105 protein-coding genes, 1 tRNA gene and 1 pseudogene (1 of these 107 only partly in view) are annotated in these 111,930 nt (G+C 71.7%); 38 read left to right on the top strand and 69 right to left on the bottom strand.

What is annotated here, in order from left to right; translation table 11 throughout:
- The 8 genes from tmk to ACZ3OF_RS29280 form a co-directional block, all read right to left on the bottom strand.
- Positions 1-2,454, bottom strand: partial view of a dTMP kinase gene (tmk, locus tag ACZ3OF_RS29315; protein ID WP_467307759.1) — the 5' portion only. The gene continues 846 nt to the left of window position 1, outside the view; 2,454 of the gene's 3,300 nt are visible here — the first part of the coding sequence; the start codon lies at positions 2,452-2,454; its stop codon lies beyond the left edge, outside the window.
- A gap of 140 nt (positions 2,455-2,594) precedes the next feature.
- Complete coding sequence (topA, locus tag ACZ3OF_RS29310; protein ID WP_361677042.1) at positions 2,595-5,438, bottom strand: type I DNA topoisomerase; 2,844 nt, start codon at positions 5,436-5,438, stop codon at positions 2,595-2,597.
- 238 nt (positions 5,439-5,676) lie between these two features.
- Entirely contained in the window at positions 5,677-5,874 is a 198-nt protein-coding gene (locus ACZ3OF_RS29305; protein ID WP_467307757.1) for a hypothetical protein, read from the bottom strand.
- A gap of 243 nt (positions 5,875-6,117) precedes the next feature.
- Positions 6,118-7,671, bottom strand: a complete 1,554-nt coding sequence (locus tag ACZ3OF_RS29300) for a DUF7059 domain-containing protein (RefSeq protein WP_361677048.1) — start codon at positions 7,669-7,671, stop codon at positions 6,118-6,120.
- 204 nt (positions 7,672-7,875) lie between these two features.
- Positions 7,876-8,514: a small secreted protein gene (locus tag ACZ3OF_RS29295; RefSeq protein WP_467307755.1), complete on the bottom strand. Its 639-nt coding sequence runs from the start codon at positions 8,512-8,514 to the stop codon at positions 7,876-7,878.
- A 188-nt stretch (positions 8,515-8,702) separates the two neighbouring features.
- Positions 8,703-11,123, bottom strand: coding sequence for a sodium-translocating pyrophosphatase (locus tag ACZ3OF_RS29290; RefSeq protein WP_361677054.1), 2,421 nt, complete (start codon positions 11,121-11,123; stop codon positions 8,703-8,705).
- Between the two features lie 287 nt (positions 11,124-11,410).
- Positions 11,411-11,869 (bottom strand): ATP-binding protein, encoded by a 459-nt coding sequence (locus ACZ3OF_RS29285; protein ID WP_361677057.1) that lies wholly within the window; start codon positions 11,867-11,869, stop codon positions 11,411-11,413.
- Positions 11,870-11,961: 92 nt separating this feature from the next.
- A complete protein-coding gene (locus ACZ3OF_RS29280; RefSeq protein ID WP_147979000.1) occupies positions 11,962-12,315 on the bottom strand; it encodes an STAS domain-containing protein in 354 nt (117 codons plus the stop codon).
- A gap of 79 nt (positions 12,316-12,394) precedes the next feature.
- On the opposite strand from ACZ3OF_RS29280, the gene ACZ3OF_RS29275 reads away from it, so the two are divergent.
- The gene (locus ACZ3OF_RS29275) at positions 12,395-14,872 is read left to right on the top strand and encodes a DEAD/DEAH box helicase (protein WP_467307751.1); all 2,478 of its coding nucleotides are present in this window, start codon (positions 12,395-12,397) and stop codon (positions 14,870-14,872) included.
- On the opposite strand, the gene ACZ3OF_RS29270 is transcribed toward ACZ3OF_RS29275, so the two are convergent.
- The 7 genes from ACZ3OF_RS29270 to ssd form a co-directional block, all read right to left on the bottom strand.
- Complete coding sequence (locus ACZ3OF_RS29270; protein WP_467307749.1) at positions 14,814-15,209, bottom strand: Rv3654c family TadE-like protein; 396 nt, start codon at positions 15,207-15,209, stop codon at positions 14,814-14,816. The two genes, ACZ3OF_RS29275 and ACZ3OF_RS29270, sit on opposite strands and share 59 nt — an antisense overlap.
- Complete coding sequence (locus ACZ3OF_RS29265; RefSeq protein WP_361677066.1) at positions 15,206-15,565, bottom strand: TadE family type IV pilus minor pilin; 360 nt, start codon at positions 15,563-15,565, stop codon at positions 15,206-15,208. The genes ACZ3OF_RS29270 and ACZ3OF_RS29265 overlap by 4 nt, the downstream gene beginning before the upstream one ends.
- Positions 15,552-15,758: a DUF4244 domain-containing protein gene (locus ACZ3OF_RS29260; RefSeq protein WP_361677069.1), complete on the bottom strand. Its 207-nt coding sequence runs from the start codon at positions 15,756-15,758 to the stop codon at positions 15,552-15,554. The genes ACZ3OF_RS29265 and ACZ3OF_RS29260 overlap by 14 nt, the downstream gene beginning before the upstream one ends.
- A 61-nt stretch (positions 15,759-15,819) precedes the next feature.
- Positions 15,820-16,605, bottom strand: a complete 786-nt coding sequence (locus tag ACZ3OF_RS29255; RefSeq protein WP_467307747.1) for a type II secretion system F family protein — start codon at positions 16,603-16,605, stop codon at positions 15,820-15,822.
- Positions 16,602-17,492 (bottom strand): type II secretion system F family protein, encoded by an 891-nt coding sequence (locus ACZ3OF_RS29250; protein ID WP_467307745.1) that lies wholly within the window; start codon positions 17,490-17,492, stop codon positions 16,602-16,604. The genes ACZ3OF_RS29255 and ACZ3OF_RS29250 overlap by 4 nt, the downstream gene beginning before the upstream one ends.
- Positions 17,489-18,661, bottom strand: coding sequence for a TadA family conjugal transfer-associated ATPase (locus ACZ3OF_RS29245; RefSeq protein WP_467307743.1), 1,173 nt, complete (start codon positions 18,659-18,661; stop codon positions 17,489-17,491). The genes ACZ3OF_RS29250 and ACZ3OF_RS29245 overlap by 4 nt, the downstream gene beginning before the upstream one ends.
- Complete coding sequence (gene ssd / locus ACZ3OF_RS29240) at positions 18,658-19,833, bottom strand: septum site-determining protein Ssd (protein ID WP_467307741.1); 1,176 nt, start codon at positions 19,831-19,833, stop codon at positions 18,658-18,660. The genes ACZ3OF_RS29245 and ssd overlap by 4 nt, the downstream gene beginning before the upstream one ends.
- Before the next feature lie 479 nt (positions 19,834-20,312).
- Here ssd and ACZ3OF_RS29235 point away from each other — a divergent pair, with 479 nt between their 5' ends.
- Entirely contained in the window at positions 20,313-21,179 is an 867-nt protein-coding gene (locus ACZ3OF_RS29235; RefSeq protein WP_361677080.1) for an HAD family hydrolase, read from the top strand.
- A gap of 411 nt (positions 21,180-21,590) precedes the next feature.
- Here ACZ3OF_RS29235 and ACZ3OF_RS29230 read toward each other — a convergent pair whose 3' ends face one another.
- On the bottom strand, positions 21,591-22,418 hold the full coding sequence (locus ACZ3OF_RS29230; protein WP_361677083.1) for a Fic family protein: 828 nt from the start codon (positions 22,416-22,418) through the stop codon (positions 21,591-21,593).
- Between the two features lie 102 nt (positions 22,419-22,520).
- Between ACZ3OF_RS29230 and ACZ3OF_RS29225 the strand changes: the two genes are divergently transcribed.
- Positions 22,521-23,507: an ATP-binding protein gene (locus ACZ3OF_RS29225; RefSeq protein WP_361677086.1), complete on the top strand. Its 987-nt coding sequence runs from the start codon at positions 22,521-22,523 to the stop codon at positions 23,505-23,507.
- 88 nt (positions 23,508-23,595) lie between these two features.
- Here the strand turns inward: ACZ3OF_RS29225 and ACZ3OF_RS29220 are convergent, their stop codons facing one another.
- Positions 23,596-24,885: a polysaccharide deacetylase family protein gene (locus ACZ3OF_RS29220; protein WP_361677090.1), complete on the bottom strand. Its 1,290-nt coding sequence runs from the start codon at positions 24,883-24,885 to the stop codon at positions 23,596-23,598.
- A 313-nt stretch (positions 24,886-25,198) separates the two neighbouring features.
- On the opposite strand from ACZ3OF_RS29220, the gene ACZ3OF_RS29215 reads away from it, so the two are divergent.
- From ACZ3OF_RS29215 to ACZ3OF_RS29190, 6 genes are all read left to right on the top strand, one after another.
- A complete protein-coding gene (locus ACZ3OF_RS29215) occupies positions 25,199-27,664 on the top strand; it encodes a SulP family inorganic anion transporter (RefSeq protein ID WP_467307738.1) in 2,466 nt (821 codons plus the stop codon).
- A 193-nt stretch (positions 27,665-27,857) separates the two neighbouring features.
- Positions 27,858-29,813, top strand: coding sequence for an acetate--CoA ligase (acs, locus tag ACZ3OF_RS29210; RefSeq protein WP_361677096.1), 1,956 nt, complete (start codon positions 27,858-27,860; stop codon positions 29,811-29,813).
- 247 nt (positions 29,814-30,060) lie between these two features.
- Positions 30,061-31,464 carry a Na+/H+ antiporter NhaA gene (gene nhaA, locus ACZ3OF_RS29205; RefSeq protein WP_361677099.1) on the top strand — a complete coding sequence of 468 codons (1,404 nt, stop codon included), beginning with the start codon at positions 30,061-30,063 and terminating at the stop codon, positions 31,462-31,464.
- A gap of 37 nt (positions 31,465-31,501) precedes the next feature.
- Positions 31,502-31,999 carry a phage holin family protein gene (locus ACZ3OF_RS29200; RefSeq protein ID WP_361677102.1) on the top strand — a complete coding sequence of 166 codons (498 nt, stop codon included), beginning with the start codon at positions 31,502-31,504 and terminating at the stop codon, positions 31,997-31,999.
- Positions 31,996-32,940, top strand: coding sequence for an alpha/beta fold hydrolase (locus ACZ3OF_RS29195; RefSeq protein ID WP_361677105.1), 945 nt, complete (start codon positions 31,996-31,998; stop codon positions 32,938-32,940). Before ACZ3OF_RS29200 ends, ACZ3OF_RS29195 begins: the two co-directional genes overlap by 4 nt.
- Before the next feature lie 99 nt (positions 32,941-33,039).
- Positions 33,040-33,228 carry a hypothetical protein gene (locus ACZ3OF_RS29190; protein WP_361677108.1) on the top strand — a complete coding sequence of 63 codons (189 nt, stop codon included), beginning with the start codon at positions 33,040-33,042 and terminating at the stop codon, positions 33,226-33,228.
- Between the two features lie 154 nt (positions 33,229-33,382).
- Here the strand turns inward: ACZ3OF_RS29190 and ACZ3OF_RS29185 are convergent, their stop codons facing one another.
- Genes ACZ3OF_RS29185 through nth form a run of 3 tightly spaced genes read right to left on the bottom strand, consistent with a single transcriptional unit; the run spans position 33,383 to position 36,415 of the window.
- Entirely contained in the window at positions 33,383-34,582 is a 1,200-nt protein-coding gene (locus ACZ3OF_RS29185) for a MarP family serine protease (RefSeq protein WP_361677111.1), read from the bottom strand.
- A gap of 57 nt (positions 34,583-34,639) precedes the next feature.
- Positions 34,640-35,356, bottom strand: a complete 717-nt coding sequence (locus tag ACZ3OF_RS29180) for an NUDIX hydrolase (RefSeq protein ID WP_361677114.1) — start codon at positions 35,354-35,356, stop codon at positions 34,640-34,642.
- 60 nt (positions 35,357-35,416) lie between these two features.
- Entirely contained in the window at positions 35,417-36,415 is a 999-nt protein-coding gene (nth, locus tag ACZ3OF_RS29175; protein WP_467307732.1) for an endonuclease III, read from the bottom strand.
- 301 nt (positions 36,416-36,716) lie between these two features.
- Between nth and ACZ3OF_RS29170 the strand changes: the two genes are divergently transcribed.
- A complete protein-coding gene (locus ACZ3OF_RS29170; protein WP_015034542.1) occupies positions 36,717-37,391 on the top strand; it encodes a Crp/Fnr family transcriptional regulator in 675 nt (224 codons plus the stop codon).
- Positions 37,392-37,470: 79 nt separating this feature from the next.
- On the opposite strand, the gene ACZ3OF_RS29165 is transcribed toward ACZ3OF_RS29170, so the two are convergent.
- The 5 genes from ACZ3OF_RS29165 to ACZ3OF_RS29145 form a co-directional block, all read right to left on the bottom strand.
- The gene (locus tag ACZ3OF_RS29165) at positions 37,471-38,355 is read right to left on the bottom strand and encodes a prohibitin family protein (RefSeq protein WP_361677120.1); all 885 of its coding nucleotides are present in this window, start codon (positions 38,353-38,355) and stop codon (positions 37,471-37,473) included.
- An 86-nt stretch (positions 38,356-38,441) separates the two neighbouring features.
- The gene (locus tag ACZ3OF_RS29160) at positions 38,442-39,272 is read right to left on the bottom strand and encodes an MBL fold metallo-hydrolase (RefSeq protein ID WP_361677124.1); all 831 of its coding nucleotides are present in this window, start codon (positions 39,270-39,272) and stop codon (positions 38,442-38,444) included.
- Positions 39,269-40,255, bottom strand: a complete 987-nt coding sequence (locus tag ACZ3OF_RS29155; protein ID WP_467307729.1) for an NUDIX hydrolase — start codon at positions 40,253-40,255, stop codon at positions 39,269-39,271. The genes ACZ3OF_RS29160 and ACZ3OF_RS29155 overlap by 4 nt, the downstream gene beginning before the upstream one ends.
- Positions 40,256-40,341: 86 nt before the next feature.
- Complete coding sequence (locus ACZ3OF_RS29150; RefSeq protein WP_361677129.1) at positions 40,342-40,830, bottom strand: RidA family protein; 489 nt, start codon at positions 40,828-40,830, stop codon at positions 40,342-40,344.
- Positions 40,830-40,988, bottom strand: coding sequence for a DUF4177 domain-containing protein (locus ACZ3OF_RS29145; RefSeq protein ID WP_017947820.1), 159 nt, complete (start codon positions 40,986-40,988; stop codon positions 40,830-40,832). The genes ACZ3OF_RS29150 and ACZ3OF_RS29145 overlap by 1 nt, the downstream gene beginning before the upstream one ends.
- Before the next feature lie 72 nt (positions 40,989-41,060).
- Between ACZ3OF_RS29145 and bagA the strand changes: the two genes are divergently transcribed.
- Complete coding sequence (bagA, locus tag ACZ3OF_RS29140) at positions 41,061-42,023, top strand: ATPase BagA (RefSeq protein ID WP_361677132.1); 963 nt, start codon at positions 41,061-41,063, stop codon at positions 42,021-42,023.
- Positions 42,020-43,405: an ATPase BagB gene (gene bagB / locus ACZ3OF_RS29135; RefSeq protein WP_361677135.1), complete on the top strand. Its 1,386-nt coding sequence runs from the start codon at positions 42,020-42,022 to the stop codon at positions 43,403-43,405. The genes bagA and bagB overlap by 4 nt, the downstream gene beginning before the upstream one ends.
- 104 nt (positions 43,406-43,509) lie before the next feature.
- Here the strand turns inward: bagB and ACZ3OF_RS29130 are convergent, their stop codons facing one another.
- Positions 43,510-43,854: a WhiB family transcriptional regulator gene (locus tag ACZ3OF_RS29130; protein ID WP_015034550.1), complete on the bottom strand. Its 345-nt coding sequence runs from the start codon at positions 43,852-43,854 to the stop codon at positions 43,510-43,512.
- 585 nt (positions 43,855-44,439) lie between these two features.
- On the opposite strand from ACZ3OF_RS29130, the gene ACZ3OF_RS29125 reads away from it, so the two are divergent.
- Positions 44,440-46,677 (top strand): transglycosylase domain-containing protein, encoded by a 2,238-nt coding sequence (locus tag ACZ3OF_RS29125; RefSeq protein ID WP_361677138.1) that lies wholly within the window; start codon positions 44,440-44,442, stop codon positions 46,675-46,677.
- A gap of 128 nt (positions 46,678-46,805) precedes the next feature.
- Here the strand turns inward: ACZ3OF_RS29125 and ACZ3OF_RS29120 are convergent, their stop codons facing one another.
- Positions 46,806-47,270, bottom strand: a complete 465-nt coding sequence (locus ACZ3OF_RS29120) for a GatB/YqeY domain-containing protein (RefSeq protein WP_361677140.1) — start codon at positions 47,268-47,270, stop codon at positions 46,806-46,808.
- 73 nt (positions 47,271-47,343) lie between these two features.
- On the opposite strand from ACZ3OF_RS29120, the gene ACZ3OF_RS29115 reads away from it, so the two are divergent.
- The 7 genes from ACZ3OF_RS29115 to ACZ3OF_RS29085 all read left to right on the top strand — a co-directional run bounded on the left by ACZ3OF_RS29115 (position 47,344) and on the right by ACZ3OF_RS29085 (position 53,221).
- Entirely contained in the window at positions 47,344-48,282 is a 939-nt protein-coding gene (locus ACZ3OF_RS29115) for a metallophosphoesterase (RefSeq protein ID WP_467307724.1), read from the top strand.
- A gap of 119 nt (positions 48,283-48,401) precedes the next feature.
- Positions 48,402-48,475: transfer RNA gene (locus ACZ3OF_RS29110), tRNA-Pro, on the top strand.
- Positions 48,476-48,747: 272 nt separating this feature from the next.
- On the top strand, positions 48,748-49,836 hold the full coding sequence (locus ACZ3OF_RS29105) for a serine/threonine-protein kinase (protein ID WP_361677146.1): 1,089 nt from the start codon (positions 48,748-48,750) through the stop codon (positions 49,834-49,836).
- A gap of 93 nt (positions 49,837-49,929) precedes the next feature.
- Positions 49,930-50,148, top strand: a complete 219-nt coding sequence (locus ACZ3OF_RS29100) for a hypothetical protein (RefSeq protein WP_361677149.1) — start codon at positions 49,930-49,932, stop codon at positions 50,146-50,148.
- A 116-nt stretch (positions 50,149-50,264) separates the two neighbouring features.
- Positions 50,265-50,564: a DUF6191 domain-containing protein gene (locus ACZ3OF_RS29095; protein WP_467307721.1), complete on the top strand. Its 300-nt coding sequence runs from the start codon at positions 50,265-50,267 to the stop codon at positions 50,562-50,564.
- A gap of 70 nt (positions 50,565-50,634) precedes the next feature.
- Positions 50,635-52,458, top strand: a complete 1,824-nt coding sequence (locus ACZ3OF_RS29090; protein WP_467307718.1) for a S9 family peptidase — start codon at positions 50,635-50,637, stop codon at positions 52,456-52,458.
- A 22-nt stretch (positions 52,459-52,480) separates the two neighbouring features.
- The gene (locus tag ACZ3OF_RS29085; protein ID WP_467307716.1) at positions 52,481-53,221 is read left to right on the top strand and encodes an SURF1 family protein; all 741 of its coding nucleotides are present in this window, start codon (positions 52,481-52,483) and stop codon (positions 53,219-53,221) included.
- 188 nt (positions 53,222-53,409) lie between these two features.
- Here ACZ3OF_RS29085 and ACZ3OF_RS29080 read toward each other — a convergent pair whose 3' ends face one another.
- From ACZ3OF_RS29080 to ACZ3OF_RS29050, 7 genes are all read right to left on the bottom strand, one after another.
- On the bottom strand, positions 53,410-54,603 hold the full coding sequence (locus ACZ3OF_RS29080; RefSeq protein WP_467307714.1) for a hypothetical protein: 1,194 nt from the start codon (positions 54,601-54,603) through the stop codon (positions 53,410-53,412).
- The gene (locus ACZ3OF_RS29075; RefSeq protein WP_361677161.1) at positions 54,600-55,331 is read right to left on the bottom strand and encodes a SigE family RNA polymerase sigma factor; all 732 of its coding nucleotides are present in this window, start codon (positions 55,329-55,331) and stop codon (positions 54,600-54,602) included. Before ACZ3OF_RS29075 ends, ACZ3OF_RS29080 begins: the two co-directional genes overlap by 4 nt.
- Before the next feature lie 280 nt (positions 55,332-55,611).
- Entirely contained in the window at positions 55,612-56,682 is a 1,071-nt protein-coding gene (locus ACZ3OF_RS29070) for an aspartate-semialdehyde dehydrogenase (protein WP_361677164.1), read from the bottom strand.
- Positions 56,679-57,950, bottom strand: a complete 1,272-nt coding sequence (locus ACZ3OF_RS29065; RefSeq protein ID WP_260228236.1) for an aspartate kinase — start codon at positions 57,948-57,950, stop codon at positions 56,679-56,681. The genes ACZ3OF_RS29070 and ACZ3OF_RS29065 overlap by 4 nt, the downstream gene beginning before the upstream one ends.
- A 390-nt stretch (positions 57,951-58,340) precedes the next feature.
- A complete protein-coding gene (locus tag ACZ3OF_RS29060) occupies positions 58,341-59,003 on the bottom strand; it encodes a DUF5063 domain-containing protein (RefSeq protein WP_361677167.1) in 663 nt (220 codons plus the stop codon).
- A 41-nt stretch (positions 59,004-59,044) separates the two neighbouring features.
- Positions 59,045-59,644 (bottom strand): recombination mediator RecR, encoded by a 600-nt coding sequence (gene recR / locus ACZ3OF_RS29055; RefSeq protein WP_361677170.1) that lies wholly within the window; start codon positions 59,642-59,644, stop codon positions 59,045-59,047.
- A 55-nt stretch (positions 59,645-59,699) separates the two neighbouring features.
- Positions 59,700-60,035 carry a YbaB/EbfC family nucleoid-associated protein gene (locus ACZ3OF_RS29050; protein ID WP_361605000.1) on the bottom strand — a complete coding sequence of 112 codons (336 nt, stop codon included), beginning with the start codon at positions 60,033-60,035 and terminating at the stop codon, positions 59,700-59,702.
- A gap of 302 nt (positions 60,036-60,337) precedes the next feature.
- Between ACZ3OF_RS29050 and ACZ3OF_RS29045 the strand changes: the two genes are divergently transcribed.
- Complete coding sequence (locus tag ACZ3OF_RS29045; RefSeq protein ID WP_467307837.1) at positions 60,338-61,075, top strand: SLATT domain-containing protein; 738 nt, start codon at positions 60,338-60,340, stop codon at positions 61,073-61,075.
- Positions 61,076-61,201: 126 nt separating this feature from the next.
- Here ACZ3OF_RS29045 and ACZ3OF_RS29040 read toward each other — a convergent pair whose 3' ends face one another.
- The 3 genes from ACZ3OF_RS29040 to ACZ3OF_RS29030 all read right to left on the bottom strand — a co-directional run bounded on the left by ACZ3OF_RS29040 (position 61,202) and on the right by ACZ3OF_RS29030 (position 64,142).
- A complete protein-coding gene (locus ACZ3OF_RS29040; protein ID WP_361677176.1) occupies positions 61,202-61,852 on the bottom strand; it encodes a hypothetical protein in 651 nt (216 codons plus the stop codon).
- A gap of 163 nt (positions 61,853-62,015) precedes the next feature.
- Positions 62,016-62,711 (bottom strand): GntR family transcriptional regulator, encoded by a 696-nt coding sequence (locus ACZ3OF_RS29035; protein ID WP_361677179.1) that lies wholly within the window; start codon positions 62,709-62,711, stop codon positions 62,016-62,018.
- A gap of 69 nt (positions 62,712-62,780) precedes the next feature.
- Positions 62,781-64,142, bottom strand: a complete 1,362-nt coding sequence (locus ACZ3OF_RS29030; RefSeq protein WP_361677181.1) for an aspartate aminotransferase family protein — start codon at positions 64,140-64,142, stop codon at positions 62,781-62,783.
- Between the two features lie 229 nt (positions 64,143-64,371).
- Here ACZ3OF_RS29030 and ACZ3OF_RS29025 point away from each other — a divergent pair, with 229 nt between their 5' ends.
- Positions 64,372-64,998, top strand: coding sequence for a DJ-1/PfpI family protein (locus ACZ3OF_RS29025; protein ID WP_467307710.1), 627 nt, complete (start codon positions 64,372-64,374; stop codon positions 64,996-64,998).
- A complete protein-coding gene (locus tag ACZ3OF_RS29020; RefSeq protein ID WP_467307708.1) occupies positions 64,995-65,498 on the top strand; it encodes a MarR family winged helix-turn-helix transcriptional regulator in 504 nt (167 codons plus the stop codon). The genes ACZ3OF_RS29025 and ACZ3OF_RS29020 overlap by 4 nt, the downstream gene beginning before the upstream one ends.
- Here ACZ3OF_RS29020 and ACZ3OF_RS29015 read toward each other — a convergent pair.
- From ACZ3OF_RS29015 to ACZ3OF_RS29005, 3 genes are all read right to left on the bottom strand, one after another.
- Positions 65,431-65,925 (bottom strand): VOC family protein, encoded by a 495-nt coding sequence (locus ACZ3OF_RS29015; RefSeq protein ID WP_361677190.1) that lies wholly within the window; start codon positions 65,923-65,925, stop codon positions 65,431-65,433. The genes ACZ3OF_RS29020 and ACZ3OF_RS29015 overlap by 68 nt on opposite strands.
- 167 nt (positions 65,926-66,092) lie before the next feature.
- Entirely contained in the window at positions 66,093-66,977 is an 885-nt protein-coding gene (locus ACZ3OF_RS29010) for a glycoside hydrolase family 19 protein (protein WP_361677193.1), read from the bottom strand.
- Between the two features lie 156 nt (positions 66,978-67,133).
- Positions 67,134-67,709 carry a MarR family winged helix-turn-helix transcriptional regulator gene (locus ACZ3OF_RS29005; RefSeq protein WP_467307704.1) on the bottom strand — a complete coding sequence of 192 codons (576 nt, stop codon included), beginning with the start codon at positions 67,707-67,709 and terminating at the stop codon, positions 67,134-67,136.
- A gap of 96 nt (positions 67,710-67,805) precedes the next feature.
- Between ACZ3OF_RS29005 and ACZ3OF_RS29000 the strand changes: the two genes are divergently transcribed.
- Positions 67,806-68,723 (top strand): haloalkane dehalogenase, encoded by a 918-nt coding sequence (locus ACZ3OF_RS29000; RefSeq protein WP_467307702.1) that lies wholly within the window; start codon positions 67,806-67,808, stop codon positions 68,721-68,723.
- 31 nt (positions 68,724-68,754) lie between these two features.
- Here the strand turns inward: ACZ3OF_RS29000 and ACZ3OF_RS28995 are convergent, their stop codons facing one another.
- Complete coding sequence (locus tag ACZ3OF_RS28995) at positions 68,755-69,696, bottom strand: NADP-dependent oxidoreductase (RefSeq protein WP_361681392.1); 942 nt, start codon at positions 69,694-69,696, stop codon at positions 68,755-68,757.
- A 166-nt stretch (positions 69,697-69,862) separates the two neighbouring features.
- On the opposite strand from ACZ3OF_RS28995, the gene ACZ3OF_RS28990 reads away from it, so the two are divergent.
- The gene (locus tag ACZ3OF_RS28990) at positions 69,863-71,386 is read left to right on the top strand and encodes a substrate-binding domain-containing protein (RefSeq protein WP_361681389.1); all 1,524 of its coding nucleotides are present in this window, start codon (positions 69,863-69,865) and stop codon (positions 71,384-71,386) included.
- Between the two features lie 38 nt (positions 71,387-71,424).
- Positions 71,425-73,329: a serine/threonine-protein kinase gene (locus ACZ3OF_RS28985; RefSeq protein ID WP_361681386.1), complete on the top strand. Its 1,905-nt coding sequence runs from the start codon at positions 71,425-71,427 to the stop codon at positions 73,327-73,329.
- 51 nt (positions 73,330-73,380) lie between these two features.
- Here the strand turns inward: ACZ3OF_RS28985 and ACZ3OF_RS28980 are convergent, their stop codons facing one another.
- Positions 73,381-74,295 (bottom strand): LysR family transcriptional regulator, encoded by a 915-nt coding sequence (locus ACZ3OF_RS28980; RefSeq protein ID WP_361681383.1) that lies wholly within the window; start codon positions 74,293-74,295, stop codon positions 73,381-73,383.
- Between the two features lie 120 nt (positions 74,296-74,415).
- Between ACZ3OF_RS28980 and ACZ3OF_RS28975 the strand changes: the two genes are divergently transcribed.
- Positions 74,416-75,246 (top strand): oxidoreductase, encoded by an 831-nt coding sequence (locus ACZ3OF_RS28975; RefSeq protein WP_361681380.1) that lies wholly within the window; start codon positions 74,416-74,418, stop codon positions 75,244-75,246.
- Between the two features lie 99 nt (positions 75,247-75,345).
- Here ACZ3OF_RS28975 and ACZ3OF_RS28970 read toward each other — a convergent pair whose 3' ends face one another.
- Positions 75,346-76,629 (bottom strand): adenylosuccinate synthase, encoded by a 1,284-nt coding sequence (locus ACZ3OF_RS28970; RefSeq protein ID WP_361681377.1) that lies wholly within the window; start codon positions 76,627-76,629, stop codon positions 75,346-75,348.
- A 142-nt stretch (positions 76,630-76,771) separates the two neighbouring features.
- Here ACZ3OF_RS28970 and ACZ3OF_RS28965 point away from each other — a divergent pair, with 142 nt between their 5' ends.
- The 3 genes and pseudogenes from ACZ3OF_RS28965 to ACZ3OF_RS28955 form a co-directional block, all read left to right on the top strand.
- Entirely contained in the window at positions 76,772-77,584 is an 813-nt protein-coding gene (locus ACZ3OF_RS28965; RefSeq protein ID WP_361681374.1) for a diacylglycerol kinase family protein, read from the top strand.
- Positions 77,585-77,674: 90 nt separating this feature from the next.
- Positions 77,675-78,166, top strand: a complete 492-nt coding sequence (locus ACZ3OF_RS28960) for a DUF2975 domain-containing protein (RefSeq protein ID WP_361681371.1) — start codon at positions 77,675-77,677, stop codon at positions 78,164-78,166.
- Positions 78,166-78,381, top strand: a pseudogene (locus tag ACZ3OF_RS28955) (helix-turn-helix domain-containing protein); the annotation flags it as partial. The gene ACZ3OF_RS28960 and the pseudogene ACZ3OF_RS28955, both read left to right, overlap by 1 nt.
- A gap of 121 nt (positions 78,382-78,502) precedes the next feature.
- On the opposite strand, the gene ACZ3OF_RS28950 reads toward ACZ3OF_RS28955, so the two are convergent.
- Positions 78,503-79,051: a GbsR/MarR family transcriptional regulator gene (locus tag ACZ3OF_RS28950; protein ID WP_467307696.1), complete on the bottom strand. Its 549-nt coding sequence runs from the start codon at positions 79,049-79,051 to the stop codon at positions 78,503-78,505.
- A gap of 62 nt (positions 79,052-79,113) precedes the next feature.
- On the opposite strand from ACZ3OF_RS28950, the gene ACZ3OF_RS28945 reads away from it, so the two are divergent.
- A complete protein-coding gene (locus ACZ3OF_RS28945; RefSeq protein ID WP_467307694.1) occupies positions 79,114-80,025 on the top strand; it encodes an ABC transporter ATP-binding protein in 912 nt (303 codons plus the stop codon).
- A complete protein-coding gene (locus ACZ3OF_RS28940; RefSeq protein WP_467307692.1) occupies positions 80,022-81,605 on the top strand; it encodes an ABC transporter permease in 1,584 nt (527 codons plus the stop codon). Before ACZ3OF_RS28945 ends, ACZ3OF_RS28940 begins: the two co-directional genes overlap by 4 nt.
- 88 nt (positions 81,606-81,693) lie before the next feature.
- Here ACZ3OF_RS28940 and ACZ3OF_RS28935 read toward each other — a convergent pair whose 3' ends face one another.
- From ACZ3OF_RS28935 to ACZ3OF_RS28855, 17 genes are all read right to left on the bottom strand, one after another.
- Positions 81,694-82,896: a cytochrome P450 gene (locus tag ACZ3OF_RS28935; protein ID WP_361681356.1), complete on the bottom strand. Its 1,203-nt coding sequence runs from the start codon at positions 82,894-82,896 to the stop codon at positions 81,694-81,696.
- Positions 82,897-82,953: 57 nt separating this feature from the next.
- Positions 82,954-83,613, bottom strand: coding sequence for a response regulator transcription factor (locus tag ACZ3OF_RS28930; protein ID WP_361681353.1), 660 nt, complete (start codon positions 83,611-83,613; stop codon positions 82,954-82,956).
- Positions 83,610-84,998 carry a sensor histidine kinase gene (locus tag ACZ3OF_RS28925; RefSeq protein ID WP_467307688.1) on the bottom strand — a complete coding sequence of 463 codons (1,389 nt, stop codon included), beginning with the start codon at positions 84,996-84,998 and terminating at the stop codon, positions 83,610-83,612. Before ACZ3OF_RS28925 ends, ACZ3OF_RS28930 begins: the two co-directional genes overlap by 4 nt.
- A gap of 52 nt (positions 84,999-85,050) precedes the next feature.
- On the bottom strand, positions 85,051-85,914 hold the full coding sequence (locus ACZ3OF_RS28920) for an NmrA family NAD(P)-binding protein (RefSeq protein WP_361681347.1): 864 nt from the start codon (positions 85,912-85,914) through the stop codon (positions 85,051-85,053).
- Positions 85,915-85,989: 75 nt separating this feature from the next.
- Positions 85,990-86,859 (bottom strand): alpha/beta hydrolase, encoded by an 870-nt coding sequence (locus tag ACZ3OF_RS28915; protein WP_361681344.1) that lies wholly within the window; start codon positions 86,857-86,859, stop codon positions 85,990-85,992.
- Positions 86,860-86,962: 103 nt separating this feature from the next.
- Positions 86,963-88,177, bottom strand: a complete 1,215-nt coding sequence (gene kynU, locus ACZ3OF_RS28910; RefSeq protein ID WP_467307686.1) for a kynureninase — start codon at positions 88,175-88,177, stop codon at positions 86,963-86,965.
- On the bottom strand, positions 88,170-89,018 hold the full coding sequence (locus ACZ3OF_RS28905) for a tryptophan 2,3-dioxygenase family protein (RefSeq protein ID WP_361681337.1): 849 nt from the start codon (positions 89,016-89,018) through the stop codon (positions 88,170-88,172). The genes kynU and ACZ3OF_RS28905 overlap by 8 nt, the downstream gene beginning before the upstream one ends.
- A gap of 112 nt (positions 89,019-89,130) precedes the next feature.
- Positions 89,131-90,027: a DUF3152 domain-containing protein gene (locus ACZ3OF_RS28900; protein WP_467307683.1), complete on the bottom strand. Its 897-nt coding sequence runs from the start codon at positions 90,025-90,027 to the stop codon at positions 89,131-89,133.
- A 253-nt stretch (positions 90,028-90,280) separates the two neighbouring features.
- A complete protein-coding gene (locus ACZ3OF_RS28895) occupies positions 90,281-90,694 on the bottom strand; it encodes a DUF3151 domain-containing protein (RefSeq protein WP_361681331.1) in 414 nt (137 codons plus the stop codon).
- Positions 90,695-90,708: 14 nt separating this feature from the next.
- The gene (locus ACZ3OF_RS28890) at positions 90,709-92,163 is read right to left on the bottom strand and encodes an MFS transporter (RefSeq protein WP_361681328.1); all 1,455 of its coding nucleotides are present in this window, start codon (positions 92,161-92,163) and stop codon (positions 90,709-90,711) included.
- A gap of 59 nt (positions 92,164-92,222) precedes the next feature.
- A complete protein-coding gene (locus tag ACZ3OF_RS28885) occupies positions 92,223-93,392 on the bottom strand; it encodes a MalY/PatB family protein (protein WP_467307679.1) in 1,170 nt (389 codons plus the stop codon).
- Between the two features lie 102 nt (positions 93,393-93,494).
- Positions 93,495-94,517 (bottom strand): class II fructose-bisphosphate aldolase, encoded by a 1,023-nt coding sequence (gene fbaA, locus ACZ3OF_RS28880; RefSeq protein WP_361441925.1) that lies wholly within the window; start codon positions 94,515-94,517, stop codon positions 93,495-93,497.
- 227 nt (positions 94,518-94,744) lie between these two features.
- Complete coding sequence (gene pyrE / locus ACZ3OF_RS28875) at positions 94,745-95,293, bottom strand: orotate phosphoribosyltransferase (protein WP_260228269.1); 549 nt, start codon at positions 95,291-95,293, stop codon at positions 94,745-94,747.
- Between the two features lie 26 nt (positions 95,294-95,319).
- Positions 95,320-96,117, bottom strand: a complete 798-nt coding sequence (locus tag ACZ3OF_RS28870) for an aldose epimerase family protein (protein WP_361681322.1) — start codon at positions 96,115-96,117, stop codon at positions 95,320-95,322.
- A 20-nt stretch (positions 96,118-96,137) separates the two neighbouring features.
- Positions 96,138-97,043 carry an SRPBCC domain-containing protein gene (locus ACZ3OF_RS28865; RefSeq protein WP_467307675.1) on the bottom strand — a complete coding sequence of 302 codons (906 nt, stop codon included), beginning with the start codon at positions 97,041-97,043 and terminating at the stop codon, positions 96,138-96,140.
- 137 nt (positions 97,044-97,180) lie between these two features.
- Positions 97,181-98,869 (bottom strand): polyamine aminopropyltransferase, encoded by a 1,689-nt coding sequence (locus ACZ3OF_RS28860; protein ID WP_361681316.1) that lies wholly within the window; start codon positions 98,867-98,869, stop codon positions 97,181-97,183.
- 75 nt (positions 98,870-98,944) lie between these two features.
- Complete coding sequence (locus ACZ3OF_RS28855) at positions 98,945-99,463, bottom strand: DUF2617 family protein (RefSeq protein WP_361681313.1); 519 nt, start codon at positions 99,461-99,463, stop codon at positions 98,945-98,947.
- Between the two features lie 592 nt (positions 99,464-100,055).
- Here ACZ3OF_RS28855 and ACZ3OF_RS28850 point away from each other — a divergent pair.
- Both ACZ3OF_RS28850 and ACZ3OF_RS28845 read left to right on the top strand, forming a co-directional pair.
- Positions 100,056-101,237, top strand: coding sequence for a pyridoxal phosphate-dependent aminotransferase (locus ACZ3OF_RS28850; RefSeq protein ID WP_467307672.1), 1,182 nt, complete (start codon positions 100,056-100,058; stop codon positions 101,235-101,237).
- Positions 101,238-101,410: 173 nt separating this feature from the next.
- Positions 101,411-102,589: a glycosyltransferase family 39 protein gene (locus ACZ3OF_RS28845; RefSeq protein ID WP_467307835.1), complete on the top strand. Its 1,179-nt coding sequence runs from the start codon at positions 101,411-101,413 to the stop codon at positions 102,587-102,589.
- Positions 102,590-102,622: 33 nt separating this feature from the next.
- Here the strand turns inward: ACZ3OF_RS28845 and ACZ3OF_RS28840 are convergent, their stop codons facing one another.
- Complete coding sequence (locus tag ACZ3OF_RS28840; protein WP_352190415.1) at positions 102,623-103,159, bottom strand: type III secretion system chaperone family protein; 537 nt, start codon at positions 103,157-103,159, stop codon at positions 102,623-102,625.
- A 118-nt stretch (positions 103,160-103,277) separates the two neighbouring features.
- Between ACZ3OF_RS28840 and ACZ3OF_RS28835 the strand changes: the two genes are divergently transcribed.
- Positions 103,278-103,718, top strand: a complete 441-nt coding sequence (locus ACZ3OF_RS28835; protein ID WP_361681304.1) for a hypothetical protein — start codon at positions 103,278-103,280, stop codon at positions 103,716-103,718.
- A gap of 10 nt (positions 103,719-103,728) precedes the next feature.
- Here ACZ3OF_RS28835 and clpB read toward each other — a convergent pair whose 3' ends face one another.
- Positions 103,729-106,314, bottom strand: coding sequence for an ATP-dependent chaperone ClpB (gene clpB / locus ACZ3OF_RS28830; protein WP_467307668.1), 2,586 nt, complete (start codon positions 106,312-106,314; stop codon positions 103,729-103,731).
- Positions 106,315-106,435: 121 nt separating this feature from the next.
- Here clpB and ACZ3OF_RS28825 point away from each other — a divergent pair, with 121 nt between their 5' ends.
- Entirely contained in the window at positions 106,436-106,849 is a 414-nt protein-coding gene (locus ACZ3OF_RS28825) for a pyridoxamine 5'-phosphate oxidase family protein (RefSeq protein ID WP_361681298.1), read from the top strand.
- Positions 106,850-107,003: 154 nt separating this feature from the next.
- On the opposite strand, the gene ACZ3OF_RS28820 is transcribed toward ACZ3OF_RS28825, so the two are convergent.
- Positions 107,004-107,321, bottom strand: coding sequence for a (2Fe-2S)-binding protein (locus ACZ3OF_RS28820; protein WP_352190419.1), 318 nt, complete (start codon positions 107,319-107,321; stop codon positions 107,004-107,006).
- Positions 107,318-107,509, bottom strand: coding sequence for a hypothetical protein (locus ACZ3OF_RS28815; RefSeq protein WP_352190420.1), 192 nt, complete (start codon positions 107,507-107,509; stop codon positions 107,318-107,320). The genes ACZ3OF_RS28820 and ACZ3OF_RS28815 overlap by 4 nt, the downstream gene beginning before the upstream one ends.
- Positions 107,510-107,637: 128 nt before the next feature.
- Here ACZ3OF_RS28815 and ACZ3OF_RS28810 point away from each other — a divergent pair, with 128 nt between their 5' ends.
- Both ACZ3OF_RS28810 and ACZ3OF_RS28805 read left to right on the top strand, forming a co-directional pair.
- On the top strand, positions 107,638-108,618 hold the full coding sequence (locus ACZ3OF_RS28810; protein ID WP_361681294.1) for a helix-turn-helix transcriptional regulator: 981 nt from the start codon (positions 107,638-107,640) through the stop codon (positions 108,616-108,618).
- Between the two features lie 2 nt (positions 108,619-108,620).
- Entirely contained in the window at positions 108,621-109,094 is a 474-nt protein-coding gene (locus ACZ3OF_RS28805; RefSeq protein WP_361681291.1) for a hypothetical protein, read from the top strand.
- Between the two features lie 89 nt (positions 109,095-109,183).
- Here ACZ3OF_RS28805 and ACZ3OF_RS28800 read toward each other — a convergent pair whose 3' ends face one another.
- The 4 genes from ACZ3OF_RS28800 to ACZ3OF_RS28785 form a co-directional block, all read right to left on the bottom strand.
- Positions 109,184-109,636, bottom strand: coding sequence for a heat shock protein transcriptional repressor HspR (locus ACZ3OF_RS28800; RefSeq protein ID WP_361441888.1), 453 nt, complete (start codon positions 109,634-109,636; stop codon positions 109,184-109,186).
- A gap of 4 nt (positions 109,637-109,640) precedes the next feature.
- The gene (dnaJ, locus tag ACZ3OF_RS28795; RefSeq protein ID WP_361681288.1) at positions 109,641-110,831 is read right to left on the bottom strand and encodes a molecular chaperone DnaJ; all 1,191 of its coding nucleotides are present in this window, start codon (positions 110,829-110,831) and stop codon (positions 109,641-109,643) included.
- 30 nt (positions 110,832-110,861) lie between these two features.
- Entirely contained in the window at positions 110,862-111,506 is a 645-nt protein-coding gene (grpE, locus tag ACZ3OF_RS28790) for a nucleotide exchange factor GrpE (protein ID WP_467307660.1), read from the bottom strand.
- Positions 111,506-111,930: Hsp70 family protein (locus ACZ3OF_RS28785; protein ID WP_361441879.1), on the bottom strand; the 425-nt coding region annotated here is incomplete at its 5' end. The genes grpE and ACZ3OF_RS28785, both read right to left, overlap by 1 nt.

Below are 111,930 nucleotides of genomic sequence, written 5' to 3'. Positions count from 1 at the left end.
GCGCAGTCGGGCCTCTTCCTCGGCCTGCTTGCGGCGGCGTTCCTCCTCCTCGCGGCGGGCCTTCTCCTCGGCCTCGCGCCGCTTGCGCTCCTCCTCGGCGGCCAGCCGGGCCTCCTCGGCGCGCCGACGCGCCTCCTCGGCCTGGCGCTCCGCCTCGCGGCGACGCGCCTCTTCCTCCTCCTGGCGCTTGCGCTCCTCCTCCTCGGCACGGAGCCTGGCGAGCTGCTCCTGGCGCTCGCGCTCCAGACGCTCCTCCTCGGCCTTGCGCGCGGCCTCTTCCTCCGCCCGGCGCCTGGCCTCCTCCTCGGCCTTCCGCCGCGCCTCCTCCTGGGCCTTCACCTCGGCCTCGGACAGCGGCAGCATCCGGTCGAGCCGGTGCCGTACGACGGTGGTGACGGCCTCCGGCTCCTGGCCGGCGTCGACGACGAGGTAGCGGCCGGGATCACCGGCGGCCAGGGCGAGGAACCCGGCCCGCACGCGCGCGTGGAACTCCGGCGGCTCGGACTCCAGCCGGTCCGGCGCCTCGGTGAACCGTTCCCGCGCGGTCTCCGGCGAGACGTCGAGCAGCACGGTCAGGTGCGGGACCAGTCCGCCGGTCGCCCAGCGGTTGATCCGGGCGATCTCGGTCGGCGACAGGTCGCGCCCGGCGCCCTGATAGGCCACGGACGAGTCGATGTACCGGTCGGAGATCACCACCGCGCCCCGCTCCAGGGCGGGCTTGACCAGCGAGTCGACGTGCTCGGCGCGGTCGGCGGCGTACAGCAGCGCCTCGGCGCGGTTCGAGAGCCCGGCGCTGGACACGTCGAGCAGGATCGAGCGGAGCCTCTTGCCGATCGGGGTCGCGCCCGGTTCGCGGGTGACGACGACCTCGTGGCCCTTGGCGCGGATCCACTCGGCGAGCGCCTCGGCCTGCGTGGACTTGCCGGCGCCGTCGCCGCCCTCCAGGGCGATGAAGAAGCCGGTCGGGGCGGGCGCCTGGACGGGGTCGGCACCGCGCAGCGCGTCGCGCAGGTCGCGGCGCAGCGGTACGCCGGCCCGGTCGTCGGTCTTGGCCAGGACGAGGGCCGCGACGGGCAGCAGCAGCGCGCCGACGAGCATCAGCGTGAACGCGGCGCCGCCGTGGGCGAAGACGAAGCTGCCGGAGGCGAGCCGGTGCGGCCCGATGGCGGCGGCGAGCAGCGGCGCGCCGAGCGCGCCGACGGCCATGGCGACACGGGCGACGGCCTGCAGGTGCTCGGTGACCCGGGGACGCCGGGCGTCCTCGGTCTCCTGGTCGAGGAGGGTGTGGCCGGTGTTGGCGGCGACGCCGGCCGCGTACCCGGCGAGCACGGCGAGGAGCAGCACCGTGGCCGTGTCCGGCACGAGGCCCATCGCGAGCAGCGCGACGCCGGTGAGGGCGATCGCGAGGGCGAGGAGCCGGCGGCGGGAGAGCACGGTGAGCACGGAGCCGGCCGTCCGGATGCCGACGGCCGTGGCACCGCTCAGCGCCAGGACCAGCAGAGCGAAGGTGACCGGGCCGCCCCCGAGGTCGTACGCGTGCAGGACGGAGACCGCCGCCGCGGCGGCGACGGCTCCGGCGACCATGGCGCAGGCGAGGACGAGCAGCCCGACCGCGCCCGTACGGCCCTTCTCGGCCGTGGGACGGCGCAGGCCCTCCAACGGCGAGCGCGGCCGCGGCGTCTGACCGCCGGGCAGCTCGATGAAGTACAGGACGGAGACCGAGGCGGCGAAGAGGCCGGCGGCGACGTACGAGCCGAGGGCGGCCTGATGCAGCGTGAACCACTCGATGCCCGTACCGAGCAGGTTGCTCAGCAGCGTGGCGACGAGGAGCACGGCGGCCGCGGCCGGAACGGCCAGGAAGCCGGTGCGCAGCGACAGTCGGCGCAGCGCGTCGAGATGGTCCGGCAGGGGGCGTACGGCGGCGCCCTCCAGCGGCGGCGCGGGCAGCAGCGCGGGCGCCGCGCCCTCGCGGGCCACGGTCCACAGCCGCTCGGCGGCGCCGATGACGAAGACGGTGCCGAGCAGGAAGCCCAGCGCCTGGCCCGGAACCCAGTCGATCCACAGGGGGGCGATCACGAGCAGCGCGATCCGCAGACCGTCGGCGCCGATCATCGTCCAGCGGCGGTCGAGCACACCCGACGGGCCGGTCAGTGTGGTGAGCGGCCCGAGCAGGACGGCGCCGAACAGCACCGAGGCCAGCAGCCGGGCGCCGATCACGGCCGCGACGGCGAGCGCCGCGCCCCGGTACCCGCCGCCGAAGGCGCCCTCGGAGACGGCGGCCTGGAGCCCGAGGAGCACCAGGACGAGCACGGCGAGCGCGTCACCGGTCCCACCGACGAGCTGAGCGCTCCACAGTCTCCGCAAGGGCTGATGGCGCAAAAGCGCCCGTACGGCACGCTCCCGGGAGTCTGCGACAAGCGCGACGTCGGAGTCTGGCTGCTCTGCTCGCGTCATCCGTCCACCCTATCCGGACCCTCTGACTCCCCGTGGCCCGCACCCGAACAAACGTCGGGCAGAGCGCACATGTGCAAGGGGTGGGAGCCCGATGGCCCCCACCCCTTACCCGTACGGGTGCTCTGCTGCCCCGGCTTCGACTACTCCGGCTTGGCCGCGGCCGACTTCGACGCCGCCGTCTTCGCCGCGGTCGTCTTCTTCGCCGCGGTGGTCTTCGCCGTCGTCTTCTTCGCGGCCGTCTTCTTGGCCGCCGTCTTCTTCGCCGGCGTGGCCTTCTTGGCGGCCGTCTTCTTGGCGGGCGCCTTCTTGGCCGTCTTCTTCGCCGGCCCCTTGGCCCGCTTCTCGGCGAGCAGCTCGAAGCCGCGCTCCGGCGTGATCTCCTCGACGCTGTCACCGGTGCGCAGGGTCGCGTTGGTCTCGCCGTCGGTCACGTACGGGCCGAAGCGACCGTCCTTCACGACGACCGGCTTCTCGCTGACCGGGTCGACACCCAGCTCCTTCAGCGGCGGCTTGGCGGCCGCCCGGCCACGCTGCTTGGGCTGCGCGTAGATCGCGAGCGCCTCCTCCAGCGTGATCGTGAAGAGCTGCTCCTCGTCCGTCAGCGACCGCGAGTCCGTGCCCTTCTTCAGGTACGGGCCGTATCGGCCGTTCTGCGCCGTGATCTCGACGCCCTCGGCGTCCGTGCCCACCACGCGCGGCAGGGACATCAGCTTGAGCGCGTCCTCCAGCGTGACGGTGTCCAGCGCCATCGACTTGAAGAGCGACGCCGTCCGCGGCTTCACCGCGTTCTTGCCCGTCTTCGGGGTGTCCTCGGGCAGGATCTCGGTGACGTACGGGCCGTACCGGCCGTCCTTCGCGACGATCTGGTTCCCGCTGACCGGGTCCACGCCCAGCTCGAAGTCGCCGCTCGGCTTGGCGAGCAGCTCCTCGGCATACGCGACCGTCAGCTCGTCGGGCGCGAGGTCCTCGGGCACGTCCGCCCGCTGGTGCCCCTCGGCGTCCTTCTCACCGCGCTCGACGTACGGGCCGTACCGCCCGACGCGCAGCATGATGCCCTCGCCGACCGGGAAGGAGGAGATCTCCCGGGCGTCGATCGCGCCCAGGTCGGTCACCAGCTCCTTCAGCCCGCCGAGGTGGTCGCCGTCGCCGTTGCCGGCGTCGGCCGCGGCACTCCGGCCGGAGTCGCCGCCCTCACCGAAGTAGAAACGCTTCAGCCACGGCACGGCCTGGGCCTCGCCCCGCGCGATGCGGTCGAGGTCGTCCTCCATCTTGGCGGTGAAGGAGTAGTCGACGAGCCGACCGAAGTGCTTCTCCAGCAGGTTGACCACGGCGAAGCTCAGGAACGACGGCACGAGCGCCGTGCCCTTCTTGAAGACGTAGCCGCGGTCCAGAATCGTGCCGATGATCGACGCATAGGTCGACGGGCGGCCGATCTCGCGCTCCTCCAGCTCCTTGACCAGCGAGGCCTCGGTGTAGCGGGCCGGCGGCTTGGTCGCGTGGCCGTCCGCGGTGATCTCCTCGGCGGACAGCGCGTCGCCCTCGGCGACCTGCGGCAGCCGGCGCTCACGGTCGTCCAGCTCCGCGTTCGGGTCGTCGGCCCCCTCCACGTACGCCTTCATGAAGCCGTGGAAGGTGATCGTCTTGCCGGAGGCGCTGAACTCGGCGTCCCGGCCGTCCGCGGAGCGGCCGCCGATCTTCACGGTGACCGAGTTTCCGGTCGCGTCCTTCATCTGGGAGGCGACGGTCCGCTTCCAGATCAGCTCGTACAGCCGGAACTGGTCGCCGGTCAGACCGGTCTCCGCCGGGGTGCGGAAACGATCACCCGAAGGGCGAATCGCCTCGTGCGCCTCCTGCGCGTTCTTGACCTTGCCCGCGTAGACGCGCGGCTTCTCCGGCAGGTAGTCGGCGCCGTACAGCTGCGTGACCTGCGCCCGGGCCGCCGAGACGGCAGTGTCGGACAGGGTCGTCGAGTCCGTACGCATGTACGTGATGAAGCCGTTCTCGTACAGCTTCTGGGCGACCTGCATGGTCGCCTTCGCACCGAAGCCCAGCTTCCGGCTCGCCTCCTGCTGGAGGGTGGTCGTACGGAACGGGGCGTACGGGGAGCGGCGGTACGGCTTCGACTCGACCGACCGGACGCTGAACGCGGTGTCGGCGAGCGAGGCGGCGAGCGCCCGCGCCTTCTCCTCGTCGAGGTGGAGGATGTTCGCGGTCTTCAGCTGCCCGTCGGCGCCGAAGTCACGGCCCTGCGCGACCCGCTTGCCGTCGACCGTGTTCAGCCGGGCGACCAGCGACGACGGGTCGGACGGGTCGCCGGCGCGGCCCGTGGAGAAGGTGCCGGTCAGGTCCCAGTACTCGGCGGAGCGGAAGGCGATGCGCTCGCGCTCGCGCTCGACGACGAGGCGGGTGGCCACGGACTGGACGCGGCCCGCGGACAGGCCGCGCATGACCTTCTTCCACAGGACCGGCGAGACCTCGTAGCCGTAGAGCCGGTCGAGGATACGGCGCGTCTCCTGGGCGTCCACCATGCGCTTGTTCAGCTCGCGCGGGTTGCGGACGGCCTCCTGGATCGCGTCCTTGGTGATCTCGTGGAAGACCATCCGGTGGACCGGGACCTTGGGCTTCAGGACCTCGAGGAGGTGCCACGCGATGGCTTCGCCCTCGCGGTCCTCATCGGTGGCGAGGAAGAGTTCGTCGACCCCGGCCAGCTGCTCCTTGAGCTTCCTGACCTGCGCCTTCTTGTCGGCATTGACGACGTAGATGGGCTGGAAGTCGTGCTCGACGTCGACACCGAGGCGGCGCACCTCGCCGGTGTACTTCTCCGGCACCTCGGCGGCGCCGCTGGGGAGGTCTCGGATGTGCCCGACGCTCGCCTCGACGACGTAGCCGGGGCCGAGGTAGCCCTTGATCGTCTTCGCCTTGGCAGGCGACTCGACGATGACGAGTCGGCGGCCGCCCTGTGCGGTCTCGCTGGTCGGGGACAACTTCGCTCTTCTCTCCGGTCGACGCTCGGTGGCACGTACGGCGCTGGCACTCCGCATGGCACGCTCGGCGGCGGCACGCACGGTGACGCTGCCGTCGCTGCGGAGTGTGACGGTACAACCCGCCCCCGTGTCAAACGGCAAAAGCCCGCAACGGCCACTCGAACGGTAACCCGACTCCTGGCATTCCTGCCGCCCGGACTCCCGGTCCGGTGGGACGGGTGCAAGCGGAACCTCGTCGTCACACCCGTCCGAAGCACCACACCCCGAGCAGCAGGAAGACCAGTCCGAAGATCGCCGTCAGCGTGGCGGCGGTCCGGGTGCCGACCCCCTGCGCGACCGGTTCGCCGTGGGTCACGCGCACCCCCGTCCACAGCAGCAGTGCCGCTCCGAACAGCGCGAACGCCGTTCCGGCGAAGATCGCAGGCCCGCTCTCCATGCCCGTACCCCGTTCCCTTCCCGGGGCCCCCGTGGTCCCTGGAAGCCGAGGCTGGCACCTTCCGGCGTCGCGGGTACGAATTCCCGGTGAACGACGCGGACGGTCCCGCACGGGTTCACGAATATGGCCGGTAGGTGCCCTCCCGGTGACGCGCCACGTTCGCCACATCACATCCGGGATTCGGTCACACGGGGACGCCGCTCACCTCGAGGGCGGCGGTGACAGCGGCACCGAGGGCGCCGCTCACGTCGAGGACGCCGGGATCAGGAAGCCCTCCTCCACCAGCAGCCGGATGGCCTGCGGAGTGCGGTCCCGCAGCAGCACGGGGTCCTCGCCCATCAGCTGACCGATCGCGTCCAGGATGCGTCCCGCGCTGAGCGTCCCGTCGCAGACGCCCGCGAAACCGGCCCCGACGTGGTCCACCTTGGTCGCGCGCCGCATGCCGCGGTTCTGCCGCAGCACCACGTGCTCCGGGTCCTCGGCGCCCGGCAGCCCGACCTGCTCCTGCACGACCTCGGAGGCGAGCGTGAAGTGGTCGGCGAGCAGGGCCGCGTCGTCGCGCGTCCGCAGGTAGTCCTGCCGCTCGAAGTGGGCGCGCACGGTGTCGCCGAGCGGCTGCTCGACCGGGTGCGGCCACTCCTCGACCACGATCGACGGCTCGACCGCGCCGGAGGCCACGGCCGCGTTCCTGCGCAGGGTGATCCAGCCGAAGCCGACCGCCTTGGTCTTACGGGCCTCGAACTCGTCCAGCCACGCCTCGTACCGCAGCGCGTAGGCCTCCGGGTCCGCGCGGTGGTCGCCGCTGTCCCTGAGCCACAGCTCGGCGTACTGGGTGACGTCCTGGACCTCGCGCTGCACGATCCAGGCGTCGCAGCCGCGCGGCACCCAGGAGCGCAGCCGGTCCTGCCACTCCTCGCCCTCGACGTGCTGCCAGTTGGCGAGGAACTGGGCGTATCCGCCGTCGTTGAGCCGCTCCCCGGCCTCCCGTACGAGCGTGCGGCACAGGTCGTCGCCGCCCATCCCGCCGTCGCGGTAGGTGAGGCGGGCGCCGGGGGAGATGACGAACGGCGGGTTGGAGACGATCAGGTCGTACGTGTCGCCGTCGACCGGCTCGAAGAGCGAGCCCTGGAGCAGCTCGGCCTCGCGGGCCCCGGAGAGCGCGAGGGTGAGCCGGGTGAAGTCCAGGGCGCGCGGGTTCAGGTCGGTGGCGGTGACGAGCGTGGCGTGCTGGGCGGCGTGGAGGGCCTGGATGCCGGAGCCGGTGCCGAGGTCGAGCGCGGAGGACACCGGCGTACGGACGGTGATGCCGGCCAGCGTGGTGGAGGCGCCGCCGACGCCGAGGACGACGCCTTCGTCCTTGTTGCCGATGCCGCCGGCCCCGCCGACGGCGCAGCCCAGGTCGGAGACGATGAACCAGTCCTGCCCGTCGGGCCCGCCGTACGGCCTGATGTCGACGCGGGCTCCGACCTCCTGGTCGGCCTCCTGGTCGCCGCTCTCACCGACCTGCACCAGCCAGCCGTCCGCCAGGCACTCCTCCAGCGGCAGCGCGGCGGCGGCGCGGGCGCGGGAGACGGGGCGCTGGAGCAGGAAGAGCCGTACGAGGGTCTCCAGCGGGGCGTCGCCCCGGGTGGCCCGCAGCGCGGGCACGGTCTCGCTGCGGGCGAGCGCGGCGTAGGCGGGGGCGCCGAGCAGTTCGAGCAGGCCGTCGGCGGTGAAGTCGGCGGCGAGCAGGGCTTCGCGGAGCCGGGCGGCGTGCGCGGGCACGGGGAGGCGGGAGGTCAGGCTGGTCGTACTCACCCCACCATTGTGGCGGCCGCCACCGACATTGCCCCGTCAGCCCCGCCCGTACCGGAGCCCCAGGGCCGAAGTCCCTGACCCCGTAAGGGCGCGTGGGCGCGGGAAGGCCGTGTGCGGCGCACGGGACGGGCCGTGGGTACGCGAAGGGCCCCGGACGGGTCGTGCTCGCCCGGGGCCCTCCGTACGGCTCATGCCTGGCGCGCGTTACTCGCCGCTCTTGCTCGGCGAACTCGACGGCGTGGCGGACGCCTTGCCCGAGGGCGTGGAGCCCGCCGGCGGGGAGGCCGGGCTCGGGGCGACCGAGGGGGTCGCGCGCTGGCAGCCCGGCTGCTTGGCCATCGCCGTTCCCAGCTCGCCGGACTGCAGCTTGGCCAGCGCGTCCTGGTCCATCTTCTCGATCTTCTTCAGGCCGTCGGCGACGTCCTGGAGACCGTCGGCGAACTTCTGCTGGTTGCTCGGGTCGAGCCCGTCGACCTGCTTCTTCAGTCCCTCGTAGGCCACGGCCGTGGCGTTGAGCTCCTTGACCGCGTCCTGCTGGAGCGTCTCGCCGTTGTCGACGGGCGGTGCCCCGGCCTCCTGGATGGACTTGGCGAGCGCCCGGTCCGCGTCGGCGATGTCCTGGAAGGCCTTCGAGTCGGCGGCCTGGATGTCGGCCGGCTTGCCGTCCGCAGCCGTCGAGATGATGAGCTGCTGGGCGTTGGCCCGCTTCTGGATCTGAGACTTCGCCTGGTCGCAGACCGTCTTGGCCCAGTCGTTCACCTTGTCGCCGTCGTCGCTGCAGCCGGACAGCGTGAGCACCAGGACAGCGGCGCCGGACAGCGCGACAGCAAGCTTCTTGTTCACCGGATCGGTCCCTTCCAAGACTCTCGGCCCCGGAACATACACGCCGAACGGGCGACATCCACCTTTCGTGCGACGGGTTCATCCCCTATTGCAGCCGATTGCACCAAGGGAGACACGCCTCACGCCACCATGAACAGCGGGCGGGCAGCACGTCAACACGTGCTGCCCGCCCGCCCTCTGATCTGGTGTTACGAAATCACCGGCGCGTCCGGCGAGCCGGCCGTCCGCCGCGCGGCGTTGCCTTCGTCACCCACGTCGTCGTCCGCGTCGTCGCCGACGACCACGGAGCGCCGCTTGGAGACGTAGACCGCGCCGATGATGACGACGATCGCGAGGATCGCGACCAGTGCCCGCATCGCGCCGCTCGCGTCGTCGCCGTAGCTGAACTGCACCACGGCGGGAGCGATCAGCAGGGCGACCAGGTTCATCACCTTCAGCAGCGGGTTGATGGCCGGTCCGGCGGTGTCCTTGAACGGGTCGCCGACGGTGTCGCCGATGACGGTCGCGGCATGCGCCTCGCTGCCCTTGCCGCCGTGGTGGCCGTCCTCGACGAGCTTCTTGGCGTTGTCCCAGGCGCCGCCGGAGTTGGCGAGGAAGACCGCCATCAGCGCGCCCGTGCCGATCGCTCCGGCGAGGTACGCGCCGAGCGCGCCGACGCCCAGCGTGAAGCCGACCGCGATCGGCGCCATCACGGCGAGCAGCCCGGGCGTGGCGAGTTCGCGCAGCGCGTCCTTGGTGCAGATGTCGACCACGCGCCCGTACTCGGGCTTCTCGGTGTAGTTCATGATCCCGGGGTGCTCGCGGAACTGCCGCCGCACCTCGTAGACCACCGCGCCGGCCGAGCGCGACACCGCGTTGATCGCCAGGCCCGAGAACAGGAAGACCACCGCGGCGCCCAGGATCAGCCCGAAGAGGTTGTTGGGCTGTGAGATGTCCAACGAGAGGTTCATCTCGCCGGCCTTGGCCCCCACCTCGGAGACCGCCGTGGCGATCGCGTCGCGATACGAACCGAACAGCGCCGCCGCCGCCAGGACGGCGGTCGCGATGGCGATGCCCTTGGTGATGGCCTTGGTGGTGTTGCCGACGGCGTCGAGGTCGGTGAGGACCTGCGCGCCCGCGCCCGTGACGTCGCCGGACATCTCGGCGATGCCCTGGGCGTTGTCGGAGACCGGGCCGAAGGTGTCCATGGCGACGATCACGCCGACGGTGGTGAGCAAGCCGGTGCCGGCGAGGGCGACCGCGAACAGCGCCAGCATGATCGACGTACCGCCGAGCAGGAACGCGCCGTACACGCCGAGACCGATGAGCATCGCGGTGTAGACGGCGGACTCCAGACCGATGGAGACGCCGGCGAGAACGACCGTGGCGGCGCCGGTGAGCGAGGACTTGCCGATGTCCTTGACCGGGCGCCGGGTCGTCTCGGTGAAGTAGCCGGTGAGCTGCTGGATCAGCGCGGCCAGGACGATGCCGATGGCGACGGCGACCAGGGCGAGGATCCGCGGGTCACCGGGGTGGTCGTGGATCCCGGCCTCGGTGACGCCCTTGAGGTCGGCGTAGGAGGACGGCAGGTAGACGAAGACGGCGATGGCGACCAGGGCGAGCGAGATCACCGCGGAGATGAAGAAGCCACGGTTGATGGCGGTCATTCCGCTGCGGTCGGTGCGTCGCGGGGCGACCGCGAAGATGCCGATCATCGCGGTGACCACGCCGATGGCCGGGACGATCAGGGGGAAGGCGAGCCCGAGGTCGCCGAAGGCCGCCTTGCCCAGGATGAGCGCGGCGACGAGCGTGACGGCGTACGACTCGAAGAGGTCGGCGGCCATGCCGGCGCAGTCGCCGACGTTGTCGCCCACGTTGTCGGCGATGGTCGCGGCGTTGCGCGGGTCGTCCTCGGGGATTCCCTGCTCGACCTTGCCGACGAGGTCGGCGCCGACGTCGGCCGCCTTGGTGAAGATGCCGCCGCCGACACGCATGAACATGGCGATGAGCGCGGCTCCCAGACCGAAGCCCTCCAGAACCTTGGGCGCGTCGGCCGCGTAGACGAGGACGACGCAGGAGGCACCGAGCAGGCCGAGGCCGACGGTGAACATACCGACCACACCGCCCGTACGGAAAGCGATCTTCATGGCCTTGTGCGAGACGGCCGTCAGATCCTTTTCCGGTTCACCCGGCGCCGGGGTCGCCTCTCGGGCGGCCGCGGCCACTCGTACATTCGCCCGTACGGCGAGCCGCATGCCGATGTATCCGGTGGCCGCCGAGAAAAGCGCACCCACCAGGAAGAACAGAGAACGTCCGGCGCGCTGCGACCAGGTGTCCGCGGGCAGCAGCATCAGCAGGAAGAACACGACGACGGCGAAGATCCCGAGGGTGCGCAGCTGCCGTGCGAGATAGGCGTTGGCGCCTTCCTGCACGGCGGCCGCGATCTTCTTCATCGAGTCGGTGCCCTCACCGGCGGAGAGCACCTGGCGGGTCAGCACCTGGGCGACGATCAGGGCCGCGAGCGCGACGGCCGCGATGACGATCACGATCGTACGGTTCTCGTCCGTGAGTACCGCTGCGGCGAGAGAAGTGGGGTGTCCGGTCAGTTCTGGGTTGAAGAGCCCCGCCATTCGTCCTCCTTGACGTTGCGAGCTCAAGATGTGGACGGATTGTAGGGAGCGGAACCTGATCAAAACAGGGCGCCGCAATCGGAATTCCCCATTGCCTTGATCTTCCCACCGAAAGTGGTAATGGGTCCAAAGCATTTGCGCATGATCGATGATCTAGAGAAATGAAAAGAGGCCCTGCTCGGCAGGGCCTCTTCACGATCTCGGATTTTTCCCGCCGCGCATGGCTCGCTCGGGGGTTCGAGGAGTGAGGACTCGGTCAGGGACCGGTCGGAGTGGGTCGGAATCGGTCAGGGGAGCACGATCGCCGGTGTCGTCGGCCAACTCATCCTGATGACCCCGCCTTCCTCGCCGGCTCTCACCTCGACATCGTCGACGAGCCCGCGGATCACCGCGAGACCCATCTCGTCCTCGCCGTCGGCGTCGTCGAACTCCTCGACGGGAGCCTCGCCCCGGGCACCGGGCACACCGACGGCATCGGCCGCCGCCACGCCCGCACCCGGGACCTCGTCGCCGACCTCGATGGAGAACGTCTTCTCCTCCTCGGTCAGCACGACCTTGACGGGGGTGGTGACCCCGTTGCTCCGGTGGAGCCCGACGGCACGGGAACACGCCTCGCCGACGGCGAGTCTGACCTCGTCGAGTACCGCCTCGTCGACCCCGGCCCGGCGCGCCACCGCAGCCGCCACGAGGCGGGCCGTGCGGACGTGCTCGGGCTGGGCGCTGAAGCGGAGTTCAACGGTGGCCATACGGTCCCCCTAGGAACGTCTGGGCGGGCAAACTCGGAGGACCGGGCGTGTCGGCCCGGTTCTCCACTGCATCTTCCGACGCCGGCCGACCGTCAGTCGGTGGCGTTGACGGCCTCCTCGACCGTGGTGTGAATGGGGAACACCTTGGTCAGACCAGTGATCCGGAAGATCTTGAGAATGCGCTCCTGGTTGCAGACCAGGCGCAACGAGCCCTCGTGCGCGCGCACGCGCTTCAGGCCGCCCACCAGCACGCCGAGGCCGGTCGAGTCGAGGAAGTCCACGCCCTCCATGTCGACAACCAGGTGGTAGCTGCCGTCGTTCACCAACTCGACCAACTGCTCGCGCAGCTTGGGCGCGGTATACACATCAATCTCGCCACCGACCTCGACGACCGTACGGTCGCCACTCGGGCCGGACACATTGCGAGTCGACAGGGACAGGTCCACGGATCCTCCAGCACCTTGCTATCGAGCGGTCGCCCCTCAAGTCTCCCCGGCGGAGTCGGGGGACGGATCGCCAGCCGCGATGGCATTCAATCACTTACCAGCAGCCATGCACGACGCCTTGGGAGCATTGTCCGTCACGCCAGTGACACACTCGGTGCCGATGGCCAAGAATCACCGCCCCAGTCGTCCAGCCGGGGACACGGGCAACCGCCCCTCTCCCGGCATGGTCCTCGACCGGCTCTCGTCGGGCGAGAGCCGGGCCGCGCGCATCACTCATACGGAGCACTTGCCCGCCCGGGAGGGTCGGCATGCCGTCTGGCCGCATCGCATCCGGACGGAAGTGATCAGCGCGATCCAGGCGGCGGGCATCGAGCACCCCTGGGCCCACCAGGCGGAGGCCGCCGAGCACGCCCTGGACGGCGAATCCGTGGTGATCGCGACCGGCACCGCCTCGGGCAAGTCGCTGGCCTACCTCGCCCCGGTCCTGACCACCCTCCTGGACGGCTCCGAGGCCGCCAACGGCCGCGGGGCCACCGCGCTGTACCTGGCGCCCACCAAGGCCCTGGCGGCCGACCAGCGCCGTGCCGTCCGTGAGCTGGCGGCTCCGCTCGGCAACCGGATCCGGCCCGCCGTGTACGACGGCGACACGCCCGTCGAGGAGCGCGAGTGGGTCCGCCAGTACGCGAACTACGTGCTGACCAACCCCGACATGCTGCACCGGGGGATCCTCCCCTCCCACCCCAGGTGGTCCTCCTTCCTGCGCTCCCTGCGCTACGTCGTGATCGACGAGTGCCACACCTACCGGGGCGTCTTCGGCTCCCACGTCGCGCAGGTGCTGCGCCGGCTGCGGCGCGTCTGCGCCCGGTACGGCGCGGACCCCGTCTTCCTGCTCGCCTCCGCCACCTCCGCCGAGCCCGCCCTTGCCGCGGGCCGGCTGACCGGTCTGCCGGTCACGGAGGTCTCCGACGACGCCTCCCCGCGCGGCGAGCTGGTCTTCGCCCTCTGGGAGCCGCCGCTGACCGAGCTCCACGGCGAGCAGGGCGCTCCGGTGCGCCGCACCGCCACGGCCGAGACCGCCGACCTGCTGACCGACCTGACCGTCCAGGGCGTCCGCTCGGTCGCCTTCGTGCGCTCCCGGCGCGGCGCCGAGCTGATCTCGGTCATCGCCCAGGAGCGGCTGGCCGAGATCGACCGCTCCCTTGCCCGCCGGGTCGCCGCCTACCGGGGCGGCTACCTGCCGGAGGAGCGCCGGGCCCTTGAGCGCGCCCTGCACTCGGGCGAGCTCCTCGGCCTGGCCGCCACGACGGCCCTGGAGCTGGGCGTGGACGTCTCCGGCCTGGACGCCGTGGTGATCGCCGGGTATCCGGGCACCCGGGCCTCCCTGTGGCAGCAGGCGGGCCGCGCCGGGCGCTCGGGCGAGGGCGCCCTGGCGATCCTGGTCGCCCGCGACGACCCGCTGGACACGTACCTCGTCCACCACCCCGAGGCGCTGTTCCAGCAGCCGGTCGAGTCGACCGTCCTGGACCCCGACAACCCCTACGTCCTCGCCCCCCATCTGTGCGCCGCCGCCGCGGAGCTGCCGCTGACCGACGCCGACCTGGCCCTCTTCGGCCCGGCCGTCCCCGAGCTGCTGCCCCAGCTGGAGGCCGCCGGACTGCTCCGGAAGCGCTCCAGCGGCTGGTACTGGACCCGGCGCGAGCGGGCCGCCGACCTGACCGACATCCGGGGCGGAGGCGGCAGCCCCGTCCAGATCGTGGAGGCCGGCACCGGGCGGCTCCTCGGCACGGTCGACGAGGCCGCCTCGCACACCGCCGTCCACGAGGGCGCCGTCCACCTCCACCAGGGCCGCACGTACCTGGTGAAGACCCTCGACCTGAAGGACTCCGTGGCCCTCGTCGAGGAGGCCGTTCCGCCGTACTCCACCACCGCCCGGGACACCACCGCCATCTCCGTCCTCGAGACCGACACCGAGATCCCCTGGGGGGCCGGCCGTCTCTGCTACGGCTCCGTCGAGGTCACCAACCAGGTCGTCTCCTTCCTGCGCCGCCGTCTGATCACCGGCGAGGTGCTCGGTGAGACCAAGCTCGACCTGCCGCCCCGCACCCTGCGCACCCGGGCCGTGTGGTGGACGGTCACCGAGGACCAGCTGGACGCCGCCCGGATCAACCCGGAGATCCTCGGCGGGGCCCTGCACGCCGCCGAGCACGCCTCCATCGGCATGCTGCCGCTCTTCGCCACCTGCGACCGCTGGGACATCGGCGGCGTGTCCGTGCCGCTCCACCCCGACACCCTGCTGCCCACCGTCTTCGTCTACGACGGGCATCCGGGCGGCGCGGGCTTCGCCGAGCGGGCCTTCCACACCGCCCGCGCCTGGCTGACGGCCACCCGCGAGGCGATCGCCTCCTGCGAGTGCGAGGCGGGCTGCCCCTCCTGCATCCAGTCCCCCAAGTGCGGCAACGGCAACGATCCGCTCCACAAGCGCGGCGCCGTACGTCTCCTCACGGAACTGCTGCGGGAAGCCCCGGCAGAGCCCGAGGAGGCCCCGCCCGCGCCCTGACCGCCGGTGCGTACGGCCCGAGGCGCACCGCCGCCGTCACGTCCGCGACGTCGCCCCGCACCGAGCAGCGCAGCAGGGAGGCACCCTGCGCTCCCGCCACCCGGGCCGCCGCCGCGCACGCGGTCTCCTCGCCCCACAGCGCCCGGTCGGCGGCGGCGAGCGCGGCCAGGTCCGCGGCCCCTCCCGCCCGGTGGCGGGCCGCGACCGCCTGGCCCAGCGCGAGGACCGCGCCGAACACCACGCACAGGGCACAGGCCGCGAACGCCGTCCAGACGGTCGCCATCCCCCGGTCGTCCCGCGCGGGGGCTGCCGGCCTGCCCGTCGCGGTCCGGCTCATGGCGGCGTCACCCCGACCGCGTCCTCGGCGAGCGCCGCCGCGTCGGCCCGCAGCGTGAGCCCCATCCCGCCGGGCCCGGGAGCCGGTGCCTCCACAGTCACCCGCCACAGCTCGCCCGACCGGGTGACGGAGACCCTGGACCCCTCGGGCGCGGCCGCCCGGGCGGCCGCCTCCGCGCCGGAGACCGGCTCCGACCTGGCCACCGCCCGCGCGCCGGCCCGCGCCGCGTCCACGCACTGGATCTGCGCCGCCGCGGCGCCGAGCGCCCAGACCAGGGCCATGGTGAAGACCACCAGGGCCGGGAGGGCCATCGCCGCCTCCACGGTCACGGCGCCCCGGTCGTCAGAACGGCGCATCGAGCGCCTTGCCGATCACGGACTCCAGAGCGCCGGAGACCGAACCGCTGGTCACGATCTTGTACAGCACTGTCGCGAAACCGGCCGCCGCGATGGTGCCCATCGCGTACTCCGACGTGGTCATTCCCGCATCGCTCCGGGCCGCCCGCCGTGCCCGCCACCACGTGCTCATCGTCTTCATGCCAACCCCCATGTGTCGTCGTCGTGTTCGTCGTGCCGCGCGCGTTCGCGTCCGGCTCGCTGTTCGTCCTCGGTCAGGCCCGGAGCAGTCCGGTCGCCAGGCCGATCACCACCGGGGCCACTCCCACCGCCAGGAAGGCGGGCAGGAAACAGAGCCCCACGGGGGCGGTGATCAGCACCTGGGCCCGCTGTGCGCGGGCCGCCGCCTTCCGGGCGCGGTCCGCCCGCAGGTCGGCCGCGTGTCTGGAGACGGCCTCGGCGGCGGGTGCGCCGGAGGAGCCGGCCCGTTGCAGACAGCGGGCCAGGCCCTCCGCGCCCGGTATCGCGCCGAATCTCCGCCACACATCGGCCGGTTCGCCGCCCAGCCGCAGCTCCGCCGCCGTCCGGGTCAGTCGCTCGCCGACCGGTCCGCCCAGCGACCGTCCGACCGCTTCGGCAGCCTCCCCCGGCCCCGCTCCGGCGGACACGCAGGCAGCCAACAAGTCGGCCGCAAGCGGAAGCTGACGTGCTGCCTCCTCCCCGTCACCGGCCGCCGGAGCGCGGCGCGTGCTCCACCGCCACGCACCCCAGCCCGCCGCGAGGGCCGCCAGGCTTCCGGCCGGCCCGCCGATCAGGGCCCAGGCGCCGGCGGCCACCGCAAGGGGCATCGCCCACGTCCGGAGCCGGGGCGGGAGCCCGCGCCCACGCCGTACGGCGCGTACCGCCCCGGACTCCACCAGGGCCGCGAGTCGCTTCCGGGTCCGCCGCTCGCGCCGCCGGTCGGCCACGGTCCGGGCCGCCCAGGCGGCGAAGAGGGCGCCCGCGACCACCACCCCCAGCCTGTGGACGGACTCCCCCAGGAAAGCCACCGCCCCGGTCACAGCCGCTCCCCTCCTCGGACGATCCGCGCGGCCCACCACAGGCCCGCCGCCTCCAGGGCCGTACCGACGGCCAGGCACCCGAGCCCCACGGGCGTGTGGAAGAGCACGTGCAGCGGGCGGGCGCCCAGCGCCGTACCGAGCACGAGCCCCACGGCCGGGAGCACCGCGAGCACGGCCACCGTCGCCCAGGCCCCGGCCAATTGGGCCCGCAGCCGCTCCCGTTGGTCCCGGTGCTCCCGCAACGCGGCCTCCAGCCGGTCGAGGCCCGCGGCGAGCCCCGCGCCACCGTCCACCGCGACCTGCCAGCAGGCCGCGAGGCCGGCCAGCCCGTCCGCCCCGTCCTGTCGCGCCGCCCTCCGCAACGCCTGCGCCACGTCCCCGCCGAACCGGGCCGCGGCGACGACCTCCGCCTCCTCCTGCGGCCCGAGCGCTTCCGTCGCCCCGACCCCGAAGAGCAGCGCCCGAGCGGGCTGCCGGCCGGCTCTCAACTCGGCCGCGACCGCGCCGCACAGGGCGACGACCGCGTCCGACCGCGCCTCCCGCTCCCTGCGAAGGGCCCTCGCCCGCAGGTGCCGCCCCGTCAGCGGCACCGCCAACGCCCCCGCCACCAGCGGCAGCGGCGACTGCCCCACGACCGCGAGCACGGCCGCCACCGGCAGGCAGAGCCAGGCGCGCCGCCCCCGCACGACGCCCCACCACCGCTCGGCGGCCACCCGCCACGACGGACCCGCCCGCCCTGAATCCCCGGAAGGCCCCAGCGCCCCGACACCCGCGAGCACCACCCGCGCCCGGCGCAGGCCCCGCTCCCGCTCGGCCAGCCGCCAGAGCGCGGCCCCCGCGCACAGCACCGCCGCGCCCTGGGCGAGGGCCCACTGCTCGCCCCTCATGACACGCCCCCGATCAGCGCCCGCAGCCGCTCCCAGCCGCGCTCGCGCTCGAACCCGTCGGCTCCCCAGCGGAGCGCGGGCACGGTCACCACCAGCCCCTCCCGGTTCCGCTCCAGGACATGGATCTCGGCGATCCGCCTGCGGCCCGTCCGGTCCCGGGCAAGGTGCAGGACGGCCGAGAGCCCGGCCCCCAACTGGCTGTGCAGCGCGGCCCGATCGAGCCCGGCGGCCGTACCGAGGGCTTCGAGGCGGGCCGGTACGTCCGCCGCGGTGTTGGCGTGAACCGTGCCCGAGCCTCCTTCGTGGCCCGTGTTGAGGGCCGCCAGGAGGTCGACGGCCTCCGCGCCCCGTACCTCTCCGACCACCAGCCGGTCGGGACGCATCCGCAGGGCCTGGCGGACCAGATCCCGCAGGGTCACGAGCCCCGCGCCCTCCTGGTTCGCGGGGCGCGCCTCCAGGCGCACCACATGCGGATGGTCGGGCCGCAGCTCGGCCGAGTCCTCGGCGAGGACGATCCGTTCCCGCTCGCCGACCAGACCGAGCAGTGTCGACAGGAGCGTCGTCTTTCCGGAACCCGTGCCACCGGAGATCAGATACGAGACCCGGGCCTCGATCAGGGCGCGCAGGATCCGCTCCCCGCCGGGCGGGACGGTGCCGGCCTCGGTCAACTCCCCCACGGAGAAGGCCCGCGGTCGCACGACCCGCAGCGACAGGCATGTCGATCCGACCGCCACCGGCGGCAGGACGGCGTGCATCCGGGTCCCGTCCGGGAGCCGGGCGTCCACCCAGGGCCGGGCGTCGTCCAAGCGTCGCCCGGCGACCGCCGCGAGCCGCTGCGCCAGTCGGCGCACGGCCGGAGCGTCCGAGAAGCGGACCGCGGTGAGTTCGAGACCGGCGCCTCGGTCGACCCACACCCGGTCGGGGGCCGAGACCAGCACGTCGGTGACAGCGGGATCTGCCAGCAGCGGCTCCAGCGGGCCGGTACCGACCAGCTCGGACCGTAACGCCTCTGCCGCGCCCAGGACTTCCGTGTCGCCCAGAAGCCGCCCCTGGGCCCGAAGCGCCGCCGCGACCCGCGCCGGTGTCGGCTCGGCGCCGCTCTCGGCGAGCCGCTGCCGTACGGCCTCCAGGAGACCAGCGCCGCCCGCGGGCGTCTCGGCGGCGTTCACGAGGAGCCCTCCGCGGCCAGGGCGCGCTCCCAGAAGGCCGCGCAGAACCGGCCGAGCGGCCCGCTCGCCTCGCCGCCGGGTGGCGCTCCGCTGTCGAGCACGGCCAAGAGGTCGGGATCATGGGGGAGTTCCCCGGCGAGCGGGAGCCCGAGGGTGTCCGCGACCCACCGGTCGTCCAGCCCCGACGCGTACGGCCCGCGGACCACGGCACGCAGGTCGCGCAGGACCGTGCCCGCGTGCGTGGCGACCCGGTGGGCGGCGGCGACGGCCCGCAGTTCGCCGGGGACTACGAGGAGTCCGAGATCCAGCTGGGCCAGCGCCTCGCTCACGGCCGCGTCGATCCGACGGGGCAGGTCCACGACGACGATGCCGCCCCGCCTGCGCGCCGCCGCGAGCACCGCACGCATGGCGTCGGCCGGCACGAGGACCGAGTCCCCCCGGTCCCAGCTCAGCACCCGCAGTCCCCGCACCGACGGCAGCGACTCCTCCAAGGCGCCGCCGCCGACCCGCCCCTTCGAGGCGACGAAGTCGGGCCACCGCCTGCCTTCGGCCCGTTCCCCACCGAGCAGGACGTCGAGCCCGCCGCCGAGCGGGTCACCGTCCACGAGCAGGGTGCGCCGTCCGGTCCTGGCGCCCGCCAGCGCGAGCGCGCAGGCCAGGGTCGAGGCCCCGGCGCCGCCGCGTCCGCCGATGACGCCGACGGTCAGCGCCTGCTGTCCCGCGCCTTCGGCGGCGTCGGCGATGCGGTCGACGAGCCAGCTCTCGGCGTCGGGGAGCCGCAGCACGCAGTCGGCGCCGATCTCGACGGCCCGCCGCCACACCTCCGGGTCCTGGTCGGCGGCGGGGCCGGCGAGCCCGCCGCGGTCCCGGCCGACGAGGATCACCCCCGGCCTGCGCGTCGTCCCACGGCACCGGGCCGCGGCATCGTCGCCGACCAGGACGAGCGGGGCCTCGGCCCAGCTCGCGCGGTGTTCCGGAACGGTGTGGTGCACCTCGGGTTCCGCCCCCGCCGCGGCGCAGAGCCGCAGCAGGTCGTCGAGCAGCGCGAGGTCCTCGGTCACGATCAGCGGCCCGGCCCCGCGTCCCGCACCGCCGGCTGCCCGCCCGTCGCCGGGCGAGGAGGAGCCCGCGGACCGCGCCGCCCTGGAAGCCCCCGCCGTTCTGAATGTCATGATTCCCGCCACAGCACACGCCCCCTGTCCGTGCGATCCCGCCCGCGCCGGTCGCGCTGCCGAGATCGCCGATTCCTTCCGCCCGCGGAGTTCGCGGTGGGAATCACCGTGGCGCCATCCCGGAAATCGTGTGGATCTTGCTCAAAAACTGTGGATAACTCCGCCGTTGTGAATATCCCCGTGCCCCATACCAGCGATACCCGGAGAGCACCGCGACCACTACGCTGAGTGACGAAACAGGCGCATCACGCCGTCGCGGCCGCAAGGCCGACGAGAGGGGGAGACATGAGGATCCGGCGGACGAAAACGCGTCCGGACATGCGACGACCCCCGCCGGGGGGGAGAGCGGGGGTCGTCTCTCCGGCCGACTCGGGGGGGGAGGAGCCGGACCGGGTTAGCACGGTCGCGAACGATCCGTGACTTCCATGGTGTACCCGAGAGCCTTCTCAGGCAAACCCACACGCCCGAGCGTACGCCGAATGGCGGGCACCTATGCTCGGCTCGTGGAAAACCACTCGATGCCGCGCACAGCCGCCTTCTTTGACCTGGACAAGACGGTCATTGCGAAGTCCTCGACGCTGACCTTCAGCAAGTCCTTCTACCAAGGCGGACTGATCAACCGCCGCGCCGTCCTGCGGACGGCCTACATCCAGTTCGTCTTCCTCGTGGGCGGCGCCGACCACGATCAGATGGAGCGGATGCGCGAATATCTTTCCGCGCTCTGCAAAGGATGGAACGTCTCGCAGGTCAAGGAGTTGGTCGCCGAGACCCTGCATGAGCTGATCGACCCGATCATCTACGACGAGGCGGCCTCCCTCATCGAGGAGCACCACGCCGCCGGACGGGACGTCGTGATCGTCTCGACCTCGGGCGCCGAGGTCGTGGAGCCGATCGGCGAGATGCTCGGCGCCGACCGGGTCGTCGCCACCCGGATGGTCGTCGGCGACGACGGCTGCTTCACCGGAGAGGTGGAGTACTACGCCTATGGGCCCACCAAGGCGGAGGCGGTCCGGGAGCTCGCGGAGTCGGAGGGCTACGACCTCTCACGCTGTTACGCGTACAGCGACTCGGCGACGGACGTACCGATGCTGGAGTCCGTCGGCCATCCCTACGTGGTCAACCCCGACCGGGCGCTCCGCCGGGAGGCCACCGCCCGGGACTGGCCGATCCTGCTCTTCGAGAAGCCGGTCCGCCTCAAGCAGCGACTGCCGGGATTCCGGATGCCGCCGCGCCCCGCGCTCCTGGCCGTCGCGGCCGTGGGCGCCGCCGCCGCGACCGCCGGACTGGTCTGGTACGCCAACCGCCGGCGCCACTCCGCTCTTGCCGATCGCTTTGCCCGGATTTGAGACGAAAGTAAAGAAGTGGATCCAGCACTTTCGCTTCCCACCCGACAGGAGTAGAAAGGAATCAGGCCCGCGAGACCTAGGACATCCGAGAGGATCACCTGTTGAGCAAGAAGGCCCCACGGACCATGCACAGAAACTGAGCACCCACGCGACGTCGACCCGTCGATTACGGGCCAGCCGCACCAGGCGATGGGCAAAGTTCCCCGCTTGATGGGCACATATCGAGGACGCTTGGTAACTCGGCAGACGTGCCAGCGGCGGTACCAGGACTGGTACCGCCGCAACCCTGTTCAGGCGCCTTGCACAGGCCGTTCGGCAAACCTGGTCAGCGTGCCCGCCCAGTCGGCCCTGCCAGCCGGACTCACACAGCCCGCGCCGCCGCGCTCGCTCAGGCCGCGCCGCCGCGCTCGCTCAGGCCGCGCCGCGCTGGAGCGCCTCACAGACGGCCGTCGACTCCCGCACACCCAGCTCCACGGCCCGCCCGCAGTGCGCGATCCATGCGGCCATGCCCTCCGGCGTCCCCGACACATAGCCCTCGAAGGCGGCGACGTACGCCGCCCGACCCTGCTCCGCGTGGCCGACCTCGGCAGGGCAGATGGCCTTGGGGTCGAGCCCGCTGCCGATCAGCACGATCCGCTCCGCGGCCCGGGCGATCAGCCCGTTGTACGAGGTGAACGGGCGCAGCGCGAGCAGCTCGCCGTGCACCACGGCCGCCGTCACCAGCGCCGGGGCCGTACCGCCCGCGATGATCAGTTCCGAGAGGCCGTCGAGCCGTCCCGCGACCTCCGCCGGGTCCGGCAGCGGCGCCTCGATCAGCGGCTCGTCGACCGCTTCGCCGGCCTGCCGGGGCCTGCCGACGGAGTCCCCGAAGTCGGCGGTGTCGCCGACCGCGACCAGGTGCAGTCGGGCGAGCACCCGCAGCGGCGACTGGCGCCAGATGGAGAGCAGCTGGCCCGCCTCCGCGCCCAGCCGCAGGGCCGCGCCCACCGTCCGCGCCTCGGCGTCGCCGCCGAAGTCGGTCCGTCGGCGGACCTCCTCCAGGGCCCAGTCGGCGCCGGACAGCGCGGCCGAACCGCGCGCCCCGCGCAGGGCGGCCTCGGAGGTGATCTCGTTGCTGCGGCGCCGCATCACGCGGTGCCCGTAGACCCGGTCGACAGCCTTGCGTACGGAGTCCACCGAGTCGGCGACGCCCGGCAGGGAGCCGAGGGCGGCCAGGGGGTCAGAGGCGTGCGTACTCATAAGTAGGGAGGCTACGCGCCCGGGGCGCCCGCCCCACGTTGGAGTGGTCTTCTTCACGGACCTCGACCACTCGGCGCGATCGTGACGCTACGCTTCGTGAACATGAAGATCGCTTTCGTAGGGAAGGGCGGCAGCGGGAAGACCACGCTGTCCTCGCTCTTCATCCGCCACCTCGCCGCCAATGAAGCGCCCGTCGTCGCGGTGGACGCCGATATCAACCAGCACCTCGGGGCCGCGCTCGGGCTCGACGAGATCGAGGCGGCCCGCCTGCCCGCGCTGGGGGCGCACCTGCCGTTGATCAAGGAGTATCTGCGCGGCTCGAACCCGCGGATCGCCTCGGCGGACTCGATGATCAAGACGACTCCGCCCGGGGAGGGTTCGCGGCTGCTGCGGGTCCGCGAGGACAACCCGGTGTACGACGCGTGCGCGCGGACCGTCCGCCTGGACGACGGAGACGTCCGGCTCATGGCGACGGGCCCGTTCACGGAGTCGGACCTCGGGGTGGCCTGCTACCACTCCAAGGTGGGTGCGGTGGAGCTGTGCCTGAACCACCTGGTCGACGGGCCGGACGAGTACGTGGTCGTCGACATGACGGCGGGCTCGGACTCCTTCGCCTCCGGGATGTTCACCCGCTTCGACATGACGTTCCTGGTCGCCGAGCCGACCCGTAAGGGAGTGTCCGTCTACCGCCAGTACAAGGAGTACGCGCGGGACTTCGGCGTCGCCCTCAAGGTCGTCGGCAACAAGGTGCAGGGCCAGGACGACCTGGACTTCCTGCGCGAAGAGGTGGGCGACGACCTGCTGGTGACGGTGGGCCACTCGGACTGGGTCCGCGGCATGGAGAAGGGCCGCCCGTCCCGCTTCGAACTGCTCGAGGTGGACAACCGGATGGCGCTCCAGGCGCTCCAGAACGCGGCGGAGGACTCGTACGCGCACCGCGACTGGGAGCGGTACACGCGCCAGATGGTCCACTTCCACCTCAGGAACGCGGAGAGCTGGGGCAACGCCAAGACCGGGGTCGACCTGGCGGCCCAGGTCGACCCCGGCTTCGTCCTCGGCGAGGCCCTGCCGGTGCCCCAGCCCAGCTGACGCTGCCACCACCACGGCCCCTACGGCGACCGCCGCCCCGCCCCCGGGCGAGGCGGGCGGCCGCCGCCGGAAGGTCGGTCCCGCGCCGTCAGTCCTTCGCCGGCTGCTTCAGGGCCGGCTGGGGCGACGCGAGGGGCTGCGGGTCGGACAGGAAGGCCGTCCAGCCGCCCTTCGGGGCCTCGCCGACCCTCAGGGTCCGCATCTTCGCGATCACCGCCGGGTCCTGCGCGTCCAGCCAGTCCGCGAGCTGCCGGAAGGACACGCACTCCACGTCCTTCTGCACGCACACCGTGGCGATGGTCTCCTCGATGGCACGCATGTACGTGCCGCCGTTCCAGGACTCGAAGTGGTTGCCGATGATGACCGGCGCCCGGTTGCCGTGGTACGAGCGGTTGAAGGCCTGCACCAGGCCGTCGCGCATCTGGTTGCCCCAGTACTCGTGCATGGCCGGGTCACCCTGGGTCCTGGTGCCCGACTGGTTGACCATGAAGTTGTAGTCCATGGAGAGCGTCTGGAACTGGCGCCCGGGCACCGGGACCAGATGCATCGACAGATCCCAGAGCCCGTGGTCCTTCTTGGGCCAGATCTGGTCGTTGACGCCGCTGGTGTCGTAGCGGAAGCCCAGCTGGGACGCGGCCTTCACGAAGTTCTCGCGGCCCTCCAGACAGGGCGTGCGGGCGCCGACCAGCTCCTTGTCGTAGTCGAAGGGGAGCGGCTGCTCGGCGGTGAGACCGGAGTTCGTCTTCCAGTTCTTCACGAAGGACTTGGCCTGGCTGATCTCGCTCTTCCAGTCCTCGACCGACCAGTTGCCGACGCCGCTCTCCGGCCCGCAGAAGTGGCCGTTGAAGTGCGTGCCGACCTCGTTGCCCTCCTGCCAGGCTCCGCGCAGCTCCCGGACGGTGGCACGGATGCCCTCGGTGTCGTTGAAGCCGATCTCCGAGCTGCCGGCGTTGTGCTGCGGCGGGTCGTAGAGCTTGCGCTTCTCCTCGGGAAGGAGATACACGCCGCTGAGGAAGTACGTCATCGTCGCGTCGTACTTCTCGCCGACCTTGCGGAAGTGGGAGAAGAGCTTCTGGCTGTCCTCCCCCGCGCCGTCCCAGGAGAAGACCACGAACTGCGGTGGCTTCTCACCCGGCTTCAGCTTCTGCCAGACCGGCTGGCGGGGCTGGGCGCCGGTGAACGCGGTCGAGCCGTCGCCGATCAGACGCACCGCGTTCGGCGGGGCCGCGACCGGCTCCTTCGCCCCGGCGGCGTCGTGCGGCTTGCCCGGCGCCCTGGACTCGGAGCACCCGGCGAGCCCGGTGATCAGGGCGACGGTGAGGGCACCAGCGGCGAGTGCCCTTCTGCGGACAGTGGTCCTTCTCCCGGCGGCTGACATCCGCCCACCTCTCCTCGGATTCCGTACGGCTGCGAGCGGCGTCAACGTCGCACCACGGAGACCGGAATGATGAAACGACAAGCGGAATGGGCGGCACCTGTCACCCCAACCGGTGAATCATTGCCCTGTTTGCCCCGAAAATAATGCCGGAGACTTTACTCTCCATTACGATCCATTTACCGAGCGTTGATACTCGCTCTGCCATCCCGCCACCGCACAACATCCCGCCACTGCACGCCGTGCCCCACGGCCGCGACCCCCAGTTCGTCCCGCACGAGCCGCGACCGCGCCGCCCCGGAGGAGACGGGAACACATGACCCTCTGCCCACCCATCCGCCGCACCCCCGACCAGCGCCCGCACAGCCCGCCCGACGGGCCGGCGCGCCGCTTCCGCATCGCGGGCGCCGACGTCTCCGCCTCGATCGCCGTCTTCCTGATCGCGCTGCCGCTCTCCCTCGGAATCGCGCTCGCCACCGGAGCGCCACTCCAGGCCGGTCTGGTGGCCGCCGCCGTCGGCGGCATCGTCGCCGGCCGCTTCGGCGGGTCGCCTCTCCAGGTCAGCGGCCCCGCCGCAGGCCTCACGGTGGTCACCGCCGAACTGATCCAGATCTACGGCTGGCGCACCACCTGCGCCATCACCGTCCTCGCCGGCCTCGCCCAACTGGGCCTCTCCGCCCTGCGGGTGGCCCGCTCCGCACTCGCGGTCTCCCCCGCGATCGTGCACGGCATGCTGGCCGGCATCGGTGTGACCATCGCCCTCGCGCAGCTGCACATCGTGCTCGGCGGCACCCCCCAGAGCTCCGCCGTGGACAACGTCATCGGCCTGCCCGCCCAGTTGGCCGACGTCCATCCGGCGGCGCTGGTCATCAGCGCCCTCACCGTCGGCCTGCTCCTGCTGTGGCCACGCCTCCCCGGCCGTACGGGACGGCTGCTACGAAGGATCCCGGCCGCCCTGGCCGCCGTGGCCGCCGCGACCGCCGCCGCCACGCTGGCCGGGCTCGCCGTCCCGCGCGTCGACCTGCCCTCCTGGAGCAGCCACGCCCTGCCCGGACTGCCCGAGGGCCCCGTCCTCGGCATCGCGGCCGGCGTCCTCACCATCACGCTGGTGACCAGCGTGCAGTCGCTGCTCTCGGCCGTCGCCGTGGACAAGCTGATCGCCGCCCGCGCCGACCACGGCCACGGCGTGCCCCGGTCCCGGCTCGACCGCGAACTGGCGGGCCAGGGAGCGGCGAACGTCGTCTCCGGCGCCCTCGGCGGCCTCCCGGTCGCCGGGGTCGCGGTGCGGAGCGTCGCCAACGTCTCCGCGGGCGCCGTGAGCCGCAACTCCACGATGCTGCACGGCCTGTGGATCGTGCTGGCGGCGCTCTTCCTCGTCCCCGTCCTCGACCTGATCCCGCTGCCCGCGCTGGCTGCGCTCGTCATGGTCGTCGGCATCCAGATGGTGAGCATCACCCACATCCGCAGCGTCACCCGGCACCGCGAGGTCCTCGTGTACGCGGTGACGCTCAGCGGGGTCGTCCTCATCGGCATCCTCGAAGGTGTCGCGCTCGGCATCGCGGTGGCCACGGCCGTCGCCATGCACCGTCTCACCAAGACCCGCATCACCCGCGAGGAGCGGGACGGCCGCCACCTGGTGCGCATCCGCGGGCAACTGACCTTCCTCGCCGTACCCCGGCTGAGCCGGGCCCTGCACCAACTACCCCAAGGAGCCCGGGTGGTCGTCGAACTGGACGGGTCCTTCATGGACCACGCCGCCTACGAGACCCTGCACGACTGGCAGATGAGCCATGTGCGGCACGGAGGCGCGGTCGAGATGAGCGGCCCGGCCGGGGCCCGTATCGCCGAGCACGACACGGCCTCGCACGCCTGCTGCCGCCCCTGGACCCCGTGGCGCAACCACTGCGGCGAGCACCACACGCCCACCGGCGAGACGCGGGCCCGGACGACCGGGCATCAACTGGCGAGCGGCATCGGCAAGTTCCAGCGCAACACGGCACCTCTGGTACGGGACGAGCTCGCGCGCCTCGCCCGCGAGGGCCAGCGCCCCTCGCAGCTCTTCCTCACCTGCGCCGACTCCCGGCTGGTCACGAGCATGATCACCTCCAGCGGGCCGGGCGACCTCTTCACCGTGCGGAACGTGGGCAACCTCGTACCGCTGCCCGGCGAGGAGAGCGGTGACGACTCGGTGGCGGCGGCGATCGAGTACGCGGTGGAGGTGCTGCGGGTCCAGTCGATCACCGTCTGCGGACACTCCGGCTGTGGCGCGATGCAGGCCCTCCTGACCAGCACACCGGACGCCCCACCGACCCCGCTGCGGCGGTGGCTGCGCCACGGGCTGCCCAGCCTCGAGCGGATGGCCAGCCGTAGCCACGCCTGGGCCCGGATCTCCGGACGGCTGCCGGCCGACGCGGTGGAGCAACTCTGTCTGACCAACGTGGTGCAGCAGTTGGAGCACCTGCGGGCGTACGAGCCGGTGGCGCGGCGGCTCGCCGAGGGCTCGCTGACGCTGCACGGGATGTACTTCCACGTGGGCGAGGCCCAGGCGTACCTGCTGGCCGGGCCGGACGAGCAGCACCGCACCGAGGACGTCTTCGACAGGGTCGCACCGTCCGAGCTGGCGCGACCGCCCGAGTCGGCGGCACCGTCCGAGCCGTCCGAGTCCTCCGGCCCGTCCGGTTGGTCCGGCCGGTCCGGTCCGTCGCACGCAAGGAACACGCCCTCCCGCGACAGGAACACACCATCCTCGATCAAGGAACGGTCGACGGTCCGCGCGTCCTGAACCTTCCCTCCCTCCCGTCCGTGAGACTGGATGGCCCCTTCTTCCCACCGCTCGGGAGGGAGGGGCCACCGCACGCCCGCACCCCATAGGTCTAAACCAATTTCCTGGAGACTCTTGTCACCCGGGCATCTGACTGATGAGCTATGACGCGGGACACATAGGCACATAGGACGCCCTGGGAAAGGGAGATGTCGTGAGCAACGAAAGCCTGGCCAACCTCTTGAAGGAAGAGCGGCGGTTCGCGCCGCCGGCCGAGCTGGCCGCGCACGCCAACGTGACGGCGGATGCGTACGAGCAGGCCGCGGCGGACAGGCTTGGCTTCTGGGCCGAGCAGGCGAAGCGGCTCACATGGGCCACCGCACCGACGGAGACCCTCGACTGGTCGAACCCGCCGTTCGCCAAGTGGTTCGCCGACGGCACGCTCAACGTGGCGTACAACTGCGTCGACCGCCACGTCGAGGCGGGCAACGGCGACCGGGTCGCCATCCACTTCGAGGGCGAGCCGGGCGACAGCCGGGCCATCACCTACGCCGAGCTCAAGGACGAGGTCTCCAAGGCCGCCAACGCCCTGACCGAGCTGGGCGTCACCAAGGGCGACCGGGTCGCGATCTACCTTCCGATGATCCCCGAGGCCGTCGTCTCGATGCTGGCCTGCGCCCGCATCGGCGCCGCGCACTCCGTGGTCTTCGGCGGCTTCTCCGCCGACGCCATCGCCACGCGCGTGGAGGACGCCGACGCCAAGCTCGTCATCACCGCCGACGGCGGCTACCGCCGCGGCAAGCCGAGCGCCCTCAAGCCGGCCGTGGACGAGGCCCTCACCCGCACCGACAAGGTGGGCAACGTCCTCGTCGTCCGCCGCACCGGCCAGGACGTGGCGTGGACCGAGGGCCGTGACGTGTGGTGGCACGACGTCGTCGCCCGCCAGTCCACCGAGCACACCCCCGAGGCGTTCGAGGCCGAGCACCCGCTCTTCATCCTCTACACCTCCGGTACGACGGGTAAGCCCAAGGGCATCCTGCACACCTCCGGCGGCTACCTCACCCAGGCGGCGTACACCCACCACGCCGTCTTCGACCTCAAGCCGGAGACCGACGTCTACTGGTGCACCGCCGACATCGGCTGGGTGACCGGACACTCGTACATCACGTACGGTCCGCTGGCCAACGGCGTGACGCAGGTCATGTACGAGGGCACCCCGGACACCCCGCACCAGGGCCGCTTCTGGGAGATCGTCCAGAAGTACGGCGTCACGGTCCTCTACACGGCGCCGACCGCGATCCGTACGTTCATGAAGTGGGGCGACGACATCCCCGCGAAGTTCGACCTGTCGAGCCTGCGCGTGCTGGGCTCGGTCGGCGAGCCGATCAACCCCGAGGCCTGGGTCTGGTACCGCGAGCACATCGGCGCCGGCAAGACCCCGATCGTGGACACCTGGTGGCAGACCGAGACCGGCGCGATGATGATCTCGCCGCTGCCGGGCGTCACCGAGACCAAGCCGGGCTCCGCCCAGCGCCCGCTTCCCGGCATCTCCGCCACCGTCGTCGACGACGACGCGAACGAGGTACCGAACGGGGGCGGCGGATACCTGGTCCTCACCGAGCCGTGGCCGTCGATGCTGCGCACGATCTGGGGCGACGACCAACGGTTCCTGGACACGTACTGGTCGCGCTTCGAGGGCAAGTACTTCGCCGGCGACGGCGCGAAGAAGGACGAGGACGGCGACATCTGGCTGCTCGGCCGGGTCGACGACGTCATGCTCGTCTCGGGGCACAACATCTCCACCACCGAGGTCGAGTCGGCGCTCGTCTCGCACCCGTCCGTCGCCGAGGCGGCGGTGGTCGGCGCGGCCGACGAGACGACCGGCCAGGCGATCGTCGCGTTCGTGATCCTGCGCGGTACGGCGAGCGAGGACGAGGGGCTCGTCGCGGAGCTGCGCAACCACGTCGGCACGACGCTCGGCCCGATCGCCAAGCCGAAGCGGATCCTGCCGGTGGCGGAGCTGCCGAAGACCCGTTCCGGCAAGATCATGCGGCGGCTGCTGCGGGACGTGGCGGAGAACCGGGAGCTCGGCGACGTGACGACGCTGACCGACTCCTCCGTCATGGACCTCATCCAGACGAAGCTCCCGAGCGCGTCCAGCGAGGACTGAGCCGCAGGCCCGTGTCGATCGGCAGCCCGCCCCACGTCTCGTGGGGCGGGCTGTGCCGTATGTGCCGTCCGTGTCCACAACGGGCCGGAGCGCGGTTCTGTCCTTAAAGTGCAGATCACCGGACACAATCCCCGCTCGTTAGGTAAAGTAAAGATCGCGTCGGAGACGCGACAGAAATACCTAGGTGCGCCGGGAAGTCTGGTCGGCATGTGCTTTGTGCTGCCCAACCGACCGGAGGTCGCCGCCCGTGCCCGCGCCCGCACCCGCCCCCACCGACCGCAAGTTCCTCGGCCGTCTGTCGCTGCCCGAGCGAAACTTCGTGGCCGACGCGCTGCGCACCGAGACCGTCGGTGGCGTGCTCCTGCTCGTGGCCGCAGTCGTCGCGCTCGTCTGGGCGAACACCCCCCTCAGCGACAGCTACGACACGGTACGGGACTTCCACATCGGCCCCGCAGCCCTCGGCCTGGACCTCTCCATCCAGCACTGGGCGGCCGACGGCCTCCTCGCGATCTTCTTCTTCGTCGCGGGCATCGAGCTCAAGCGGGAACTCGTCGCGGGCGAGCTGCGCGAACCCAAGGCCGCCGCGCTCCCCGTCGTCGCCGCGCTCTGCGGCATGGCCGTACCGGCCCTCGTCTACGCCCTGACCAATCTCATCGGCGGCGGCTCCATGGACGGCTGGGCCGTGCCCACCGCCACGGACATCGCCTTCGCCCTCGCGGTCCTCGCCGTCATCGGCACCTCGCTGCCGTCCGCACTCCGCGCGTTCCTGCTCACGCTCGCCGTCGTCGACGACCTCTTCGCGATCCTGATCATCGCGGTCTTCTTCACCAGCGATCTGAACTTCGCCGCGCTCGGCGGCGCCTTCGCCGGCCTCGCGGTCTTCTGGCTGCTGCTGCGCAAGAACGTACGCGGCTGGTACATCTACGTCCCGCTCGCCCTGGTCGTCTGGGGCCTGATGTACAACAGCGGCGTCCACGCCACCATCGCCGGTGTCGCCATGGGCCTGATGCTGCGCTGCACCAAGCGGGAAGGAGAGGAACACTCCCCCGGCGAGCACATCGAGCACCTGGTCCGGCCGCTCTCCGCCGGCCTGGCCGTGCCGCTGTTCGCGCTGTTCTCCGCGGGCGTGACCATCACCGGGAAGTCCATCGCCGAGGTCTCGACCAACCCGGTCACCCTCGGTGTGATCCTCGGCCTCGTCGTCGGCAAGACCGTCGGCATCTTCGGCGGCACCTGGCTCGCGGCCCGCTTCACCAAGGCGGAGCTCAACAGCGACCTGGCCTGGCCGGACGTCTTCGCCGTCGCCTCCCTCGCAGGCATCGGATTCACCGTCTCACTGCTCATCGGCGAGCTGGCCTTCGAGGGCGACCCCACCCTCACCGAGGAGGTCAAGGCGGCCGTCCTGATCGGCTCGCTCACGGCCGCCGTCGTGGCGACGATCCTGCTCAAGCTGCGGGTACGGAAGTACGAGGCGCTGCTCGCGGATGAGGAGCGCGACGAGGACGAGGACGGCATTCCGGACATCTACGAGGAGGACAACCCGGAGTACCACCTGCGGATGGCCGAGATCTACGAGAAGAAGGCCGCCGAGCACCGCGAGCGCGCCCAACTGGCGGGGGCATCGCGCGATGACGGCGACAGTCCGGCATGATCTGAGGTCGGACCGTAGAAGAGAAGAGGGAGCAGCGATGAGCGACCCGGTCAACGGAGCCGAGCGCAGCCTCGGTCAGCTGGTCGCCTCGGCGACCGCCGAGATGTCCGCGCTGGTGCACGACGAGATCGCCCTGGCCAAGGCCGAGATCCGCCAGGACGTCAAGCGGGGCGCCATCGGCGGTGCGGCCGGCACGGCCGCCGCCACGGTGCTCCTCTTCTCGCTGCCGATGCTGAGCTTCGCGCTCGCCTACGGCATCAACACCTGGACCGGCGGCCACAACGGCGAGGGCGGGTGGAACCTCGCCTGGTGCTTCCTGCTCTCCTTCGCGGCGAACGTGCTGCTGGCGGGGCTGCTCGGGCTGTTGGCCTACGCGAAGTTCAAGAAGGTCAAGCCGCCGGAGAAGTCCATCAAGTCGGCCAAGCAGACGGCCGCGATCCTGCAGAACGCCAAGCCGCACCCCCGCCCCGAACGGGCGGCGCTGCCCGCCACGGTCCAGGACAAGGTCGCCGCTGTGGGACGCTCGTCCACATGACCGTCCCTGAGAGCAGCAACGGCAGCGGCCCCGTCGGCAGCCCCGTACGGATCGACGGGCCCTGGACCCATCGCGATGTGGCCGCCAACGGCGCGCGCTTCCACATCGCCGAGATGGGCGACGGGCCGCTCGTCCTGCTGCTGCACGGCTTCCCGCAGTTCTGGTGGACCTGGCGCCACCAACTGCCTGCTCTCGCCGACGCCGGCTTCCGGGCCGTGGCGATGGACCTGCGGGGCGTGGGCGGCAGCGACCGTACGCCCCGGGGTTACGACCCCGCCAACCTGGCGCTCGACATCACCGGCGTCGTCCGCTCCCTGGGCGAGCCGGACGCGGCGCTGGTCGGCCACGGCCTGGGCGGCTACCTCGCCTGGACGGCCGCGGTCATGCGGCCGAAGCTGGTGCGCCGGCTCGCGGTCTCCTCGATGCCGCACCCGCGCCGCTGGCGCTCGGCGATGCTCTCCGACTTCTCCCAGTCGCGCGCCGGATCGTACGTATGGGGCTTCCAGCGCCCGTGGCTGCCGGAACGTCAGCTCGTCGCCGACGAGGCGGCCCTGGTCGCGCGGCTGATCGAGGACTGGTCGGGCCCGAGGCTGCCCGACGAGGAGGCGCTCGCGGTGTACCGGCGGGCGATGTGCATCCCGTCGACGGCGCACTGCTCGATCGAGCCGTACCGCTGGATGGTGCGGTCCATGGCACGGCCCGACGGCATCCAGTTCAACCGGCGTATGAAGCGCCCGGTGCGGGTACCGACACTGCACCTGCACGGATCGATGGATCCGGCGATGCGGACGCGGAGCGCGGCCGGTTCGGGCGAGTACGTGGAAGCGCCGTACCGCTGGCGGCTCTTCGACGGCCTCGGGCACTTCCCCCACGAGGAGGACCCGGTGGCGTTCTCCACGGAGCTCATCAACTGGCTGAAGGACCCCGAGCCCGACCGGTGACGAACGGCCGTTCCACGAACGGCCATGTGCCCGGCGCATACTCCAATTGGCGGGCCCCTGGGCGGTTACCGACCTTGGGCCACGGGCAGACGTCGGGGTATGGGCTGGACGCACGACTACGGTGACACGGTACGCAACCGCCGCTCGGCCGCTGGGCCGGGCTCACACGAGAGGAGCGGCCCGCAGGAACAGGGTCGCTCGCATCCGGTGCAGGGCATCGGCATCCCGCACATCCTGCGCCGCCGGGCCCGCTGGGTCTCGGCCCGGCTCAGGCACACCCGGGACTGAGCGCGCGCCCGGCTCAGGACACCCGGGACCGAACGCACACCCGGGACCGGGCGCCCGCCGGGTTCACGCCACGCCGGAGGCCGGACGCCAGCCGGGTTCACACGTACCCGAGACCCGGACGCCCGACCGCCGCGGCGCAGCAGCACGCATCCGCCTACAGCGCGCATCCCTGGCTGTCGACCTGCTGCGTCGCCGCGCGGCCCTGGACGATGTCGTCCCGGATCTCGTCGACCGTCAGGGCGTAACCGGTGTTCCTGTCGTCGAGCGAGCGGGCGAAGATCACGCCTGACACCTTGCCGTCCTCGGTGAGCAGCGGGCCGCCGGAGTTGCCCTGACGGACCGTCGCGTACAGGGAGTAGACGTCCCTGCGCACCTCGCCGCGGTGGTAGATGTCCGGACCGTTGGCGCTGATACGGCCTCGGACGCGCGCCGAGCGGACGTCGTACGAGCCGTTCTCGGGGAAGCCCGCGACGATCGCGCTGTCGCCGCTGCGGGCATCCTGCTCGGTGAACTCCAGCGGCCTGACGTCCAGGTTCGGCACGTCCAGTACGGCGATGTCGCGCTGCCAGTCGTAGAGGACGACCTTCGCGTCGTACAGCTTGCCCTCGCCGCCGATCTGGACGGTCGGCTCGTCGACGCCGCCGACCACATGGGCGTTGGTCATGACCCGGCGGTTGTCGAAGACGAAACCGGTGCCTTCGAGGACCTTGCCGCAACTCGGGGCCGTACCGACGACCTTGACGATGGCGCGCTTGGCCTCGGCGGCGACCGGGCTCCCGGCGAGCGCCGGGTCCGGCGGCCTGACTTCGGTGATGGGCTCGTTGGCGAACGGACTGAAGACCTGGGGGAAGCCGTTCTGGGCGAGCGTCGAGGTGAAGTTCGTGAACCAGGTGGACGCCTGATCGGGCATCACCTGCTCGACACCGAGCAGCACCTTGGAGCTGCGCACCTCCTTGCCGAGCGTGGGCATCGAGGTGCCGGCGAGCGCCGAGCCGAGCAGCCACGCCACCAGGAGCATCGCGACCACGTTGACCAGCGCGCCGCCCGTGGCGTCCAGGGCGCGCGCCGGTGACCAGGTGATGTGCCGGCGCAGCTTGTTCCCGAGGTGGGTGGTGAAGGCCTGGCCGACGGAGGCGCAGACGATCACGACGACCACGAAGACGACCGTCGCCGTGGTGGAGACCTCGGCGTGGTTCGTCAGCCAGTCCCAGACGACCGGGAGCAGCAGGACGGCGACGAGGCCGCCGCCGAGGAAGCCGACGACCGACAGGATGCCGACCACGAATCCCTGGCGGTAACCGATGATCGCGAACCACACGGCGGCGAGCAGCAACAAGATGTCCAGCACGTTCACCGTCAATAGCCTCGCAGATTCGTCTTCGGTCGCCCCGGGCTCCGGGGGTTCAGCCTGTCATGAGCGCCAGTCGAGCGGGACCTGCTTGGCCCTGTCCCACGGCTGCTCCCAGCCTGCGTAGTGGAGGAGCCGGTCGATCACTCCGGCCGTAAAACCCCAGACCAGAGCGGATGCGACGAGGAACCCGGGGCCTTTGTGACCGCTGGGGTGGACGGTGGTCGCGCGGTTGGCGGGGTCCGTGAGATCCGCCACGGGGACGGTGAAGACCCGGGCGGTCTCGGCGGGGTCGACGACCCCGACCGGGCTGGGAGTGCGCCACCAGCCGAGGACGGGGGTGACGACGAAGCTGCTGACCGGGATGTAGAGCTGGGGCAGGACGCCGAAGAGCTGGACGCCGGAGGGGTCGAGTCCGGTCTCCTCCTCGGCCTCGCGCAGGGCGGCCCGCAGCAGACCTCCGTCGGACGGATCGCCGTCCTCCGGGTCCAAGGCGCCGCCGGGGAAGGAGAGCTGACCGGGGTGGGAGCGCAGCGAACCGGAGCGCTCCATGAGGAGCAGCTCGGGGCCGCGCTCGCCCTCGCCGAAGAGGATGAGGACGGCGGACTGGCGGCCGGCCCCGCTCGCGGGCGGCAGGAAGCGGCTGAGCTGCTCGGGCTCGACGGTGCGCGCCGCCCGGTCGACGGGGGCGAGCCAGCCGGGCAGCCCGTCCCGCGTGAGCAGCCCGCCGGTCCCCACGCCGTGGGTCGTCTCCCCGGTCTCTTCTTCCGTGCGCGTCATAGGCACCCCCGATGTTTCACAACGCGATCCGTGCGTGGGTTCGTTCCCTCCGGCCTCGGCTCATTCGGCCCCCGGGGCCACACCGGGAGCGGGGGCGGCCGGGCGGCCCGGGTAGTCCGGGGGCGGATTGAGGCGCTGGCCCGGGAAGCCGCCCTTCTCGTACTTCAGGAGCTTCGCGGCCTTCTCCGGGTCGGTCTCGCCCTCTCCGTACGCCGGGCAGAGCGGGGCGATCGGGCAGGCGCCGCAGGCGGGCTTGCGGGCGTGGCAGATCCGGCGGCCGTGGAAGATCACCCGGTGCGAGAGCATCGTCCACTCGCTCTTCGGGAAGATCTCGGCGACCTCGGCCTCGATCTTGACCGGGTCGTCGCTCTCGGTCCACTTCCAGCGGCGCGCGAGGCGCATGAAGTGGGTGTCGACGGTGATGCCGGGCACGCCGTAGGCGTTGCCGAGGACGACGAAGGCGGTCTTGCGCCCCACACCGGGCAGCTTGACGAGGTCGTCGAGGCGGCCGGGGACCTCGCCGCCGAAGTCGTCCCGGAGGGCCGCGGCGAGGCCCATGATCGACTTGGTCTTGGCGCGGAAGAAGCCGGTGGGCCTGATGAGTTCCTCGACCTCCTCGGGGACGGCGGCGGCCAGGTCCTCGGGCGTCGGGTACTTCGCGAAGAGCGCGGGAGTGGTCTGGTTGACCCGCAGGTCGGTCGTCTGGGCGGAGAGGACCGTGGCGACGAGCAGCTCGAAGGGGTTCCGGAAGTCCAGTTCGGGATGGGCGTACGGAAAGACGTCGGCGAGCTCCCGGTTGATCTTCCGGGCGCGGCGGACCATCGCGAGCCGGGACTCCGGCTTCGCGGGCTTCGCGCGGGAAGCCCGCGTGGCTGTCGGAGCGGCCTTCGCCGCCGCGGCGGACTTCGGAGCCGCTTTCGCCGTCGCCGCCCTGGGAGCCGCCTTCGCGGCCGTCTTCTGTGCCGCGGGGCTCTTGGCGGCCTTCACCGTCGTCTTCGTCGCGGGCTTCGTGGAGGACCGTTTCGCGGGCCGCTTTGCGGGCTTCTCAGCGGCCTTCACGGGGTCTTTCGTGGCATTTGTCCGCTTCGGCGCACCCTGTTCGCCCACAGCGGAATTACCCTTGGCCGACACTCTTCCAGCCCCCTTGGCCTGCGCTCTCACCGGCGAGTTGGACACCCGGCCAGCCTAAGCGCCACCACCGACATCCGCTCTGGGCATGGCCGATCACGACCCAATCGGGCCCCTGACGTACGGACGGGCGGTTCGGTACGTCAAACTTGTTGTGATTGATCGCACTGTTTTGTGCGTCCGGCATCATGGGATCAAGGTCCCCTGAGCAGGTCGACATAGGAGAGAACTCGTGGACGACGTTCTGCGGCGCGCCCCGCTCTTTGCGGCGCTCGATGACGAGCAGGCCGCGGAGCTGCGCGCCTCGATGAGTGAAGCGACGCTCGCCCGTGGCGACGCGCTCTTCCACGAGGGAGACCCCGGCGACCGCCTGTACGTGGTCACCGAGGGCAAGGTGAAGCTCCACCGCACGTCCCCCGACGGCCGCGAGAACATGCTCGCCGTCCTCGGCCCCGGAGAGCTCATCGGTGAGCTCTCCCTCTTCGACCCGGGCCCGCGCACCGCCACCGCGACCGCGCTGACCGAGGTCAAGCTGCTCGGTCTCGGCCACGGTGACCTCCAGCCCTGGCTGAACGCCCGCCCCGAGGTGGCCACCGCCCTGCTGCGCGCGGTCGCCCGCCGGCTCCGCAAGACCAACGACCAGATGTCCGACCTGGTCTTCTCCGACGTGCCGGGCCGTGTCGCCCGCGCGCTCCTCGACCTGTCGCGCCGCTTCGGCGTGCAGTCCGAGGAGGGCATCCACGTCGTCCACGACCTCACCCAGGAAGAGCTGGCCCAGCTGGTCGGCGCCTCCCGCGAGACGGTCAACAAGGCCCTGGCGGACTTCGCCCAGCGCGGCTGGCTGCGCCTGGAGGCCCGCGCCGTGATCCTGCTGGACGTCGAGCGCCTCGCGAAGCGCTCGCGGTAGCTCGCGCCACGCGACTCCGCACGTACGAGAAAGGCCGCCCGGTCGTGGACCGGGCGGCCTTCTCGCGTGCCAGGGGTGACTACCGCTTCGTGCCGTCCACGATCAGCGGGTTTCCGCCGGCGGCGCCGCACGGAACCGCGTACACCGGGTTCTTCGCCGCGGCCTCCTTGTACGCGTCGATGCACTGGTTCATCAGGACCTTGTCGGTCAGCGACTCGTTGAGGATCTTGTTGGCGCGGGCGATGCCCTCGGCCTCGATACGGCGCCGGTCGGCCTCGGCCTTGGCCGTGCGGGCGGCCTCCGTGGCGCGCTCGGTCGCCTGCTGCTGCTGGATCTTGCGGTCGATCTGGTCCTGAAGGGCCTTCGAGGGCTTCACGTTGCGGAGGTTGACCGCCGTGACGTCGATCCCGCGCGGGGCCAGCCGCTCCTTGATGAGGGTGCCGATCTCGGCGTTGATCTTCTCGCGGTCCGTGGCGTAGCCCTGCTCGCTCGTGTAGCGGGCGAAGACGTTGCGGACGATCTCCCGGCTGTCCGGGTAGACCAGGCGCTGCTGGATGGACTCCTCGCTGCCCGCGAGGCGGTACAGCTCGACCGACTTGGCCGGCGTGACCGCCCACTTCACGGTCACCTCCACCTCCATCACGCCGCCCTGCGAGGAACGGACCTCGACCACGTCCTTGTCGGAGAGGTTCAGGTCGACGGGGCGGGTGGAGAAGGTCGTGACGTCGGTGAACGGCGACTTGACGTGCATGCCCGAGGTCATCGGGGCACCCACCTTGCCGAACGCGACCGGGACGCCCACCTCGTACGCGCTGACCACGTACGTCATGCTCGCGACCAGCGAGAAGGCGCCGGCGATGACGGCGCCGAGCGCACCGAGCTTCAGCCCCTTCGAATCGTTGGAGCGGGCGACGAAGAAGAGCACCACTGCCGCGATGAGCAGCAGGATGGCTATGACGAACATGGGCGTTCCCCCCGAGGGCTACGGTCGTGCGGTATGCGAAGTAAGCGGAGCGTAAGACACGAACCCGCGAGCCTTCGAAGGAGGGGTCAGATCAGTCCGTGCTCCCGCAGGTACTCCAGCTGGGCCCGTACGGAGAGTTCGGCGGCCGGCCACAGCGAGCGGTCCACGTCCGCGTAGACATGGGCGACGACCTCCGACGGGGTCCGGAGGCCGTTCTCGACGGCCGTCTCGACCTGCGCGAGGCGGCCGGCGCGGTGCGCGAGATAGAACTCCACCGCCCCTTGGGCGTCCTCCAGGACCGGCCCGTGGCCAGGCAGCACGGTGTGGACACCGTCGTCGACCGTGAGCGAGCGCAGCCGGCGCAGCGAGTCCAGATAGTCGCCGAGGCGTCCGTCGGGATGGGCCACGATCGTCGTGCCGCGCCCCAGGATCGTGTCGCCCGTCAGGACGGCGCGGTCGGCGGGCAGATGGAAGGAGAGCGAGTCGGAGGTGTGGCCGGGCGTCGGCACGACCCGCAGCTCCAGACCGCCGACCGTGACGACGTCCCCGGCGGCCAGCCCCTCGTCACCGAGTCGCAGCGCCGGGTCCAGCGCCCGCACATGAGTCCCGGTCAGCTCGGCGAACCGGCCGGCGCCCTCGGCGTGGTCCGGGTGGCCGTGCGTGAGCAGGGTGAGCGCGACGCGCTTGCCGAGCTCGGCCGCGGTCTCGACGACATGCGTCAGGTGCCCGTCGTCGAGCGGGCCGGGGTCGATGACGACGGCGAGGTCGGAGTCGGGCTCGGAGACGATCCAGGTGTTGGTGCCGTCCAGGGTCATCGCGGACGGGTTCGGCGCCAGGACGTTGACGGCGCGGGCGGTCGCGGGCCCGGAGAGGGCTCCGCCCCGGGGCTGCCCGGGCAGCGCGGCGGCGTCGGTCATCGCGCACCCCCGCGCCCCGAAGCGGGTCCCGTACCCCCGCCACCGGAAGCCGGCCCCGGGCCCTCGGCACCGGGAGCGGGCGCGTCCGGGCCCTCGGCACCGGAGGCGGGACCCGCCGCAGCCGGGCCCTCGGTCGGGATGTGCTTGGTGAACTCGTCATGGCCCGGCCAGCTCAGGATCAGCTCGTCCCCCTCCAGGCGCGCCTGCGCCAGTACGGGAGTGAGGTCCTGGCCCGCGGCCGCGGCCAGCGCCTCGGCGGCCGAGCCGAAGCGGGTGAGCCCGCGCAGGGTCGAGATCGTCGGCGGCATCATCGTCAGCTCACCCCGGTCGTAACCGGCCGCGGCCTCCGCCGGGCGGATCCAGACCGTGCGGTCGGCCTCCGTCGACGCGTTGCGGGTGCGCTGGCCGGCAGGCAGGGCGGCCACGAAGAACCAGGTGTCGTACCGCCGGGGCTCGAACTCCGGAGTGATCCAGCGCGCCCACGCGCCGAGCAGGTCCGAGCGCAGCACCAGTCCGCGCCGGTCGAGGAAGTCGGCGAAGGACAGCTCACGGGCGACCATCGCCTCCCGGTCCTTCTCCCAGTCGTCGCCGGTGGTGTCCCCGACCACGGAGTCGGCGGTCTCCCCGGCGAGCAGCACGCCCGCCTCCTCGTACGTCTCGCGCACGGCCGCGCAGACGATCGCCTGCGCCTCTTCCGTACCCGTGACGCCGAGGCGAGCGGCCCACGTCTCCAGGGAGGGCCCGGCCCAGCGCACCGGGTGTTCGTCGCGTGGATCGACACCGCCGCCGGGGTAGGCGTACGCGCCGCCCGCGAAGGCCATGGAGGCGCGGCGGCGCAGCATGTGGACGCTCGGCCCGTCCGTACCGTCGCGCAGCAGCAGGACCGTGGCGGCCCGCCTGGGTGTCGCGGGGGTGAGCTCGCCCACGGCGAGAGCGCGGATGCGGTCGGGCCATTCCGGTGGGTACCACTGACCATTCGACATGGCCGGATGGTATGCGCAACTACCCGGATGCACGAGAGCCGATTCCCCCTGGACGGGAGAACCGGCTCTCGACGAACGTACGGACGTCAGTCCTGGACGAGCTCCACCTGGACCTCGACCTCGACCGGGGCGTCGAGCGGGAGCACCGCCACACCCACGGCGCTGCGCGCGTGCACGCCCTTGTCGCCGAGGACCGCGCCCAGGAGCTCGCTGGCGCCGTTGATGACACCCGGCTGCCCGACGAAGTCGGAGGCCGAGGCGACGAAGCCGACGACCTTCACGACACGCTTGATCCGGTCGAGGTCACCGGCGACCGACTTCACGGCCGCGAGCGCGTTCAGGGCGCAGGTGGCGGCGAGCTCCTTGGCCTCCTCGGCCGTGACCTCGGCGCCGACCTTGCCGGTCAGCTGGAGCTTGCCGGCCACGATCGGGAGCTGGCCCGAGGTGTAGACGTACACACCGGACTGGACGGCCGGCTGGTACGCGGCCAGCGGCGGCACGACCTCCGGCAGGGTCAGGCCCAGCTCGGCGAGCTTCGCCTCGACGGTCCCGGTCCCGTTCCCGGCCCCGCTCATCAGGACTTCTCCCGCTTCAGGTAGGCCACGAGCTGCTCGGGGTTGTTCGGCCCGGGGACGACCTGGACGAGCTCCCACCCGTCCTCGCCCCAGGTGTCCAGAATCTGCTTCGTCGCGTGCACGAGAAGGGGCACGGTCGCGTATTCCCACTTGGTCATGGAGCCGACTGTATCCGCTGCCACAGGCAGCCTCCTGCTTAGGCGGGCGCTCCAGTGGTTAGGCTCGAAGACGTGAGCAGGCTCCAGGTCGTCAGCGGCAAGGGTGGTACCGGTAAGACGACGGTCGCCGCCGCCCTCGCGCTCGCCCTCGCGGCGGAGGGCAAGCGGACCCTCCTCGTCGAGGTCGAAGGCAGACAGGGCATCGCACAGCTCTTCGAGACGGAGGCGCTTCCGTACGAGGAGCGCAAGATCGCCGTCGGCCCCGGCGGGGGCGAGGTCTTCGCGCTGGCCATCGACGCCGAGCGCGCCCTGCTCGACTACCTCCAGATGTTCTACAAGCTGGGCAGCGCGGGCCGGGCCCTGAAGAAGCTCGGCGCGATCGACTTCGCGACGACGATCGCGCCCGGGGTCCGGGACGTGCTGCTGACGGGCAAGGCCTGCGAGGCGGTCCGCCGGCGCGAGAAGCACGGCGGCTACACCTACGACCACGTGATCATGGACGCGCCTCCGACCGGCCGGATCACCCGCTTCCTGAACGTCAACGACGAGGTGGCGGGGCTGGCCCGGATCGGCCCGATACACAATCAGGCGCAGGCCGTGATGCGGGTCCTGAAGTCCCCGGAGACTGCCGTGCATCTGGTGACCCTGCTGGAGGAGATGCCGGTCCAGGAGACCGCGGACGGCATCGCGGAGCTGCGCGCGGCCGAACTGCCGGTGGGCGGCGTCATCGTGAACATGGTCCGTCCGCACGTCCTCGACGAGGCGGCGGTACGCGCGGCCTCCGGCGACCACCGGGACGCGGTCGCGCGGACCCTCGCCGCGGCGGGCGTCCGCGGCGGTACGAAGCTGGTCGAGCCGCTCCTGGAGCAGGCGGCCGAGCACGCGCAGCGGGTGGAGCTGGAGCGCGAGCAGCGGGCGGTGCTCATGGAGCTGGGCGTACCGGCGTACGAACTGCCGTTCCTGGGGGACGGGGCGGACATCGCGGGCCTGTACCGGCTGGCGAAGGAGCTGCGGAAGCAAGGGGTGGGCGCGTGACGGGTTCGGTGGACGCCGCGGCGAACGGTCTGGACTCCGTACCCGTCCTGCACCTGGATCCGCTCATCGACGACCTGGGCACGCGGATCATCGTCTGCTGCGGCGCGGGCGGCGTCGGCAAGACCACGACCGCGGCGGCGCTCGGCGTACGGGCGGCGGAGCGGGGCCGCAGGGTCGTCGTCCTGACGATCGACCCGGCGCGGCGGCTGGCGCAGTCGATGGGGATCGACTCACTGGACAACATCCCGCGCGAGGTCGAGGGGATCAAGGGGTCCGACGGCGGGCAGCTGCACGCGATGATGCTCGACATGAAGCGGACCTTCGACGAGATCGTCGAGGCGCACGCGGATGCCGAGCGGGCCCGGGCGATCCTGGAGAACCCCTTCTACCAGTCGCTCTCGGCCGGTTTCGCCGGTACGCAGGAGTACATGGCGATGGAGAAGCTCGGGCAGTTGCGAGCCCGGGACGAGTGGGACCTGATCGTGGTCGACACCCCGCCGTCGCGCTCCGCGCTCGACTTCCTGGACGCGCCGAAGCGGCTCGGGTCGTTCCTGGACGGGAAGTTCATCAGGCTGCTGATGGCTCCCGCGAAGATGGGCGGCCGGGCGGGGATGAAGTTCCTCAACGTCGGCATGTCGATGATGACGGGGACGCTGGGGAAGCTGCTCGGGGGTCAGTTCCTCAAGGACGTACAGACCTTCGTGGCCGCGATGGACACGATGTTCGGCGGCTTCCGGACCCGGGCGGACGCGACGTACAAGCTGCTCCAGGCCCCGGGCACGGCGTTCCTCGTGGTCGCGACGCCGGAGCGGGACGCGCTGCGCGAGGCGGCGTACTTCGTGGAGCGGCTGGCCGCCGAGGAGATGCCGTTGGCCGGGCTCGTCCTCAATCGCGTCCATGGCAGTGGTGCGGCCGAACTGTCGGCCGAACGGGCTCGGGCCGCGGCGGAAAATCTTGACGAGGGACGCATTGTGGATCAGGGGGCCGGGAAGGCTGGAGTGCGAGGCTCCTGGGCCACCGCCCCTGAGTCGTCGGACACCGCGACCGCCGCCGGAACCACCAGCACGAGCACGACGAGCACGACCGTCAGCACGAGCACGACCCCGAGCAATGCCGCCGCAGGTTCTTCGCACGCCGAGGCTGCCCCCACAGCCGACGCCGACGCACCCGACATTCAGCAGTTGACCGCCGGTCTGCTCCGGCTCCATGCCGAGCGGATGCAGGTGCTCGCGCGCGAGCAGCGCACGCGCGACCGGTTCACGGCGCTCCACCCCGAGGTGGCTGTCACCGAAGTGGCCGCCCTGCCCGGCGACGTACACGATCTGGCAGGCCTTCGGGCCATCGGTGACCGGCTCACGGCCGGCCGTATGCCGTCGGCCTGAGCGGCACGGATCCCGCGCGGGGCTTCGCGTACGTGCGGTCCGCGGCTACGCGTCGCGTACGTCCGCACCCCGCGCCCCCGGAAGGCGCGTGACCGGAGCCCCGGTCACCCCACCGCCGCGTACGCCTCGTACGTCGCGTCGTCCTCGATCGCCACGGGCAGCAGGCCCGCTCCCCGCTCGTACTCCGTGCGTGCGGTCTCCAGCAGGCGCCGCCACGAGGTGACGGTCGGCCGCCGGCGCAGCAGGGCACGGCGCTCGCGCTCCGTCATGCCGCCCCACACGCCGAACTCCACGCGGTTGTCGAGCGCGTCGGCCAGGCACTCGGTCCGCACCGGACACCCGGTGCACACCGCCTTCGCCCTGTTCTGCGCCGCTCCCTGCACGAAAAGTTCATCCGGATCGGTAGTGCGGCAGGCCGCCTGCGCACTCCAGTCAGCTACCCAGCCCATACCGGCGCCGTCCTCTCCCGAATCGAGGCTCCCCCACGGCGGTAGCGGCATATTCACCGCTGCCAGTTGGTGACGTTACGGAAGGTGGGCACAGCGCAACACCCCCTTCGGGCCCAATCTTGAATGGCCCGAACGGACTATGCGTACGCGGCAGATCACCCAGGGGAGTGACCGATGGACATGCGTGTCAAAACCGGCGAACCGGTACAGTTCGCCCGGCTGCGACGGAGTCACATGGGGCGTCGAGTGACGCACGGGGCGGAATCGGGCATGACTTCCCCAGGTTCGGGGCCAAGGGAATTCCTGCCGATGTCACGCCCGGGCTGTGATGCGGAACCACACTGCTGTGACAGTTGGGAGCAGCTTAGGCCAAGGCATATACGTGTGTCCGGCGAATGGAGACGAAGGCCCCCGGCCTGCCGATGACGCGGCGCCGGCGCTCCTCGCCCCCGCGGCGCACGGGCTCCCGACCCTCGACGCGCCGTGCTCAGGCGCACCGCGCGGATGTCACGGTCTGGTACGGGAACGCTCCGAGACGCCCCCGCTCCTGCGGAACGCCGGGCACTACGGATTAGGCTGCCCCCTATGGCAAAGAAGCGCTCGGGCGGAGGTCTGACCGGGACCCAGCAGGCCGCCAAGTTCCTCGGTGTCAGCGTGCTCTCCGGAGCCGTGCTGGCGGGCATCGCCCTGCCCGCGGCCGGAGCACTGGGGCTCGCGGCGAAGGGCACGGTCGAGGGGTTCGACGAGATCCCCTCCAACCTGAAGACACCACCGCTGAGTCAGCGCACCACCATCCTCGACTCGGAGGGCGGCACTCTCGCCACCGTGTACTCGCGCGACCGGAAGGTCGTGCCGCTGGAGAAGATCTCTCCGTACATGCAGAAGGCGATCGTCGCGATCGAGGACTCGCGCTTCTACGAGCACGGGGCGATCGACCTCAAGGGCGTGCTGCGCGCGATCAACCGCAACGCCCAGTCGGGCGGCGTGTCCCAGGGCGCGTCCACGCTCACCCAGCAGTACGTGAAGAACGTCTTCGTCGAGGAGGCCGGTGACGACCCCGAGAAGGTCGCCCAGGCCACCCAGCAGACCATCGGCCGCAAGGTGCGCGAACTGAAGTACGCGATCCAGGTCGAGGAGGAGCTGGGGAAGAAGAAGATCCTCGAGAACTACCTCAACATCACCTTCTTCGGCCAGCAGGCCTACGGCATCGAGGCGGCGTCCCAGCGCTACTTCTCCAAGCCCGCCGCCGACCTCAAGGTGGAGGAGGCCGCGATGATGGCCGGCCTCGTCCAGTCGCCGAGCCGCTACGACCCGGTCAACGACCTTCAGGAAGCCACCAAGCGCCGCAACGTGGTCCTCCAGCGGATGGCCGACGTGAAGGACATCAGCCAGGCGGAGGCGGACCGGGCGAAGGCCGCGCCGATCAAGCTGAAGGTCAAGTCCCCGAAGAACGGCTGCATCACCGCCGTCGACGGCGCCGGCTTCTTCTGCGACTACGTGCGCAAGACGATCCTCAACGACCCGGTCTTCGGCAAGACGGTCGAGGAGCGGCAGAAGCTGTGGAACCTCGGCGGTCTGACCATCCGGACCACGCTCGACCCGCGTGCCCAGGAGGCGGCCAACGAGGCGGCCGTCGCGAAGATCAACGAGGACGACAAGGTCGCCGCATCGGTCGTCCAGGTCCAGCCGGGCAGCGGCAAGATCCTCTCGATGGGGCAGTCGCGCCCTTACGGCCTGGACCAGAAGCAGCACCAGACCACGCTCAACCTGGCCGTCGGCAGCAAGATGGGCGGCACGACGTACGGCTTCCAGGTCGGTTCGACGTTCAAGCCGATCACGGCGGCCGCGGCCCTGGAGAAGGGGCTGAGCCCGGCGCAGAGCTTCTCCTCCGGGTACGAGATCCAGGTGCCGGAGAACTCCTTCACGCGCTGCGACGGCAAGCCGGCGGGTTACGCCCAGTGGAAGGTCGGCAACGAGCTCAAGTCCGAGACCGGCACCTGGGACATGACGAGCGCGCTCGGCAAGTCCATCAACACCTACTTCGCCAAGCTGGAGCAGATGGCCGGCCTGTGCGAGACGGTCACGATGGCGAAGAAGGTCGGGTACGAGCGGGAGCTGGGCAAGAAGGTCAAGGAGAGCCCCTCGATCACGCTCGGCGCGATCGAGGCCACCCCGCTCGACATGGCGGCGGTCTACGCGACCTTCGCCAACCGCGGAACGTACTGCACCCCGATCGCCATCGAGTCGATCAAGACCGCCAACGGCGAGAAGCTGAAGGTGCCTCGGACCGAGTGCTCGCGGGCGATGAGCGAGCGCACGGCCGACACGGTCAACCAGATGCTGAAGGGCGTCGTCGAGGACGGCACCGGTACGAAGGCGGGTCTGAGCGACCGCGACAACGCCGGCAAGACGGGTACGACGAACGACCGCAAGGACGCCTGGTTCGTCGGGTACACCCCGAACCTGTCGACGGCCGTCTGGGTCGGTGACGACGTCGGCGAGAAGCAGTCGATGTACGACATCACCATCGGCGGCCAGTACTACGACAAGGTCTGCGGTGGCTGCCTCCCGGGCCCGATCTGGAAGATCGCGATGACCGGGGCGCTGAACGCCTCCGAGACGCCGTCCTTCGCCCCCATCTCCGTACCGCGTGGCGAGAAGCCCGAGGACAAGGAGAGGGACAGGGACAAGCCCAAGCCGGGTGACGACGAGAAGCCCGGGCGCGACAAGCCCGGCTTCCCGGAGATCACCATCCCGCCGGACCTGATCGGCGGTGGCAACGGCCGGGGCGGCAACGGCAACGGCGGTGGCAACGGTCCGTAGGGCTGCCGGCAGGACATGACGGAGGGCGCTTCCCCGGTACGGGGAGGCGCCCTCGGTCGTTCTCCGTCTTCAGCGGTCCGTACGGTCCGTACGGACTGTCGCGGACGAACCTGTGTCCGTACGGACGGTCAGCCCGCGAGGAGCTTCTTCACGACGGCCGCGACACGCCCGCCCTCGGCCCTGCCCGCGACCTTCGGGTTCACGATCTTCATGACGGCGCCCATCGCGCGCGGCCCCTCGGCCCCGGCGCCCTTGGCCTCGGCGACCGCCGCGGCGACGATCTGCTCCAGCTCGTCGTCGCCGAGCTGCTTCGGCAGGTACGCGTCGAGGATCACGCCCTCCGCCTTCTCGCGCTCGGCCGACTCGGCACGACCGCCCTGGGCGAAGGCCTCGGCGGCCTCGCGGCGCTTCTTCGCCTCCTTGGCGATCACCTTCTGCACCTCGTCGTCGGAGAGCTCGCGCTTGGTCGTGCCCGAGACCTCCTCCTTGGTGATCGCGGTGAGGGTGAGACGCAGCGTCGAGGAGCGCAGCTCGTCGCGCTCCTTGATGGCGGCGTTGAGGTCGTCCTGAAGCTTGGCCTTGAGCGTGGTCATGTCCCAAGTGTGTCAGGTGCCGAGCCCCACCCGCCCGCGCATTTCCGCTCATCGGGTCTGCGACGATGGGGGGATGCGCGCACGGTACGGGATCCCCCTGAAGATCACGGCAGGTCTCACGGCGACGGCCGCGGCCGGACTCGTCTACGCGGCGGGCTTCGAGGCCCGCTCGTTCCGGCTGCGCCGGGTGACGATCCCGGTGCTCCCGCGCGGGATGCGGGATCTGCGGGTCCTTCAGGTCTCCGACATCCACATGGTGTGCGGACAGCACAAGAAGCGGAAGTGGCTGCAGTCGCTGGCGGGTCTGCGCCCGGACTTCGTCGTCAACACCGGCGACAACCTCTCCGACACGGAGGCGGTCCCGGAGGTCCTGGACGCGCTCGGGCCGCTGATGGAGTTCCCGGGCGTGTACGTCTTCGGCTCCAACGACTACTACGGACCGCGGCTGCGCAACCCCGCCCGCTACCTCCTGGAGAAGGCCCAGGGGCGCCACGGCCTCAACGGCAACAAGCCGGTGGTGGGCGCGGTGCACAACCCGTGGGAAGGGCTGCGGGACGCCTTCGACGAGGCGGGCTGGGTGAACCTGACCAACACCCGCGGCCGGCTGAAGCTGCCCGACCTGGACGTGGCCTTCACCGGCCTGGACGACCCGCACATCAAGCGGGACCGGTACGAGCGGGTCGCCGGCGGCCCGGACCTGTCGGCGGACTTCTCGATGGCCGTGGTGCACGCCCCGTACCTGCGGACGCTCGACGCGTTCACGGCGGACGACTACGGGCTGATCCTGGCGGGCCACACGCACGGCGGCCAGCTGTGCGTCCCCTTCTACGGCGCGCTGGTGACCAACTGCGACCTGGACACGGACCGGGTGAAGGGCCTCTCCACCCACACGGTCGAAGGCCGGACCTCGTTCCTGCACGTCTCGGCGGGCTGCGGCACGAACCGCTTCACCCCGGTCCGCTTCGCCTGCCCCCCGGAGGCGACCCTGCTGACCCTGACCGCCCGCGACTGACGCCCCGGGGACCCCGTCCGACCTGCGGCGAGGGGCCGCGAAAACCGGATTTCGTCTCAGGGCGCGGGTGGGCTAAAGTAATCGATGTCGCCGCGACGTGAAGAACAGAGCAGTGACATCGGGGTGTAGCGCAGCTTGGCAGCGCGCTTCGTTCGGGACGAAGAGGTCGTGGGTTCAAATCCCGCCACCCCGACAGCTGAAACACCAGGTCAGGGGCCTGATCCGCGAGAGCGGGTCAGGCCCCTGAGTGGTTTCCGGGGGCTTGCGGGCCTGACTGCCGCACGAGGCATGTACGTGTCCGGTGTCCGTACTTTCGTCGGGGCCGGCGGTGGCCGTGGGGACAGGGCGCGTGTGGGAAGTCGATCAAGCGGCTCTACCCTGATAGCCGCATCGGGTGCCGGACGGCGGAGTACGGCGACGCGTGCTTCCTCTCAGGTTGTCGACCGTCGAAAGGCTGGGTCTCAGGTGCTGGTCGCGGACCGATATCGGCTCCACATGTGTGTCGGACGTGGCGGCATGGGCGAGGTGTGGCAGGCCACCGACGAGGTGCTCGGGCGGTCCGTCGCGGTCAAGTTGATGCTGGGCCACGAGACCGATCCCTCCGCGGCCGACCGGTTCCGGCTGGAGGCGCAGACCGCCGCGCGGCTGAGCCATCCGCATGTCGTCGGAGTCTTCGACTTCGGTACGTGGGACGGAAAGCTGTTCCTCGTCATGGAGTTGGTCGAGGGATCGAGCCTCGCCCCCGACCCCGGGGCGCCGCCCCTGGTGCTGCCGGCGGAGCGCGTTGCCGTCGTGGCCGCCCACGCAGCCGCCGGGCTCGCCGCCGCGCACCGGGAGGGTGTGGTGCACCGGGACATCAAGCCCGGGAACCTGCTGCTCGACGGCGACGGGACCGTGAAGCTCGCGGACTTCGGGATCGCCCGGTTCGTCGACGACCCGTCCGCCGCGCTCACGACCACGGGCCAGATCGTCGGTACGGGCCTCTATCTCGCCCCCGAGCGGGCCCTCGGGCGGCCCGCGTCGCCCGCGTCCGACGTGTACTCGCTCGGCTGCGTGCTGTACCAACTGCTCACCGGACGGCCCCCGTTCCAGGGAGACACCGCCACGTCCCTGCTGTACCAGCACATCGACACGCCGCCCGCGCCGCCCCGGCAGCTCGGTGTGGGACTGCCCGCCGCGTTCGAGGCGTACCTCCTCACGCTGCTGGCGAAGGAACCGGAGCAGAGACCCCCGGCCCAGGCGATCGCCGACTGGTTCACCTCGGGCGCGTGGCGCGAGCACCCGCAGCCCCCGCACCGGCCCGTACCCCGCGCGGCGCCCCCGCACCGGTCCCAGCCGAGGTCTCAGCCCAGGCCCCAGCCGCGATCGCAGCCGCGATCGCAGCCGCGGTCCCCTCAGCCCCGGCCACGGGCCGCCGCACCCCGCCGGCAGGCGCGCCGCGGCGAGAGCGGCCTCGCGGCCCTCTCCCGGCGGCGTCCCAGGAAGACCGCCGCCGTCGCGGGCGGCATAGCCTTCGTCGTCTTCCTGCTGATCGGCATGGCCTGGCTGTCGTGAGCCGACCGCGGCGCGGAGGCTCCACGGACGCGCCGTGACCCGAACGGGGTCCCCCGGGTGGCCCTGTGTCTCCCGGTCCGGTCCCCTGGTGACATGCACCCCCTTCGGACAGTCGCCGAGGCGGCGGCCACCGTTCCCCCCGAAGTCGTCTCCGACTCCGGCCCGTCCGCGCTGGCTCTGGGCCTCGGCGGCGCCGCCGTCGCGGGCGCCGTCGTCACCGCCGTCGTCCGCAGCCGGCTGTCGAAGACGCTCGGCGGATCGCCCACGCGGGCACCCCGGGCAGGATCGGCACCGGACAGCACCCAAGGCTGATCCGCCGGACCGGACGGAGCGTCAGAGCCGTTCGGCAGGCGCGGGGTTGTGGTTCACCGTCGTACGTTCCGCACCCGGGACCGCCGTTCTCCGGGAATCCGCGGACAATGACGGGTATGGAGTCCGCCGTGTTCGTGACGCTGCCCGGGCTGGTCATCCTGCTGACCGTCGTCGCCTTCGCCGACCAGATCCTGCGCGCGACCGGGCGCGGCCGGCGCACCGGCCAGGTGTCGTCGACCGGGTTCGAGCAGCTCCACGCCACCTTCTCGCAGGGCAAGCAGAACGAGCTCAAGGAGCGCCAGAGCGCCCTCGTCCTGCGGGACGACGAGGAGGACGGCGCCCCTCCGCACCGCTCGACGGTGGATCTGGCGGGCGGTCGCGCGGTGATCCGTGTCGACGGGGTCCGCGGCCGATAGCGCCCGAAGTTATCCACAGGCTGCGGACGAGGCGAACGGATTGTCGGCGGATCGGAGCATGATGGGGGCCATGACCGAGAGCAACCAGATCACAGGCACCTCCGACGTCCCCGCGTGGGAGCAGCGGTTCAGGGCCGCGCGCGTGTCCCTTCCCGAGTGGGCCGAGGAGGCGCCCGACCGTTCGCTGTTCGTCTCCAACGCGACGGGGACGTACGAGCTGTACGCCTGGGACCGGGGGAGCGGTGCGCAGCGGCAGGTCACGGACCGGCCGAACGGGACGACGGACGGCACGCTGTCCCCGGACGGCCGGTGGATCTGGTGGTTCTCGGACAAGGACGGGGACGAGTTCGGGGTGTGGATGCGCCAGCCCTTCGGCGGCGGCGCGGACGAGCCCGCCGTGCCCGGGCTCGCGGCCTCGTATCCGGCGGGGCTCGCGATCGGCCGGGAGGGCACGGTGGTCGTCGGCCGCTCGACGGACGAGGAGGGCTCGACGATCCATCTCGTACGGGACGGGGCGGCGCCCGTCGAGATCTACCGGCACCGGGAGTCGGCCGGGGTGGGCGACCTCTCGCACGACGGCTCGCTGATCGCGATCGAGCACACCGAGCACGGCGACGCCATGCACTCGGCCCTGCGGGTCCTGCGCTCCGAGGACTCCTCGGTGGTGGCAGAGCTGGACGACTCGAAGGGCGGCACGAAGGAGCTGGGCCTCGCGGTCCTGGGCTTCGCGCCGGTGGACGGGGACACCCGGCTGCTCGTCGGGCACCAGCGGCGGGGCCGCTGGGAGCCGCTGCTGTGGGACGTGGCGACGGGCCGGGAGACCGATCTCCGGCTGGAGCTTCCGGGCGACGTCTCGGCGGAGTGGTACGCGGACGGCACGGGCCTGCTGATCGTGCACAGCTTCGAGGCACGCAGTGAGCTGTGGCGGTACGACATCGCGACGGGCGCGCTGGTTCGGGTCGAGACCCCTGCCGGGTCCGTGTCGGAGGCCACGACCCGCCCCGACGGCAGCGTGGAGTTCCTGTGGTCGTCGGCCGCCGAGCCGCCGCAGGTGCGCTCGACGGACGGCAGGGTCGTCCTCGACCCGCCCGGCCTGCGGGCGCCCGGGTCGGTGCCGGTGGAGGACGTCTGGGTGGAGGGCCCCGGCGGCCGTATCCACGCCCTGGTCCAGCGGCCGGCGGAGGGCGAGGGGCCCTTCCCGACGATCTTCGAGGTGCACGGCGGGCCGGCCTGGCACGACAGTGACGCCTTCGCCTCGGGCCCGGCGGCCTGGCTCGACCACGGTTACGCGGTGGTCCGGGTCAACTACCGGGGTTCGACCGGGTACGGCCGGGAGTGGACGGACGCGCTCAAGCACCGGGTCGGCCTGATCGAGCTGGAGGACATCGCCGCGGTCCGTGAGTGGGCGGTCGCCTCGGGTCTCGCCGACCCGGCCAAGCTGGTCCTGTCCGGTGGCTCGTGGGGCGGCTATCTGACGCTGCTCGGGCTCGGCACGCAGCCGGACGCCTGGTCCGTCGGGCTCGCCGCCGTCCCGGTCGCGGACTACGTGACGGCGTACGAGGACGAGATGGAGGCCCTGAAGGCACTGGACCGGACGCTCTTCGGCGGCTCGCCGGAGGAGGTGCCGGACCGGTTCGAGGCCTCGTCCCCGCTGACGTACGTCGACCGGGTCACGGCCCCGGTGTACATCTCGGCGGGCGTCAACGACCCGCGCTGCCCGATCCGCCAGGTCGACAACTACGTGGACCGGCTGGGCGCGCGGGGCGCGGTCCACGAGGTGTACCGGTACGACGCGGGGCACGGCTCCCTGGTGGTGGAGGAGCGGATCAAGCAGGTCCGCCTGGAGCTCGCCTTCGCCGCGCGTCACCTGGGGACCCGGCCGGTCGGGGGGTGAGGCGGCTGCGTACCGTGGAGGGGTGTACCGGTTCCTGAAAACGCCCCGCTGGTGGGGGATCAACGTCTTCGTCCTGCTGGCGATCCCGTTCTGCCTCTTCATGGGGACCTGGCAGATGGGCAAGTTCGAGGACCGCGTCGACTCCCACCGGGAGGCGGAGCAGGCCCCGGACCCGGCCACGCTGAAGACCGAGCCGCTGGACGCGCTGCTGCCGGTGGACAAGGAGACCTCGGGCCGGCCCGCGGAGGCGAGCGGGCGGTACGGGGAGCAGTTCCTGGTGCCGGGCCGTGAGCTGGAGGGCCGTACCGGCGCGTACGTCCTGACGCTGCTGAAGACGGACGACGGCAAGTCGCTCCCGGTCGTACGGGGCTGGCTGCCGGCCGGCGCGAAGGCGCCGGCCCCGCCGCCGGGCCAGGTCACCGTGGTGGGCGCCCTCCAGGCGTCCGAGAACACGGGCACGAAGGGCGTCCACGCGGCCGGCGGCCTCCCGGAGGGCCAGCTCGGCATGATCAGCGCGGGGTCGCTGGTCAACCTGGTCCCCGACGAGATGTACGACGCGTGGATCACGCTCACGGACTCCCCCGCCGGACTGACGCCGGTCCCGGCGGCGGCCGCGGCGGGCACGTCGCTGGACCTGAAGGCGTTCCAGAACCTCGGCTACACGGCGGAGTGGTTCGTCTTCGCGGGCTTCGTCGTCTTCATGTGGTTCCGCCTCCTGCGCCGCGAGGTGGAGGCACACCGCGACGCGGCGCTGGGGCTGTAGGGGCCTCGGCCAGGCCGAGTCCGGTCAGCGGCCTCGCCTGCGCCGTGGCATGAGCCTGCGCCGTGGCCTGGGCCTGGCCCCTGCGTCGGCCTGCGCCGCGCCCCTGCGCGCGGACCTCGCGGGGTTCGCGCGGGGCCGGGGCGGCCCCTGAGGTCCGGCCCCCGCCCGCCCGTGCCTCCGGAGGGGCGCTAGGACGCGTCCAGCACGCCCGTGCGGTAGATGGTGCCCGCGCATGCGTTGGGGATCGTCGTGGCCGCCTGAGGGCCACCGGGCTCGGCCGTGTGGCTGACCGCGATGCTCCCGTCGGCGGGCGTACCGTCCAGGACGAACTGAGGGGCCGTGCCCTCGACCGTCTCACCGTTGCCGGTCGAGCCCGAGGCTCCTGAGGTCGCGCCCTCGCCGTCCTTCGTCGGACTCGGGGTCGGGTCCACGCTCGGCGACGGGTCCACACTCGGGGTCGGCTCGGGGTCCGGGGGCGTGCCGGTGGTCGGGCACGTCTCCGCGGGGACCCAGGCGAACTTCACCTCGTACGCGCTGTCCGGCCGCAGGAGCAGGATCGACGACTCCTGCGAGGGGTCGGGCAATCCGCTCGCCGCGTCCCCGGGGGTGTGCGCGACGACCGAGATCTTGGCCGGGTCCGCCGCCCCGAGGGCCTGGAAGCCGACGCTGCCGTCGCCGCTCACCACGCACTCCTTGCCGGAGACGTTGGCGACACGGAACGTGCCGTAGACCTTGCCCTCGGCGTCCGGCCCACCCGCCTGCACCGAGCTGATGGCCAGCTGCGCGGCGTCGCACGCCGGCGAGGAGCCGGACGGAGACTTCGAGCCGCCCCCGGTCTCGTTCGTGGAGTCCTCGGAGGTTCCGCCCTCGGCGCCCTGACTCGGCGTGGCCGTACCGGGCGGCGTGCCGCCGCCGTTCCCGCCGGTCTCGACACCGGTCTCGGAGCCCGTGCCGCCCTGCGCCTGTTCGCCGTGGCCGGCGTTCACGGCCTGGTCGGCGGTGATGCCACCGGACCCGGCGACGTGGACGAAGGCGGGGACGGCGGTGCCGAGCAGCACGGCGGCCGCGGCGAAGCCGACGACGGCCTGGCGCTTGCGGGTGCGTCGCGCGGGTACGGCACGGCGCAGGTGGTCGAGGGCCCCGTCGGTGGGCTGGAGGTCGGCCACGGCGCCGTGCAGCAGCCGCCGCAGCGCCAGTTCGTCGCCTTCGAAGAGGTCGTCGTGGGCGTCGGCCCGCTCGTTGTCCGGCCCGTCGTTCACAATCCCGTGTCCCATGTCGTCGCGGTCACCGTCGGGCAGCCCACTCGTACCGCCGCTGTTCGCATCGCCGGAACCCGTACCGCCGGAACCCGTGCCGTCTCGCCTCGTGTCGTCGGAGCTCATGCCGTCGCCTCCATAGCGACGCGCAGCGCCGCGATGCCACGCGAGCCGTACGCCTTCACCGACCCCAGGGATATGCCGAGCGTCTCGGCCACCTGAGCCTCCGTCATGTCCGCGAAGTATCGCAGGACCAGGACCTCGCGCTGACGCCGCTGCAGCCCTCGCATCGCCTTGATGAGCGCGTCCCGCTCCAGCTGGTCGTACGCGCCCTCCTCCGCGCTCGCCATGTCCGGCATCGGCTTCGACAGCAGCTTGAGGCCGAGGATGCGGCGGCGCAGCGCGGAGCGCGAGAGGTTGACGACGGTCTGGCGCAGATAGGCCAGTGTCTTCTCCGGGTCCCGCACCCGTTTGCGCGCGGAGTGGACGCGGATGAACGCCTCCTGGACCACGTCCTCGCAGGAGGCCGTGTCGTCGAGGAGCAGCGCGGCGAGACCGAGCAGCGAGCGGTAGTGCGCTCGGTAGGTCTCGGTCAGATGATCGACGGAGGTGCCCGCGGACACGATGCCTTCAGTGCTCTCGCGGGGCGAGGGGATGCCGGACACTCCGGTGGTCCTGGTCCCTGCGGGCATGGGGGCGATCACCGGCATGCCGCCGGCCGGACGCGGTCGCCTGAGCGGGCGCACCACGGAGCCCGCGGTGCCGCGCCCGGGAACGGTGAGCGCCCCTCGCGCGGGGACCACTGCCGTGCCGCGGAGCGGGACGACGGCTGCGATGTCGAGTACCTCTGCCACGCCTGTTGGACACGCTTCCCCCCGTCAGGGTTGTACGCGTACGCCACCGTTTTTGACGGTGCACCAATGACCCTCATGCGTACCCGTTCTTCCCCAATGCCCCGTTTTCGCAGCACGTTTTGCGACACACCACATGGGTGCGCACAGAGACGCCTCCCACCCAACTACCGGTTGCGGTAAGGGGTGAAGAGCATCGTCGGACATGCCGTCACCCCAGTTCAAGGGGCATCTGACGCCGATTTGCTCACAGGGCGTTCACAGATCCTACAAAGTCGAACGATCAGTCGTCGTCGATTTCCGGACGCACGGGGCGAATGATCGACTCCGCAATCTGTACGGCGTTCAGCGCGGCGCCCTTGCGGAGGTTGTCTCCGCACACGAAGAACTCCAGCGCACGCTCGTCGTCCATCGACCGGCGCACGCGCCCCACCCAGACGGGGTCCGTGCCCACGACGTCGGCGGGCGTGGGGAAGTCGCCCGCCGCCGGATCGTCGAAGAGCACCACACCCGGCGAGGTCGCCAGGATCTCGTGCGCCCGCCCGACGCTCACCGGCCGCTCGAAACGCGCGTGCACGGAGACCGAGTGCGCGGTCACCACCGGGACACGGACGCAGGTGGCGGCGACGGGCAGCCCGGGAAGGTCGAGGATCTTGCGGGTCTCCTCGCGCAGCCGCAGCTCCTCGGAGGACCAGCCGTCCTCCCGCAGCTCCCCCGACCAGGGCAGCACATTGAGCGCGACCGGCCCGTGGAACGGCCCGGTGTCGTCGCCGACGGCCCGCCGTACGTCACCGGGGTGCGTGCCGAGCTCGGTCCCGGCCACCATCGAGAGCTGCTCGCGCAGGGCGGCGACACCCGCCTGCCCGGCCCCGCTCGCGGCCTGCTGGGCGGTCACCACCAGCTCACCGACCCCGAACTCGGCGTGCAGCGCGCCCACGGCGACGATCAGCGCCAGCGTGGAGCAGCCGGGGCTCGCGACGATGCCCCGGGGCCGTACCCGTACGGCGTGCGGATTGATCTCGGGGACCACCAGCGGTACGTCCGGATCGGCCCGGAACGCCGCCGAGGTGTCCACGACCACCGCGCCCTTGGCGGCGGCGATGGGCGCCCAGCGCGCCGCGATGTCCTCGGGCACCAGGAAGAGGGCGAGGTCGACGCCCTCGAGCGCTTCCTCGCTCAGCGCGAGGACCTCGGTCTCCTCGCCGCGCACGGCCAGCTTGCGGCCGGCCGAGCGCGGCGAGGCGACGAGTCGGATCTCGCCCCAGACGTCCGCGTGCTGCGTGAGCATCTGGAGCATGACCGCACCGACGGCTCCGGTCGCACCGACGACCGCGAGCGTCGGCTTTGGGGTCATCGTCCGGTGCCTCCGTAGACGACGGCCTCGTCGGAGTCGCTGTCGAGCCCGAAGGCGCTGTGCACGGCGCGCACGGCCTCGTTGACGTCGTCGGCGCGGGTGACGACGGAGATGCGGATCTCGGAGGTCGAGATCAGCTCGATGTTCACACCGGCGTCGGACAGCGCCCGGAAGAAGTCGGCGGTGACGCCGGGGTTCGTCTTCATACCGGCGCCGACCAGGGAGATCTTGCCGATCTGGTCGTCGTAGCGCAGCGAGTCGAAGCCGATCGCGCCCTTCGCCTTCTCCAGGGCGTCGATGGCCTTGCGGCCCTCGGCCTTGGGGAGGGTGAAGGAGATGTCCGTCAGGCCCGTGGAGGCCGCGGACACGTTCTGCACGATCATGTCGATGTTGATCTCGGCGTCCGCGACGGCCCGGAAGATGGCCGCGGCCTCGCCCGGCTTGTCCGGCACCCCGACGACGGTGATCTTCGCCTCGGACGTGTCGTGGGCGACGCCCGAGATGATGGCCTGCTCCACCTTGCGGTCCCCTTGCGGCTCGTTGCTGACCCAGGTGCCCTGCAGCCCCGAGAAGGACGAGCGGACGTGGATCGGGATGTTGTAACGGCGTGCGTACTCGACGCACCGGTGCAGCAGCACCTTGGAGCCGGAGGCGGCGAGCTCCAGCATGTCCTCGAAGGAGATCCAGTCGATCTTCTTCGCCTTCTTCACCACGCGCGGGTCGGCCGTGAAGACGCCGTCGACGTCGGTGTAGATCTCACAGACCTCGGCGTCGAGCGCGGCGGCGAGGGCGACGGCGGTCGTGTCCGAGCCGCCGCGGCCGAGCGTGGTGATGTCCTTCTTGTCCTGGGACACACCCTGGAAGCCGGCGACGATGGCGATGTTGCCCTCGTCGAGGGCGGTGCGGATCCGGCCCGGCGTGACATCGATGATGCGCGCTTTGTTGTGGACCGAGTCGGTGATGACACCCGCCTGGCTGCCCGTGAACGACTGGGCCTCGTGGCCCAGGTTTTTGATCGCCATGGCCAGCAGGGCCATGGAGATCCGCTCTCCGGCGGTCAGCAGCATGTCGAACTCACGCCCGGCAGGGATCGGGGATACCTGCTCGGCGAGATCGATCAACTCGTCCGTCGTGTCGCCCATCGCGGAAACCACGACGACCACCTGGTGGCCGTTCTTCTTGGCGTCCACGATCCGCTTGGCGACGCGCTTGATGCCTTCGGCATCGGCAACGGAGGAGCCTCCGTACTTCTGCACGACAAGGCCCACGTGCGCTCCTCGGTCAGTCTCTGCCGCAGTCATTACTGCGGTCGGCTCAGTTTAACGAGCGGTCCGGAATCGCCGACCGTATATCGCATCCTGAGATGTCCCGCTCAGTCAGTGATCACGCCCGAAGCTTCCGGACCGCCCGGTGGGTGTGCCTGCCCGGGAGCGCCGGGTGCACTCGGAAGTGGGCCGAGATGTGCGCGGGCTCACATGTCGGACGCGGCGACAGGACGCCCTGAGGAGGCCGGGCAGAGGGGCCCGGAGGAGGCCGGGTCGAGGAGGAGCACCACGATGCCGACCGCGCGGATCCCGGCGCCCGTTTACTGCGGCGCCGGCGAGCGTTCCCGGCCGACCCGGCCGCCACCGTCCCTGTCACGTGCCACGACGCGTGGCCTACGACTTCAGCGTGCCGAGGCCCAGCGGGCCCGCGATCTCCTCCGCCATCACACGCCCCGCCTCCTCGGCGAGGTCGTCCTCCGTCAGGTCCTCGTCCGTGTCGAGGCCGTCCAGCGCGGCGAGGGGCTGGTCGAGCCGGACGTGGGCGACGAGGGACTGCAGCGCCCGCAGGGTCGCCGAGGCGGTCGGGCCCCAGTTGGAGAAGTACGAGAACTGCCACCACCACAGGGCCTCGCTCGTACGCCCCGCCCGGTAGTGGGCCAGTCCGTGCCGCAGGTCGGTGACGATGTCGGCGAGGTTGTCGGAGATCCGGGCCGGCACGGGCGCCTTGCGCGGTTCGTACGGGTCGAAGACCTCGGAGAAGACGTCCACCGGGTCCAGCATCACCGCGAACCGCTCGCGCAGATCGTCCACGTCCGGCTCGGGACCCGTGTCGGTCTCGTACCGCTCGTCCGGGACGATGTCCTCGTGCGCGCCCAGCCGACCGCCGGCGAGCAGCAGCTGGGAGATCTCCAGGAGCAGGAAGGGCACCGCACTGTCGGGCTCGTCGCCCTTGGCCACTTCCGTGGTGGCCACGATGAAGGACTCGATCGAGTCGGCGATCTGGACCGCGAAGTCGTCCGGATCCTGCGTGATCGCGTGCAGTGTGGCGTCAGACATCGCGAGTGCCTCCTTCGGGCGCTGGCGCGCGAACCCTGTCGTCATACATCTAGCAGTCGCCGCCCCTCGAAGGCACGCCCCAGGGTGACCTCGTCGGCGTACTCCAGATCACCGCCGACCGGCAGGCCGCTCGCCAGACGCGTCACCTTGAGGCCCATGGGCTTGATCATCCGCGCCAGATACGTCGCGGTGGCCTCGCCCTCCAGGTTCGGGTCGGTCGCGAGGATCAGCTCGGTGACCGACCCGTCCGCGAGCCGCGCGAGCAGCTCACGGATACGCAGGTCGTCCGGGCCGACGCCCTCGATCGGGCTGATCGCGCCGCCGAGCACGTGGTACCGACCGCGGAACTCACGCGTCCGCTCGATCGCCACGACGTCCTTCGGCTCCTCGACCACGCAGATCACCGACAAGTCCCGGCGCGGGTCGCGGCAGATGTTGCACTGTTCCTGCTGCGCCACGTTGCCGCAGACCGCGCAGAACCTGACCTTCTCCTTGACCTCCAGGAGCGCGTGCGCGAGACGGCGTACGTCGGTCGGCTCGGCCTGGAGGATGTGGAAGGCGATCCGCTGGGCGCTCTTGGGACCGACGCCGGGCAGCCTGCCCAGTTCGTCGATGAGGTCCTGAACCACGCCTTCGTACAACGGAACGCCCTTCTCAGAAGTGCTTGTTTCTTACGGTAGTGGCTGCCGGGGCGCCTTAGAAGCCCAGGCCCGGCATTCCGCCCAGACCCTGCGCCAGCGGACCCAGCTTGGCCTGCTGGAGCTGCTGGGCGTTGTCGTTGGCGGCCTGCACCGCGGCCACGACCAGGTCGGCCAGCGTCTCGGTGTCCTCCGGGTCGACCGCCTTGGGGTCGATCACCAGGCCGCGCAGCTCGCCGGAGCCGGTCACGGTCGCCGTCACCAGACCGCCACCCGCCTGGCCCTCGACCTCGGTCGCGGCGAGCTCCTCCTGAGCGCGCGCGAGATCCTGCTGCATCTGCTGGGCCTGCTGGAGAAGCTGCTGCATGTTGGGCTGGCCACCACCGGGAATCACGGTCACTCCTGGCATTTCGACGGTATACGGATGACATCCGGACGACTGATGTGACGACTGACGTTCGGTACGGCCGAGCCTACGTGGTCCATGCCCGGCCTGCCGCCACAACTCTTTCGAGTGAGAAACTGCGGGCTCCTCTACCTGATCAAGACCCTCTTGCGGGCGGAAATCCCGGGATTCCGGGCCCACAGCCCACCATTCGGCGGTAGGAAGGGCAGGCACCACGTGCACCGCACGTCACAGAAGGACACGAGCGCTGAGCTGAACAGAGGAGTGCCCCGGTGAGCCAGCAGCCGGAGATGCAGCCGCCGCAGCCGCCGCCCGGGCAGCCGGGACAACCGGAAGAGCCCGGGCGGTCCGCCGCGCGCCGCGATCTGACCGGGACACCCTTCCCGCTCGGCGACTGGGGCGAGCCCGCGGAGCGTCTGGACGAGCTGTACCGCTGGGTCGAGTCCAACGCGCTGCGCACGGCGGAGTGGTACCTGTCCGACCGCGTGTGGAAGCGCCGCTGCGCACGGGCCCTGCGGGCCGGAACGGCGCTGGGCGTGGTCGCCGGCGCCGCGCTGCCGCTGCTCGATCTGACGGGCGCGGCGGACGGGGCGGCGGGCTGGGGGTACCTGTCCCTGCTGCTCGGCGCGGCGTGCATGGCGTGCGACCGGTACTTCGGGCTGACGTCGGGCTGGATAAGGGACGTGGCGACGGCACAGGCGGTGCAGCGCAGGCTGCAGGCCCTGCAGTTCGACTGGGCGTCGGAGAGCGTACGGGAGGTCCTCGGGCCCACCGAGGGGACCGCGAGCGAGGCCGCGGAGCGGTGCCTGGGCGTGCTGCGCCGGTTCTCGGAGGACGTGACGGAGCTCGTACGGGCGGAGACGGCGGACTGGATGGTCGAGTTCCGCTCCGGCCCGACGCCGCTGGCCCTGCAGTCGGTGGGCGCGACCGGGTCCCGGCCCGAGGGCGGGCACCCCTCGGGCCGCTTCCCCCTTCCGCCGGGTACCCGCCCCAACATGCCGAGGCAGCGGCCGCCCGAGCCGCGCTGACCGCACGAGGCCGAGCCACCGACCGTACGAGCCCGAGCCGCGCTGACCGGACGGGACGAAGGAAGGGCGCCCCCCGTCGTACCCGGGGGCGCCCTTCCGTCTGTCCGGTCGGCCGGCGGCGTGGCGTCAGCTCAGGATGATCATCGAGCCCTGGCCGAGGCTCCGGGTCGCCGCCGCGTGCAGCCCGAGCCACACATGGCGCTCGCGGGCGAACGGACTGTCGTCGTACGCGACCGGCCCGGCCGGCTCCTCCAGCGAGGTCGGCCGCTCCGGCGGCAGCGGCGGGGCGGGCGGGTTGGCCGGGTCGATCCCGATCGCGGGCGCGACGAACTCCAGCTCCCGCAGCAGCCCGTGCGAGGACCCCAGCGGGCCGCCGCCTTCCAGGAGTTCGTCGCTGGAGAGCGGAGCCGGGAAGTCCACGGGGACGTACGCGCCGGCGTGGTCGTAGTGCCAGACGAGGTGGGACTGCTGCGCCGTGGCCTCGAACATCTCCAGGAGCTGCTCGTAGTCCCCGCCGAGCTCGTCGACCGGCTCGACGGGCAGGCCGCACAGGTGCAGCAGGTAGGCGCGGCGCAGGAAGTGCAGGGCGTCGTAGTCGAACCCGGCGACGGGCGCGACATCGCCGGAAAGCCCCGGCATGTAGGCGAACACGGGGACGGTGGGCAGACCGGACGAGGTCAGGGCCTTGTCGTAGGCGGCGATCTCTTCGGCGAAGGGATTGTCGGGGCTGTGGCACAGCACGTCGACAAGAGGGACCAGCCACAGGTCACAGGCCAAGGGAGGCTCGCTCTCCGTCAGTTGCAGGGACGGCCAGGGTAGTCGGCGCGGTCCGCACCGCACACCTGGTGGTGACCTGCCCTTCGACACACCGCGCGACACCCACGCGGCGCCGTCGCCGTCGCGCGGACCCGTGCGTTCTCCCGCCCGGTCCCGCGCCCGTTCAGCGTGACTGCAGCTCCACGCGGTCCGCCCACTCCAACGACTGCTGGTTGTACGCCCGTACGACCTCGACCGCCGCGTCCGCGTCGCCGAGGGTCAGCGCGTCGACGAGATCCACGTGCCCGCTCCACAGCCAGCCGAGGAGGTCCCGGTCGGAGCGCAGGTACGGCACGGAGAACACCCATGCCTGGACCCGAAGGCGGTGCAGGAAGTCGGCGATGTAGTCGTTGGCGGAGACCAGCCGGGCCAGTTCGCGCCAGTAGCGGATGTCGTACCCGATGAGAATGTCGAGGTCACCGGCGCGGGCCGCCCGCACCGCCGCCTCGCCCCGGCGCCGTATGGAGACGAGCGCGACCCCGCGCGAGACGTCGGGTCCTGGCCGGTGGACGGCGGGGTCGTGGCGGCGGAAGATGCCGTCCACGACGAGCATGCGGGCCTCGACCATGCCGCGGTAGTCGTCGATCGTGAACTGGTGCACGCGGAAGCCGCGGTGCTGGTCCGAGTCGAGGAGCCCCTGCGCGGAGAGGTCGACGAGGGCTTCGCGCACCGGCGTGGCGGAGACGCCGTACTGCTCGGCGATCTGTTTGACGGTGAATTCCTCGCCCGGTTGCAAACGCCCGGCGAGCACTTCGTCACGGAGCGCGTCCGCGATCTGCCGCCGCAGGGTGTTGCGGGTGACAGCTCCGCTCGCGGGCATGATTCGGCCCCCTCCGTCCGGCTCTGGGACACCCTAGACCAGACGGAGGGTCCGACTCCGTGACGATTCTTACGATGTGTGCTCGTCGGCCACGCTCAGCGCCGCGTCGAGGGCGCTCAGGCCCTCCTTGGCCTCCGCCTCCGAGACGTTGCAGGCGGGGACGGCGTGGGTGCGGTTCATGTTGATGAAGGGCCACAGGCCGTGCTTCTTGGCCGCCGCGCCGAAGGCCGCCATGGGGGCGTTGGCCTCGCCCGTCGCGTTGTACGGGACGAGCGGCTCGCGCGTCTCCTTGTTCTTGACGAGGTCGAGCGCCCAGAACGTACCCGTGCCGCGGACCTCGCCGACGGAGGGGTGACGCTCGGCGAGCTCGCGCAGGCCGGGGCCGAGGACGGTCTCGCCGATGTGGGCGGAGTGCTCGACGACCTTCTCGTCCTCCATGACCTGGATGGTGGCGACGGCCGCGGCGCAGGCGAGCGGGTGACCGGAGTAGGTCAGTCCGCCCGGGTAGGGCCGCTTGTCGAAGGTCGCGGCGATCTCCTGGCTGATGGCGACTCCGCCGAGGGGCACGTAACCGGAGTTCACGCCCTTGGCGAAGGTCATCAGGTCGGGCACGACGCCGAAGTGCTCGGCGGCGAACCACTTTCCGGTGCGGCCGAAGCCCGCCATGACCTCGTCGAGGACGAAGACGATGCCGTACCTGTCGCAGATCTCGCGGACACCGGCGAGGTAGCCGGGCGGCGGGGTCATGATGCCGGCGGTGCCGGGGACGGTCTCCAGGATGATCGCGGCGATGGTGGCCGGGCCCTCGAAGGCGATGGTGTCCTCGAGGTGGGCGAGGGCGCGCTCGCACTCCTGCTGCTCGTTCTCGGCGTAGAACGGCGAGCGGTAGAGGAACGGCGCCCAGAAGCGCACGACGCCCGCGGAGCCGGTGTCGGAGGCCCAGCGGCGCGGATCGCCGGTCAGGTTGATCGCGGTGGAGGTGGCGCCGTGGTACGAGCGGAAGGCGGAGAGCACCTTGTGGCGGCCGGTGTGCAGACGGGCCATCCGTACGGCGTTCTCGACGGCCTCGGCGCCGCCGTTGGTGAAGAAGATCTTGTCCAGGTCGCCGGGCGTGCGCTCGGCGATGAGGCGTGCGGCCTCGGAGCGTACGTCGATGGCGAACGCGGGCGCGAAGGTGGTGAGCTTCGCGGCCTGCTCCTGGATGGCGGCGACCACGCGCGGGTGCTGGTAGCCGATGTTGGTGTAGACGAGGCCGCTGGTGAAGTCGAGATAGCGGTTGCCGTCGTAGTCCCAGAAGTACGAACCCTCGGCGCCGGCGACGGCGAGCGGGTCGATCAGGCCCTGGGCGGACCAGGAGTGGAACACGTGCGCGCGGTCTGCGGCCTTCACGGCCGCGCCGGCCTGGGGATCGGGTTCGACATGAGGGGTCATGCGTCCAGGGTAAGGACGCGCAGGTCGGAGCGGCCATGACCATCTTGTCCACCGAGACCGACACGGACCCGACACGTTGCCGTCCCCCGTCGCGGTGCGGGCGATCGCCCCGCGCCCGTCCTCCCTCGCCGCCCAGGGGCGCACGGTCAATCGATTGACAGCATCCTGTCGACATGACAGCCTTCTGTCATAAGAAGAACGGCACCGACACCGCCGCTGGAGGCCCGCAATGCCCCGCACCGTCCACCTCGCCGTCTACGACACCCTCGCCGACTGGGAAACCGGCCACGCCACCGCCTGGCTCGCCCGCTCCGGTTTCACGGTCACGACGGTCGGCCCCGTCGCCGACAAGCCCGTCACCACCATCGGCGGGACCCGGGTCCTCCCCGACCTCTCCCTCGAGGACCTCCGGCCCGAGGACAGCGCGCTCCTGATCCTCCCGGGCGCCGACCTCTGGGACACGAGCGACGACCTCGCCCCCTTCGCCGCCACCGCCCGCCGCTTCGTCGACGCCGGCGTCCCCGTCGCCGCCATCTGCGGCGCCACCGCCGGCCTGGCCCGCGAAGGCCTCCTCGACGACCGCGCGCACACCAGCGCCATCTCGTTCTACCTGGCCGCCACCGGCTACCGGGGCGGCGCGCACTACGTCGACGCCGACGCGGTCACGGACAAGGGCGCCGACGGCGCCGGCGACCTCATCACGGCCGGGCCGACCGAGCCGGTCGCCTTCGCCCGCGAGGTGCTCGGAACCATGGGCGCCTTCGACGGCACCAGGCTGGACGCCTGGTACCGCCTCTTCCACGACTCGGACGCGGCGGCGTACGAGCTGCTCAACGCGGACGACGAGGCGTCGTGAGCCGGGAGCAGCAGGACGCCCTCACCCGCACCGCGCTCGGCGTCTTCCGGCTCAACGGCCAGTTCCTCGCCGTCTCGGAGGAACTGGCCCGCCCGGTGGGCCTCACCGCCGCCTGGTGGCAGGTCCTCGGAGCCGTACTCCGCACCCCGCAACCCGTCGCGGGCATCGCCCGCACCATGGGCATCACCCGCCAGAGCGTCCAGCGGATCGCGGATCTTCTGGTGGAGCGCGGCCTCGCGGCGTACGAACCCAATCCGGCGCACCGCCGCGCCAAGCTCCTCACGCCGACCTCCGAGGGGCTGGCGGCCGTCGAGCGGCTCGACCCCGGTCACGCCGACCTCGCGGCCCGGCTCGCGGACGCCCTCGGCGGCCAGGCGGAGTTCGACGAGACCGCACGGGTCCTGGAGCGGCTCTCCCGGGCGCTGGAGAAGGTCAGCGGGAGTGACCCTGCTCCCCCGGTCGGTACATGGCCCCCTGTACGTACTCCATCGCCCGAGTGAACACCGGGTCCGTCATCCGGCGGGCCATCTCCTCCTCGTCGACGTCCTCGATGTGGGCCTGGATCCACCACAGGTTCCCGAACGGATCGCGGACCCGGCCGATCTTGTCGCCGAAGAAGAGGTGGGTCACCTCCGTGACCGAGGTGCCGCCCGCCTCGACGGCCTGACGGTGCGTGGCCTCCGCGTCCTCCACGTACAACCGGATGAACGCGGGCGTCGGGTCCCAGCCCGGCGGGCTGTCGAACGCCATCAGCCGGCCGTTGCCGATCCGGAGTTCGGCGTGGCCGATCGTGCCGTCCTCCATTTCCACGCGGCCCAGGTCCTCGGCGCCGAAGGCGCGCTCCAGGTAGTCGATGAGCCCGGCGGTGTCGTGACCGATGATCCAGGGCGTGACGGTGGTGTACCCCTCGGGGATGTTCGCGTTCATGGCGCGACCGTACGAGGCAATGAGGCCAGATCCTGTCCTGTGCGGGGCCGTTGCGCGCGTACGTGCCTGCGGAACACCTCGTACGTGCCGCGCGACACGACGACGGCGGGCCCACGGTTGCCGTGGGCCCGCCGTCCTGGCCGTGGGTACGCGCCGTCCGGGGACAACTAGCAGTACAGGTTCGCGCCCGTCGGTACGCCCAGGATCTGGGCGAACTGCTGGTACTTCGTCACCCGGCTCTGGACCTGCGCCGGGTTCTTGCCGTCGCACTCCAGCGAACCGTTGATCGAGCGGATCGTCTGGCCGAAGCCGGCACCGTTGACCATGGCGTTGTGGCCGGTCATCGTGCCGGGGCCGTTCTGGGTGTTCCAGTACCAGAGGCCGGTCTTCCAGGCGACGGCCGACTCGCGCTCGACGCGCCAGGGGTCGTTCAGGAGGTTGATGCCGAGGGCGTCACCCGCGGCCTTGTAGTTGAAGTTCCACGACAGCTGGATCGGGCCGCGGCCGTAGTACGCGGCCTGGCCGGCGGGGCAGCCGTAGGACTGGCTCCAGTCGCAGTAGTGGGGGTAGTTGGCGGTGTTCTGCTCCACGATGTGGACCAGGCCGCCGGTCTCGTGGTGGACGTTGGCGAGGAAGGCGGCGGCCTCCTGCCTCTTCACCGTGTCACCACCGGTGTTGGCGAAGGCGGGGTAGGCGCTGAGGGCCGCCGTGAGACCGCTGTACGTGTAGAACGAGTTCCGGCTCGGGAACATCTGGTTGAACTGAGCCTCGGAGACGACGAATCCGGAGGAGGGCGGCGGTGTCGTGCCGCCGCCGCAGGCGCCCTCGTCGCGCCAGACGTCCGATGTGCCCGGGGTTTCGTTCTGGGTCCACCACTTGGCGTACCAGTTGTGGCCGTTGTGCGAGGCGGTCATGCCGCCGGTGTAGACGCTGGAGGAGTTCCAGGCGCCCACGCAGGCGGGTGCCGCCCCGGCCGTTGCGGCCGGAAGGAAGACGGCCAGTCCGACGGCCGTACAGAGTGCGGACATGAAAATGAGCAGACGTCGCAGCATGCGCTCGCCCTTCCGTGGGGGAGACGCCAGCGAAGCGCTTTTGGTCTGGACCTGTCAAGGTCTAGACCAAGACTTGGGACGATGACTGGTCCGCTTCTCCGACCTCACCCCTCCGTCGCCGCTCCTCACACCGGGCGGGCGAGCACCCGAGCACCCTCAGTGCCGGAGCATCCGCTCCAACAGGCTGGTCAGCAGCTCCCGTTCGAGCGTCGTGAGGCCGCCCATCAGCTCGTCCTGCGCCCCGGCCAGCACCTCGTCCAGGCGCTCCAGATGCCGACGGCCCTGCCCGGTCAGAGTGATGACGTTGCGTCGGCGGTCGTCCGGGTCGGGGGTCCGCTCGACATGGCCGCGTTCGGCGAGTTCGTTGATGACGGCGACGAGGTCGCTGCGGTAGATGCCGGTGCGGCGGCTCAGGCCGGCCTGGCTGGTCGAGCCGCCGTCGTCGAGCGCGGCGAGAACCGCGTAGTGCCACTTGCGGGCGTCCTGCTCCGCGAAGCTCGCGGTGACCAGGCGGTCCGCCCGAGCGGCGGCCATGTTCAGGAGGCGGCTGGGCAGGCCGCGGAGGCGGGCCGGGGTCTGCCGCTCGTCCATCTCGGCACCCTCCGCACCCTGAGCGCCTTCTGCGCCTCCTGCGCCTCCCGCGCCTGCCGTGCCTGCCGTGCCTGCCGTGCCTGCCGTGCCTGCCGTGCCTGCGAGGGCGTCGTTCGCGGCGCCCGCGTCGTCCGTCATCATGGCCGCAGATTACCCCTTGCGTTAGTGCACCGAACGATATAGCTTCGTTAGTGCCGCAAACGTTAGCGCGACGAACGTTGGAAGGGTGAATGAATCATGCCTACGATCAAGGTCCTCGACTCGACGATGCACTACGAGGAGTCGGGCGCCGGCGTTGCCGCCGGCGCCGCCCCGCTCGTCTTCCTGCACGGCAACCCGACCTCCTCCCACCTCTGGCGACACGTCCTCTCGGCCGTCGGGGGCGAACGGCGGCTTCTCGCGCCGGACCTGATCGGGATGGGGCGTTCCGGCAAGCCGGACATCGCCTACAGCTACGCGGACCAGGCGCGGTATCTGGACGCCTGGTTCGAGGCGCTGGGGCTCGACGAGGTCGTGCTGATCGGGACGGACTGGGGCGGCTCGCTCGCCTTCGACCGGGCGGCCCGGCATCCGGAGAGTGTGCGGGGCGTGGCCTTCCTGGAGACGATCCTGCGGCCGATGAGCTGGGAGGAGTATCCCGAGGGCGCGCGGGACCGGTTCCGGGCATTCAAGACCCCGGGTGTGGGTGAGGAGTTGGTCCTGGAGCGGAACGTCTTCGTCGAGGAGGCGTTCGCCCACACGGTGCTGACCGGCCTGAGCGAGGCGGACCACGACGTCTACCGCGCGCCGTACCCGACGCCCGAGTCCCGGCGGCCCCTGCTCCAGTGGCCGCGCTCGATGCCGCTGGGCGGGGAACCGGCCGAGGTCGTCGCCCGGATCGAGCAGTACGACGCATGGCTGGCGGACAGCCCGGAGGTGCCGAAGCTGCTGATGACCTTCGACGGATCTCCGACGCTGATGGTCGGCCCGGCCATGGCGGCCTGGTGCGAGGCGCACATATCCGCGCTGGAGACCGTCCACTGTGGGCCCGCGGGCCACCAGGCACCGGAGGACCGCCCCACGGAGATAGCCGCGGCGGTCACCGCCTGGGCGGACCGCCACGGCCTGGGCATCCCGGCTCCCCGGGCGACGGCGACGCTGCTCCCGGGGGCCTGACGAGCACGCCGACGACGCTGCGGGCGGGGCGCTAGATCATCAGGATGATGCGGCCGGGCCGGTGGCCCGCCTCCGCTCTGCGGTGGGCCTCCGCGACCTCCTCCAGGGGCATGACGTCGGCCACACGGGTGATCAGCTCGCGGGCCGCCACCTTCTCCAGGGTCTCCTTGAGCCGGGCGGCGTCGGGCCTGCCGCGGACGGTCTCGACGCGGATGTTCCGCTCGGCGGTCGGCGTCCGGTCGGCGGCGAGGGCGATGAAGGTGCCCCCGTCCTTCACCGCGGCGAGCGCCGGGGCCGAATGGAACGCTCCGTCGAAGACGGCGTCCACCCGCTCCGGGACGACGGCCAAGACCCTGGCTACGACGTCCTCAGGGGTGCCCCGCGGGATGCTGTGCTCCGCGCCGAGCAGTTTCAGCTCGCTCTCGTCACCCTCGTGGGCGACGGCCACGACCCGTACTCCGGCCGCCGCTGCGTACTGGACGGCGAGGCGGCCCACCACCCCGCTCGCACCGGTCACGAGCAGCGTCGAGCCCTCAGGCAGGGCGAGCCGGTCGAGGCCCTGCTGGGCGGTGGCGGAGGCCAGCGGGACGGAGGCGGCCACGGTGTAGTCCACGTCGTCCGGGATCGGGGCCAGCCACTCCGGGGCGGCCCGCAGGACCTCGGCGTACGTCCCCTCGCCCGTCAGCTCTTCGAACCAGGGCACGAAGCCGGCCACGCGGGTCCCGGCGGGCATGCCGGGCGCCGGGTCCATCAGCGTGCCCGCGAAGTCCGTACCGAGCACGAAGGGAGGCTTGAGATCGCCGACGTGACCCGGGTACCGGCCGGCGCGGATCCGCAGGTCCGCCTGGTTCACACCGGCCGCCCTCAGGCGCACACGGACGCGGCCCGGGACGTCCCCGGCCTCGGGCTCGGGCCGGCGGGCCATCCTCAGGACCTCAGGGCCGCCGTAGGCGGTCACTTCGACGACACGCATGGGGTTCCTCTCCGACGGGGCCCCCTCGTGGCCATTACACCCACGGTCCACACCCCCGGCAACAGATACGCCGCCAACCCGTACGCACCTGAACGAAGGGAGAACACCTGGCGGCGGGAGACCACGTCGCCCACGGAACCGCACACCCGTCCGTACCGTCTCGCTCGTGGACTGGGTTACCGCAGAGAACGTCATCGCCGTGGTCACCGCGCTCCTCGGTGTCCTCGTCTCCGCCGGTGTCGTCGCCTACGAGCGCTTCATGCAGCGGGGCAGGCGTCTGGGATACCGCGTGCAGCTGAACACGCCCCTGCACATGGCGGACGAGACCGTCGGCGACCTGACCCTGCGGGACGGCGACCTCGGCGACGCCAACGGTTCCACCCTGGTCCTGCTCCGGATCGAGAACGACGGCCTTCGCGAGATCAACCACGGGGACTACGCGCAGTCCAGCGAACCCGAGGGCCTGAAGATCACCTTCGGGAACAGGACGGTCCAGGCCGTCGTCGCCACGATCCCCCGGGCGTTCGAGCCGGTACGGAACGACATGGCGACCGGGCGCGGGCTGCGCAAGGACGGCGACTCCGTCCTGATGCCCAAGGTGTCGCTGGAGCGCGGACAGTACTTCAAACTGCTCGTGCTGCTCTCCGGCAGCGTCACCGAGCGCGCGATCCGGATCACCGGCACCCGTGACGTGGTGGACATCCACCGCAACGAGAGCATGAGTGTCGACGACAAGGCGCCGACGTTCAGCCCCGCCGCGCGGAACATCACGCTCGTCCTCGCCGCCTGCGTGGTCACCCTCGCCGGCATCATCGTCCGCAGCGACAGGCCGCCGCCCATCGGCTGTGCCCAGGGCACCCTCACGGTCACCGGCTCCACCGCGTTCGCCCCGGCGGTGCGCGAGCTGGCGCGGAAGTACGAGAAGGACTGCGAGGGGTCCACCGTCGTGGTCGACGCCCACGGCTCGACGGCGGGGATAAGGGAACTGGCGGCGGCGGGCGCCGCCGCGGGCAAGGGCTCCCCGGCCGTCGTCGCGCTCTCCGACGGCCGGAAGCCCGGCGGCTACCCGCAGCTGCGCGAAAGCATGGTTGCCGTCTCCCTGTTCACCCTCGTCCTCAACGACGGGATTCCGGTCACCGACCTCACCCTCGACCAGGTCCGCCGCCTCTACCAGGGGCGGATCACCAACTGGAGCGAGATACCGGGCGGCCCGAACGTCCCGGTGCGTCTGGTCAGCCGGGACGCCAACTCCGGTACGCGGGAGGTCTTCCAGCGCCGGGTCCTCGGCCGCAACGAGCCCGCGAACTCCTCACGGGACTGCCATAACCAGGACGACCCGGAGGCCCGGGTGGTGCGCTGCGAGCTCGACAGCACGGACCAGGTGCTGTCGACGGTCGCCAAGCTGCCGGGGGCCATCGGCTACGGCGAACTCCGCGCCGCGAGTGGGCTGAAGGGCCTGCACCGGGTCGCCATCGACGGTCGGACGGCGAACGTGGACGAGATGGGCGAGTCGACCTACCCCTACCGGGAGATCGAGTACGCCTACACCTGGGGCGAGCCCCCGGCCGACTCGCTGACCTCCAGTTTTCTCACGTATCTGAGACGGGGCAGCGGCCAGGACGTCATCCGTACGCACGGGCATCTGCCGTGCGCGACCCCCAAGGGTCTGCGGATCTGCGGCGAAGGATGACGTCACAGGTCCGAGGGCGTCTGGCATTCTCTTCCGACGTGGAGCCATTGAACGCGGAAGACCCGGTCAGCATCGGCCCGTTCCGTCTGCTCGGACGGCTGGGCGCCGGCGGGATGGGCCGGGTGTTCCTGGCCCGTTCGGCGGGCGGCCGGACGGTCGCGGTGAAGGTCGTGCACGCGGAGCTGGCCGCGCAGGACGAGTTCCGGCGCCGGTTCGCCCGCGAGGTCGCCGCGCTGGAGCAGGTCGGCGGCACGGGCACGGCCCCGGTCCTCGGTTCGGACACGGCGGCCGAGTCCCCCTGGGTGGCGGTCGGTTACGTCCCGGGGCCGTCGCTGCGGGCCGTGGTGGGCGAGGAGTTCGGACCGCTGCCGGCCGAGACGGTGCGCACGCTCGCCTCGGGGCTCGCGGGGGCGCTCACCCATGTGCACGCGGCCGGGCTCGTCCACCGTGACCTGAAGCCGTCCAACGTGCTGCTCACCGTCGACGGCCCGCGGATCATCGACTTCGGCATCGCCCGCGCCGTGGAGACCGTCACCGACGGCGGGCTGACCAGCACCGGCGCCGTGGTCGGCTCGCCCGGCTTCATGTCGCCCGAGCAGGTGCGCGGCGAGAAGCTGACCGCGGCCTCGGACGTCTTCTGCCTGGGTTCGGTCCTCGTCTACGCGGCGACGGGCCACTCTCCGTTCGGTACGGCGGACAGCGGCGTCCACGCCACGATGTTCCGCATCGCCCACGACGAGCCCGACCTGACGGACCTCCCGGCCGAACTGGCCGGTCTGGTCCGGGCCTGCCTCGCCAAGGACCCGGCCGACCGGCCCTCGGCCGCCGAGCTGGTGGAGACCATCGCGGTCGCCGACCCGTGGCTGCCCGCGGAGGTGCTGGCCCGCCTCGGTCGGCACGCCGCGCGGGTCCTGGAGACGGAGGCGATCACCTTCGCCGACGGCGCGACCGGCGGCACGGCGGGCGCGACGGCGGGCAGCACGGCAGGCGGCGGACCCGGCGACCCCACGCCGCCCCCGCCGGTCCCGAAGGCGCCCAAGAGGCGTCGGGGCGGCGTGATCGCCGCCGCCACGGCCCTCGTCGTCGCCGCGGCAGCCACGCTCACGTACGTTTTCTGGCCGGACCTGGGCAGCGGCAACGGCGGCGACGACGGGCAGAAGAACCGTGCCGGCGCGCAGACCGGCGACGTGTCCGCCCGCCCGTCGGGGATCGTGCCGGCCGCGTTCCTGGGCGCCTGGGAGGGTGTCCAGCGCGGTTCGGCCGACCACCCCCGGGAGACCTCCCGGATCGAGATCGGTCAGGGCGCGGTGGGCTCCAAGGCCGCCGTGTACGTCCAGGTGAGCGAGGAGCGGCTGTGCATGGGCCGTTCGCGGCTCGTCTCCGCCGACGAGGACAAGGTCGTCCTCGGCGAGTCCGACGTCACCACGAGCGTCCCCGCCCAGCGCTGCACGCCCGCCGCGCACCAGACGCTCACCCTGCGCTCCCCCGACGTCCTGGAGTGGTCCTCCGGAGCCGCGAAGGCCACCTTCCGCAAGGCCGGGACCGGCACGAGCGTCGTTCCGGAGCGGCTCGTCGGCCGGTGGAAGATGAAGAACGACCCGCTGATCTTCGGCCGGAACAGCGATCGCTACAGCGACGAGGTGACCATCACCCAGGGCCCCGTCGGCGCCGCCGTCTTCCGGCGTGTGCACGTCTACCCGCGCACCGACGACGAGGGCAACCCGACGCCCGAGTCGCTCGTCTGCACCTTCACGGCGATCCTCGCCGGCTCCGGAACGCCCCTGATCATCGGCCCGGGGACCGGGGTCCCGGACGCCTCGGACCGCGACTGCGAGCGGGACGGCATCGCCGGCTATCTCACGGTCGACCGTTTCAAGGGAAAGGACCGCCTGCTGGTCTTCCCGATGATGGACGCGGAGCCGGGCGAGTACTACCGCGGTTAGCCGCCGAGGAGTGGGAGGGCGGCGCGGGAAGGGGGAGTCGGCGAGAGGGAGTCAAGGCGATTCAGGGGGCGGGGTGCGGTGCGTCGCCGCCGCGCGGGCGTAGTCCTGGACGAGCGTACGGGTGTCGTCCGCGCGCCATGCCAGGGCCAAGCGGGTCGGGGACACCCCGTCGACGGGACGGACGACGACGCCGCCCCGGGTGAGCAGAGGCGCGTTGCCGGCGGCCACCAGGCAGATGCCGAGGCCGTCGACCAGCGCCTCGTACGTCTCGTCCGCGCCGGCGATCTCCCCGCCGATCAGCGGCGCCCGGCCGCCCCTGGCGTCCAGGGCCAGCCAGTGGTCGCGCAGGGCGGGCGTGGTCGAGGGCAGGGCGAGGAAGGGCTCGTCCAGAAGTTCCGCGAAGTCCACCCGGGCACGGCCGGCCAGCGGGTGCGCCTCGGGGAGCGCGACGAGACGGGGCTCGGTGGCCACGACGAGCCAGCGGTAGCGCTCGGCGTCCTCCAGGGGCAGCCAGACGAAGGCGACGTCGCTCGTCCCGTCGGCGAGGCCCGCCGACGGGTCCTCCCAGCCGACCTGGCGCAGCTTCAGCCGGACCTCCGGGTGAGCCTCGGTGAAGCGGGAGCGGATCGCGGGCAGCAGCCCGCCGCGCCCGGGGCTGGTGGACATGCCGACGACGAGCGTGGCGCCCCCGGCCTCCTTCGCGCGGCGCAGCGCCCTCTGTGCCTCGTCCCACGCGGCGAGGACGGCACGGGCGTGCGGCAGCAGGGCCGTACCGACCGGGGTGAGGCGGACGCCGTGCCGGTCGCGTTCGAAGAGCGGGGCGCCGAGCTGCCGTTCCAGGGCCCTGATCTGCTTGCTGAGCGCCGGCTGGGAGACGTACAGGCTCTCGGCGGCCCGGGTGAAGTGCAGTTCCTCGGCGACGGCGACGAAGTAGCGGAGATCCCGACCGTGAACGTCCATAACCATGGGTTATCACGACGGGTCTTGGACGATCAACGCCTCCGCGGCGCACGCTCGTCGTGTACCGGGGAGCGCCACCGAGAAGCGCCGCCGGGAGAACGTCTCACCGAACGAGGGAGCACCGCCATGAGCAAGGTCTGGCTGATCACCGGCGCCAACAGCGGCTTCGGACGCGCCTTCGCCGACGCGGCGATCGGCGCGGGGGACGTCGTGGTCGCCGCCGCCCGCCGCGTCGAGACCCTGGACGACCTGGTCGCCGCCCACCCGGACCAGGTCGACGCGGTCGCCCTGGACGTCACCGACACGGCCGCGATCGAGACCGTCGTCCAGGACGTCGCCGAGCGCCATGGCCGCATCGACGTCCTCGTGAACAACGCGGGCCGCACCCACGTCGGCTCCGTCGAGGAGACCGACGACGCCGAACTGCGCTCGCTCTTCGACGTGCACCTCTTCGGCCCCGCCGCGCTGACGCGGGCGGTCCTGCCGCACATGCGCGCCCGGCGCTCGGGGGCCGTCGTGCAGCTCAGCAGCGTGGGCGGGCAGATGTCGATGGCCGGATTCGGCGCGTACAGCGCCACGAAGTTCGCGCTGGAGGGCCTGTCGGAGGCGCTCGCCGCCGAGGTGCGCCCGCTGGGCATCGACGTGCTGATCGTGGAGCCGGGCGCCTTCCGTACGAGCCTCTTCGGCAACCGCAGCATGAGCGCGGACGGGATCGCCGACTACGCGGAGACGGTCGGGGAGACGCGCAGCTATGTGGAGACCGGCGGCGGCACACAGCCGGGCGACCCGGCGAAGGCCGCGGCGGCTGTCCTCAAGGCCCTCGACGCCGACCGGACACCGCTGCGGCTCGCCCTGGGCAGCGACTCGATCGACACCATCCTCGGCCACCTCGACCAGGTGCGGTCGGACCTGACGGCCTGGGAGAAGACGGGCCGGGACACCACGTTGGACGTGTGACCCCGGCACGCCCCCCGAAGCGCGGGGCGCCGGCAGACAGGTGTGCCCCGGTACCGGAGTGATTCCGGCACCGGGGCACACCCGACGACGCAGAGGCGCCTACAGGAACGAGTTGATCTCGATCGTCTCGGTCCGGCCCGGGCCCACGCCGATCGCCGAGATCGGCGCGCCCGACATCTCCTCCAGCGCCTTCACGTACGCCTGCGCGTTCTTCGGCAGGTCCGCGAAGGTCTGGGCCTTGGTGATGTCCTCGGACCAGCCCGGGAGCATCTCGTAGATCGGCTTCGCGTGGTGGAAGTCGGTCTGCGAGTACGGCAGTTCCTCGACGCGCTTGCCGTCGATCTCGTACGCGACGCAGACCGGGATCTGCTCCCAGCCGGTCAGCACGTCGAGCTTGGTGAGAAAAAAGTCCGTCAGGCCGTTCACGCGGGTCGCGTACCGCGCGATGACCGCGTCGAACCAGCCGCAGCGACGGTCACGGCCGGTGGTGACACCGCGCTCGCCACCGATGCGGCGCAGCGCCTCGCCGTCCTCGTCGAAGAGCTCCGTCGGGAACGGCCCGGCGCCCACACGGGTCGTGTACGCCTTGAGGATGCCGATGACCCGGCTGATCTTCGTCGGGCCCACGCCGGCGCCGGTGCAGGCGCCGCCCGCGGTCGGGTTCGAGGAGGTGACGAAGGGGTACGTGCCGTGGTCGACGTCCAGGAGCGTGCCCTGGCCGCCCTCGAAGAGCACGACCTTGTCCTCGTCGAGCGCGTTGTTCAGGATCAGCGTGGTGTCCGCGACGAACGGCTTGATCTGCTCCGCGTACTGGAGCATCTCCTCGACGATCTGCGCGGCGTCGATGGCGCGGCGGTTGTAGAGCTTGGCGAGGAGCTGGTTCTTGCCCTCGAGCGCCGCCTCGACCTTCTGGGTGAGGATCGACTCGTCGTACAGGTCCTGGACCCGGATACCGACGCGGTTGATCTTGTCGGCGTAGGTCGGGCCGATGCCGCGCCCCGTCGTGCCGATCTTGCGCTTCCCGAGGAACCGTTCCGTCACCTTGTCGAGGGTGACGTTGTACGGAGTGATCAGATGCGCGTTGCCGCTGATCAGGAGCTTCGACGTGTCGACGCCTCGCTCGTTCAGTCCGCTCAGCTCGGAGAGCAGGACCGCGGGGTCGACGACGACTCCGTTTCCGATCACCGGGGTGCACCCCGGGGAGAGGATTCCGGAAGGGAGAAGATGCAGCGCGTACTTCTGGTCGCCGACGACGACGGTGTGGCCGGCGTTGTTGCCGCCCTGGTAACGCACTACATAGTCAACGGATCCACCGAGGAGATCGGTGGCCTTTCCCTTGCCCTCGTCACCCCACTGAGCACCGAGCAGCACAAGTGCGGGCACAGGCGTACACCCCTTCCGGGTGGGGCATGTCCAAGGTCAGGGGCCGAGGCCGCCTCACCGGTGTGCCCCGGAATAGACGAAGCCCCTGGCGCAATAGCGCAAGGGGCTCTTGCACAAAGATGCTACCCGAGGAAGGACCGAGGTGTCGGCTCACGACCAGCTGCTGGTGGTCATCGACCCGGTCGCCCGCCGAAGTGACGGCGAGTCCGTACGGATCGCGAAAGATGTGTTGTGTGCGGGAGCGGAGACGAAAGTCTGTCTCCCGGACAGCCCGGAGGAATTCTCCCGGGCCCTTGCCCGGCGGGGCTCGCGGCGCCCCGTGGTGGTCGGTGACGACCGCGCGCTGCTACGGACGGTGACGCTGCTGCACCGTGAGCGTGACCTCGCGGGCGGAGCGCTGTCGCTCGTTCCGATCGGCGCGCCCGACACCCTGGAAGTGGCGTACGCGCTCGGCGTGCCGCACAGCACGGTGGCGGCAGCCCGGGCGGTGCTCGACGGGGTGGTGCACCGGCTCGACCTGCTCGTCGACGACAGCGACGGGGTCGTCCTGGGCGATCTGAGCATCCCGGCCGGACGGGCGGCGCCGTCGGTGCCGGCCCCCGCCGCGCCGACCGTCTGGGACACCTGCCGGTCGCTGGTGCGCACCCTGGTCCACCCGGCCCCGGCGCAGACCGCGATCCGCGTCCACCGGCTGCGGGTGGAGGCGGACGGCGTCCTGCTCAGCGATGTGAACGCGCCGGTGGAGGGCGTGAGCGTGCGGTCGTCCCTGTCGGGGCTGGCCGCCGTCACGATCCATCCCCCGTCCGCGGCCCCCATCCACACCGACGCCCGCACCCTGACGGTCTCGGGGCCGGACTTCCGCTACCGCGCCGACACGGTGGTGTCGGGCCCGGTGCGGAGGCGGACATGGACGGTTCGGGAAGGGGCGTGGGGGCTGACGCTGCCGAGGACGTAGGGGCCCGGCGGTGCCGGTCCGGCGCTCCCCGCTTGCCATGCCTATCGTTTTTCAATAGATTCCCATCGTGACTCGATCGAAGGAGCGATAATGGGAAGACTGACGGTGCTCGCCCTGCGCGCCGTGCTCGCGATGGTGCTCGCCGGCACCGTGTTCGTACAGGCATTGATGGTGTGGGCGCTGGTCAGCGGGAACGACCCGGAGGACGGATCACTCCCGCTGACCCCGCTGCGCCTGATCACGGTCCTGGGCCTGGTGTCGGCCCAGGTCGTCATGGTCTGCGTATGGCGGCTGGTGACGATGGCGCGACGCGGAACCGTGTTCTCCCACACCGCCTTCCGATACGTGGACGTCGTGATCGGGGCGATCGTGGCGGCCGCCCTCGTATGGTTCGCGGTCACGGCCCTCAACGCACCGGGCCAGCGGGACGACCCCGGCGTCACGGTCATCATGGGCGGAGTCGGCCTGGCGATCCTGGGGGTCGCACTGATCGTGCTCGTCCTGCGCACGCTGCTCGCCCAGGCCGTCGCGCGCGACGTCGAGGCGACGCGGATGCGGGCCGAGCTGGACGAGGTGATCTGATGCCGATCACGGTCGACATCGACGTGATGATGGCCAGGCGGAAGATGTCCGTCGGCGAGCTGGCGGAACGCGTCGGGATCACCCCGGCCAACCTGGCCGTGCTCAAGAACGGCCGCGCCAAGGCGGTGCGCTTCACGACGCTCGCGGCACTCTGCGAGGTGCTCGACTGCCAGCCCGGAGACCTGCTGCGCTGGGAGCCCGAGACCGGACCGGGGCCGGAGCCCGAGTCCGAGACCGAGACCGAGACCGAGACCGAGACCGAGACCGAGACCAGGCCGGAGACCAGGGCCGATGCCGACCCCGACACGGCGGCCGAGGTCCCCGCGAGCGGCTGACCTACGCCTCGGCCGTCCGAACCTCGGCCTCCTCCGCCTCGGCCTTCGCCGCCTCGGCCTTCGCCGCCTCGGCCTTCGCCGCCTTGTGCTCCCGCCAGCGGTCCAGCATGCTCAGCATCTCGTCCTGGAGGAACTCGAAGAACTCCGCCGTCTCCGCCGTCCGCCGCCCCGCCGCCGTGGTCGGCCCGAGGGTCTCGGAGCCGTCCCGGAGCACCTTCTCCCAGCGGACCAGGATCTGGTCGCGGCGGGTGATCGTCTCGTACCAGACCTCGTTGTGCAGGACATAGCGGTCGCGACGCGAGCCCGGGTCGCGTTCGCGGCTGACCATGCCGACCTGGTTGAGGTAGCGGACGGCTCCGGAGACGGCGGCCGGGCTGATCCGCAGCTGGTCGGCGAGTTCGGCGGAGGTCATGGACGCCGAGTCCGAGGCCAGCAGCGCCGCGAAGACGCGCGCCGCCATCCGCTGCATCCCCGCCTCGGTCAGTTCGGCGGCGAAGCGCTCCACGAACCGGGAGACGGCCTCCTCGTTGCCCTCATTCATCTCGCTCATCCCCCAACTTTATACGCTTCCTTAACTTCACAAATTTGTGAAACTAGCGTACGTTCTGAAGCATGACGAAGGCAATCACCGTGGCCGGGCTGCACAAGTCGTTCGGCCGCACGCACGCGCTGGACGGCCTCGACCTCGCCGTCGAGACCGGCGAGGTCCACGGCTTCCTCGGCCCCAACGGCGCCGGGAAGTCGACGGCCATCCGGGTCCTCCTCGGGCTGCTGCGCGCCGATTCCGGCGCCGCCCAGCTCCTCGGCCGTGACCCCTGGCACGACGCCGTCGAGCTGCACCGCCGTATCGCGTACGTCCCCGGTGACGTGACGCTCTGGCGCAACCTCTCCGGCGGCGAGGTCATCGACCTCTACGGGCGGCTCCGCGGCGGCCTGGACAAGGGCCGGCGGGCCGAGCTGATCGAGCGGTTCGAGCTCGACCCGACGAAGAAGGGGCGGACGTACTCCAAGGGCAACCGGCAGAAGGTCGCCCTCGTCGCCGCCTTCGCCTCCGACGTCGACCTGCTCATCCTGGACGAGCCCACCAGCGGCCTCGACCCGCTGATGGAGGAGGTCTTCCAGCGCTGCGTGGCCGAGGAGCGCGAGCGCGGGCGGACGATCCTGCTGTCCTCGCACATCCTCAGCGAGGTCGAGACCCTCTGCGACCGGGTCAGCATCATCCGCAAGGGGCAGACGGTGGAGAGCGGTTCGCTGGCCGAGCTGCGCCACCTCACCCGTACGAGCGTCACCGCCGAACTCGCCGGCGCGCCCAACGGGCTGGCCCACCTCCCCGGCGTCCACGACCTCGCCGTCCAGGGCCACCGTGTCCGGTTCCAGGTCGACACCGACAAGCTCGACGCCGTGCTGCGCTCCCTGACCGAGTCGGGGGTGCGTTCGCTGACGAGCACCCCGCCCACCCTGGAGGAGCTCTTCCTCCGGCACTACGCCGACGACGCCCGTACGGACGAGGTGACCGCGCGATGAGTACGCTCGCCGTGCATCTGACCGGGACCGGGTCGCTCGCGCGGCTCGCCCTGCGCCGCGACCGGCTGATGATGCCGATCTGGGTCGTCGTCACCGGCGGCCTCGTCGCCGGCGGGGTCGGCTCCCTGGAGGGTCTGTACGGGACCCAGGCGCAACGCACCGAGCTGGCCGCGTCGATGACCGCCAACAGCTCGATGCGCTCGCTGTACGGGCCGGTGTTCGGCGACTCGCTGGGCGGGCTGGTGGCCTGGCGGTTCGGCACGTTCGCCGCCGTGCTCGCGGCCGTGATGAGCCTGATCGTCGTCGTACGGCACACGCGGGAAGAGGAGGAGACGGGCCGTCAGGAGCTGCTCTCCTCGGCCGTGGTGGGCCGACGGGCCCCGCTGACCGCCGCGCTCGTCGCCGCGCTCGTCGCCAACGCGGGCGTCGCGCTCCTGATCACCGCCGGGCTCGCGGGGCAGGGGGCCGGCGGGGCGCTCGCGCTCGGCCTCGCGGTCGGCGGTACGGGGATGCTCTTCGCCACGACGGCGGCGATCGTCGCGCAGCTGACGGAGAGCGCGCGGCTCGCGAAGGGCCTGACGTCGGCGGTGCTCGGCCTGGCCTTCGTGCTGCGGGCGGCGGGCGACGCGGGGGACGCCTCCGGCTCTTCGGCGCTGACATGGCTCTCGCCGATCGGCTGGGCCGAGAACGTCCGCGCCTTCGCGGCTGAACGGTGGTGGGTACTGCTCCTGATCGCGGCGGCCGTGCTCGTCCAGGCGGCGCTGGCGTACGGGCTGGCCGGCCGGCGGGACGTGGGCATGAGCTTCCTGCCGACCCGGCCGGGACCGGCGGAGGGGCGGCTCGGCACGGCCGCGGCGCTGGCCTGGCGGCTGCAGCGCGGGACCGTGCTCGGCTGGTCGCTCGGCTTCCTGCTGGGCGGGCTCGTCTTCGGCGGGATGGTCGAGGGGGCGGCGGACATCGTCGGCGACAACGAGCAGGCGCGGGAGATCTTCGAGCGGATGGGGGGTCGGAGCGGTCTGACCGACGCGTTCCTCGCGACGATGGTCGGCATGTTCGGGATGATCGCGGCGCTGTACGCGGTCGGTTCGGTGCTGCGGCTGCACGGCGAGGAGACCTCACAGCGGGCGGAACCGCTCCTCGCCAACGCGGTCGGGCGGGTGCGCTGGGCCGCGGGTCACCTGGTGATCGCCTTCGGGGGTTCGGCGCTGATCATGCTCCTGAGCGGGCTCGGTCTGTACGTCTCGTACGGCCGCGATCCCGGCCCGATCCTGGGCGCGTCGCTGGCCCAGCTGCCCGCGATCTGGACCCTGGCGGGACTGGCGGTGCTGCTCTGGGGCGCGTTCCCGAGCGCGGCGGCGGCCGGGTGGGGCGTGGCGGGGCTGTGTCTGGCGCTGGGGTGGATCGGCCCGGCGCTGGACCTTCCTCGGTCGGTCCTGGACCTGTCGCCCTTCGGTCATCTGGCGAAGCTGCCGGGCGGGGAGATGGCGTGGGGGCCGGTGTGGACCCTGACGGCCGTCGCGGTGGCGCTGGTGGCGACGGGGCTGTGGCGCCTGCGGGCCCGTGACCTCACGACGTCCTGAGACCGGGGCCTGTGGGCCGTCGTCCCGCCCTGCGGGGCCCGACGGCCCACGTCCGGTCGCGCACGTCGCCATGGAGCGCTGTGCGTCGCTACACCTGAACGAGCAGCTCGTGTACACCCCTGATCACATAGCCCGGCTTCCATCGCGGCTCCGCCGCCAGGCGCAGCCCGGGAGCCCTGCGGAGCAGTTCGCCGAAGATCGCGGTCAGTTCCAGGCGGGCCAGCGGCGCGCCCAGGCAGTAGTGGATGCCCGCGCCGAAGGTGATGTGGGGGTTCTCCCCGCGCGTGAGGTCCAGATCGTCCGGGCGGTCGAAGCGGGCGTCGTCGCGGTTGGCCGAGCCGAAGAGGAGGGCGACCTCCGAGCCGCGCGGGATCAGGACACCGCCGACCTCGATGTCGTCGAGGACCCACCGCTCGAACATCTGCAGCGGTGTGTCGTAACGCAGCAGTTCCTCCACAGCTGTGGACAGCATCCCGTCCGGATCGGACCGCAGCGCCGCCAGCTGCTCCGGGTGCCGCAGCAGCGTCCACCAGCCGTTCACGGTCGTGTTCACCGTCGCCTCGTGCCCCGCGTTGAGCAGCAGCACGCAGGTCGAGATCATCTCCTGCTCGGTCAGCTCCTCCACGGCGATCAGCGAGGAGATCAGGTCCTCCCCCGGGTCCTTCCGCCGGCGCTCGATCAACTCCCGCAGATACGCCGAGAAGTCGAGCGAGGCCTGGACCGCCCGCCGCGCCGTCTCCTCCGACGGGTTCAGCTCGAACATCCCGCAGATGTCGGCCGACCAGGGCCGCAGCAGCCCCCGCTCCTCGTCCTCCTCCGGGATGCCCAGCATCTCCGCGATCACGGCGACCGGCAGCGGCTCCGCCACGTCCGCGAGCAGGTCACCGCCGCCCCGCGCGACGAGGCCCCCCACCAGCTCCGCGGCGAGCCGCTCCACCGTCGGCGCCAGGTTCTCCACCGTCCGCGGGGTGAACGCCTTCGACACCAGGCGCCGGATCCGCGTGTGATCGGCCGCCTCCAGGTCGAGCAGACCGTGGTCGTTGAGCGTGTGGAACGGCTCGTGCGCGGCGGGCGGGGCCGTACGCCCGAACTCCTCGTGCGTGAAGCGGTGCGTGTACGTGCGGCCCAGGCGCCGGTCCCGCAGCAGCGCCGACACGTCCGCGTGGTGCGGGATCAGCCATTGGCGGGTCGGCCCGTACCAGTGCGCCCGGCCCGTGGCCCGCAGCTCGGCGTAGGCGGGGTACGGGTCCGCGACGAAGTCGGGCGACCACGGCTCGAAAGGAACGTCCATGACCGGACGCTACCGGGCCACCGGCGACCGGCCTAGGGGGTGCCCGCCGGACACTCCCTAGCCGCCGACCTGCACCAGCCTCGCCTCGTACGCGAACACCGCCGCCTGCGTCCGGTCCCGCAGCCCCAGCTTCACCAGGATCCGGCTCACATGCGTCTTGATCGTCGACTCGGCCACCACCAGATGGTCGGCGATCTCCGCGTTCGACAGGCCCTGCGCGATCAGCACCAGGACCTCGGTCTCCCGCTCGGTCAACTCCCCGACCTGCGCCAGCGCCGGAGCCTTCGGGGTCTCCGCCGCCTTCGCGAACTCGGTGATCAGCCGCTTCGTCACGGTCGGCGCGAGCAGCGCCTCGCCGGCCGCCACCACCCGTACCCCGTCGGCCAGCTGCCGCGCGGAGGCGTCCTTCAGCAGGAAGCCCGAGGCGCCGGCGCGCAGCGCCTGGTACACGTACTCGTCCAGGTCGAACGTCGTCAGGACGAGGACCTTCGCGTCCGCGTCCGCCGCGACGATCTCGCGGGTCGCGTCGATGCCGTTCAGCTCGGGCATACGGATGTCCATGAGGACCACGTCCGGGCGCAGCGCCGCGACCTGGGCGATCGCCTCGCGGCCGTTGACGGCCTCCCCGACGACCTCGATGTCCGGCATCGCGCCCAGCAGCACCGAGAAGCCCTCGCGGACCATCATCTGGTCGTCGACGATCAGGACGCGGATCACTGGTCGGTCTCCTCACGGGTCACGGGGATGAAGGCCGTGACCTCGTAGCCGCCGTCCTCGGTCGCCTCGGCCGTCATCTCACCGTTCAGCATCGTCACCCGCTCGCGCATCCCGGTGATGCCGTGTCCCGCTCCCATCGATGGGGGCTGGCGAAGCCCTCCTTGAGAGGTGGTGGCCGGGTGACGGGCGGGCTTCACGAGGCCGCGCGCGGGGCCGTTGACGATCCGCAGGCCCAGGCCGCCGAGGACGTACGACACCTCGACCTTCGCGCCGGCGCCCGGCGCGTGCCGCAGCACGTTGCTCAGCGCCTCCTGAATGATCCGGTACGCGGAGAGCTCCACGCCCTGCGGCAGCTCGCGGACCGCGCCGGTCACCGTCTGCTCGACGTCGAGCCCGGCCTCACGGACGTTGCCGATCAGCCTGCCGAGGTCGGCCAGCGTGGGCTGCGGGGCGTCGGGGGCCTCGTAGTCCTCCGCACGTACGACCCCGAGGACGCGGCGCAGCTCGGTCAGGGCGGCGACGGCGTTCTCGCGGATGGTGACGAAGGCCTGCTCCAGCTCCGGCGGCGGGTTCTCGACCCGGTAGGGCGCGGCCTCGGCCTGGATGGCGACCACCGACATGTGGTGGGCGACGACGTCGTGCAGCTCGCGGGCGATGGTGGTGCGCTCCTCGAGCAGCGTCCGCCGGGAGCGTTCCACGGCGGTCACGGTCTGCTGCGCGGTGACGGTCTCCTCGGCCTCGCGGCGGACCTGGACGACGGTCACGAAGAGCATCGCGAGCGCGGCCGGGAAGAGGACCGACACGGCGTTGTCGCTGCCGCCGCGGAGGGTGGCGGCGAAGAAGGCGTACGCGAGGGTGATCATCCACAGCCAGGCGGCGGTACGGGGCCGGGTGCGGGCGGCCACCACCGTCATCACCACCACGTGGGCGATACCGGACGTCGGGCCCCACGGCCAGCCGTCACCGTACGAGCCGAGGAAGGCGACGAAGGGGGTGAAGGACAGCGACGCCCAGAACGCGAGCACCGGGCGGACCAGCGTCAGCAGCACGGCCAGGGCCGGCATCCCGGCGAACACCAGGACGAACACGCCGTTGCCGGGCCCGATGTCCAGCCCCACCGCGAAGACGAAGAACGCCAAGGCGGCGACGACCGCGTGCGGCGTCCAGCGGGCCTTCCTGCGTATCCGCTCCGGCAGGCGCCGGGTCACCGGGCCGTCGACCGCCATCGGATACAGCGGCCGGTAGGCGAACGCGTCATGGAAGAGGTCCTGGCGCAGCCCACCGAGCGCGCCCTGGGCCAGGCGGAACTCGGGGCTGCGGCTCGTCTCACGGGTGTCTGTCACGTCAGCAACGGTACGGGCGGCGCCGGACGCGGTCGTCACCATGACGGCGGATCCTCCCGCGTCCGTCCCAGGTACTACACGCCCCGCGCGACGCCTACGCCCGGAACGCGTCCGCGTGGTCGGCCGCCCACGCGGCGAAGGTGCGGGCCGGGCGGCCGGTGACCCGCTCCACCGTGTCGACGACCGTCCGCCCGGCCTCGGGGGTGTTGCCGTACGCCTCCAACAGGAAGGCGACCACGTGCTCCTCCAGACCGGCCGACCGCCACTGGCCGACGGCCTCGTCCTCGGTCAGCTCGACCAGCCGGATCTCCCGGCCGCGGGCCGCGCCGAGCGTCGCGACCTTGTCCTGGAGGGTGAGCACCTCGGGGCCGGTCACGACGTACGACCGCCCGCCGTGCCCCTCCTCGGTGAGCGCGACGGCCGCGACCGCGCCGATGTCGCCCTCGTGGACCATGGCGCTGAGCCGGTCCGCGAACGGCTCGCGGACCTCGTCGCCGGCCAGGATCCCCGGCGCCCACTCCAGGGCGTTGGACATGAACTCGACCGGCATGACCACCGTCCAGTCGAGCCCTTCGCTCTCCTTGACCGCACGCTCCAGAGGCGTGTCCTCGCCGCCGTGCAGCACGGTCACCCGGCGGACCCCCGCCTTCACGGCGAGCTCCATGAGCCGCGGACCGGTCTCCAGCGGAGCGAAGGCCTCGCCGCCGAAGGTGATCAGGTGGAGGCCGGTGACGCCCTGGAGGGCGACGGCGAGCGTCTCGGGGTCGGTGAGGTCGCCGACGGCGACCTCGACGGAGGCGGGGAGCACGGCGCGGGCCTTGCCCGCGTCCCGGGTGAGGGCGCGGACGGCGTGGCCGCGGGCGAGGAGCTCGGCGACGACCTGACGGCCGACGGTGCCGGTGGCCCCGGAGACGAGGACCTTCTGGCTGCTGCTGGTGGTGCTCTGCTCGTTCGTCATGCTTCGACGGTAGGGAGGCTCGCGGTCAGCTTCTGTCCGCAAGCCGACCACTGCCTGCCGACAGCCGGAGACCCGTCAGAACGCCAGCTGTGCGATCTCCTCCGCGACCACCGCGCACGCGTCCGCCGCCGGGTCGATCAGCGGGAAGTGGCCGACGTCCTGGAGGAGCGTGAAGCCGACCGTCTCGCCCGCCTTCGCCGCCGCCTCCACATAGGCGTCCGCGACGGCCTGCGGGACGACGACGTCGTCCCGGCCCTGGACGACCGTGGTGGCGATCCCCGTCGGCAGCAGCAGCGACGGGTCGGCGTGCCGGGCCCGTACGTCGAACTCGCCCTCCCCGCCGAGGAACTGGGTCACCGCCCCGCCGCACACCCCGAGCTCGACGGCCCGGTCGAAGTGCGCGATGGGCGCGAGCGCGACCACTCCGCGCAGGGCGGGCGGGGCCGGCAGGCGCCAGGGCGCGTCGGGCGCGAGGACGTGCCGGGCCGCGGCCCAGAGGGCGAGGTGGCCGCCCGCGGAGTGCCCGGTGAGCACGATCCGGCGCGGGTCGGCCTGCGGCAGATGCTCGGCGGCCAGCCGCGGTACGGCGTCGAGGGCGGCGGCCACGTCGTCGAGGGTCTCCGGCCAGCGGCCGGCGACCGGTCCCGTACCCCCCTGACGGGGGATGGACCCGCCCCGCCGGTACTCGACGTTGGCGACGGCGAAACCCCGGCGGGCCAGAAAGTCCACGAAAGGAGTCAGATGCTGCCGGTCGTACGGCGCCCGCCAGGCACCGCCGTGCAGGGCGACGACGAGCGGCGCCCGCTGCCGGCCGTCGCGCGGCGCGTAGAAGTCGACGACCTGGTCGGGGTGTTCGCCGTACGCGGCGGACGCGTCCGGGGCGACGGCCGGGTGCGAGAACGCCGACGCTTCTTCGGCGGCGTCGCGCGCGGCGGGGTCCGGCATGCTGTTCCAACCTCTCGGGGACGGGGCCGAATTGGCCTGACCTGCGGGGACCGTATCAGGACTGACGCCCCCACAGATCAAGCGATCATCGGACCGTCCGACCTCAACCGTCGAGGCCGGACCCCACCTCCGCCAGCACCTCGGCGAGGACGCGCGCCGCCCGCTCCGCGTCGGCGAAGCCGACGTACAGCGGCGTGAAGCCGAACCGCAGCACGTCGGGGCGGCGCAGATCGCCCACCACCCCGCGGCGGATCAGCTCCGGCATGACGGCGGGCGCGTCGGCGCACCGCAGCGCGACCTGGCTCCCTCGCTCGCCGTGCGCCTCGGGCGTCAGCGACTCGACACGGCCTTCCGGAACGTACTCCCGCACGCACTCCAGGAAGAAGTCCGTCAACGCGAGGGACTTCGCCCGTACGTCCTCGATGTCGACGCCGTCCCAGACGTCCAGCGCCGACTCCAGGGCCAGCATGGACAGGATGTCGGGCGTACCGACCCGGCCCCGCAGCGCGCCCTCGGCCGCCGCGTATCCGGGGGTCATCCCGAACGGGTCCGCGTGGGAGGTCCAGCCGGGCAGCGGCGAGTCGAAGCCGGCCTGGTGGCGTTCGGCGACGTACAGGTACGCGGGCGAGCCGGGGCCGCCGTTGAGGTACTTGTACGTGCAGCCGACGGCCAGGTCGACGCCGTGCTCCTCCAGACCGACGGGCAGCGCGCCCGCTGTGTGGCACAGGTCCCAGATCGCGAGGGCGCCCGCCTCGTGCAGCGCGGCCGTGATCCCGGGCAGGTCGTGGAGCCGGCCGGTGAGGAAGTCGACGTGGTTGACCAGGGCGGCGGCCGTACGCGGTCCCGCCGCCTGCGCCATGTCGGCGGGGGCGACGGGCACGAGCCGACGGCCGGTCATCCGGGCCGCCGAGGCGGCTATGTACCCGTCCGTGGGAAACGTCGTGGCGTCGACGAGGATCTCGTCCCGGTCGTCCGGGCACAGCCGGGTGGCCGCGACGACCGCCTTGAAGACGTTCACGCTCGTCGAGTCGCCGACCACGATCCGGCCGGGGGCGGCGCCGACGAGCGGGGCGATCCGGTCGCCGATCCGCTCGGGCGCGGTCCACCAGCCGCTCTCGTCCCAGGAGCGGATGCGCAGCTGCCCCCACTCGCGGGTGATGACGTCGGCCATCCGGTCGGGCACGTGCGCGGGGAGTGCGCCCAGCGAGTTCCCGTCGAGGTAGACGGTCGCGTCGTCGAGGGCGAACTTCTCCCGCAGCTTCGCCAGCGGGTCGTGCGTGTCACGGAGCAGCGCGTTCTCGCGCAGGGCCTCAGACATGGCTGCGCGCCGTCCAGAGCTCCGGGAACACGTTCTTCTGCGCCCGCTTCTCCAGCCAGGCGACGCCCGCCGAGCCGCCGGTGCCGGTCTTGGAGCCCATGGCCCGGCGGGTGGCGACGAGGTGGTCGTTGCGCCAGCGCCAGATCAGCTCGGCGACATCGCTCAGCGCCTCGCCCAGGCGGACGAGTTCGCCGTTCTGGTCGCCGTCGGCGTAGATCCCGGCCCAGATCTCCTCGATCTCGGGCGACGGCTCGTACTTCTTCGCCAGATCACGGGCGAGCACGGCCTGCGGCACGGGCAGCCCGCGCCGGGCGAGGAGCCTGAGGACCTCGTCGTACAGGCTCGGCTCCTGCAGGGCCTTCTCCAGCTCGGCGTGGACGCGCGGCGCCCCGCGGTGCGGCACCAGCATCGACGCGGACTTCTCGCCGAGCAGGAACTCCATCCGCCGGTACATCGCCGACTGGAAGCCGGAGCCCTCGCCGAGGGCCGAGCGGTAGGAGTTGAACTGCGCCGGGGTGAGCTGGGCCAGCGGCCGCCAGGAGTGGTTCAGCGCCTCCAGCTCGCGCACGGAGCGCTTGAGCGCGTCCATCGCCACGGGGATGCGGTCCTCGCGCAGCGCGCGGCTCGCGGTCTCCCACTCGTGGACGATGACGGTGAACCACAGCTCCATGACCTGGGTGGTGACCAGGAAGACCATCTCGCCCGGATCGTCGGAGCGGAGGTGCTGGAGGTGGGTGAGTACGTCCGCCTGTACGTAGTCCTCGTACGGCGTCGTGCCCGCGAAGTCGAGGTTCGGGTCTTCGACCGAACCGGCTTCGGAGGCATCGGGGAAGGTGGACATCGCTGTCTCCTCGATACGCAACTACCGGGTAGCGGTCCGCTCCTTCCGTGTGGCAAGTGGAGCCCCGGTCCCCTCGGGCCCGCGTGCTTCGTCGCACGCGGTCCCATGCGCATCATGGCACGATCGGACCCTCGATGTAGCTACCGTCTTCGTCATACGGATATGCGTTCGAACGGCATCCTTTGAGCCCCTTGATCTGCTGCATCATGACGGGCGCGGGCTTGCCCGCGCCGGGGCAGCTCATATGGGTCCGGATGCCGATCTCGTGCCCGACCTCGTGGTTGATGATCAGATGCCGGTACTCGGCCGGGGTCCCGCTGAACGTCGGGGAGCCCAGCAGCCAGCGCTTCAGGTTCACCACGACACCGTCCGTGGTCTCGCAGTTCAGCTCTCCGCGCGTGTTGAGGCCCTGGGCGAGACAGAGCTTGTCGGCGGTCGCCGGGGTGGCGATCCGGATGACGAAGTCGGCGTTCTCGGAGACCAGCTGGAACCGGCCACGGCCGTGGGCGGCCCAGCCGCGCGGATGGTCGAGGATCTGCTGGATCTCGGTGGCGACCTGGAGGGCGGAGAGGTCGATGCCGCCCTCGACCTGGACGCGGTAGCGGCGCAGGGAACCGCCGGTGCCGACGGCGTCGCCGGAGGACCGGGCGGTGGTGAAGCTGCCCGAGCCCTTGGCGGGCACCTTCGGCTTCTCGGGCGCGGGCGGCGGCTTCGGCTTGGCGGAGGTCTTCTTCGGTGCCGGTGTCGGGGTCGCGGCCTTCGGGGTGGGGATCGCCCTGGTCGTCTCGACCGTGCGGGAGGGCGTGTCCACGGCGCGATCGGTGCCGGTGTCCTGGCCGCTGTTGTAGTGGGCGAGGGCGGCGCCGCCACCGAGGGAGAGCGTGACGAGCGCGAGCGTCGGGAGGACGAGCCGTCCGATGGGGCGCCGCTCGGACCTGCCCCGGCCGCGGCTCCGGCTCCGACTCTGCGTTCGTCCCCGGCCCGCGGGTGCGGCGGCGCGCTTGCCCAAGACAGACTTCTCCCCTGCGTCGGCCGGTTGGGGGGAAGAGGGTGGGGCCTCTGTGCCGGCTGCTCTCGGTACAACGGTCCGAAGGATCGTAACCGCCGCTTCGAACGGCCTCGAACATTCCCGGAACGATGACCGGTTTCCCCCTGCCCCGCAGGACGGGGGAAACCGGTGCGTCTCGGCGGGCGTCGGCCCAGGGTTCCCGAGGCCGTCGCCCCAAGGCTTCCGCGGGCGTCGGCCCAGGGTTTCCGCGGGCTCAGCCCAGGGTTTCCGCGGCCGTTTCCGAGGAGTCGCGCAGGAACGTCGAGCAGCGCTCGTACTCGTCCTTCTCGCCGATCTCGCCGGCGGCCCGCGCAAGCGCGTGCAGGGCCCGCAGGAAGCCGCGGTTCGGCTCGTGCTCCCACGGCACCGGGCCGTGGCCCTTCCAGCCGCTGCGGCGCAGCGCGTCGAGGCCGCGGTGGTAGCCGGTACGGGCGTAGGCGTACGACTCGATGACGCGACCGCCCTCGTACGCCTCGTCGGCGAGCTGGGCCCAGGCGAGCGAGGACGTCGGGTACTTCGCGGCGACGTCCGCCGGCGCCGTGCCCGCCGCGAGCAGCTCGCGCGGCTCCGGGTAGTCGGGCAGATGGGTGGGGGGCGGTCCCCCCAGGAGGTTCTCGTGGATGGCCATGGGGCCAGTCTGCCTCAGCCGCCGCCCTCCCGTGCCGTGCGGTCCCCCGGGTCCAACGGGGGCGCTGTCACCCCGCAGTGGACCTTGCACTCGGGGTGGCAGCCGTCCGCCTCGGCCGGCTTCCGCACGGCCGCCCAGGCCAGGACCGCACCCGCCACCATCAGCCCCGCACACATCGGCATCGCCCGCCGGAACGTCTCCCCGAACTCCTCCGCCGAGCGGTACGCCTCCGGTCCCATCCCCGCCAGCGTCGGCAGCGCCGCCACCGCGAGCAGTCCGGCCGCCCGCGCCGCCGCGTTGTTGATCCCGCTCGCCAGACCCGCACGCGCCACGTCCACCGAGGCCAGGACGGTCGCCGTCAGCGGGGCCACCAGGACGGTCAGCCCGAGACCGAGCACCACCATCGCCGGCAGCACGTCCCGTACGTACGAGGCGTCCTCATCGACCCGCAGCATCAGGACCATCCCGCCGGCGCACAGCAGCGGCCCCACGGTCAGCGGAATCCGGGGCCCGATCTTCTCGCCCAGCTCGCCCGACTTCGCCGAGAGCAGCAGCATCAGGACCGTCGTCGGCAGCAGCGCCGTCCCCGCCGCGAGCGCCGAATAGCCGGACACCACCTGGAGCTGGAGCGTGGCGAGGAAGAAGAAGCCGCCCAGCGCCGCGTACACGCACAGCGTCACCAGGTTGACCACCGTGAACAGCCGGGACGCGAAGATCGACGGGGGCACCATCGGCTCCGCCAGCCGCCGCTCCAGGGCCACGAACGCCGCCCCGACCACGACCCCGACCCCCGCGGCCCACCAGGCCTCGGCGATCAGCGCGTACGTGACGAGCGCGAGCGCGGTCGCCCCCAGGAAGGCGCCGAGCACGTCGAAGCGGCCGTGGGCGGACTCGTCGCGCGACTCGGGCACATGGCGCAGCGCCACCGGCACGCACAGCGCGGCCAGCGGCACGTTCAGCAGGAACACCCACCGCCAGCCGGGCCCGTCGACCAGCCAGCCACCGACGAAGGGCCCGATCGCCGCGCCCACCCCACCGAAGCCCGACCAGAGCCCGACGGCCTTGGCCCGGTCGTCCGGGTGGAAGCTCGCCTGGATCAGCGCCAGCGACCCGGGGGTGAGCAGCGCGCCGCCGACGCCCTGGAGGGCCCGGGCGGCGATCAGGACGCCCGCGTTCGGGGCGAGCCCGCACAGCAGCGAGGCGACGGCGAACCACACGATGCCGACCACGAACACCCGCCGCCGTCCGTACCGGTCGCCCAGCGCCCCGCCGAGCAGGATCAGCCCGGCGAGGGTCAGCATGTAGGCGTTGACGGTCCACTGGAGCGCGGCCATGTCGGTGCCGAGGTCCTCGCCGATGTGCGGCAGGGCGACGTTGACGACGGTGGAGTCGAGCAGCGCCATCCCCGAGCCGAGCACGGTGGTGAGAACGATCCACCGCCCGGTGCCCGAGGCGAGCCTGATGTCCATGCCTGCCATCGTCCTCGCGGGGGCGCCGGCGTGCATGTTGTTCGGGCGGCCCGGAGCGGTCAGGTCACGCGAAGCCTCGTCGCCGCCCGGACCAGCGCGTCCACGCCCCGTTGCGCCTTCTTCCGCGGACAGCCGACGTTCAACCGGACGAAGCCCGGCGTCCCGTAGACCTCACCCGGCATGATCGCGACCTTCTCGACCTCCACCAGCTCCCGCTGGAGCGCGCCGTCGTCGATGCCGAGCGGCCGCAGGTCGATCCAGGCCAGATAGCCGGCCTGCGGGGGCGTCCAGGTCACCCCCGGCAGCCCTTCCCGGAGCCGCGTCTCCAGCAGCCGCATCGTGCCCGCCACATACGCCCGAAGCTCGTCCAGCCAGGGCGCGCCCCGTGTGTACGCGGCGACGTGGGCGGTCAGGGAGAGCACGGCCGGGGAGGCGAGCCCCTCGCCCGTCTCCATACGGCGGACGAACGCCTCGTGCTCGTCGGGGTCGCCGATGATCCCGTACGAGCCGCTCAGCGCGGGAAAGTTGAAGGCCTTCGTGCCCGAGGTGATCAGGGCCCACCGCCGGCCGCGCCCCGCCTCGACGAACCGGCTGAAGGGCAGATGGCGCCGGCCGTCCGCCACCAGGTCCGCGTGGATCTCGTCGCTGACGACCGCGACCCCGTGCCGTTCGGCGAGCCGCGCGAACTCCGCGAGCTCCTCCTCCCGCCACACCCGGCCCGTCGGGTTGTGCGGCGAGCAGAGCAGCAGCATCGTGCTGTCCGGCTTCGCCAGCTCCGCCTCCAGCGCCTCGGTGTCCCCGACCGGGACGCGGCGCAGCTCGCGCCCGAGGCCGGTGACGGCCTTACGGAAGCCGTCGTACGTCGGGGTGTGCACCACCACGCCTTCGCCGGGCGCGGTCCACATCTGGAGCAGCTGCGAGAGCTGGCTCAGCACGGACGGGGCGTAGACCAGGGTCTCGATGTCGAGCGCGGTGTCGTGGCGGGTCGCGTACCAGTGGCGGATCGCCTCACGGAACTCGCCGATCCGCCACTCCGTGTAGCCGAAGACTCCGTGGTCGACGCGGTCACGCAGGGCGGTGAGCACCTCGGGCGGGGAGGCGAAGTCCATGTCGGAGATGGTGAAGGGAAGCAGCTCCCCGACCCCGAAGCGGTCCGCGATGTCGTCCCACTGGACCGAGCAGGTGCCCCGGCGGTCTACCTCGCGGTCGAAGTCGTACGTCGTCGTCACTCAGGCCTCCTGGAGAGCCGAAGGGCCCGACACCACCGAGTGCCGGGCCCTTCCTTCACATGTCACGCATTCAAACGTGCACCATGTGGCTGCGCCAGCCGATTACTTCAGCTTCGTGCCGGTCGAGCGCAGCGCGGCGCACGCCTCGGTCACACGCACGGCCATGCCGGCCTCGGCGAGCTTGCCCCAGGTGCGCGGGTCGTAGGTGGACTTCTTGCCGACCTCGCCGTCGACCTTCAGGACGCCGTCGTAGTTCTTGAACATGTGGTCGGCGACCGGACGCGTGAAGGCGTACTGGGTGTCGGTGTCGAGGTTCATCTTCACGACGCCGTTCTCCAGCGCGGTGGCGATCTCCTCGGCGGTGGAGCCGGAGCCGCCGTGGAAGACGAAGTCGAACGGGTTGGCCTTGCCGAAGCGCTCGGCGACGCCCGCCTGCAGGTCCTTGAGCAGCTCGGGGCGGAGCACGACGTTGCCCGGCTTGTAGACGCCGTGCACGTTGCCGAAGGAGGCGGCCAGCAGGTAGCGGCCCTTCTCGCCCAGGCCGAGGGCCTCGGCGGTGCGGATCGCGTCGTCGACGGTGGTGTACAGCTCGTCGTTGATCTCGTGGGTGACGCCGTCCTCCTCGCCACCGGTCGGGGTGATCTCGACCTCGAGGATGATCCGGGCGGCGGCGGCCTTGGCCAGCAGCTCCTGGCCGATGGCCAGGTTGTCGGCGAGGGTCTCGGCGGAGCCGTCCCACATGTGCGACTGGAAGAGCGGGTTCTGACCGGCCTTGACGCGCTCGGCGGAGATGTCGAGCAGCGGACGGACATAGCCGTCCAGCTTGTCCTTCGGGCAGTGGTCGGTGTGCAGCGCGACCGTGATGTCGTACTTGGCGGCGACGATGTGCGCGAACTCGGCCAGGGCGACGGCGCCCGTGACCATGTCCTTGTTGTGCTGGCCGCCCAGGAACTCGGCGCCACCGGTCGAGATCTGGATGATGCCGTCGCTCTCGGCCTCCGCGAAGCCGCGCAGCGCGGCGTGCAGGGTCTGGGAGGAGGTCACATTGATGGCCGGGTAGGCGAACTTGCCTGCCTTCGCCCGGTCGAGCATCTCGTTGTAGACCTCGGGGGTTGCGATGGGCATTCGTCCGCTCCTTGTGATGTGCGGGTGGGTGCGTTACTAGACCCTGACCTGGGGCGACGTCATCGTCGGGGCCCATCTTTCCAGACTCTTGTGCGGACACCGAGACGTGCGGGGCGGAGCGTTTCACGTGAAACACTCCGCCCCGCCCAAAGCCCCAGGTCAGGGATGCCCCCAGAGGCCTCCGGGACCTAAGTCACGACTTCGCCTCGATCAGGACAATGCCTCGATCAGCCGAGACCCAGCTCGTCGAGCGCGAAGGCGTAGAGGTACGGCACGCCCGCGGTGGTGCTGATCTTCTCGCCCGCGCCCGTCGCCCGGTCCACGATCGTCGCGACGGCGACGACCTCGGCACCGGCCGCGCGCGCCGCCTCGACGGCGGTGAGCGGGGAGCCGCCGGTGGTGGAGGTGTCCTCGACGATCAGGACCCGGCGGCCCTTGATGTCCGGACCCTCGACCTGACGCTGCATCCCGTGGGCCTTGGCGGCCTTACGGACGACGAAGGCGTCCAGTCGCTTCCCCTGGGCGGCGGAGGCGTGCAGCATCGCCGTCGCGACCGGGTCGGCGCCGAGCGTCAGACCGCCCACGGCATCGAACTCCAGGTCGGCGGTCAGGTCGAGCATGACCTGACCGACGAGCGGGGAGGCGGCGCCGTCCAGGGTGATCCGGCGCAGATCGACGTAGTAGTCGGCCTCCAGACCCGAGGAGAGGGTCACCTTGCCGTGCACCACGGCCTTGTCCTTGATCTGCTGGAGCAGGTCAGCGCGTACGTCAGTCATGCTCATGAGCTTAAAGCCGCCACCGGCTAGAGCCGCCGCCAGGCGAACGTGGCCGCGATCTCCAGCGGCTCGATCGGGGTCACGTACTGCGGGAGCGTGTTCAGTCCGTTCGGCGGGCCTGACTGCGGCTCCACACAGACCGCCGCCTCCTGCTCGTCGTAGATCACCACCCATTCGCTGCGGCTGGTCACCTTCAGCTCCAGCTGCTCCGGCCAGGTGAGGGTGACGTCGACACCGCCGGACATGCCGAAGCAGTCGTCCCAGGGGCCGGGGGTCGGGCCGATCCGCCGCCCGGTGGGGAGGTGGTCCTCGCCGCGCTCCTCCTGCCAGTCGGCCGTGAAGTCGATCCGTACGGGAGCACCGCCGTCGAGGCTGCGGTTGAACCAGGGGTGCCAGCCGGCCTGCGCCGGGAAGGAGTCGGCGAGGGTCTCGACCCCGAGCTGGAGGGTGAGGCCCTCCTCGGTGAGGGCGAAAGTCTGGGTGACCCGGCCGGCGTACGGCCACGGGTCCCCCAGCTCGTAGGTGAACGCCGCCGAGCGTCCGTCGTCGTCCGCCGTCCGGGCGGGCTTCCAGACGGCGTCGCGGCCGGTGCCGTGGATGGCGTGCGGCGGCGAGTTGAGGGGCATCTCGTGCTTCACGCCGCCGTTGCGGAACTGCCCCAGTTCGATCCGCCCGCACCAGGGCACCATCGGGAAGCAGCCGTACCGCTCGCCCTGGCGCAGCAGCTCCGTGCCGCCGATGCGCAGGCTCTCGATGCGGCAGCCGTTGTCGGGGTTGATGGTCAACTCGGCGTCGCCCGCCGTCAGTCGCGTCTGCTTGCTCACGCCCCGACAGTAGACGGGGATCAGCGCCGGCGGCGCAGCGCCCGGCCGACGACCACCGCGGAGGCGAGCGCGAGGGCCGCGGCAGGGGCGATCCAGCGCAGGGTGGCGCCCGCGGTGGCCGGCTCCGGGGCGGGGACGGGGGCGTACCGGCCCCGCGGCGGGGCGTGGTCGACCTCCTCGGCGCTCCGTCCGATCATCGTGCGCCGGGCGTGTGCGGCCTCGGCGGCCGGAGGCTGGGCGGGGTACTCGACCGGGGTGTCGTCCTCGAAGTCCCCGCCCTGGAACGGGTCGAGCGAGGGCGGGGGGACGGGCGTCTCGAAGACCGACGGGCGGTGGGGCTCCTCGACGCCGTCGTCGACACCGTCGCTGTCGCTGTCGGCCTCGTCGTCGATCGCGTCCAGGGAGTCGGCCGCGGACTCGTGCGCGGACTCGGCCACGGAGTCGGCCCCGGACTCGGCCTTGATCTCGACGATCTCGGCTTCCGCCGCGGACTCCTCGCCGGACTTCCCCGCCGCCGCAGCCAGTCCGGCCACGAACTTCTCGATCAGCCGCTGGGCCGCCGCCTCCCGCGCCTCCTCGGAGAGGTCGGCGAGGCGGCCCGCGCTCTTCACGGCACCGGTGAAGGCCAGCGTCGTACCGTCGGCCACCGGGGTGAGCGCGATCGCCAGGGAGAGCTTCACCGAGCCCTTGCCGCGGACCTCGGTGCCCCTGCCCTCGACGGCGATGACCTCGTCCCGTTCGGTCAGCCGCAGGGCGCCCCGGTAGGTGATCGTGTTGCCGCCGGCCCTGATCTTCAGCCGGCCGGCGAGCGGGCCCGCCTCCGCGTCCTGCTGGAGGCCGGGGACGCAGCGCGCCACCCGTGCGGGGTCCGTCAGGGTCGCGCGGAGGACCTCGGCCGGTACCGGAACGAACACCTCATGCTCCATGGAAGCCGAGCCTACTCAGACCGGGCGTCGTCGTCGCCTGTTTGGTCCGGTCCTGTCCCGGGTCCTGTCCGCGGTCGTGCACCCGCTCCTGTTTCCGGGTCCGCGTCAGGCGGCCACCCCGGCGGCCGCCGACACGGTCAGCCGCCGTAGCGCGGGTGGATCAGCGTCGAGGGCGGCGGCGGGGCGCCCCGGTCGTCCCGGGTCCGCTCGGCGGCCCGCGCTCCCGTCACCAGGGCGCCGGCCGTCAGGGACCGCAGCCGGGGCGTGTCGGGGGCGAGGCCCAGCTCGGGCGGGTAGGTGCCCGCGACCGCGAGGAGGTAGCCCCAGTCACCCGTCCCCGTGTCCGTGTCGCCCGAGCGGTCGGCCCGGTCGGGGCCCGCGGCGAGGTGCGCGCCGCGGCCGTGCGCGCTGTAGGCCCGGGTCGCGAAACCGGCCGCGCGCAGGGTGGAGTCCACCGTCCAGAACGCGTGGGGGCGGGCGGAGGCCGAGCCGGCGTGCACGACGAGCCGTCCGCCGTCGGCGAGGACCCGGGCGGCGAGACCGTAGAACTCCTCCGAGTACAGCTTGGTGCCGGCCGAGATCCCCGGGTCGGGCAGGTCCGAGATCACCACGTCGTACCGCTCGCGCGGCCCCTCGTCCTCCCCCTCTGGCCCTGTCGTCGCCGTCTCGCGCAGCCAGCGGAACGCGTCCGCCGAGGCGACCCGGACGCGCGGGTCGCGCAGGGCGTTCGCGTTGAGCGCGGCGAGTTCGGGGTGGCTGCGGGCGAGCCGTACGACTCCGGGGTCGATCTCGACGACGGTGACCGACCGGACTCCGGGGTGGCGCAGCACCTCGCGCGCGGCGAGGCCGTCACCGCCGCCGATGATCAGCACGCGCGCGTGCGGCCCGTTCATCGCGGGGTGGACCAGCGACTCGTGGTAGCGGGAGGCGTCCTCGCCGCCGGCCCGCAGCCGGCCGTCCACGAAGAGGTCCGGCGGGCTGCCGCGCTCCCCCGTCACCACGACCTCCTGGAGCTCGGTCTGGACGGCGACGCGCACGCTGTCGCCGTACACCGCGCGCCGCGCGGCCCGTTCGAAGTCGTCGACGAGGACGGTGGCCGTGGCGAGGACGGCGAGGACCGCCAGGTTCGTACCGATCAGCAGCGCCCGGGACCGGCCGGTCAGGTCGCGCCGGAACAGCCACAGCACCAGCCCGCCGCCCGCCACCGCGTTCACCGCGCCGGTGACGAGCGCGCCGGTGAGCTGGCCGAGCCAGGGCAGCAGCAGGAAGGGAAAGGCGAGGCCGCCGACGAGCGCGCCGACGTAGTCCGCGGCGAACAGGTCGGCGACGGTCCCGGCCGGATCGGCGGCGCTCTCCTTCTCCCGTGCGCCGGGGGAACGCGCCGATTCCGCACGCTGGATCAGCGACATGAGAAGCGGGATCTCCGCCCCGATGAGGACTCCGATGGCGAGCGAGAACCCCACCAGGACGTACCGCGCCTCGCCCAGCCAGGCGAACGCCGCGTACAGCACGAGGGCCGAGCAGCCTCCGATCAGCGCGAGGCCGCCCTCGACGAGCCCGAAGCCGACGGCGGCGCGACAGCGCAGCCGCTTGGCGAGCAGCGAGCCGACACCCATCGCGAAGACCATCACGGACAGCACGACGGAGGCATGGGTGACCGAGTCGCCGATCAAGTACGAGGCGAGTGCGACCAGTTCCAGCTCGTAGACAAGCCCGCAGGCGGCGCAGACGAAGACGACGACGAGGACCGGAAACCGCACCGCTCTCGGCCGCACGGGCAGCCGCGTCACCCTCTTGGGTGGCATGGTCAGGGGCGGATCGATCATGTTCGTAACGCTACGTCACACATCTGTCGCCGCTTGTCACCCACACGAGTGCACCTGATGCTCCGGGACGGCGCATTACAGCGTGGCGGGCATACGAACGCCGATCCGCGTCCTGGTGACCACCAACTGCCCTTCCTGCGGGTACGCGTGCCAGGTGCGCCACCGCACCTGGCCCTCGTGGCGCTGCGCCAGCATCGCCGTGAAGGCGTGCGGGGAGCCGGGGAACGTCCCCGCGAGGCCGTTGGGATGGTCGGCGACGAGTGCGAGCAACTCCTGGGCGCGGCCCGCGAAGGAGCCGTGCGAGAGCTTCTCGACGCGGGCGGCGAATTCGTACTCCCATCCGCCGATGCGCTTGGACACGCCCAGCGGCAGCGGCGTACTGCTGCCGGGCATACAGGCGACGGTCTCCGAGCAGGTGTACTGCTCTTCCTCCAGAAGCACCTGATGGGAGGCGCCGAGGAGCCGCAACTGGAGCTTGGCTCCGGTCAGTTCGAGGTCGAGCACGGCGAGGGCGGGCAGCGGCTCGCGCCCGAGCGCCCAGGCCAGATCGGCCGCACGCGTGTCGGTGTAGGAGGTCTTCAGGGTCGTGAGCATGGGTCGGCTCCGCAAACACGGTTTGACGGGTGGGCCGGGGGCGCCCCGGAGAAGGGTCCAACGGGAGTGGGGGATCGCCGGCTCGGGTCCACACACGGTCCGAGGGCTGTCTTTATCAAGTGCGAGGGAATCACGGACTTCGAGCGACTCGCAGCGCTTTTACCCAACTTGCCGTGGTTTCCATCCCCTTCGGGGACCCCACAGTTCACTTGTTCAATCGGAAGCGATTGCGGCTCCAACACGAAGGTGCCCGGCGGATGTTGGACCGGCCGGGCACCCGGGTGACCGCGAGGACGACTGACCCGTGTCAGTCGCCCCCGCCGCCGCCCCCGCAGCCGCCTCCGCCGCCGCAGGACGAGCCGCCCCCGCAGCCGCCTCCGCCGCCGTCCGACCAGCCCCCACGGCGCCGTCGGCCGCCCCCGCGCCGTGCGCCGCCGACGGATGAGGCGACGCCCGCCACCACGAACAGAATGATGACTCCGATGATCAGAGCTTCCATGTGTGAACCCCCGTAGGTCTTGTGTGACAGGGGGATGCCCTCCACGCCTCCGGCCCAAAGCGCACTTGAGGAAGTCCAGAGCTTCCCCGCAGGATGACGGGCATGACACGACCGCTGCTCAACCGCCGGCTCGCCGAGTTCGGGACGACGATCTTCGCCGAGATGTCCGCGCTCGCCGTCCGGACCGGGGCGATCAACCTCGGCCAGGGCTTCCCCGACACCGACGGCCCCGAGGAGATCCGGGAGGCCGCGGTCCGGGCGCTGCGCGACGGGCGCGGCAACCAGTACCCGCCCGGCACCGGCGTCCCCGAGCTGCGCACCGCCGTGGCCGAGCACCAGCTGAGGCGGTACGGGCTCGCGTACGACCCCGACACCGAGGTCCTCGTCACGGCGGGCGCGACCGAGGCGATCGCGGCCGCGCTGCTCGCCCTCGTCGAGCCCGGCGACGAGGTGATCGCCCTGGAGCCGTACTACGACTCGTACGCCGCATGCATCGCGATGGCGGGCGGCACGCGCGTACCGGTCACCCTCCGCCCGCACGAGGGCGCCTACCGTCTGGACCTGGACGAGCTACGGGCCGCGGTCACCGACCGGACCCGGCTGATCCTGCTCAACACCCCGCACAACCCGACCGGCACCGTCCTCACCCGCGCCGAACTCACCGCGATCACCGAACTCGCCGTCGCCCGCGATCTGCTCGTCGTCACCGACGAGGTGTACGAGCACCTGGTCTTCGACGACGCCGAGCACCTGCCGATCGCGAGCCTGCCGGGGATGCGGGAGCGCACGGTCACCATCGGCTCGGCCGGCAAGACCTTCTCCTTCACCGGCTGGAAGGTCGGCTGGATCACCGCGAGCCCGGAGCTCACCGCCGCGGTGCGATCCGCCAAGCAGTTCCTCACCTACGTCGCGTCCGGACCGTTCCAGTACGCCGTCGCCGAGGCGCTGCGCCTGCCCGACACCTACTTCGACGCCCTGCGGGCCGATCTGGGCGCCAAGCGGGACCTGCTGTGCGACGGTCTGGCGCAGGCGGGTTTCGAGGTCTACCGCCCGGCCGGGACCTACTTCGTCACCACCGACATCCGCCCCCTCGGCGAGTCCGACGGCTTCGCCTTCTGCCGCGCCCTGCCCGAGCGGGCCGGCGTGGTGGCCATCCCCAACGCCGTCTTCTACGACCACCGCGCGGAGGGCGAGCCGTTCGTCCGTTTCGCATTCTGCAAACGCGTGGATGTCCTGGAGGAGGCGGTCTCCCGCCTGAAGGGCTTGGCGGGCTAGGGCGGCGGACACATCACGGGGCCCCGGCGAGCGGGATTTTTCACCCGGTGGGCCCCGCGCTCGCGCGCGCTTCCTCCGTGCCGCGCCGATGGTCGGGTAGACCGATTTGTCGGGCTGATCCCGATTCTCACCGTCGGGCCCGCTCCCGATTCCCGTGCGCACGGAGGTGCACCCTGTCCGCCGAGACTCTCGACCGCCGGGCCACGACCGCCGGCGCCCGGAGCGTCCCCCGTTGGCGGGCCTCGCTGTACCGGGCCGCCCCCGCGCTCGGTCTGTTCGCCGCGGCGCGGCTCACCGGGATGCTCGTGCTCGCGGCCTGGGCCTGGCACCTCGGACGCTCACCGCGGGCGCTGCTCGCCACGTCCTGGGACTCGGACTGGTACACCCGGATCGCCGCACACGGCTACGGCCACACGCTCCACTGGCCCGACGGCGTCGTCCAGTCCGACCTGGCGTTCTTCCCGCTCTACCCCGCCCTGGTGCGCGCCGTCACCACCGTCCTGCCCGTCGAGGGCGGCACGGCCGGGCTGCTGCTGTCCTGGCTGTCGGCAGGCGTCGCGGCGTGGGGGATCTACCTGATCGGCGAGCGGCTGCACGGACGGCCCACCGCCGTCCTGCTCGTCCTGCTCTGGGGCCTGCTGCCGCACTCGATCGTGCTGTCGATGGCGTACACCGAGCCGCTGATGACGGCCCTGTCCGCCTGGTCGCTGTACGCGCTTCTCACCGGCCGCTGGCTGTGGGCCGGCGCACTGGCCGCCGTGGCCGGCCTGTCCCGCCCCAACGGCGTCGCCATCGCGGCCGCGGTCCTGGTCGCGGCGGGGTACGCGCTGTGGCGCGGGCGCGGCCGGGCCGGTCCGCGCGTATGGGCCGGTGCCGTGCTCGCCCCGGCCGGGTGGCTCTCGTACCTGCTCTGGGTGGGCGCCCGGCGCGGCGATCTGCTCGGCGGCTACTTCGCCGTCCAGGACGGCTGGACCTCCCGCTTCGACTTCGGGCGCGGCGCGCTGCGCTTCGTCCTGGAGATGCTGCGGGGGCCGACGCAGTTCGGCTTCGCGATGGCGCTGCTGATCACGGGCGCCGGGGTGCTGCTCTTCGCGCTGCTCGCGCTGGTGGAGCGGCCGCCGCTGCCGGTCCTGGTCTACACGGCCGTGCTCGTGGTCATCACGGTCGGCGGTTCCGGCTTCTTCGAGTCCAAGCCGCGCTTCCTGCTGCCCGCGTTCCCGCTGCTCGTCCCGCTGGCGCAGGCACTGACGAAAGCCCGGCCGAGGGCCGCGATCGTGGTGATCGCGGCGCTGGCCGGGCTCTCGTTCAGCTTCGGTGCGTACGCGCTGACGCTCGCACGCATGGCCCTGTGAGGGGCCAGGGGCCGGTACCGGCCCTGTGGCGGCTCAGGCCTCGTCGCCGTCGGAGGACTTGTCCTCCGGGGACTCCAGGCCGAACTGCTCGACGAGCCACTTGTCGAACTCGATCGAGGCGCGGACCCAGCTGACGGTGGAGGACACGAAGTGCTCCAGCGCGACGCCGGTGCCGATCAGCATCTGCGCCTCACCGATGAGGCGGAGGGTGGCGGAGCCGTCCTCCTCCTCGTGCAGGTGCGTGTAGACCTTGGGCCACAGGGTGCGGCGGTTCCAGTCGTCGATCGCGTCGAGAACCTTGGCGCGGTCGTCGGCGGAGTGCGGGCGGTCGTAGAACGTCCGCACCGAGAAGACACGCTGGTCCTCCTCGCCGCGGAACATGAAGTACGTCCGGAATTCCTCCCACGGCGCCGCGAGGTCACCCTCGTCGTCGACGACGTACTTCAGCTCCATCTGGTCCAGGAGCTGCTTGACCAGGTCCTGGTCGGGGACGACGGGGCCCGCCGGTCCTGCTGCCTGAGGCTGGGGCTGGCCCCCGAAATTCGGAATCGAGGACGGGTCGATGCTCACCGTGAATATCCCTTCGTACGGTTGACGCCATCCTCCCCCATGCCGGGCGGTACGGCGCAAGCCCCGACTCCCGCGATCCGCTGCGGGCTGACAAGATCTGGTGCCTATGGGGGACAAAGTGAGGCCACGTGCGCGCACGTGGATCTGGGTGTCGGTGCTGGTGTCGATCTTCTGCGGGGGGCCGATCGCCCTGCTGGCCTGGGGCGCGATGGCCTTCAGCGAGGCCGGCGAGGCGCAGCCGGTCGACTGCGCGGACGCCATGACATGGGCCCAGGCGACCTTGCCGAAGAGCGCGGTGGAGCCCCGGTGCACCACGGCCAGCTGGCTGGACACCCAGGTCACGGCCGACTTCCGGATGCCGCGCCGCGAGGCGGCGCAATGGCTCGCCGGGACCTACCCGGGCACGGACCCCGGCAAGCCCCAGTTCTGCGACCACGACCTGTGCCTGAACGTGCAGTACGACGGTGAGGCCGAGCCGGACGGCCCGGTCGCGGTCGACGTGACCGTGACGTACGAGGGCGAGTCCGCCCTCGTACATCTGCTGGCCTTCGACACCTGACCGCGCCTCTCTACTGGGCCGCGCCCACGATCAGCCCGTCCTCGAAGCGGTCCACCCGGACCGTGTCGCCGTCGCGGACCTCGCCCGCGAGGATCTCCTTGGCGAGCCGGTCGCCGATGGCCGTCTGGATCAGGCGGCGCAGCGGGCGGGCGCCGTACGCCGGGTCCATGCCCTCGTCGGCCAGCCACTCCAGCGCGGCCGGCGTGACCTCCAGCGTGAGCCGGCGCTCGGCGAGCCGCTTGGCGAGCCGGTCGATCTGGAGCTCCGCGATCCGCCCCAGTTCGGTCTTGTCGAGGGCCGAGAAGACCACCAGGTCGTCGAGCCGGTTGAGGAACTCCGGCTTGAAGGAGGACCGTACGACCTCCAGGACCCGCTCCTTCTTCTCCTCCTCGCCGATCAGGGGGTCGACCAGGTACTGGCTGCCCAGGTTGGAGGTGAGGATCAGGATGGTGTTGCGGAAGTCGACCGTCCGGCCCTGGCCGTCGGTGAGCCGGCCGTCGTCGAGGACCTGGAGCAGGATGTCGAAGACCTCCGGGTGGGCCTTCTCCACCTCGTCGAGCAGCACCACGCTGTACGGGCGGCGGCGCACCGCCTCGGTGAGCTGGCCGCCCTCCTCGTAGCCGACGTAGCCGGGAGGCGCGCCGACGAGCCGGGCGACGGAGTGCTTCTCGCCGTACTCCGACATGTCGATGCGGACCATGGCCCGCTCGTCGTCGAAGAGGAAGTCCGCGAGCGCCTTCGCCAGCTCGGTCTTGCCCACGCCGGTCGGGCCGAGGAAGAGGAACGAGCCGGTGGGACGGTCTGGGTCGGCGATCCCGGCGCGCGTACGGCGTACGGCGTCGGAGACGGCCCGCACGGCCTCGGTCTGGCCGATGAGCCGCTTGCCGAGCTCGTCCTCCATGCGCAGCAGCTTCTGCGTCTCGCCCTCCAGGAGGCGGCCGGCGGGGATGCCGGTCCAGGAGCCGACCACGTCCGCGATGTCGTCGGGGCCGACCTCCTCCTTGACCATGGTGTCCTTGGCGACCTCCTGCTCGGCCTCGGAGGCCTCCTCCAGCTCGCGTTCCAGCGCCGGGATCTCGCCGTAGAGCAGCTTGGATGCGGTGTCGAAGTCGCCGTCGCGCTGGGCGCGCTCGGCGCGGCCGCGCAACTCGTCGAGCTGCTCCTTGAGCTCGCCGACGCGGTTGAGGGACTCCTTCTCCTTCTCCCAGCGGGCGGTCAGCCCGCGCAGCTCCTCCTCGCGGTCGGCGAGGTCGCGCCGGAGCTTCTCCAGGCGCTGCTTGCTGGCGTCGTCGGACTCGTTCTTGAGCGCGAGCTCCTCCATGCGCAGCCGGTCCACGGAGCGCTGGAGCTCGTCGATCTCGACGGGCGAGGAGTCGATCTCCATCCGCAGCCGGGAGGCCGCCTCGTCGACGAGGTCGATGGCCTTGTCGGGGAGGAAGCGGGAGGTGATGTACCGGTCGGAGAGGGTGGCGGCGGCCACCAGGGCGGAGTCGGCGATCTGGACCTTGTGGTGGGCCTCGTACCGGCCCTTGAGTCCGCGCAGGATCGCGATGGTGTCCTCGACGCTCGGCTCGGCGACCAGGACCTGCTGGAAGCGGCGCTCCAGGGCGGGGTCCTTCTCGATCCGCTCGCGGTACTCGTCGAGGGTGGTCGCGCCGACCATGCGCAGCTCGCCGCGGGCCAGCATCGGCTTCAGCATGTTGCCGGCGTCCATGGCGGAGTCGCCGCCGGCGCCCGCGCCGACGACGGTGTGCAGCTCGTCGATGAAGGTGATGATCTGGCCGTCGCTGGCCTTGATCTCGGAGAGGACGGTCTTGAGACGCTCCTCGAACTCGCCGCGGTACTTGGCGCCCGCGACCATCGCGCCGAGGTCGAGCGAGACCAGCCGCTTGTTGCGCAGGGACTCGGGGACGTCGCCCTTCACGATCCGCTGCGCGAGGCCCTCGACGACGGCGGTCTTGCCGACGCCGGGCTCGCCGATGAGGACCGGGTTGTTCTTGGTGCGGCGGGAAAGCACCTGGACGACGCGCCGGATCTCCTGGTCGCGCCCGATGACGGGGTCCAGCTTCCCTTCGCGCGCGGCGGCCGTGAAGTCCGTACCGAACTTCTCCAGTGCCTTGTACTGACCCTCCGGGTCGGCTGTGGTCACCCGGCGTCCTCCCCTGCTCTTCTCGAACGCGTCCAGCAGCTTCTTCGCGCCGGCCCCCTGCTGGGCCAGCACCTCGCCCGCCTGTCCGCCCTTCGCCGCGATCCCGATGAGCAGGTGCTCGGTCGAGAGGTACTCGTCCCCGAGCCCCTTGGCCTGCTTGGCGGCCTCGGCGATCACGGCGAGCAGCTCACGGTCGGGCTGCGGCGGCGCGACCGTGGAGCCGGTCACGCTGGGCTCGGCGGCGAGCAGCCGCTCCGCTCCGGACCGTACAGCGGCCTGGTCGGCCTCGACGGCGGCGAGCAGGTCGGTGATGTTCTCGTTGTCCTGACCGGCCAGAAGCGCAAGCAGCAGATGCGCGGGGGTCAGGTCGGGGTGTCCCTCGGACACGGCACGGCTGCTGGCCGCGTTGATCGCGTCCCGGCTCCTGTTGGTCAGTTCGGCGTCCACGTGCGCTGTCTCCTCCTCGACGTCCGGCTACACACGGTCCATGACTCATCCAGCGTACACAAAGTTGAGTCCATTCCGCTCAAGGTGTCGCGCGCACCGCTGCCACGGGTAGGTTCCGGGCATGGCGACTGACCCGAGGAACCCCGACGACGCGTATCTCAGCTTCTGGCGCGAGTACCACATGTCCACCCTGACGACCCCGCGCGCGGACGGCACGCCGCACGTGGTGGCGGTGGGGGTGACGTACGACCCCGAGGGCGGCGAGAACGGCATCGCCCGGGTCATCACCAACAAGCACAGCCACAAGGTCGCCAACGTCCTGGCGGCGGGCGCGGAGGGCGCGCGCGTGGCGGTCTGCCAGGTGGACAAGGGGCGCTGGGCGACGCTGGAGGGCGTGGCCCACGTCCGTACGGAGCCGGACGTCGTCGCCGACGCGGTCGAGCGGTACGCGACGCGCTACGGCCGGACACCGGCGCCGAACCCCGACCGGGTGGTCATCGAGATCGCGCTGACGCGGGCCATGGGCCGGGCCTGATCCGGTGGCGTGCTCGGCGGCGCGCTTACGGACCGAGGCCCTCCCGGCCGAAAGTGTCCGGGCACAGCACAGCGGCGCCATCGCGTTTCAGGTCCGCGATGGCGCCGCTGTGTGGGGGAAGTACCTGAGCGATCTACAACGACGGGGGAACCGCTCAGGCACTGCGGGGGGTGGCGGTGATGGTTTCGGATTCGACGAGCTGGTGGTCCCGCTGGTCGAGATTGACGAAGATCATGCCGTACCGGATGGCACAGCGGACTGGCTGCGGGGCGCCACGGGGCTTCCGGAGACATCGGTAGGCGCGAATATCCTCATCGTCCCCGCGCGTGATGATGATCGGCTCACCGAAGAGGGTGACCATCAACGAATCGCCACCGTGCGGCACGGCTGTGACGAGGTCGATGAAATGCCACCCGGAGCGGTAAGCGGCCGCCATCTCACGCCGGAATCGAGGATCTTCGGGAACCGTCATGCCCGCACGGACTCCCAACCAGGGTCGGAGTCGGCCGGCGCTGCGCCCCAGCCCGGGTCGCCCGCCTTGGCGACGACCTGCTGCGGAGCGAGGCCCCAGCCCGGATCATCGGTGGCTGCCACCGCGCCGACCGCGGCAGCAGCTATGAACGCGACACCAACTACGGTGCGTATGAGCTTCTTGGCCATGACCGAGCAACCTCACTTGGTGTGTATCTCCTGCTCCCCCGCAGGCACGACGATGGCTCACTCCTCACGTTTCCACCACTGGCTCAATGCATCATGTTCCTGTATCGGAAAAGCCTGGGGGTGTACATATGCGAATAGAACCGGATAAAACGGGGCATCCTCATACGCACGCCGAGCTGTGCGAAGCGGGCACACGGGTCTATAAAGAGGCCCTGCGTACGGGACGTATCGCCCGGTCGGACATCGAGTCGACGCCCTGCCTGATGGACCTCGACCTCCTGCGGCCCGACCCTGACGACGTGCAGTGGCTCCGGCCGGTTCCCCCCTCGGCCGCCCTGGCCCGTCTCCTGCTCCCGATCGAGAAGGAGATCCAGGAGCGTAGACGCCTCAGCATCGAACTCTCCGACGCGTTCGAGCCATTCATGTCGGTCAGCGTGCAGGACCCCACCACCACGCACGCGATCACCGTCCTGGAGGGCCTCACCAGGATCAACACCTCCCTGGACCGCGTCGTGGCCGAATGCTCCTCCGAGCTGCTGACCGTGCAGCCCGGCAGCGGCCGCAGCGCCCACACCTTCGGCGAGGCCCTACGCCGCGTCAGGCCCCTGCTCGGCCGCGGCATCCGGATGCGGACGCTCTATCAGCACACCGCCCGGCACCAGCCGATCACCCTGGCCTACCTCGAACGCATCGGCCCCGAGGTCGAGGTCCGCACGCTCGAGGAGATCATCGACCGGCTCATCATCGTGGACCGCAAGGTCGCCTTCGTGCCCGCGAGCCGGGACCGCCAGGTCGCCCTGGAACTGCGCCACACCGGGCTCGTCGAGTACCTCGTCGGCGTCTTCGAGCAGTTCTGGCTCCAGGCCATCCCCCTGGACAACCCGGTCACCTACCAGCCGCCGCTGGACGGCATCAGCGGCATCCAGCGCTCCATCGCCAAACTCCTCGTCGAGGGCCATGTCGACGAGGCCATCGCCCGCCGGCTCGGCATGAACGTCCGGACCTGCCGCGCCCATATCGCCAAGCTCGCCTCCGCCCTCGGGAGCGGCAGCCGGGCACAGCTCGGCTACCTCATCGCCCAGTCCGGAATCCTGGAGCAGGAACACTGAACGTGTACGTACAGATCGACCTCGACGGCCCCGCGGGAACCCTGCGCGTCTCCGGGCACGACATGCCCACCGTGGAGCTCGTGCGGGCCCCCGGCGACGAACCCGAGCCGCTGATCCCCATCGGCACCCGGCGCGCGGCCCGGCTCGCCCTGACCGTCGACGGCGCGCCCGCGCGCATCCGGCCCGGCCGGGGGCGGCTCCTGCGGCGCTCGTACCGGGTCGACGCCGTGGTCTCCGGCACCCGCTACCGGCTCGTGCCCTGCTCGTACGTCGAGAGCCGGCTGCTGCGCGACGGACGCCCCCTGGGGACCCTGGAGTCCTCCGGGGACGGCCGGGTGGACGCCGAGTGGGCGTCCGGCACGGAACCCGAGCCGCTGGACCGGGCCGTCGGCACCGCCCTCGCCGCCGCCTTCGGCACCGGCGGCGCGCCCTGGTGGGACACGGCGACGAACATCGTCGCCGAACTGATCCCGTAACGCCGGGCGGCGCGCACACCGGCCGTACGGACATACGGCGAGGCCCCCTCCGGGAAATCGGAGGGGGCCTCGCCGCGGGAACGGGGGAACTACTCGGGCCGCTTGGGGCGCCACACCACCAGCGCGCTCGCCTGCTGGACGTCGGTGTACGGCACCAGGTCGCGCCGGTACGAGGCGTGCACCTGCGCCTCGCGCTGGCGCATCGCCGACGCCGCGCCCTCGACGGCCGCCGACAGCTCGGCGACCCGCTGCTGGAGCGCCGCGACCTGGTTCTCCAGCTCGATGATGCGCTTGATGCCCGCCAGGTTGATGCCCTCGTCCTGCGACAACGCCTGGACCGTACGGAGCAGTTCGATGTCACGGGCCGAGTAGCGCCGGCCCCGGCCCGCCGTGCGGTCGGGCGAGACCAGACCGAGGCGGTCGTACTGACGCAGCGTCTGCGGGTGCAGGCCCGACAGCTGGGCCGCGACCGAGATGACGTACACCGGCGTCTCGTCGGTCAGTTCGTACGGATTACGGCTGCGTCCCGGTCTGCTGTCCATCGGGTCAAGCTCCCTTCGCGGCCTGGAACAACTCTGCCCTGGGGTCCTCGCCCGCCGTCGCCTGACGGTAGGTCTCGAGGGCCTCGCGGGCCTTGTCGTCGAGCTCCTTGGGCACCGCGACCTCCACCGTCACCAGCAGATCGCCGCGCGTGCCGTCCTTGCGGACCGCGCCCTTGCCGCGGGCGCGCATCGTCCGGCCGTTGGGGGTGCCGGCCGGAAGCTTCAGCGTCACCGCCGGGCCGCCCAGCGTCGGCACCTTGATCTCGCCGCCGAGCGCCGCCTCGTCGAAGGTGACGGGCACGGTGACGGTCAGGTTGTCGTCCTTGCGGCCGAAGACCGGGTGGGCGTCGACATGCACGACGACGTACAGATCGCCGCTCTGCCCGCCGCGCTCGCCCGGCGCGCCCTTGCCGCGCAGCCGGATCCGCTGCCCATCGGCGACACCGGCGGGGATGCGGACCTGCATGGTGCGGGAGGACTTGGCCCGCCCGCTGCCCTTGCAGACCTCGCAGGGGGTCTCTGCGATCAGACCGCGCCCCTTGCAGTCCACGCACGGGTCGGTGAGCGAGAACGAGCCGCTGCCGCCGCGCGAGACCTGGCCGGTGCCGACACAGGTCGGGCACACCCGGGGCGTGCCGTTCTTGTCGCCGGTGCCCGAACAGGCCTTGCAGGGCGCCTGGGAGGACATCCGCAGGGGCACCGTCGCGCCGTCCACGGCCTCGGTGAAGCTGAGCGTCACCTCGGACTCGATGTCCTGACCGCGGCGCGGCTGCGTACGCGTCCCCGCGCCGCCGCCCGCGCCCCGGTTGAACAGTCCGCCGAAGACGTCGCCGAGGCCGCCGCCGAAGCCGCCGGCCCCGCCCGCGCCACCGGGCCCCTGGGCTCCGCCGAAGAGGTCACCCAGGTCGAAGTTGAACGAGCCGCCCGCGCCCGGACCGCCGGCCCGGAAGCCGCCGTTGCCGAACAGCGCGCGGGCGTCGTCGTACTCCTTGCGCTTCTTGGGGTCGCCGAGGACGTCGTTCGCCTCGGAGATCTCCTTGAAGCGCGCCTCGGCGCTCGTGTCGCCCTTGTTGGCGTCCGGGTGGTTCTCGCGGGCGAGCTTCCGGTACGCCTTCTTGATCTCGGCGTCGGTGGCGTCCTTGGGGACGCCGAGAACCTTGTAGTAGTCCTTCTCGACGAAGTCCTTCGTGCTCATCGACGTCCCTCCTCTCGGACGATCTTCGCGTCAGCCCTCCTCGGGGCCACCGCTCTCCTCGTCTGCCGACTTCTCTTCCTTCGCGGCCGGCGTCGCCCCGGGCTGGGGCTCGGCCACCGCCACGCGCGCGGGCCGGATGGTCCGCTCGCCGATCCGGTACCCAGGCTGCAGGATCGCCACGCAGGTCGTCTCGGTGACGTCCGGTGCGTAACTGTGCATCAGGGCTTCGTGGATCGTCGGGTCGAAGGGCTCGCCCTCCTTGCCGAACTGCTGCAGCCCCATCTTGGCGGCCACCGTCTCCAGCGACTCGGCGACCGACTTGAAGCCGCCCACCAGCTCGCCGTGGTCCCGGGCCCGGCCGATGTCGTCGAGCACGGGCAGCAGCTCCGTCAGAAGGCCCGCGACCGCGATCTCCTTGACGGTGACCCGGTCACGCTCCACCCGGCGGCGGTAGTTCTGGTACTCGGCCTGAAGCCGCTGGAGGTCGGCGGTGCGCTCGCTGAGCGCGCTGCGGACCTGGTCCAGCTGGGCGGTCAGGCCGGCCGTCTGTGCGGCGTCCCCGGCCTGGGCCGCCGAGCCCTCCTCCGCGGAGGGGGTCTCGGCGGCTTCGGCGGCGTCGTCGGCGCCGGAGGGGACGTCGGGCTTCTCCTCGAAGCCCGGGGTCTCCTCCGTCATCAGGCAGCGCCGCCCTTCGGCTTCTCGTCGTCGACGATCTCGGCGTCGACGACGTCGTCGTCGGCCTTGGCCTCGCCCTGCGGGGCGTCGCCGCCGGCGGCCTGCGCGGCCTGGGCGTCGGCGTACATGGCCTGGCCGAGCTTCTGGGAGACGGCCGCGACCTTCTCGGTGGCCGTACGGATCTCCGCGGTGTCCTCGCCCTTGAGCTTCTCCTTCAGCTCGGCGACGGCGGTCTCGACCTCGGTCTTGACCTCACCGGGGACCTTGTCCTCGTTGTCCTTGAGGAACTTCTCCGTCTGGTAGACGAGCTGCTCGCCCTGGTTACGGGACTCGGCGGCCTCGCGGCGGCGGTGGTCCTCGTCCGCGTACTGCTCGGCCTCCTGGCGCATCCGGTCGACCTCGTCCTTCGGCAGCGAGGAGCCGC

The organism is Streptomyces sp. NPDC022552, assembly GCF_055561875.1.
This window is presented reverse-complemented; position numbering and strand designations above follow the sequence as displayed.

Excerpts from the sequence above, each read along its gene's own strand:
- ACZ3OF_RS29305 (WP_467307757.1), bottom strand. The coding sequence starts at position 5,874 with ATGGAGAGCGGGCCTGCGATCTTCGCCGGAACGGCGTTCGCGCTGTTC.
- ACZ3OF_RS29290 (WP_361677054.1), bottom strand. The coding sequence starts at position 11,123 with ATGGCGGGGCTCTTCAACCCAGAACTGACCGGACACCCCACTTCTCTC.
- ACZ3OF_RS29285 (WP_361677057.1), bottom strand. The coding sequence starts at position 11,869 with ATGGCCACCGTTGAACTCCGCTTCAGCGCCCAGCCCGAGCACGTCCGC.
- ACZ3OF_RS29275 (WP_467307751.1), top strand. The coding sequence starts at position 12,395 with ATGGCATTCAATCACTTACCAGCAGCCATGCACGACGCCTTGGGAGCA.
- ACZ3OF_RS29270 (WP_467307749.1), bottom strand. The coding sequence starts at position 15,209 with ATGAGCCGGACCGCGACGGGCAGGCCGGCAGCCCCCGCGCGGGACGAC.
- ACZ3OF_RS29265 (WP_361677066.1), bottom strand. The coding sequence starts at position 15,565 with ATGCGCCGTTCTGACGACCGGGGCGCCGTGACCGTGGAGGCGGCGATG.
- ACZ3OF_RS29260 (WP_361677069.1), bottom strand. The coding sequence starts at position 15,758 with ATGGGGGTTGGCATGAAGACGATGAGCACGTGGTGGCGGGCACGGCGG.
- ACZ3OF_RS29250 (WP_467307745.1), bottom strand. The coding sequence starts at position 17,492 with ATGAGGGGCGAGCAGTGGGCCCTCGCCCAGGGCGCGGCGGTGCTGTGC.
- ssd (WP_467307741.1), bottom strand. The coding sequence starts at position 19,833 with ATGACATTCAGAACGGCGGGGGCTTCCAGGGCGGCGCGGTCCGCGGGC.
- ACZ3OF_RS29235 (WP_361677080.1), top strand. The coding sequence starts at position 20,313 with ATGGCGGGCACCTATGCTCGGCTCGTGGAAAACCACTCGATGCCGCGC.
- ACZ3OF_RS29230 (WP_361677083.1), bottom strand. The coding sequence starts at position 22,418 with ATGAGTACGCACGCCTCTGACCCCCTGGCCGCCCTCGGCTCCCTGCCG.
- ACZ3OF_RS29225 (WP_361677086.1), top strand. The coding sequence starts at position 22,521 with ATGAAGATCGCTTTCGTAGGGAAGGGCGGCAGCGGGAAGACCACGCTG.
- ACZ3OF_RS29220 (WP_361677090.1), bottom strand. The coding sequence starts at position 24,885 with ATGTCAGCCGCCGGGAGAAGGACCACTGTCCGCAGAAGGGCACTCGCC.
- ACZ3OF_RS29215 (WP_467307738.1), top strand. The coding sequence starts at position 25,199 with ATGACCCTCTGCCCACCCATCCGCCGCACCCCCGACCAGCGCCCGCAC.
- ACZ3OF_RS29200 (WP_361677102.1), top strand. The coding sequence starts at position 31,502 with ATGAGCGACCCGGTCAACGGAGCCGAGCGCAGCCTCGGTCAGCTGGTC.
- ACZ3OF_RS29195 (WP_361677105.1), top strand. The coding sequence starts at position 31,996 with ATGACCGTCCCTGAGAGCAGCAACGGCAGCGGCCCCGTCGGCAGCCCC.
- ACZ3OF_RS29190 (WP_361677108.1), top strand. The coding sequence starts at position 33,040 with ATGGGCTGGACGCACGACTACGGTGACACGGTACGCAACCGCCGCTCG.
- ACZ3OF_RS29180 (WP_361677114.1), bottom strand. The coding sequence starts at position 35,356 with ATGACGCGCACGGAAGAAGAGACCGGGGAGACGACCCACGGCGTGGGG.
- ACZ3OF_RS29165 (WP_361677120.1), bottom strand. The coding sequence starts at position 38,355 with ATGTTCGTCATAGCCATCCTGCTGCTCATCGCGGCAGTGGTGCTCTTC.
- ACZ3OF_RS29160 (WP_361677124.1), bottom strand. The coding sequence starts at position 39,272 with ATGACCGACGCCGCCGCGCTGCCCGGGCAGCCCCGGGGCGGAGCCCTC.
- ACZ3OF_RS29155 (WP_467307729.1), bottom strand. The coding sequence starts at position 40,255 with ATGTCGAATGGTCAGTGGTACCCACCGGAATGGCCCGACCGCATCCGC.
- ACZ3OF_RS29150 (WP_361677129.1), bottom strand. The coding sequence starts at position 40,830 with ATGAGCGGGGCCGGGAACGGGACCGGGACCGTCGAGGCGAAGCTCGCC.
- ACZ3OF_RS29145 (WP_017947820.1), bottom strand. The coding sequence starts at position 40,988 with ATGACCAAGTGGGAATACGCGACCGTGCCCCTTCTCGTGCACGCGACG.
- ACZ3OF_RS29130 (WP_015034550.1), bottom strand. The coding sequence starts at position 43,854 with ATGGGCTGGGTAGCTGACTGGAGTGCGCAGGCGGCCTGCCGCACTACC.
- ACZ3OF_RS29125 (WP_361677138.1), top strand. The coding sequence starts at position 44,440 with ATGGCAAAGAAGCGCTCGGGCGGAGGTCTGACCGGGACCCAGCAGGCC.
- ACZ3OF_RS29120 (WP_361677140.1), bottom strand. The coding sequence starts at position 47,270 with ATGACCACGCTCAAGGCCAAGCTTCAGGACGACCTCAACGCCGCCATC.
- ACZ3OF_RS29115 (WP_467307724.1), top strand. The coding sequence starts at position 47,344 with ATGCGCGCACGGTACGGGATCCCCCTGAAGATCACGGCAGGTCTCACG.
- ACZ3OF_RS29100 (WP_361677149.1), top strand. The coding sequence starts at position 49,930 with ATGCACCCCCTTCGGACAGTCGCCGAGGCGGCGGCCACCGTTCCCCCC.
- ACZ3OF_RS29095 (WP_467307721.1), top strand. The coding sequence starts at position 50,265 with ATGGAGTCCGCCGTGTTCGTGACGCTGCCCGGGCTGGTCATCCTGCTG.
- ACZ3OF_RS29090 (WP_467307718.1), top strand. The coding sequence starts at position 50,635 with ATGACCGAGAGCAACCAGATCACAGGCACCTCCGACGTCCCCGCGTGG.
- ACZ3OF_RS29080 (WP_467307714.1), bottom strand. The coding sequence starts at position 54,603 with ATGAGCTCCGACGACACGAGGCGAGACGGCACGGGTTCCGGCGGTACG.
- ACZ3OF_RS29070 (WP_361677164.1), bottom strand. The coding sequence starts at position 56,682 with ATGACCCCAAAGCCGACGCTCGCGGTCGTCGGTGCGACCGGAGCCGTC.
- ACZ3OF_RS29060 (WP_361677167.1), bottom strand. The coding sequence starts at position 59,003 with ATGTCTGACGCCACACTGCACGCGATCACGCAGGATCCGGACGACTTC.
- ACZ3OF_RS29045 (WP_467307837.1), top strand. The coding sequence starts at position 60,338 with ATGCAGCCGCCGCAGCCGCCGCCCGGGCAGCCGGGACAACCGGAAGAG.
- ACZ3OF_RS29035 (WP_361677179.1), bottom strand. The coding sequence starts at position 62,711 with ATGCCCGCGAGCGGAGCTGTCACCCGCAACACCCTGCGGCGGCAGATC.
- ACZ3OF_RS29030 (WP_361677181.1), bottom strand. The coding sequence starts at position 64,142 with ATGACCCCTCATGTCGAACCCGATCCCCAGGCCGGCGCGGCCGTGAAG.
- ACZ3OF_RS29025 (WP_467307710.1), top strand. The coding sequence starts at position 64,372 with ATGCCCCGCACCGTCCACCTCGCCGTCTACGACACCCTCGCCGACTGG.
- ACZ3OF_RS29015 (WP_361677190.1), bottom strand. The coding sequence starts at position 65,925 with ATGAACGCGAACATCCCCGAGGGGTACACCACCGTCACGCCCTGGATC.
- ACZ3OF_RS29010 (WP_361677193.1), bottom strand. The coding sequence starts at position 66,977 with ATGCTGCGACGTCTGCTCATTTTCATGTCCGCACTCTGTACGGCCGTC.
- ACZ3OF_RS29005 (WP_467307704.1), bottom strand. The coding sequence starts at position 67,709 with ATGATGACGGACGACGCGGGCGCCGCGAACGACGCCCTCGCAGGCACG.
- ACZ3OF_RS29000 (WP_467307702.1), top strand. The coding sequence starts at position 67,806 with ATGCCTACGATCAAGGTCCTCGACTCGACGATGCACTACGAGGAGTCG.
- ACZ3OF_RS28995 (WP_361681392.1), bottom strand. The coding sequence starts at position 69,696 with ATGCGTGTCGTCGAAGTGACCGCCTACGGCGGCCCTGAGGTCCTGAGG.
- ACZ3OF_RS28980 (WP_361681383.1), bottom strand. The coding sequence starts at position 74,295 with ATGGTTATGGACGTTCACGGTCGGGATCTCCGCTACTTCGTCGCCGTC.
- ACZ3OF_RS28975 (WP_361681380.1), top strand. The coding sequence starts at position 74,416 with ATGAGCAAGGTCTGGCTGATCACCGGCGCCAACAGCGGCTTCGGACGC.
- ACZ3OF_RS28960 (WP_361681371.1), top strand. The coding sequence starts at position 77,675 with ATGGGAAGACTGACGGTGCTCGCCCTGCGCGCCGTGCTCGCGATGGTG.
- ACZ3OF_RS28950 (WP_467307696.1), bottom strand. The coding sequence starts at position 79,051 with ATGAGCGAGATGAATGAGGGCAACGAGGAGGCCGTCTCCCGGTTCGTG.
- ACZ3OF_RS28945 (WP_467307694.1), top strand. The coding sequence starts at position 79,114 with ATGACGAAGGCAATCACCGTGGCCGGGCTGCACAAGTCGTTCGGCCGC.
- ACZ3OF_RS28940 (WP_467307692.1), top strand. The coding sequence starts at position 80,022 with ATGAGTACGCTCGCCGTGCATCTGACCGGGACCGGGTCGCTCGCGCGG.
- ACZ3OF_RS28935 (WP_361681356.1), bottom strand. The coding sequence starts at position 82,896 with ATGGACGTTCCTTTCGAGCCGTGGTCGCCCGACTTCGTCGCGGACCCG.
- ACZ3OF_RS28925 (WP_467307688.1), bottom strand. The coding sequence starts at position 84,998 with ATGGTGACGACCGCGTCCGGCGCCGCCCGTACCGTTGCTGACGTGACA.
- ACZ3OF_RS28920 (WP_361681347.1), bottom strand. The coding sequence starts at position 85,914 with ATGACGAACGAGCAGAGCACCACCAGCAGCAGCCAGAAGGTCCTCGTC.
- ACZ3OF_RS28915 (WP_361681344.1), bottom strand. The coding sequence starts at position 86,859 with ATGCCGGACCCCGCCGCGCGCGACGCCGCCGAAGAAGCGTCGGCGTTC.
- kynU (WP_467307686.1), bottom strand. The coding sequence starts at position 88,177 with ATGTCTGAGGCCCTGCGCGAGAACGCGCTGCTCCGTGACACGCACGAC.
- ACZ3OF_RS28905 (WP_361681337.1), bottom strand. The coding sequence starts at position 89,018 with ATGTCCACCTTCCCCGATGCCTCCGAAGCCGGTTCGGTCGAAGACCCG.
- ACZ3OF_RS28895 (WP_361681331.1), bottom strand. The coding sequence starts at position 90,694 with ATGGCCATCCACGAGAACCTCCTGGGGGGACCGCCCCCCACCCATCTG.
- ACZ3OF_RS28890 (WP_361681328.1), bottom strand. The coding sequence starts at position 92,163 with ATGGACATCAGGCTCGCCTCGGGCACCGGGCGGTGGATCGTTCTCACC.
- fbaA (WP_361441925.1), bottom strand. The coding sequence starts at position 94,517 with ATGCCCATCGCAACCCCCGAGGTCTACAACGAGATGCTCGACCGGGCG.
- pyrE (WP_260228269.1), bottom strand. The coding sequence starts at position 95,293 with ATGACTGACGTACGCGCTGACCTGCTCCAGCAGATCAAGGACAAGGCC.
- ACZ3OF_RS28865 (WP_467307675.1), bottom strand. The coding sequence starts at position 97,043 with ATGGAGCATGAGGTGTTCGTTCCGGTACCGGCCGAGGTCCTCCGCGCG.
- ACZ3OF_RS28860 (WP_361681316.1), bottom strand. The coding sequence starts at position 98,869 with ATGATCGATCCGCCCCTGACCATGCCACCCAAGAGGGTGACGCGGCTG.
- ACZ3OF_RS28855 (WP_361681313.1), bottom strand. The coding sequence starts at position 99,463 with ATGCTCACGACCCTGAAGACCTCCTACACCGACACGCGTGCGGCCGAT.
- ACZ3OF_RS28850 (WP_467307672.1), top strand. The coding sequence starts at position 100,056 with ATGACGGGCATGACACGACCGCTGCTCAACCGCCGGCTCGCCGAGTTC.
- ACZ3OF_RS28825 (WP_361681298.1), top strand. The coding sequence starts at position 106,436 with ATGGCGACTGACCCGAGGAACCCCGACGACGCGTATCTCAGCTTCTGG.
- ACZ3OF_RS28820 (WP_352190419.1), bottom strand. The coding sequence starts at position 107,321 with ATGACGGTTCCCGAAGATCCTCGATTCCGGCGTGAGATGGCGGCCGCT.
- ACZ3OF_RS28815 (WP_352190420.1), bottom strand. The coding sequence starts at position 107,509 with ATGGCCAAGAAGCTCATACGCACCGTAGTTGGTGTCGCGTTCATAGCT.
- ACZ3OF_RS28810 (WP_361681294.1), top strand. The coding sequence starts at position 107,638 with ATGCGAATAGAACCGGATAAAACGGGGCATCCTCATACGCACGCCGAG.
- ACZ3OF_RS28800 (WP_361441888.1), bottom strand. The coding sequence starts at position 109,636 with ATGGACAGCAGACCGGGACGCAGCCGTAATCCGTACGAACTGACCGAC.
- dnaJ (WP_361681288.1), bottom strand. The coding sequence starts at position 110,831 with ATGAGCACGAAGGACTTCGTCGAGAAGGACTACTACAAGGTTCTCGGC.
- grpE (WP_467307660.1), bottom strand. The coding sequence starts at position 111,506 with ATGACGGAGGAGACCCCGGGCTTCGAGGAGAAGCCCGACGTCCCCTCC.